Genomic DNA, 115,343 nt, shown 5'->3' with positions numbered 1-115,343 from the left:
CCTGCCGTGCCGCGTTGGTGGCGACGCTGTCGACGTGCATGATGCCGATGTCGGGGCCTTGACCAGCGGAGACGGCCGCGGGGACCTTCGCGTAGTAGTCCTCCCACTTGTAGACGTTCATCGACACCTTGATGTTCTGGTGCTCGGCGTTGAACTGGTCCACCAGCTTCTTCATGACCGGGCCGTCGCCGCCGGTGAAGCCGTTCCAGAACTTCAGCGAGACCGAGGCGCCGGTGTATTCGGTGGGCGCCGCCGTGGTCGCCGGCGCCTGCGCCTGCTTGGGGCCGCCGCCTCCGCCGCAGCCCGCCGCGCCGATGACCAGCGCGCCGAGGCCCAGTCCCAATGCGTGCCGCCTGGAGAGGTTGTCGAGGGACATGCCAGATCACTCCTGCCCGTGAGGTTACGGACGTTCTACAACGTTGGTTCCAACGTTGTAAATTACTTGGCGCCAGTTCGTTACATCGTTGTAAACCAGGTAGGGTTCGCGACGGCGAAGGGGGCGAAGGGGCATGGTGCGGCCGAGGCTTAAGGACGTCGCCGAACTGGCCGGGGTGTCGATCAAGACCGTGTCCAACGTGGTCAACGACTATCCCCATGTCAGCGGCGAGACACGGGCCCGGGTGGAGGCGGCGATAGCCGAGCTCTCCTACCGGCCGAACCTGTCGGCACGCAGCCTGCGCCAGGGCCGCTCCGGCGTGGTCGCGCTGGCGGTGCCCGATCTGGACAACCCCTACTTCGCCGAACTGGCCACGAACGTCATCGAGGCGGCCGACCGGCGCGGCTGGACCGTGCTCATCGACCAGACCCAGGGCGACCGGGCCAAGGAACGCGTGGTGATCTCCGGGATCCGCGACCACCTCATCGACGGGCTGCTGTTCAGCCCGCTCGCGCTCACGGGCAAGGATCTGGCCGGGCGCGACGAGCGTACGCCGATGGTGCTGCTCGGGGAGCGCATCGGGATGGGCCGCTCGCCGTACGATCACGTCGGCATCGACAACGTGGCCGCCGCGCGGGCGGCCACCCTGCACCTGGCCGAGCGCGGCGCGCGCAGGATCGCCGCCATCGGCGTGCAGCGCACGGCCGTCGCCGCGACGGGCCGCCTGCGGCTGAAGGGCTACCAGCAGGCGCTCGCCGAGGCCGGCTTCCCCGCCGACCCGTCACTGGCCGCGCCGGTCGCCCGCTGGGGGCGCGCCGACGGCGCCGAGGCCATGGGCCGCCTGCTCGACGCCGGCGCGCCGGACGCGGTCTTCTGCTTCAACGACACGCTCGCGCTGGGCGCCCTGCGAACGCTGCTCAAGCGGGGGTACGAGGTGCCGGGCGAGGTGATGGTGATGGGGTTCGACGACATCCAGGACGGCCGGTTCGCCACGCCGACACTGTCGACCGTGGCGCCCGACAAGGCGCAGATCGCGCAGGCGGCGGTGGACCTGCTGGCCGAGCGGCTGAGCGGTGGGACGGAGAAGGCGCACGAGGTGTGCGTGCCGCATCGACTGGCATTTCGGGAGAGTACGGATTTGTCGGGGAAGTAGCCTCAGCGGAATGGACAACGCCGCGTTAACCGACATGGGCCTCGTCCACGAGGCTCAATCCGGCGACGTCCGCATCTTCGCGATCCCGCCGCTCTGAGGCGGTGACTGCGGGCGATCGTGCGCAGCGCCGGCGAGCCTGGCCCACGACGACGTGGCGGCTGCCTTCTCCTCGGGCCGCTCATGCTGCTCCATACCGCCCTCTTCCTCAGTGGAGGCTGGGCGGGGTGACGGATACAGCACCCGTGAAGTATCCATCCACTTCGAATCCACAGCCTCCTGACAAAGTCGACGCGAAGGAATTGAGTTTCCAGGACAGAGAAAGGTACGACCCGCGTGCGAAGAAGAGCGAGCTGGAGACTGGCCACGGCATTCAGCCTGGTCGTCGTCGCCGGCCTGGTAGCCGTTCCTGATACGGCGCTGGCGGCTCCCGCCATCCGGCTGTCCGCCCCCGCGAAGTTACGGGTGGCGGACGTTCCCGGTTCCGTCGACTACCTGACGAAGAAATACGGCGTCAGTGTCGACGAGGCGATGCGCCGGCTGGAGTTGCAGCGAACCTCGGGGGCTCTGCACACCGTGCTCACCCGCGACTACGCCGACTCCTATGCGGGGTCCTGGATCGACCAGGAGAACGGTGGTGTGCTGGTCATCGCGAGTACCGCCGCCGAGGCGCTGGTCCCCGCGCTGAGCGCGATCCCGGACCGGAGCCACGTCCGCGTCGCGGCCGTGCGGCACTCCCTCAAAGAGCTGAAGGCGAAGGCCGCCGACGTCGGTGCCCGTCTCGGGCTCACGCCCGAGCAGGCGCCGGTGATCAACGAGGAGAAGAACCGCGTCGAACTGCACAACCAGGCCGCGGCCGCGGTACGCGGTTCGGCCAGCCGGCTCGCCACAGCCGGCGACCTGGACGTTACCGTGATCGATCCGCCGACCATCACGCCCCAGCGGGGTCCGTGCGAGATCCAGGCGTGTTTCCCCCCGATGCGCGGCGGCTTGCGGCTGGACCTCTACGACGTGAACTACTACAAGCTCGCGGGCGACTTCTGCACCAGCGGCTTCAATGTGAAGGGCTCGAACGGGTGGAAGTACACGCTTACGGCGGGACATTGTCTCACGGGTGAGAGCTATTACACGAAGCACACGGACGTATTCGTCGGCCGCCGCGAAGCCTCGACCAGCAACTCGGAATATCCGGCGGATGGAGCGCTCATGCCGTTCGTCACCAGGGGCTTCACGGAATACGTGAAAACCTGGGCGAAATGGCCGTATAACACGGTGATCCACTACAGCACCAAGGCATTCCCGATATTCGGAATGTGGGCGTATAACGACGTCCGTGTCGGCTGGGTGGTGTGTTCGACCGGCGCGCGGTCGAACAACACCAGGTGCGGCGACATCACGAAAAAGGATGGAGGCTTCCAGTCGAACATCTGCACCCAGTCCGGAGACAGCGGCAGCCCGCTCTACAGTGAGGTCGACAACAAGGCCTACGGGGTCCTGCACGGGTCTTCGGGGCTGGGCTGTTGGACCGGTAAAACGTCGTACTGGTCGTCGCTGACGTACATCTTCAATATGGCGAAGAAATCCGGTCTTACCTTCGAGCTGGTCACCGACCCCGACCCGTAGCAACAGGCCGCGCGCCTCGAAACATTAGGGGGAGCGATTATTTCCTCTCAGGTCGATCGCTGTTCGCTATGCTCGACGTCATGGCTGACGTCGAGCTACGCCACCTGAGGACCATGGCTGCCATAGCCGAGGAAGGAACATTCGGGCGGGCAGCGCTCCGGCTTGGCTACACCCAATCGTCGGTGAGCCAGCAGATCGCCGCGCTGGAGAAGGCCGTCGGTGGCGCCGTCTTCGATCGGCCTGGAGGTCCCAGGCCGGTACGAATCACTCGCCTTGGCGAGGTGGTCCTGGCCCACGGGCGCGATCTGCTCACGCAGGCGGAGGCGCTGGCCGACGCCGTCGATCGCTTCAGGGCGGGTAGCGGCCGGATCGACATCGGCACCTTTCAGGGCGCGACCAACCTGATCCTGCCGGCCGTCGTGCGCCGGCTGCTGAGCGAGCACCCCGGCTGCGACATCAGGCTTTCCGAGGTGGAACCGGAGGATCCACAGATCGGAGATCTTGACCTGCTGTTCCACTACGGCCGGATCGAAGGCGACGTCGAGCACGTCGAGCTGCTCGACGAGCCGTACCTCCTGGTGGCCGGCGCCGGCGCGTTCCCCGATGGTCCAGTGCGGGTGGAGCTGCTCGACGACGCTCCGATGGTCGCCTGGCCTCCCACCCATCACCAAACATGGCTGGAGCGGGAGCTGGCCGGCACCGGCGCGCGGCCACGGATCGTGTTCCGCACCGCCGGCCACGAAACCATCGTGTCGATGGTGCGGGCGGGCATAGGGTCGGCGGTGCTGCCGTGGCTCGCCCTTCACGGATCCGATGCCTGGTCCGACGACCGGCTCAGCATCCACCAACTGCGACCATCGCCCGCCACCACGTGGTATCTGTACTGGCCGGCCGGCCGCGCCCAGTCGCCGCTCGCAGCCCGAGCCATCGCCATCGCCGTCGAAGGCGCAAAAGAGCTGGCCAGCCAGATTGCGTGACCATCGCTACAGGCGATCAAATTGATCGGTAATTATCGCTTTTCACGATGGAGTCGCGGTACTTAGCCTTCCAGGCATGAACGCTCATCAATCCCATGGCGAGCAGCTTCTGTCGATCAACGGCGTCGAGCTGTGCGTGGAGACCTTCGGAGACCGCGCGAGCTCGGCGATCATGTTGGTGGCCGGGGCGGCCGCCTCGATGCTGTGGTGGGATGCCGAACTGTGCGAACGCGTCGCCGCCCGTGGCCGGTTCGTGGTCCGGTACGACCATCGAGACACCGGCCGGTCGACCTGCCACCCGCCGGGACAGCCCGCCTATTCCCTCGCCGACCTGGCCCTGGACGCGCTCGGGATTCAGGACGCCCTGGGCATCGAACGCGCCCACGTGGTCTGTCAGTCGATGTCCGGCGGGATCGGACTCATTCTCGGTGTGGACCATCCCGATCGGGTCGCGTCGCTGACGTTCGTCTCGACCTCGACCGGGGCCGACGACCTGCCGCCGCCCTCGAGCGATCTGGCCATGCCGGCCGAGCCGGATTCCTTCGACGCGGCCGCGCTCGTCGAGTACGTGGTCGCCGGCGCGAGGGCCTGCGCCGGTGGCTCGCCGTACTTCGACGAGGCCGCGATCCGCGCGTTGGCCGAACGTGACGTGGCGCGTGCCAGGAACTACGCCTCGACGCTGGCCAATCACTACGCCATCGAGTTCGACGAGCCGGCCCAAGGCGGCTTCGGCGACATCGCGGCTCCGACGCTCGTGGCCCACGGCGACCACGACCCACTCCTGCCGCTGCCGCACGGCAAGGCGCTCCGCGACGCCATCCCCGGCGCCGAGCTGCTGGTCCTGGAAGGGGCCGGACACGATCTGCCGCGCCCGGTATGGGATGACCTCGTGTCGGCCCTGGTACGGCACACAGAACCCCTGGTACGGCGCACGGAACCCCTGGTACGGCGCACGGAACCCCCGGTACGGCGCACGGAAGCCCTGGTACGGCACACGGAAGAAGGCCGCTCATGAACCGGCTGCGATCGGCGCTCTGGCTGCCGCTCTTCGACGACCTCGCCGACCCGCGAGCGGTCGCGCGCCTTGCCGCCGACGCGGAGGAAGCCGGCTGGGACGGCTGCTTCGTATGGGATCAACTGTGCTGGCGAGCGCCGGTCCGGCAGGTCGCTGATCCGTGGATCGCGCTGGCGGCGATCGCGATGGCGACCGAGCGGCTGCGGCTCGGCCCGATGGTGTCGCCGCTTCCCCGTCGACGGCCGGCCAAGGTCGCCCGGGAGACCGCGACGCTGGATCGGCTCAGCGACGGCCGCCTGACCCTCGGCGTCGGCCTTGGCGGCGACCGTTTCGCCGGCGAGCTGTCCAAGACCGGCGAGCAACTCGACGATCGGCGGCGCGGACAGATGCTCGACGAGTCCTTGGCCATCCTGGCCGCCGCCTGGTCCGGCGAGCCGGTGCGCCATCGCGGCGAGCACTACACCGTCGACGACATCGCGTTCCTGCCGCGGCCGGTTCAGCGGCCCGGCGTGCCGGTGTGGGCCGCCGGATTCCCGGGCAACGCCAAGCCGATCCGCCGCGCCGCCCGGCTCGATGGCTTCTTTCCGGTCAATCTCGAGCACCCCGACCAGTTCGCCGAGGTCGTCGCCACCCTCACCGAACTGCGCCATGGTGAGATGGCCTCGTACGACATCGCCGTCGGTCTGCCGCTCGGCGTCGATCCCGAGCCGTACGCGAAGGCCGGCGCGACCTGGTGGCTGCCGGAGTTCGAACCGGGCGTACGGCTCGACGTCGTGCGTGGCGTACTCCGCGATGGCCCAGCAGGGTGACGCGTCAGTCGGGCGTCAGGACGGCGCGTCCCCTGAGCTCTCCGGCGCGCAGCCGGGTCAGCGCCTCATGGGCGGCGGACAGCGGAAACCGCTCGACCTCGACGTGCAACGCCCCGGAGCGGGCGAGGGCGATCACCTCCGCGAGTTCGGGCAGGGCGCCCCAGAACGGCAGTGAGATCCGGCCGCCCGGGGGCAGCGGGCCCGGTTTGCGGACGGTCAGGTGCCCGCCACCGTTGCCCACGATGACGAGATCACCGCCGGCGCGCAGGCTGGCGGCGGCCAGATCGACCGTCGATTGGCTGCCCGCGAAGTCGAGCACGACGTCAACGCCGCTGCCGCCGCTCGCTGCGCGCAGGACGCGGCCGGTGTCCGGCGAAAGGCGGGTGCTCAGGTGGGCGCCGCACCTGTCGGCGACGGCCAGGGCCTCCTCGCGCACGTCGACGGCGAACACCCGGCTCGGCGTCAACGCGCGCAGGATCTGAATGGCCAGGTGCCCGAGGCCGCCGACACCGATCACGGCGACCGTCGATCCGTCGTCCAAGGACGCCCGGCACCGCTGGATGGCGTGATACGGCGTCAGGCCGGCATCGGACAGCGGGGCGGCCTGCACGGGATCCAATTCGCCGATCGGCTGGAGGTGGCGGGCCGCCGGCACGAGGACGAAGTCGGCCATCCCGCCGTCGCGGCCCAGCCCCATCCCGGCCCACGGCAGGTCCGCTCGGCGGTCGCAGTAGTTCTCCCGGCCCGCCACGCAGCGTCGGCATTCGCCGCAGCCCCAGGGGCCGTACACCACGTACCGCTCGCCGACGGTGATCCCGGTGACGGCCGAGCCCACCGCCGCGACCCGGCCGGCGACCTCATGGCCGAGGGTGAACGGCGCAGGGAAGGGCATGTCACCCGGACCCGCGTCGAGAACGTGCAGGTCGGAGTGGCAGATTCCGGCGGCTTCCACGCGCAGGAGGACCTCGAGCTCTCGCGGGGCCGGCTGGTCGACTTCGGTGAGGACGGGCGGCAGGCCCCAGCCCGGCAGTCGGAGCGCTCTCACCGCGCCGTCCGATGCGCCGGGAGGCGGATCTCGGCTTTTGTCATGGTCGACACCAGCATGGCGACACAGTAGCAAACTGAAGTTGGTTCAGTATCGAAGGCGACCCCCTTGCTCGAGGGTGGCTCGTCGTCTAAGGTTCTCGAACTGAGTTCATTTTGGGTGACAGGGCGCGGAGCGCGTGAGCCGCCCTGCGAGAGAGTGACGGTCGGAATGGATCAGTTCCTGCTCGTCCTGGTAAGCGGCGTCGCCAGCGGCGCGATCTACGGTTTGATGGGCCTCGGCCTGGTGATCATCTACCGGGCGACGGACGTGGTGAACTTCGCCCTCGCCGCCCTGGCCACGCTGGGACTCTATGCCGCGATCACCTTCCGTGACAGCGGCGTCGCGATGCTCCTGTGCGTGCTCGCCGCGATCGCCGTGACCGCGCTGGCCGGGGTGGTCGCCCGAGAGGTGGTGATCCGGCCGCTCGGTCAGGGGCAGTTGTTCTCCGCGCTCGTGGTGACGATGGGTGTCTCGCTCATCGTCGAGAGCGTGGTGGACTCGATCTGGGGCACCCAGCCGAAGACCTTTCCCAGCCTGGTGGACGGCACCGTCCGATGGGGTGACGCGGCGCTGCCGGCGCAGAGCCTGGTGACCATCGGCATCGCGGCGGTGGCGATGGCGGCCGTCGCCTTCCTGTTCGGCCGCACCACGCTGGGGTCGGCGATGCGGGCCGTCGCCGAGTCCGCGGACACCGCCCAGCTCATCGGCATCAGCGCGCAACGCGTCGCGCGGATCGCCTGGGCACTCGGCCTCGCTCTGGCCGCCCTCGCCGCCTGCCTCTACGCGCCCAGGTCGGGGCTGGTGCCCACGGTCCTGGCCGCGCCGCTGTTCCGCGCGTTCGCCGGGATCTTCCTCGGCGGGCTCACGAGCATGTACGGAGCCGTCATCGGAGGTCTGACCGTCGGGGTACTGGAGAACCTCGCGGCCAGCTACGTCTCGGCCAGCTTCCGCGACACCTTCGTGTTCTCCTTCACCGTCCTCGTGTTGCTGATCCGCCCGCAGGGCCTGTTCGGCACACGCACCTTCCAGCGGGTCTGAGGAGCAGCGCATGGTATTCACCCGCTCGAATCTCGCGTGGGCCGCGCTCGGCCCGGTCGCCGGGCTGGCCCTCGTCGCGCTGATGCAGTCCGGGGCGATCCCCGCCTATCAGGCCTATTCGGTCGGGCTCGCCGCGGTCTACGCGATCGTCGTCCTCTCGGTCGGCCTGCTGGCCGGCTGGTCGGGGGTGTGGTCCGTGGGCCATCCCGCGTTCGTCGCCGTGGGCGCCTACTTGGCGGCGTACGGCGGTGCGCACCAGTGGCCGCTGGAGTGGGTGATCGTGGGGGCGATCGGGTCGTGCGCGTTGATGGGCGCCTTCCTCGGGTACGCCGGCGCCAGGTTCTCGGTGCTCTACATCGCCCTGCTGACGTTGGCGTTCAGCCTGGTGTCCCTCGAGGTGATCAACCGATGGACCAGCGTGACCGGCGGCGACCAGGGCGTGGCGGTGGCCCCGCTTGACAGTGTGTTCGGCGCGGTCCCGAGTGGCGGCAGCGAGGCCCAGTATCTCGCCGTCCTCGTGGCGGGAGCGGTGTTCGCGGTCGCGGTCTTCGCCAGGTCGACCGCGCTGCGCATGCGGCTGGTCGCCGCGAAGGCACACCCGCTGGTCGCCCGTTCGGTGGGCATCGTGCCCGAGGCGCAGACCGCTCTGTCGTTCGCGGTCAGCGCGGCGTTCACCGGCTTGGCCGGCGTGCTGCTGGGCCTGATCACCGGCTTCGTCAGCCCTGATACGTTCTCGCTGAACTTCGGTGTCACCATCATCGCGGCCTGCGTGCTCGGTGGCGTCGGCTCGGTGTTCGGCGCTGTGGTGGGCGGGGTCTACCTGGTGTGGGTTCCGACGGTGGCCGACGCCGTGTCGGTGCCGCAGCCAGTGGTGCAGGGCGTTCTGCTGATCGCCGCGCTGATCTTCCTCCCCGGTGGAGTGGTCCCGTTCCTGGGCTCGCTGGTACGAAGGGCGCTGGGCAGGCGAGCCCCTGGCCCTCTCGACGGCGAGCATCACGTCAGCGCGACGGCCGCCGACAGCGGGGACGGTGCTCCCGCCACCCCGGCCAGGGACCGGCCGGCCGCGGACGAGGTGGCGCCGTTGCTGGTCGTCGATGGCCTGTCCGTGCGATTCGGCGGTCTCAACGCCCTTGAGAGCGCCTCGCTCGACGTACGGCCCGGCGAGGTGCTCGCCATCATCGGCCCGAACGGCGCCGGCAAGACCACGCTGCTCAACGCCGTCTCAGGGCTCATCGGCGGCGCGCGGATCAGCGGCGCGGTCGACTACGCGGGTGTGAACCTGATGGGGACGAGGGCCACCGCACGGCGCCGGCTGGGAATCGCCCGCACCTTCCAGCACGCGGAGACCTTCTCGGAGCTCACGGTCGCGGAGAACGTGCTGTGCACCAAGCGCTGGGTCGGCACGGCGGACCGCACCCGGGCCGATGAACTGCTCGCCCTCACCGGACTGGCCGACGTGGCCGACCGTTACCCGGCCGAACTACCGTTCGGACTGCAGAAGCGCCTGGACCTGGCCCGGGCGATCGCCGAAGAGCCGAAGCTGCTGATCCTGGACGAACCGTTCGGCGGCCTGGACGCCACAGAGCGGCAACTGGCCGCCCAGCAGATCGTCCGCCTGCGTGCGCGGGGCGCCGCCGTCGTGATCATCGATCACGTTCTGGACGACCTCTTCGCCGTCGCCGACCGGGTGGTCGCCTTCGACTTCGGCAAGCCGATCGGTTCCGGCGAGCCGGGCGCCATTCTGGCGGACCCGAAAGTGCGCTCGTCGTACCTCGGCCTGACCGCCACGCGCGCCGAGTTGCCGGCCCGCGCCGACGAGACCGTCGCCATCGCCCTGCGCGACGTCAGCCACCACTACGGCGGTGTCGCCGCCCTGCACGACGTCCATCTCGACATCGGCAAGGGCGCGGTCATCGGCGTCGTCGGGGCGAACGGCGCGGGCAAGAGCACGCTCGGCAAGATCATTCATGGCTCGCTGCGCCCGTCGTCGGGGCAGGTGCGGATCGGCGAGCCTGGTGCCCCTCCGGTCCGCGGCAGCCTGGTCCCCGAAGGCCGTGCCCTCTTCAAGACCTTGTCGTTGCGGGAGAACCTCGAAGTGGCCGGTTACGCCGCAGGCGTCCATGGATCGGCTCTGCGTACCCGCCTCGACGAGACCGCCACGTGGCTGCCGGAGCGGCTGCGCGGCCGCCTGTCGGTGGCCGCGGCGGGGCTGAGCGGAGGAGAGCAGCAGATCCTGGCCATCGCACGGGCCCTCATGGCCCGGCCGGACGTGCTGATCCTCGACGAGCCCGCGCTGGGGCTGGCGCCGGCCCTGGTCGACGAGGTGTACGCCCGGATCGAACAGCTCGCCCGCGAGGGGATGACGATCGTGCTCCTGGAGCAACTGCTGAGCAGGGCGCTCACCTCCTGCCATGAGGTGGTGGTGCTGCACGAGGGCCGGGTGGCCGCGCGCGGAGACGCGTCGGACCCCTCGTTCGCCGAGACCGCGGAGCTGGCCTACTTCGGTGGGGAGGCCGCGACCTTGCTCAAGCTACGCGATGTGAACGAACTGGAGGCCTGATGCTCGACGTCGATCCGGCGCTGCTCGGCGACACCGATGAACGCAAGCAGCTACGGGAGGTTCTGCGCGACTTCTTCACCGAGGCGGCCGCGTCGGAAGACGTACGCGAGCACCTGGCGACCGGCCGCGGACACGACGCGTCGCTGTGGGCGCGGATGGCCACGGAGCTCGGCGTCCAGGGCCTGGCGATACCGGAGGAGTACGGCGGGTCGGGCTTCTCGTTCGCGGAGCTCGCGGTGGTCTTCGAGGAGGCGGGGCGGGCGTTGCTGTGCGCCCCCTTGCTCTCCACCACCGTGCTCGCGACCTATGCCCTGTTGCTCGGCGGAGATCGCGAAGCCTGCGCCCGCTACCTTCCCGGCATCGCCGCGGGCACCCTCACCGCGACTGTCGCGGGCTTCGGCGACGACGGCGGCGGGCTACGAGCCACGCCAGGGAAGGGCGGGTGGGTCGGCAACGGGGCGGCCGACTTCGTGCTCGACGGGTGCGGGGCCGACCTGATCCTCGTCGCGGCGCGGACCGCCGATGGAGCCGGTCTCTTCGCGTGCGAGCGTGGCGCGGAAGGCGTCACCCGGACGGCCCGGACGGTTCTGGACGGTACCCGGCCCCAGGCCCTGGTCGCCTTCGCGGACACTCCGTTCGTACCGATCGGGCAGCCGGGGGACGCCGCCGCGATCACCGGGCGGGTGCTCGACATCGGGCGGGCCGCGCTGGCCGCCGAGCAGGTCGGCGGGAGCGCGCACGCGCTCGACGCGAGCGTGTCGTACGTGCTGCAGCGCCGTCAGTTCGGCCGGCAGATCGGCTCGTTCCAGGCGATCAAGCATCGGCTGGCCGACCTGCTGGTCGAGATCGAGGCGGCACGTTCGGCCGCGGTCTACGCGGTGGCGTGTGTCACCGCCTCGTCGCCGGATCTGCCGGTGGCGGCCAGTACGGCGAAGGTGGTCTGCTCCGGCGTGTACAGCCGGGCGACGGCCGAATACGTGCAACTGCACGGCGGGATCGGGTTCACTTGGGAGCACCCCGCCCATCTTTATCTACGCCGCGCCCGAGCGGCGGAAGTGTTGTTCGGCACGGCCGGTGACCACCGGGCACGACTGGGCGGTCTGCTCGGCCTGAACGTGGTCTGACAGGCGATATTTCGCACAATCCCGGCTATTGACAGGGCAGCAGGCGGCCCATAGAACTGTACTGAATTCAGTTCAAGGAGGAACGTTGACGGTAGACGAAGAGATCCAGTTCGAGCGCGATGGCAACGTCGCGAGAGTCTGGCTCAACCGCCCGTGGAAGAAGAACTGCGTAACCCTGCCGATACTCAAGCGGCTCGACGAGATCATCACCGAGGTCGACGCCGACCCCGAACTGCGTGTCCTGGTGCTGCGCGGCCGGGGCGGCACGTTCTGCTCGGGCTTCGATCTCGACGAGTTGCAGGCCGACTACATCGGCAGCAGCACGGCCATGGACGTGGCGGTCATCTCGGCGAAGGTCTGCGACCGGCTGTACTCGATGAGCACCCCCTCGGTGGCGGTGCTGGAGGGTCATGTCACGGCCGGCGGGTTCGAGCTGATGATCTCCTGTGACTTCGCGATCGCCGCGGACGACGCCAAGATCGGGGACTTCCACATCCGCCGGGCTCTGTTCGGCGGCGCGGGGCCGATCTACCGGGTGCCCCGCATGATCGGCATCCGCAAGACCAAGGAGCTGATGCTCACCGGCAAGCTGCTGACCGGCGTCGAGGCGGCCGACTTCGACCTGATCAACAAGTCGGCACCCGCAGAGGAACTCGATGCCACGGTCGACGAGTTCATCAGCCACCTGACCGACAAGAGTCCCTTCCAGATGCGGATCACCAAGATGACCATCGACCGCAGCCTGGAGGCCGACATCCAGTCGCTGATGGTGATGGAGCACCTGGCCGTCGGCGTGACGCTCAACTCCCAGGACGCCGCCGAGGGCGTGGCCGCGTTCCTGGAGAAGCGCGAGCCGAAGTGGAAGGGTCGCTGACCGGTGTCGACGATGGCGCAGGCCGGTCTGCGGGGCTCGCGGTGCGGTGAGTGCGCGGTGACGGTCTACCCGGCCGACGACGCCTGTCCGCGATGCGGGCGGGCGACGTCCGAGGTGACGCTGTCCTCGGCGGGGGAGCTGTGGACGTGGACGGTTCAGCGGTTCGCCCCGAAATCACCCCCGTACGCGCCGCCGCCGGAGGGCTTCCGGCCTTTCGCCGTGGGGTATGTGGAGCTGCCGGAGGGCGTCCGCGTCGCGGCGGTGCTCGACGTCGGCGACCTCGACTCGATCCGGATCGGCATGCCGCTGCGGATCGAGCCCGCCACCGGAGTGCCGCGCGCCGTCCCGATCGAGCCTGTCACCGGAGCGCCGCGCGCTGTCCCGATCGAAGGCGCCCGATGACGGACGTCCTGATCGCCGGTGCCGGCATGTCGCCCTTCGGGCGTACCGAGCACACGACCGGCCGACAGCATGCCGTGCACGCGGTGAACGCCGCGCTCGCCGACGCCGGGATCGCGTGGTCACGGGTGGGAGCGGCGTTCGGCGGCAGCGACGTCGCCGGGCTGGCCGACACCCTGGTGGCCCAGCTCGGCCTGACCGGCCTGCCGTTCGTCAACGTCAAGAACGGCTGCGCGACGGGCGGCAGCGCCCTGGTGTCGGCGGTGAACGCCATCCGCGGCGGCATGGCCGACGTGGTGCTGGCCGTCGGGTTCGACAAGCACCCACGGGGCGCCTTCGACCCGATGCCGGCCGACTGGGGCCTGGACGAGGCATACGGGCGCGACGGGCTGATGGTCACCACCCAGTTCTTCGGCATGAAGATCCGCCGCTACATGCACGATCACGGGATCAGCTCCCGTACGCTCGCGCTGGTCGCGGAGAAGGCCTACCGCAACGGCGCCCGCAACCCCAACGCCTGGCGGCGCACGCCGATGACCGCCGCCGAGATCCTCGCCTCTGGCCTGGTCAGCGACCCGCTGACCCGCTACATGTTCTGCTCTCCGGGAGAAGGCGCGGCCGCGCTGGTGCTGTGCGGCGCCTCGGTGGCCGGGGAACTGACGAGCGTCCCGGTGACCCTGCGATCGGCGGTCGTGCGCTCTCGCCGCTTCGGCTCGTTCGAGGTCTTCAGCCCGTGGATCGCCGGCGGCGAGCTGAGCAGCGTGACCAGGGACGCCGCGGCGGCGGCGTTCGAAGCGGCCGGCGTCGCCCCCGGCGACGTCGATGTGTGTCAGCTGCAGGACACCGAGAGCGGTGCCGAGGTGATGCACATGGCCGAGTGCGGGTTCTGCGAGGACGGTGAGCAGGAGAAACTGATCGCCTCCCGCGCCACCGAGATCGGCGGCTCGTTGCCGGTCAACACCGACGGCGGCTGCATCGCCAACGGTGAGCCCATCGGCGCGTCGGGTCTGCGTCAGGTCTGCGAGGTGGTCCGGCAACTGCGCGGACAGGCCGGAGACCGGCAGGTGCCCGGCCGGCCGAGAGTCGGATTCACCCACGTGTACGGCGCCCCGGGCGTAAGCGCCTGCACGGTGCTGTCCCGATAGAGGACTTCCGATAGAGGAACTGATGAGCGATAGTCCGGTACCTGAGAAGTTCAGGGCAGAGGCCCGCGACTGGCTCGCGTCGGTCGCCCGGCCGCGGCAGGCCAACGGTGCCTGGGGCACCGGTGACGACTCGGTCGCGGTCTTCGAGAACTGGTCCGAAGAGGAGGAGCGCGAGCACACCGAACGGATCCGGGCCTGGGAGGTGACCCGGTTCGACGCGGGCTGGGGCGCGCTGAGCTGGCCGGCGGAGTTCGGCGGACGCGGCCTGCCCGTGTTCTACGAGCAGCTCTACCGGCAGGAGGAGGCCGCCTTCGACGTCCCGCGCCGCACCGAGATCTTCCCGGTCACCCAGCAACTGGTGGCCCCGGCCGTCCGGATCTGGGGCACGCCGGAGCAGCGGGAGCGCTGGATCAGGCCGATGCTGCGCGCGGATGAGCTGGCCTGCCAGCTGTTCTCCGAGACCGAGGCCGGGTCCGATCTGGCCGCGGTCCGTACGCGGGCGGTTCGCGACGGCGATGCCTGGGTGCTCGACGGGCACAAGGTGTGGACCTCGGGGGCGACAGTCGCGTCCTGGGGCGTGGCAGTCTGCCGTACCGACCCTGACGTGCGCAAACACGCGGGCATCACCGTGTTCATGGTGCCGATGGACGCCCCGGGCGTCACCATTCGCCCCATCCGGCAGATGACCGGCGGGATCAGCTTCAACGAGGTCTACCTCGACGGTGTCGTGGTACCCGACACCGATCGGCTGGGCCCCGTCGGCGAAGGATGGCGGGTCACCCTGACGGTGCTGGCCGCCGAACGGCTCGACTCCGGCGCCCTCGGCCTGGACAACGCCGACCGCGCCGTCGAGCTGGCCCGGCACCTGCCGCGGCCACTCACCGGCCACGAGCAGAACCTCGCGGCCGACCTGTACGTTCGCACGCTCGTCCAGCGCCTCATCGGCCTGCGCGTGACCGCGGCGCTGGTCTCCGGCCGCGAACCGGGCGCCGAGGCGTCGGTGGGCAAGCTCTACGCCACCGAAACCATGCGCCGCACCAGCGACCTGGTCCTGCAACTCCTCGGGCCGCGCCTGGTCGCCGACACCGGAGAGTGGGGCACCTTCGCCTGGACCGAGCATCTGCTGGGCGCGCCCGGCTACAGCATCGCCGGCGGGACCGACGAGATCCAGCGCACCATCCTGTCCGAGCGGGTGCTCGGCCTGCCCAAGGAGCCCGTACGATGACCGCCGAGCTCGCTTCGCCAGACCTGGCCGACCGGGTCGCCGGCGCGTTCCCCGGGCAGCGGGTGGGCCCGCTGGAGACGCTCGCCGGCGGCCACTCCGGACTCACGTACGTGGTCACGGTGGGAGAGCGCAAGCACGTCGTCAAGGCGGTCCCGCCCGCCGAACGGCCGGTGGGCCGCAACGACATGCTCCGCCAGGCCCGGGTGCTCCAGGCGCTGGCCGGCACGGCGGTGCCCGTCCCGGAGGTGGTGGCGGTCGACGAGCGGCAACCGGCCTGGTTCGCCATGGAGTTCGTCCCCGGTGAGGCCGCGGAACCGGTGCTCGACGAGCACGATCTCACTCCGGAGCTGGCCCGCGCCCGCATGCTGGAAGCCGCCCGTGTCCTGCGGCGGCTGCACGACCTCGACGTCGCCTCCCTGACGTTGGACGCGCCACCGCCTCGCGACGCGGTCGCCGAGCTCGGCCAGTGGAGCCGCACGATGCGCGCCGTTCCCGCCGAGCTGCGCCCCGGATCCGACGGCCTGCTCCACCGGCTCGCCCGGGATGTGCCCGCCGATCTGCCACCGGTCCTGGTGCACGGCGACTTCCGGCTCGGCAACGTGCTGTACCGGGCGCGGGAGGCGGCGGCCGTCGTCGACTGGGAGATCTGGAGCGTCGGCGACCCGCGTACGGACCTGGCCTGGTTCCTGCTGTTCGCCGACCACCGCAACTTCCCCGCGCTGGGCAGAGAAGTGCCCGGGCTGCCCACCGAGGCGGAGTTGCTGGAGGCCTACCTCGCGGGCGCCGCGCCGTTGCCCCGCTTCGACTGGTTCCGCGCGCTCGGCCGGATGAAGATGGCCGCGATCATGGGCCACAACCTGCGGCGGCACCGCGAGGGCCGGATCCACGACCCCGACCAGGAACGCCTGCCGCCGACCATCGCCGCCATGATCCGCACAGCGCACGACTTTCTAGGGACATAAGTGGATTTCGCCTACTCGCCCCGCGCACGCGAGCTCCAGACCCGGATGCGGTCCTTCATGGAGCAGCACGTCTACCCCGCCGAACCCGTCTACGACCGGCAGCTCGCCACCGCCGGCGACCCGCACGCCCTGCCTCCCGTGATGCTCGAACTCAAGGAAAAGGCTCGCGCCGAGGGCCTGTGGAACCTGTTCATGTCCCACGGCGACTGGGGCGCCAACCTGACGAACCTGGAGTACGCGCCACTCGCCGAGCTGGCCGGCGGCTGCGTCTTCGGGCCGGAGGTGTTCAACTGCTCCGCCCCGGACACCGGGAACATGGAGCTGCTGGCCCTGTTCGGCACCCCCGAGCAGCAGGAGCGGTGGCTGCGCCCGCTGCTGGCGGCCGAGATACGGTCATGCTTCGCCATGACCGAGCCCGACGTGGCCAGCTCCGACCCCCGGAACCTCCGTACCAGGATCACCCGCGACGGCGACAGCTACCTGGTCAACGGCCACAAGTGGTACACCTCCGGCATTCTCGACCCGGACTGCAAGCTGATCATCCTCATGGGGGTGACCGACCCGGACGCCGACCCGTACCGGCGCCAGAGCATGTTGCTCGTCCCCCGGGACACCCCCGGCATCACGGTGCTGCGGGACCTGCCCATGTTCGGCTACACCGACCGGCTCGGGCACGGTGACGTGCTCTTCGAGGACGTACGCGTACCCGCCGCCAACCTGCTCGGCGGCGAGGGCGACGGCTTCGCGCTCGCTCAGGGACGGCTCGGACCAGGCCGGATGCACTACGCCATGCGCGCGGTCGGGTTCGCCGAACGGGCCCTCGCGCTCATGTGCCGTCGCGTGCTCGACCGCGAGGCGTTCGGCGGCCCGCTGGCCGACCAGGGCGTCGTGCGGGAATGGATCGGGCGCAGCCGCATCGAGGTCGAACAGGTGCGGCTGCTGGTGCTCAAGTCCGCGTGGCTGATGGACACCGTCGGCAACTCCGCGGCCCGCATGGAGGTCGCGGCCATCAAGGTGGCGGCTCTGGAGACGGCGCACCGGGTGGTGGACCGGGCCGTCCAGGCGTTCGGCGCGGCCGGGGTCAGCGACGACACCGTCCTGGCCCGGCTGTTCGCGATCACCAGGGCGCTGCGCATCGCCGACGGGCCCGACGAGGTCCACCTGCGTACCGTCGCCCGCCAGGAACTGGCCAAGTACCGAAAGAAGGGGGCGGCATGAACGTGCTCGACGGCCGGACAGCGGTGATCACCGGTGGGTCCCGCGGCATCGGGCTGGCCATCGCGCACGCCTACCGGGCCGCGGGAGCGCACGTGGTCATCGCCGCGCGCAAGGCGGAGGGGCTGGCCGGCGCGCGCGCCGAGTTGCTGCGCACCGAGGCGGGCGGGGGTGTGCACACGGTCGTGGCCAACGCCGGCGAGCCGGAGCAGGCACAGCGCTGTATCGACGAGACGATGGAGCGCTTCGGCCGGGTGGACGTCCTGGTCAACAACGCCGCCACCAACCCGTACCACGGCGACCTGCTCGACCTCGACCTGCCCCGCGCGGAGAAGACGGTGCGGGTCAACCAGTACGGGATGATCGCCTGGACCCGCTGCGCCTGGAACGCCTCGATGGCCGAGCACGGAGGCGCCGTCATCAACATCGCGTCGGTGGGCGGGCTGATCGTCGACCCGCACATCGGCTACTACAACGCCACCAAGGCCGCCATGATCCATATGACCCGGCAGCTCGCCTACGAGCTCGGCCCCAAGGCGCGCGTCAACGCCATCGCACCGGGACTGATCAAGACCGAGCTGGCGCGGGCCGTCTGGGAGGCACGCGAGCCCATTCTCACCGCGAAGCTGCCGCTGCGGCGGCTGGGCACGCCCGAGGACGTGGCGAGCGCGGCGCTCTTCCTGGCCTCGGACGCCTCGTCCTGGATCACCGGCCAGACCCTCGTCATCGACGGGGGCGCGCTGGCCCTGCCGATCGGGGTCGACGAGTGATCGACCACCTGTTCTCCCTGAGCGGGCGGACAGCCGTGGTCACCGGGGCCTCCTCCGGACTCGGGGCCCGCTTCGCGGCGGTCCTGGCCGCGTCCGGGGCGACCGTGTTCGCGGCGGCCAGGCGGGCCGACCGGCTGGCGGAGCTGGCGGCCGGTGATCCCCGTATCCACCCGGTGGCGTGTGACGTCAGCCGCGAGGACGATCGCGAACGGCTCGTCGCGACCGCCGTGGCGGAGACCGGCCGGTTCGACGTCCTGATCAACAATGCCGGCGTCGCGGGCGGAACCCGCGCCGAGGACGAGAGTTCACAGGACTTCGCTGACGTTCTCGCCGTGAACCTGGTCGCCCCGTTCCATCTGGCCCGCCTCATGGCCACGGCGTCCGGCACCGGCCGCAGCATCGTGAACGTCGCCTCCATCCTGGGCCTGGTGTCGGCGGCCCCGATGGGCGGCGCGAGCTACGCGGCCTCCAAGGCGGGGCTGGTGGGACTGACCCGTGAGCTGGCCGGCCAGTGGGGTCAGGCGGGCGTGCGGGTCAACGCGCTGGCGCCGGGCTGGTTCCGATCCGAGATGACCGAGGAGCTGTTCGCCGACGCCCGGTCCAGTCGGTGGGTCGAGAAGAACACGATGCTGGGCCGTGGCGGGGACCCCGCCGAGCTCGACGGCGCTCTGCTCTTCCTCGCCTCGGACGCCTCGTCGTACTGCACCGGACAGGTTCTGGTCGTCGACGGCGGCTGGACGGCGCGATGAGCGTCGGCGAGAAGAGTGTCGGGGAGAAGAGTGTCGGGGAGAAGAGTGTCACGGTGGAGGTCCTGGACGGGGTGGCGGACGTCGTCCTGTGCCGGGGCGAGCGCGGCAACGCCATCTCTCTGGGTCTGGCACGCGAGCTGCGGGACGCCGCCCAGGTCTGCCTGAGCGAGAACGTCCGGGCGGTCCTGCTGCGCGGCGCGGGGCGATCCTTCTGTGTCGGCGGCGACCTGCGCGAGTTCTCCGGTCTGCGGGGGAGAGCGCTGGAGGAGCACCTGATCGAGGTGACCGACGCGCTGCACGGAGCGTTGCGGATCTTCGCCACGATGGACGCGCCGCTCGTCGCGCAGGTGCAGGGGGCGGTCGCGGGCGCCGGAGTCGGACTGGCCGCCGCCGCGGACCTCACCATCGCGGCGGACGACGCGACGTTCACGCTCGCCTACACCGGCATCGGCTACTCGCCCGACGCCGGGGTGACCTGGTCGCTGCCCCGGCTGGTCGGTCCCAAGAGGGCGCTGGAACTGCTGCTCACCAACCGCCGCATCACCGCGCGGGAAGCGGCCGGCATGGGGCTCGTGACGACCGTGGTGAGCGCCGAGCGGCTGCCGGCAGAAGCTCGGCGGTTGGCCGCCACGCTCGCGCGGGGGGCGACCGGGGCCTTCGGCGCGACTCGGCGGCTGGTGTCCGACGCGCTGTCCAGTGACCTCGACGCGCACCTGGACCGTGAGGCCCGCGCTCTCGCCTCGGCGGCGACCTCCCCCGAAGGGGAGGAGGGCGTGGCCGCCTTCCTGGGCAAGCGCCCCGCTCGCTTCTCGGGCGGCACCGAGCAGCGCGGCTTGTGACCCAGGCCGCCATACCTTTCCCTTCCCTTACCGACTGACCGGAGTGGATCACCGTGGCCGAAGCCTTCATCGTCGATGCCGTCCGTACCCCTGTCGGCCGCCGCAACGGGGCGCTGAGCGGGGTTCACCCCGCCGACCTGGGCGCCCACGTGCTGCGTTCGCTCATCGCCCGCACCGGGATCGACCCCGGGGCCGTCGATGACGTCTTCTTCGGCTGCGTCGGCCAGATCGGCGCGCAGACGGGCAACATCGCCCGTACGTCATGGCTGGCCGCCGGGCTGCCCCAGCACGTGCCCGGCACCACCATCGACCGGCAGTGCGGCTCGTCGCAGCAGGCAGTCCACTTCGCCGCCCAGGCCGTCATGTCCGGCACCGCCGACCTCGTCGTCGCGGGCGGTGTCGAGGTCATGAGTCTGGTGCCCATCTCAAGCCCGGCCGTCCTGGGGGAGCGTGAGGGCATGGGCGCGCCGTACGACGGGGCGGGCTGGCGGGCTCGATTCGGCGAGGAGGAGGTGTCGCAGTTCCGCGGTGCCGAGCTGATCGCGCGAAAGTGGGACGTCTCGCGGCTGGACATGGAGCGGTTCGCCCTGGACAGCCATCGGCGCGCGGTCGCGGCATGGTCGGACGGGGTTTTCGGCGAAGAGGTCGTGCCCGCGTTCGGCCTGGCGGCCGACGAGGGACCGCGGGCCGACACCAGCTTGGCGAAGATGGCGGGGCTCAGGACCCTCAGCGAGGGCGGCCGGCTGACCGCCGCGGTGTCGAGCCAGATCTCGGACGGCGCCGCCGCGTTGCTCGTCGCCTCTCAGGACGCGGTGCGCCGCTACGGGCTCACGCCGCTGGCCCGGGTCCACAGCATGGCCGTCGTCGGCTCGGACCCGATCTACATGCTCACCGGGCCCATCCCGGCCACCGAGAAGATCCTGGATCGTTCTGGTCTGTCCATCGGCGACATCGACCTGATCGAGATCAACGAGGCGTTCGCGTCGGTGGTGCTGGCCTGGCGCAAGGAGATCGGGGCGGCGCCCGAGCGGACCAACGCGTTCGGAGGAGCGATCGCGCTCGGCCATCCGCTGGGCGCCACCGGGGCGCGGCTGATGACGACCCTGGTGCACCAGCTGCGGCGCACCGGGGGACGGTACGGCCTGCAGACGATGTGCGAGGGCGGCGGCATGGCCAACGCCACGATCATCGAACGAATGTGATCAGCCGTGGACGGCGTTGAGGACGGCGGCGAGCCTCTCCGGCGCGCTGATCATCGCCATGTGCCCGGTGTCGAGATCGACGACCTCCGGGCGGAGCAGCGCGATGGACCGTTGCTGAAGCTCCTCGACGTAGCACAGGTCCCGCGTGAGGTGCACGTACGTGCGCGGGATCGCGCGCTGGTAGCCGCTCAGGTCCACGACCTCGCTCAGCAGTGCGCCCGAGTCGTCGATCAGCCGGTCCAGGGTCGCCGTGGTGGTCGCCTCGTCCATGTCGTCGCACAGGATCGCGGCGGCCCCCTCGCGGGTCTGGTGGTAGACGCCACCGGCGATGGACTCCTCGACCAGGTCCCGTACGCCCGGATCGATCTGGTCGAGCACCCGTGACCCGTCGGGAGGCACCACGGCCGACACGAGAACGACGTGCCGGATCCGCTCCGGCACGAGGTCCAGCACGCGTGGCACGGTGACTCCGGCGAAGGAGTGACCGACCAGCACGACGTCGCGCAGGTCCTTCGCCTCGATGTCCTCGCGGACGGCTTCGGCGCAGTCGGCGAGGGTGACCGTGCGCAGGTCGGCTCCGGCCCGCGTGCCACGGCCGGGAAGGTCGACGGCCAGCGCCTCGGCGTTCAGATGGGGGATCAGCTCGTCCCAGCAGTTCGCGCCGAAGCCGGCGCCATGGATGAGGACGAACGGCATGGGAGGCCTCCTCGTGGGTGATTACCAGCGAACCCTAATTGAATTCAGCTCTGGCGTACAGGGCCGCGCCTGCCGCACACTGCTGGTGAGCTCAAGTGAGTTCAGTTCAGGAAGCGATCGGGAAGGTGCGAGATGGCCACATCTTGGCATCGGCGGGTCTGGTCCGTCGTCCTCGCGGGCGTGCTCGCCGCGGTCCTGCTCGCCGGGGGCCAGGCCCCCGCGCGGGCCGACCGGCAGGCGCCCACTCCATGGCCGGGCGGGCGGTGGGAGCCGGGACCGGCCCGCTACGGCACCACGGTCGTCTCGGACGTTCCCGTCCGGATGGACGACGGCGTCACCCTGACGGCCACGGTCGCCTATCCGACGGATCCGGCGACCGAGCGGCGCGCCTCCGGCCGGTTCCCGGTCGCTTGACCGACAACCGGGACGTGCGAGCACCTTCGATGGGTAAGATGACGGGGAATGAGACTAGAACCGAGTTCAAGTCAGGTCGGCGGCAGAGGCCGGCCGGGCCGCGACGTTTCCCAGGCGGACAAATGGGGGGTGCGGTGATGAAGGCGGCGAAGATCGTCGAGCCGGACGAAAGCCCCCGTTCCAAGCGGCGGGCGATCCTGGCGGCCGCGGTCAAGAACTTCGGTAAGAACGGCTATGAGGCCACCAAGTGGTCGGTGGTCGCCGATCAGGTGGGGATCGGGCAGACCGCGCTCTATCACTACTTCGAGTCGAAGGCGCATTGCCTGCTCACGATCATGCGGCTTGAGCTCCAGCGTTCGCTGGAGATGTTCACGAAGGCGACCGCCGATCAGCCCGATCCGATGGAGGCATTGCGGGCGGCGGTGCGTTCGGCGTACGCGGTGTCCGAGCAGAATGTGCTGCAGATGCGGATCCTGCAGAACAACCTGGCCATTCTCGCGGTGCCCCGCAACTCCAAGAAGGAGGAGGCCGAGCGGCTCGCGGCCCGCGAACTCGTGCACGGCATCGAGCAGGCCTGGACCGAGCTGCTGGAACGCGGGATGGCCGAGGGAGTCTTCGCCCGTCGTGACGCGCACACGCTGGCCCTGAACATGCTCGGCATGATCGTGAGCGTCTGGCGCTGGTATCGCCCCAAGGGCCTGGTGACATTGTCCTCCGTGAGCGAGCTGACCGAAGACTGCTGCGTGCGGATGGTCGCGCCGTAGCGCTGGCCACAATGACCGGCACGACCTGCGCCGAAGGTCGTGCCGGTCGCTCTGTTCCGGCCCTGGCGCGAGTCGCGCGCCCGATGTTTCCTTTTCCGGGCATTCCGCTATTGCCCCATGGTGAGCGCGACGATACAGTCTCGTAAACTGAACTGAACTCAGTTGTGGGAGAACGTCATGCGCCTCCGTTCGACACACCTTCTCACCACCTGCGTCGCGGCCCTCGTCCTTGCCGTGGGCGCCTGCGGCGGGGGCGGCTCCAGCGCCGCGAGCGACAAAGAGATCAAGATCGGCGCCTGGTATCCCCTCACGGGTGCCGTGGCGGCCTCCGGCGTCCCGCAGCGCGCGGGCGCCGACGCGTACTTCAAGATGATCAACGACAAGGGCGGCGTCAACGGCCGCAAGATCAACTGGATCGTCAAGGACAACGCCTTCGACCCGCAGCAGACCGTCCAGATCGCCCGGGAGCTGATCGGCCAGGACAAGGTCGTGGCCATCGTCGCCGCCAACGGCACCGCGCAGGGCGAGGCGAGCTTCCCGTTCGTCCTGCAGCAGTCGAAGGTGCCGATCCTCAACGAGCTGGGCGGGGCCGCCACCTGGTACACGCCGCCGCGTCCCGGCCTGTTCGGCACCCAGACCCTCTATGAGGACCAGGCGGCGGCCCTGGCGGCCTGGGCGGGGGAGGACGGCGCGAAGAAGGTGCTGGTGGTGCACAGCGACCCCGCCGCGTTCGTCAACGTGGCCAAGCAGGTGGGGCCCGTCCTGCAGAAGGTCAGCCCGGGCAGCACCGCCGAACTGCTGTCGGTGAAGTTCCAGTCCACCGACTGGAGCCCGACGATCACACAGGTGAAGGCCAAGAAACCCGACGCGGTGATCGTCATCCTCGCCTCGCCGGAGGCCGCGGCCTTCCTCAAGGAGGCCAAGCTGCAGGGCCTGTCGGTGCCGATGTACGGGTACGCGCCCACCGCCGCGGCCTCCACGCTCACCCTCGCGGGGGATGCCGCCGAGGGCTTCAAGGCGGTGCAACTGGTCAAGGTGCCCAGCGACGAGGATCCGGCCGTCAAGGAGTTCCGCGACGCGATGGCCAAGTACGAGCCGAAACAGCCCGCGGACTTCATCGCCCTGTGGGGGTGGACTGCCGCCAAGGTGTTCGTCCAGATCGCGCAGACCGTCCAGGGTCCGGTCACCTCGCAGTCGCTCATCGCGGCCTACGAGAAGGCAGGCAACATCGACCCCGGCGTCGCGCCCGTCATGAACTTCAGCGCGGCCAACCACCTGGGCACCCGCGCGGTGCAGAAAGTGGTCGTGAAGGGCGGCCAGTTCGTCTCTGAGGGCGACTTCTTCACCCCGCCGGACCGCTGACACCAGGGAGGATGCACACATGGTGCTGCTTGAGTACATGGCCCGCATGGACGGCCAGAACCCGGAGAAGGCGCTCGAGTACGTGGAGCCGGACTTCCGTTTCCTGCTCGCCCTTCCCAGCGGGCAGGTGAGCGGGCAGTCCAGGGAGGACTTCGCCCGGTACATCACCGGCCGCGACGCGGTCGAACGGGTGCACAACGTCCTGCGCTCGGCGGTCGACGGGAACGTTGAGATGGTCTACGGGGTGGTGACCGAGTCGGGCAGGCCCACCGGGGCATTCCACTCCGCGGCCGTGGTGTCGGCCAACGGGCGGATGCTGCGCTACCAGTCGTTCTTCACGACCTCGTTCGAGCTGCTGGACTGGCCGGCGGCGCCCGGATCGGAGTGATGACATGTACAACCTCGTGCTTCTGGCCGCGCGACCGCCGGAGTGGACCCACGACCGGTTCATCGCCTGGTGGCGGAATGAGCACGCGGAGCTCACCCGTCGGCTGCCGGGTCTGCGGGCATGGCGGCACACCGAGATAGAGGCGGCGCTGGAAAGCCGGTCCGAAGGCTGGGACGGGATGTCGGTGCTGAGCTTCGACAGCCCGGAAGATCTCCGGAAGGCTCTGGACAGCCCCGAGTGGGCGGCGGCGGTCGCCCAGGTCGGCGACATGAGGGGCCGCCGGATCGCGGTGATGGGGACCGAGCTGGAGATGTTCACGAGCTGATGGTGGAGGGGCCGAATGCGGCAACTGGTGAGTGAGTTCCGGCGTCGGGCCGAGGAGTCGGACTTCGTCGCCGTCATCGACGATTCGGGCGAGCACACGGCGCGGGACCTGCTCGCCCGCGCCACGCGGCTCGCCGAATCCCTCGGCGGCGGCGCCGGGACCGTCCTCCTGCAGGCCGACAACTCCTGGCGGACCGTCGCGGCGACCCTGGCCGTGGGGATGAATGGCGGCGTGCTGGCGGTGGTCAATCGCCACACCACCGCCGCCGAGTTCGCCGCGGCCTTCGAGGACATCCGGCCCGACGCCGTGGTGGCCGAACCGTCCGCTCTCGCGGAGTGGTCCGTGCCCGCGGCCGGGGGCGTCTGGGACCGCTGGGGGGTGTGGTCGGACGACGGGCCGCGGGACGTCTCGCGGTGGTCCGGTGGCTCGCTGATCGGGCTGACCTCCGGCTCGACGGGGCGGCCCAAGGGAGTGGTCCAGTCCGAGGACGCCCTGCGCTACGCCTGCTCGCGCACCATCGCCGCCAACGGCCTGAGCCAAGGGGACGCGGTCGCGGCGCTCGTGCCGCTGTCCTCGACCGCGGCGTACTGCTTCGGCGTCTTCATGGCTTTGACGCTGGCCGGCCCGCTGGTGTTGTGGAGCAGGTGGGACCCCGCCACGGCGCTGACCCGGATGGCCGCGACGCAGGTGCGGTGGACCATGTGCGTGCCGACCATGGCGCTCCAACTCGGCGCCACCGCCGCCGGGTCGCGGGCGCTCCAGGGCGTGCGTTCGATGACCGTCGGCGGCGGTCCGATGGACGTCGGGGCTCTCGCCCGTGCCGAGGAGTCGCTGGGCACCAGGATCCTACGGGTGTTCGGGATGTCGGAGTGCCTGGGCCACACCTCGCCGTCGCCGGAGGAGCCGGTGGAGATCCGGCTCGGCCGTGACGGGCGCCCGTTCCCCGGCACCGAGCTGCGGATGGTCGGCCCGGACGGCCGCCAGGTGCCACGGGGCGAGGTCGGCCGGGCCCAGGTGCGCGGGCCGTCACTGTTCCTCGGGTACGCGCACGAGGGCAGGCCAGAGCCGCCGGCGCTCACCGCGGACGGGTTCTTCCCCACCGGCGATCTCATGATGGCCAATGACGACGGGACCGTCAGCGTCATGGGCCGCGAGAAGGACGTGATCATCCGGGGCGGCCGCAACATCGACGTCACCGAAGTGGAGCGCGCCGTCGCGACCCATCCCGGCGTCTGGCAGGTCTGCGTGGTGCCGGTCCCCGACGAGATCCTCGGCGAACGGGTGGCCGCGCTGGTCACCCTCACCGACGGAGACGGGATCGGGCTCGACGAGATCACCCGGCATCTGCGGAGCGTCGGACTCTCCAAGACCAAGTGGCCCGAGCTGGTGTTCGCCGTCGACGCGCTGCCGCAGACCACGGTCGGCAAGATCTCCCGGGCAGGCGCCCGCGACTTGGCGCGTGACCTGCTCGCCCGCCTGCCCGGCCCGGCGGGCAAGGCGGAGGCGTGACGGCGCCGGCCCGGAGCGGCCAGTGGGCCGAGGCCGGAACGGAGACGATCCGGCCCGGCGTGCACCGCGTCCCGCTGCCGCTTCCCGGAGACGGTCTGCGCGCCGTCAACGTCTACCTGCTCGAAGAGGACGACGGCATCGTCATGATCGACGGCGGCTGGGCCCTGCCCGAATCCCGTCGTGTCCTTGAACAGGCCATGGCGTCGCTGGGGCACGACCTCGGCCGGATCACGAAGATCTTCGTCACCCACATCCATCGCGACCACTACACGCAGGCGGTGGCGCTGCGCCGGCTCCTGGGGTCGCGGGTGTATCTCGGCGCCGGCGAGCGACCCGGCCTGGACGCGCTGGGCGAGGTGCGCAGCAACGTGCCGGTCACCTCCCTGGAAGTGCTCCGCCACGGCGGCGCGGGCGACCTCGCCGACCGGCTCTCCCGCCTGGACTTCGGCCGCTTCACCGAAAGCGACTGGGAGGCGCCGGACAGCTGGATCGGCGCGGGCGTCCTCGACCTCGACCGCAGGAGCCTGCGCGTCATCCCCACGCCCGGCCACACCAGAGGGCACGTGGTGTACCTGGACGAGGCGGCCGGCCTGCTGTTCTCCGGTGACCACGTGCTGCCGCACATCACGCCGTCCATCGGCTTCGAGCTCGGCGACCCCGGATTTCCGCTGGCGGACTATCTCGCCTCGCTGCGGCTGATGACCTGCTTCGCCGACGCGCGACTGCTGCCCGCGCATGGCCCGGTCACCGGGAGCGCGCACGCTCGCGTCGCCGAACTGCTGACCCACCACGATGTACGGCTGGCGCAGGCGCTGCGGGTCCTTGGCGACCAGACGCTGAACGCGTACGCGGTGGCGCGGCGGTTGACCTGGACCCGGCGCGAGGTGTCGTTCGCGAGCCTGGACGACTTCAACCAGATGCTCGCGGTCAACGAGACGGTCGCGCACCTCGACGTGCTCGCGGCGCGCGGACAGGTGATCGTCACGGTCGACGGCGGCGTGAGCGAGTACACGCGCGTGGACGGCGGCGCGGAGTAATCGACCGCGCCGCCGTGCGGTCCCGGGACACAGCGGGTGGTGCGGCCGCTGCGCGGTCCCGGGGCTCAGCGGGCGGTGTAGCCGCCGTCGACGTACAGCTCGGAGCCGGTGACGAAGCTCGACTCGTCGCAGGCCAGGAAGAGCGCGGCGTTCGCGACCTCGTCGGTTAGGCCCAGCCGCCCCATAGGTGTGTTGTCGATCATCAGGTCAAGCCGGGGCGTTCCCCGCCAGAGCTTGCGTGACAGCGGGGTCTCGATGAATCCCGGATGCAGCGAATTGACCCTGACCCCACGCTTCGCCCAGTGCAGCGCCGCGTTCTTGGTCATCAGCCGGACCGCGCCCTTGGCGGCGTGGTAGGAGAACTGGCCGCCGAATCCGCCGATGGTGCCGAATATCGACGAGACGTTGACGATCGACCCCCCGCCGGAACGCTCGATCACCGGGCCGGCGTGCTTCATCCCGAGCCAGACCCCGCGCTGGGTGACCGCGACGACGGCTTCCCACGTCTCCAGCGTCTCCGTCTCCACGTCCGTCATCTTGGCGATGCCGGCGTTGTTGACCAGCACGGAGATGCCGCCGAGCCGTTCGGCCACCTCGTTCACGACCGCTTCCCAGGCACCCTCGTCGGTGACGTCGAGGCCGAGGCCGATGGCCCGTCCGCCCGCCTTCGTGAGCTGTTCGGCGGCCTCCTCACAGCGTTCGACGTCCACATCGGTGATCACGACCGTCGCGTCCTCCTCGGCGAACCGCCGGACGACGGCCTCCCCGATCCCGCCGGTCGCGCCGGTCACCAGTGCCACGCGGCCGGACAGTCGAGCTCTCACGGCGATCTCCTCTGTCGATCTCAATGCGAAACCTCCGTCCCTCAGACCGTGAACCGGCCGCCGTTGCTGAGCAGCACGGCGCCCACCACGTTCGACGCGCCGGGGGAGGCGAGGTACAGGATGTTGTCCGCCAGCTCCTCGGGGGAGGCGTACCCGATCGGCCCGGAGGCCGCCATCGCCTGCCGGACGGCCGCCGGGGTGCGCGCTGCCATGGGGGTGTCCACTGGACCCGGCGCGACGACGTTGACCCGTACACCGAACGCCGCCGCCTCCTTGGCCACCGACTGCGCGAGCGCGTGCACGCCCGCCTTGGACGCGGCGTAGTGGGCGTAACCCGCCAGCGTGTCGAAGGCCGCCGACGACCCCACCATGACGACGGCGCCGCGACCGGCCGGGATCATCGCGCGCACCGCCGCTCGCAGGACATGGAACGACCCGTCGAGATTGATCGCCATGACCCGGCGCCACTGTTCGTCCTCCAGGTGCCGGAACACGTCAAGGGGCTCGCCCGACTGCTGGGCGGCCAGGATCCGCTCCTTGGCGCGTGGATCGTCGACCCCCGCGGTGTTCACGACGACGTCCAGCCGGCCGTGTGCCGCGACGATCCGTTCGACCTGCGCCTCCACGTCGGCGGCGACGGTGACGTCCAGGACGGCCGGGCGGCCGGACCTGGTCGTCGCGGCCACCGTACGCGCTCCGACCTCGTTGACGTCGGCCACATAGACCGCGGCGCACCGCTCGCGATCGAGCTGCCGCACGACCGCGGCTCCGATCCCGGACCCGCCTCCGGTGACCAGCGCGACCGCCCCCTCGAACCTGCTCGTGTCACTCACTGGTCGCTCATGGGGAAGGCTATTTCGGGCGTACGGCAGATCAGCAGCCGCCGGCACTTACCTGAGGCAGGGTCCACGAGCGCGGTCACGTTGAACGACGCCTCGAACCGTCCGTCCCGCGTCACCGTCCCCAACCCCAGCTCGACATCGCCGACGGCCGTGGCCCGGACCAGGTGATGGACCAGCGCGTTCTTCTCACGCTGCGCGAGATAGCCGACCAGACCCTCCCGGTCGCCGCGGAACTCGGCGGTCTGCCCGCCGCCCTTGGAGAACACCACGGACATCTCGAAGTCGTCAGTGATCTTCGTGAGCACGCGTTCGGGCTCGTCGGAGTCCATCGTGGCGAACCACGCGTCGAGCAGGGGGGTGTCGGTGGTCATGGGGCTCCTCCTAGGCGTCTGCTTGGCGTCTTCTAGGCGTCGGCGGTGGTGTTGGTGGCTGCGCCGGTGGCGGTTTTGCCGGTTGTCTCGGTGGCCGTGTGGGCGGCGGTCAGGCCGAAGACGAGAGCCGCGGCGATGCCGCCCGCGTACGCGCGGTTCCACAAACCGCCGACGTCCGACCCCGCCGCGAGGAGCCCGCCGATCGGTTCGCCGTCCTCGCCCAGGACGCGGGCGCGGTCGTCGACGCGCACGCCGTGGAACGGGAACGTGATGGCCGGCACCGCCTCGATGACGTAGTACGGCGGCTCGTCGAGTGGCAGGCGGTCCAGCTCGCGGCCGGGCCGCAGGTCGAGCCCCGCCGAGGCGCGCTCGTTGAAGAGTTCGACGCCGTCGCGGACGGCCTTGCCGTGGTAGCCCCATTCCTCCGGCAGGAAGGCCAGTTCGTCCAGGTCCTGGGCGAGTCCGACGCGACCGCCTCGCCTGCTCGCCAGGGCGAACTTGTCGACGGCGACGGCGCCCTCGACATAGGAGCCGACGATCCAGTCGCGGAACACCCGGGCGTCGGCGACGAGCAGGCCGCGGCTTCCGGGCTGCTCCAGCAACGCCATGGTGGTGAGGTGATCGCCCAGCGTCTCGTCCGTGAACCGTTCGTTGTTCAGGTTGAACAGGAGCGCGTGCTCGCTGTAGTACAGCGACAGGTCGACGAAGTCCGCCGGATCGGCGAAGGAGATGCCGCTGGGGATGAGGTGACCGTAGAAGCCGGCGTCCTCGTGACCGGTGGCCGCGCCGGCCTGGGTGGCCAGGCGGTAGCCGCCGCCACGGCTGTGTGGATTCGAGCGCAGCTCCATACGGTCGGCTCGCGGGTGCACATGGGTGGTACGGAGCGCGAGGTCACCCTGGAACCCGCCGGTCGCGACGAGCGTCGAGCGAGCCCGCACCGTTCTGCGCGTGCCGTCGGCCGACCTCAGCTCCGCCCCGGCCACGACTCCGTTCTCCGTCACCAGACGTTCGGTGTCGGTGTCGAGCAGCAGTTCGCCGCCGCCTTGGAGGATGAGCCGGCGGCAGGTGTCGAGGTAGTGGTTGGTGTCGAACCGATGCCCGCGGCCGAAACTGAGAATTGCCTGCTCATCCCCGGTCTCGACGCCGATGGAGCGGATCCATGAGACGCCGTCGGCGAACCGGTCCACCAAGGCGCGTTTCAGTGCGGCCTCTCCGCGCGGATTGTGCTGATCCATGATCTCGTGGCTGGGAGCGGTCCACGCGTACCCGGCGAAGCGCGCCGATCCACCGACGTCGCCGCCGATCTCGGCGATCAACACCGACAGACCGTCGCGCACGGCTCGCGCACCAGCCGTCAGCCCAGCCATCCCGGCGCCGATGATCAGCAGATCGACGGCTTCTGCTTCTGCGCGCACGCGACTATCCTCCATCGGTCCCTGCTGCTCAGCGGACTGCCAGGCGTCTCGCGTGCCACAATAGACCAAACTCAATTCAATTCAAGAGCAGGTCCTCCGGCGCCGACGAGACGGAGGGCGAACTCGCTGTACTGCCACACGACGGCGTCCTCGCCGTGCTCGCCGTCTTCGCGATACCAGGCCGCCAAGCCCATGCCGAGGTCGAGGATCGCGTACGACGCCAACCGCGCCGATGCCACGGCGAAGACCCCCTGTCGCGATCCCGCCTGTACGAGATCACGAAACCGGGTCTCGTACTCGGCGCGAAGCTCCAGCACGCGCCCGCGATGCGGTTCGGTGAGGCTGCGGATCTCCCGGTTGCCGACGAACGCCTCAAGCCGGTGCCGGGCGTGATAGCGGACGTGAGCCTCGGTCGCCCGCCGCAGGCGCTCGACGGGGTCGGTCGTGGTCGCGACCGCCGCGCGGTTGGCGGCGAGCAGTTCGCGCATCGTCGCCTTCATGATCTGGGCGAGCAACTCCTGCTTGGAGGCGACGTGCTTGTACAGGCTGGGCGCGCGCATTCCCACCGCTTCGCCGATGTCGGCCATCGTGGTGGCCTCGTATCCCTTGCCGGCGAACAACTCCAGCGCCACCGAACGAATGTGCTCGACCCGGTCCACATCGACTCCTCGGCTAACGTTAATTAGCTGCAATGATGGCGCATTTCCGCCGCCAGGGTCTACGGTTCGGCTAACGCTCATTAGCCAGATGGGAGACCCCATGGCCGTCGACCTCGCCCCCGATCCAGCTGTCGCCGACGTCGCCCGGCGCACCGCGACGTTCATCCGCGAGGCGGTGATTCCTGTCGAGGAGGCACAACACGGCGTCGCGCGGTCGGAGGACGTCCGCAGGACGCTGCAGCAGGCCGCGAAGGAGGCCGGTGTCTTCGCCCCGCACGTCGCGCGGGAGTACGGCGGGCTCGGGCTCGACATGCGCGGCCGGGCCGCCGTGTTCGAGGAGGCCGGCTACTCCCTGCTCGGACCGCTCGCGCTGAACATCGCGGCGCCCGACGAGGGAAACATGCACATGCTTGAGGCCATCGCCACTGACGAGCAGAAGGAACGTTACCTGCGGCCACTCGCCGCGGGCGAGGTCCGCTCGTGCTTCGCGATGACCGAGCCCGCCCCGGGCGCGGGCTCGGACCCGAGCGCCCTCACCACGCGTGCGACGCGTACGGCTGACGGATGGCGTATCGACGGCCACAAGTGGTTCATCACCGGCGCTGACGGGGCGGGCTTCGCGATCTGCATGGCCAGGACCTCCGGGCAACCGGGCGAAGCGGGCGGCGCGACGATGTTCCTGGTCGACGGCGACAACCCCGGCATGAAGACGGTCCGGCACATCGACACCCTCGACGAGAGCCTGTACGGAGGTCACGTCGAGCTGGTCTTCGACGACTGCGTGGTGGGGGAGGACGCGATACTCGGCGAGGTCGACGAGGGCTTCCGCTACGCCCAGGTCAGGCTCGGCCCGGCCCGCATGACGCACTGCATGCGCTGGCTGGGCATCGCGCGACGGGCGCAGGACATCGCGGTGGCGCGGGCCGCGGAGCGGCGGCTGTTCGGGTCGCGGCTGGGCGAGCTCGGCATGGTCCAGCAGATGATCGCCGACAACGAGATCGACATCGCCGCGTCCCGTGGCCTCATCCTGCGGGCGTGCTGGGAGCTCGATCAAGGCGACAGCGCGGCACAGTCCACCGCTGTCGCCAAGACCTTCTGCGCGGAGGCGATCTGGCGCGTCGTCGATCGTGCCGTGCAGATCTGCGGCGCCCTCGGCGTTTCCGGCGACGTTCTGCTGAGCCGCTACCTGCGGGAGGTGCGCCCGTTCAGGATCTATGACGGGTCGTCGGAGACCCACCGCTGGGCCATCGCCAGGCGCGTCCTGCGCCGCCATGACGCGGCGGCGGCGCGATGACCGGCGTGACGTGGAAGTGGCGCGACGACCGGCATGACGTGCGGCGCGATGACCGGAGTGGCGTGGAGGCGGCGCGATGACGGACACTGACCGGTCCGCGCTCGATGGCCTGGATCTTCCCGCGCTCGAAAGGTTCTTCGCCGAGCGCGTGCCCGGCTTCGCCGGTCGCCTCACCGCCGAGTTGCTCCATGGCGGGCGGTCGAACCTGACGTACCTGCTCGGCGACGGCCGGCACAAGTGGGTGCTGCGCCGTCCGCCACTGGGCGGGCTCACGCCGTCGGCACACGACATGGGCCGCGAGTACCGGGTCGTCGAGGCCCTTGCCGGCAGCCAGGTCCCGGTCGCACGCGCGGTCGCCCTGGCCGGCGCCGAGGTGCTGGGCGTGCCCTTCTCCGTGGTCGAGCACATCGAAGGGGCCGTGATCCGGACCACGGACCAGTTGCTCACGCTGTCCAAGGGCGATATCGCCCGATGCGCGGACAGCCTGATCGAGGTGCTGGCCCGCTTGCACGCGGTCGATGCCGATGCCGTCGGGCTGGGGACGTTCGGCCGTCCCCACGGTTACCTCGCCAGGCAGGTGCGGCGCTGGCACGACCAGTGGCAACGGGTCCGGACCCGCCCCCTGGCCGACATCGAGCGCCTGCACGCGTGGCTGGCCGAGGCGTGCCCCGAGGAGAGCGGCGCCTCGATCGTCCACGGCGACTATCGCATCGACAACGCCATCCTCGACCGGCACGACCCCGCCCAGGTACGGGCGGTGGTGGACTGGGAGATGGCCACGCTCGGCGACCCGCTGGCCGACCTGGGACTGCACCTTGTGTACGCGGATCCGGCGTTCGCCCCCGTCATCGGCGGCTCAGCGGCGTCCACCAGCGACCGCTTGCCCCCGCCGGCCGAACTCGCCCAGCGATACGCCACGATCAGTGGCCGCGACCTCGGCCGGCTCGACTTCTATCTCGGTCTCGGCTACTTCAAGATCGCAGTGATCGCGGAAGGGATCCACGCCCGCTTCCAGCGGGGCATGACGCGGGGATCGGGGTTCGAATCCGTCGGTCAGGCGGTCGCGCCGCTGGCCGCCGCCGGTCTGCATGCCCTGGCGAAGCCCGCCTGAAGGAGTAAGGAACGCCGGGCCGGCGCGAGAGGCGGTATGGCTTGATCTGCATGCGGCCACTGTCAGCGGCCACCGCGTGAGTGGACGCTATTCAGACGGATCCGGCCGCTGACGTCCCGGCTGGTGGCTCGAGCATGGGCACGAGGAACCGCCGGGCCACCGCGGCCAGTTCGTCGTCGTCATCCAGGTCGATGATGGCACTGGGGATCGTCAGGAATGAGGTGGAGATCCGCACCATCATCTCGGCCACAAGATCGACGTCAAGCCTGCTCGACACGTTGCCCGCGCGTTGCTCGCTGCGGAGCTGACCGGCGACGAAATGCCGTACGGTGGCGAGGGTCTGACCCCCGTCGGCCGTCATGGAGGGGACTAGCAGGTCCGGTTCCGTAGCGATGAGTCCGCCGATCAGCGGGTTGCCGCGAATTGCTCGCAATGAGGTTACGAAGCCCAGTACCACCCTGTCGGCAGCGGTGCCGGCCTGTTCTATGTCGATGAGGAACTGGTCGAAATAGCGGCGGAACTCCCGGCGCACCACGTGTTCGATCAGCGTGTCCTTGGTGTCGAACCGGCGGTACACCGTGATCCGCGACACCTTCGCCAGCCGGGCGACGTCCTCCATGGTCGAGCGCCTGATGCCCATCCGGCAGAACTGCTCGTACGCCGCGTCGAGGATGCGCGCCCGTAGCTCGTCGCTGTCGTCGACACGCTCGACGGCATCGACATAGGCGCGCTCCAGCAGCGAATCCGAGTCCGACGGCGCCATGAATCCGGACAGCACAGATTCCACGATCACCTCCTAGAGGAATTCTGCCTCAAACGTGGTCTTGTGATGCTCGTCACACTGTGCTCTGATGATGATACACAGACTCATGACTTGTTTCTCCGTATCAACCATTTCTCGCATGCCCTGAGCAGAACCCCCACCTCGAAGGAGTGCGGAGCATGGCAGAGTTGAGCAGGCGCGAGGTACTGATGTCGGGCACCGCGTTGGGGGCGCTCGGCGCGTTAGGAATGGTCTCCCCGGCCCAGGCGGACTCCCTGTCCGGCGACTGGGGCTGGCCGGCCAGTGGTTCGATCGCGGGTTCCGGCAGCGGCGCCGACCCCCGATGGGTGTGGGACGACGTGGCCGATCCGCTCCTCGCCTCCCTGCTCGACCGCGGTGTCATACCCGAGGTCAACCGGCTGCTGGACGGCTGGAACCGCAACGACCAGCCCCTGCCCGCGGGGCTGCCGGAGGATCTGCGGGCCTTCATCGAGCAGGCACGTCAGCTGCCATCGTGGGCCGACCCGGCCAAGCTGGACGCCGCGGGGCGCTTCCACGCGCTCAAGGGGAACTACATCGTCGTCCTCACCATTGTCGGCGCCGGGATGCTGGCCACCGCCATCCCCAAGGAGGCACGCGCTGTCTATTACTCCGCGGGCGGCGCGGATCTGAAAGACCGGATCGCCAAGACGAACATCCTGGCGTACGCGGTCAGACCCCAGAACGCCTGGAGTGCCGGAGGCACGGCCGTGGTCGAGGCCGTGAAGACCCGGCTGGTGCACGCGGCGGTGCGGCACCTGCTGAAGTCGTCTCCCCACTGGTCCGGCCCTATCCCGATCAGCCAGGAGGACATGCTCGTCACGTGGCACACCCTGGCGACCTACTCCATGCGCGGGATGCGGGAGTGGCAGGTGCGCATCTCCTCCACTGAGGCCGCGGCGTACCTGCATTCGGTACAGATGCTGGGGCACATGCTCGGCATCAGGGACGAGTTCCTCCCCGCCACCTGGGACTCCTCCTACACCCAGTCGGATCTGGTCCTGCCCAGGAACATGGGGCCGACCTCGGAGGGGGTGGAACTCAACGCCATCCTGCGGGGCATGCTCGCGGAGCTGACCAGCCCCGGCGGCCTCGACAAGCCGCTCGTCAACGCGTTCTCCAGGTACCTCACCGGCGACCAGGTGGCCGACTGGAACGGCATCCCGCGCGAGCCGCTGTGGGACCCGGCGGTCAAGACCGCTTGGCCGCTACTGGTGCGGTTCCGGGAGGGTCTGATCGGGCTGCCGCTGGTGCCCGCCGCCGCCTGGCTCCTCGACGAGATGGTCAAGAAGTGGACCACGTACTACCTCACCAAGGGGGCACAAACCAAGATCGTGATTCCGACGGGCAACCGGCCCAGCTGATCACGGTCCGGCAAGGAGATCCCCAACTCCTGGGTCACACCCGCATGACGGCATAGCCCGTTGCGTTGAGAGGCGCACCTTCGGTACACCATCGGCCCCCGGCGACTGGGTTGTCGCCGGGGAATTTCTTTTGGCTGATCCCTTGACCTGGACCCCCGGGAGGGGAGAGTTTGGTCAGAATCGGATTTACGAGTCATTTACGAACCTAGTTCGTAAAGGGGTGTCGTGGCGATTGTGATCGGAGTGGTGACCCACTCGATGCACGGAGAGTTGTTCCGGGAAGCCGCGAACACGCTCGGTGGGGTCGACCTGGAGTGGGTCAGCTACGACCACGAGGACGAGATCCGCGCCAAGGTCGCCGAGTTCCTGAGCACGACCCGGCTCGACGGATTCGTGGCCGGCCCGGTCCCGTACACGGCCAGCCGCGAACTCCTCCCACCCGGCCTGCCGGTCGGCGTGATCCGCTCGTCGGCGCTCGACCTGACCCTCGCGCTCTACCGCGCCCAGGAGCGTGGGTGGGGTCGCACCCCGGTCAGTATCGACACCTTTCCCGCCGAGGCGGTCGAGGCGGTCGCCCTCGCGCTCGAGCTCGACGCCGACGCCATCGACTGCCTGCCGTACGCCCCCACGCAATCCGTGGAGGACATCGTCGAGTTCCACCGTTCCGCCTACCACCGGTTCGGCGAGCGCGGCTATGTGATCAGCGTCCGCGCCGCCGTCCGCGAGCGACTGTCCGGCGAGATCCCGATCATGAGCGGGATGCCGGTGCCGGCGACGATCCGGACCGAGCTGCACGAGCTCGCGCTCCGGATCGAGTCCGAGCGAGCCAGCGCACAACGCTTCGCCGCCGGAGTCTTCCTGATCTCGCATTCGCAGGACGAGGAACGGGCCCGGATCGGCCTGATGAACCTGTTGCTCAACACCCCCGAGTTCGCCGGCGCGTGGATCGAGGACCGTGGCCGGCGCGGTGTCGTCGTCTTCGCCCACAAGGCTCTGTTCGAGCGCATCACCCGCAACTGGGTCGCCGTACCCGCGCTCGCCGAGGCGGCCGCGGCGCTCGGTGCGCAGGTCTCGGCCGGGTTCGGCGTCGGCGCGTCCGCCCGCGGCTGTGTGGCCCTGGCCGAACAAGCGGCCGCCCGGGCCGAGCGGGAGAGCGAGCCATGCGGCTACCTGATCGAGGACAGCGGCGTGATCATCGGCCCGATGGGTCCGGTCCGGGCGGCGCTCAGCTACTCCTACCGCGAACACGGCGACGACGTCGAACAGCTCGCGAAGTCCGTCGGCCTCAGTGCCGCGACCGTCTCCCGCCTGGCGGCACTGGAGCACGAACTGGAAGGTCGCGCGATCTCGCCCGGTGAGCTCGCCGACCATCTCGGCATCACGGATCAGAGCGGCCGCCGGCTGATCCGCACACTTGACGCTGGGGGCCTGGTGAGCGTCGAAGGCACAGCTCAGCGCCATCCGAAAGGACGCCCGACGCGTCTGTACCGGCTACGCATCGCCCAAGCGTTACTGCGCTCACCGCGTTGAAGGGACAACCATGGAGCTCAACCGCCGCCAGATCCTGAAGTACGCGGGTCTCGGGCTGGCCCTGCCCGCCGCATCGCCCCTGCTGACCGCCTGCTCCAACGACAAGTCCGCGGGCTCCGGCGACGGCAGCGTGAAGTTTGAGGGCTGGGACTACGAGGCCGCACTCGTCCAGCAGAACCTCGACAACTTCACCAAGACCAGCAAAATCAAGGTCAACTACACCCCGATCACGAGTGCGCAGTACGTTCAGAAAGTAGTCGCCGAGTTCACCGGCGGCGGCGGCCCGGACGCTCTCTACGTGTACGACGATTCCCTCGCGGGCTGGGTCGAGGGGGACTACCTGCAGCCGCTCGACGGCATGCCCGGCGTCGACGAAGTGTACGGCGCGATCTACCCGGGCAACGCGTCCGCGATGACCTACCAGGGCAAGCGCTACGGCCTGCCGTACTACACCGACTCCAACTGCCTGACCTACAACGCCGACATCCTCGCCAAGGCCGGGATCACGAAACCCCCTGCCAGCCTGGAGGAGCTGGAGGCGCAGGCGGTCAAGATCAAGAACGCCGGCCTCCTGAAATACCCGATCGGCGTACCGGCGCAACTGTCCGACACCTGGTGGTCCTGGGTGTGGGCGCTGGTCTTCGGCAGCGGCGGCAACATGTTCGACGACCAGCAGGCGCCGATCATGAACACCACCGACACCGTGGTGAAGGACGTCTTCGCCTGGCTGCAGCAGGCGGCGAACAAGTCGAAGGTGATCGACCCGGCCTGCCTGCAACTGCTGCCGGTCCCGATCGACAACGCGATGAAGGCGAACCGGTACGCGTACACGATCGGCGCGCGGTACGCCAGCCGCGACTACAACGACGCGACCAAGTCCAAGGCCGCGGGCAAGATCCGGATGGCGCTGATACCGAGCCTCGACGGTCAGGTGCACGGGACGGTCAGCAACACCCGGCTCTATGCGCTGGCCAAGGACACCGAGGTGAAGGACAACGCGTTCAAGCTGCTCACCTACCTGGGCGGACTCGACGCGAACAAGCAGCCTTACACCGCGAAGTTCTGGTTCCTGCAGCGTGGTCTCGGATTCGCCTACCGGTCGATGGCGACCGACCCGGAGATCACCGCGTCGCTGAAGAAGTTCGCCGACCCGGCGATCTACGCCCACCTGGGCGAGATCGCCAAGCCGCGCAACGTGCTCGGCATGCCGTGGTACACCGAGTTCGAAACCGAGATGCACAAGGTCGTGCAGGGCGTGCTGAGCAACCAGACGCAGCCGTCCGCGGCGGTGGCGAGCTTGGCGCAGTCCGCTGCCACGCTGAAGAAGAAGTACAGCTGAGGATGGCCGTCCAAGCCGAACGCCGGCCGCTGGGCGACAACGCCAAGGCCTGGGCGCTGAACGCGCCGGCCATGATCGTGATCGCCCTGCTGGTCGCCTACCCGATCGCGTACTCGTTCTGGGTCAGCCTGCAACGCAACAACCTGAAGCGCCCGCGCGCGAAGAGCTTCATCGGCTTCGACAACTACCAGGCCCTGCTCAGCGATCAGGCTTTCCTGTCCGCGCTGAAGGTGTCCGCCCTGTTCGTCCTCGTGGTGCTCGGGCTGACCGTCGTACTCGCGCTGATCCTGGCGCTGGTGCTGAACGAGCGGTTCCGCGGCCGCGGTCTGTTGCTCAGCCTGGCCTTGTTGCCTTGGGCGATGCCGGGGGTGGTGAACGGCCTGATGTGGCGGACCATCTTCGACGCGAAGACCGGCGCCCTGAACGGTCTGCTGACGCAGCTCGGGCTGATCGACGACTATCACGCCTGGCTGACGTCCGGGACCGGCGCGTTCCTGTTCACCGCGCTGGCCCAGGTGTGGAACACGCTCCCGTTCTCGGTCATCATTCTGCTCGCCGGATTGTCGACAATCCCTTCGGAGTTGTACGACGCCGCCACCGTCGACCGAGCGGGTGCGGTGCAGCGGTTCGTCCAGGTGACGGTGCCGTGGTTGCTGCACCCCCTGCTGATCGTGCTGATCCTCGAGACGATGAACGCGTTCCGTGCCTTCGACACCATCTACGTACTGACCGGTGGCGGACCGGGTGACGCGACCACCACCATCGCCCTACTCGACGTGCAGACCGTCCTGACCTTCACCGACTTCGGCCTGGGCAGCGCCTACGCCTGGGTGATCACCGCGATCACCCTGCTGATCTCGGTCTGCTACATCGGCCTGCTCTACCGGAAGGGGGACTTCGAGGTATGAGCCTTCGAGATATGAGCACCGTGGTGAAGGTTCCCCTGCGCTACCGAATCCCCTGGAAGAAGATCGTCCTGTACGTGCTGGCGGTCGTGTTCGCGCTGTATCTGGTGTTGCCGTTCTACTGGATCGTCGCGATGAGCTTCATGCACGAGGTGGATGCGATCTCCGTACCGCCGCACTGGATTCCGGACCGCCCGACGTTGGAGAACTATCTCGGTTTCATCCATCCGAGTGAGGCCCAGCAACTCGTCGGCGGCCGGGCGATCGACGAGACGCCGTACTCCTTGCGCAACAGCCTGATCGTCGCCACCTCGACGGCGATCCTTAATCTCGCGCTGGCCACGTTCGCGGCGTACTCGTTCTCGCGGCTGAAGTTCCGTGGCAGTCAGGCGCTGCTCATGCTCTACCTGCTCACCCGGATGGTACCGGGGATCGCGATCATCATCCCGTTCTACCTGCTGATGCGGACGTTCGGGCTGCTGGACACCTACCTGGCGCTGATCCTTTCGTACACGACGTTCGCGCTGCCGATCACGATCTGGATCCTGAAGGACTTCTTCCGCTCGGTGCCGCGCGAGCTGGAGGAGGCGGCCCGGGTGGATCGGTGCGGCTGGTTCCGGACCATGTGGTCGGTGTTCCTGCCGGTCGCGGCGCCGGGGCTGGTCGCGGCCGCGGTGTTCGCGTTCATGACCGCGTGGAACGAGTTCATGTTCGCGTTGTTCCTGACCAGCACGAAGGCGGCGAAGACGATCCCGGTGGTGGCGGCGAACTTCGCCACCGACTTCAACACCCAGTTCACCGTGATGGCCGCGGCCGGCGTGCTCGCGGTCGTCCCACCCCTGGCACTGGCCCTGCTCTTCCAGCGCAAGCTGGTCCAGGGCATGGCCGCCGGATCCGTGAAGGGCTGACAGATGGCAGAGGTTCGACTCGAAGGCGTCACCAAGTCGTTCGGCGGCAAGACGGTGGTGAAGGACCTGAATCTGACCATCGAGGATCAGGAGTTCCTCACCCTGGTCGGCCCGTCCGGTTGTGGAAAGTCGACGACCCTGCGCATGATCTGCGGCCTGGAACGGGCCTCCGAGGGCAACATCTTCTTCGACGGCAAGCCGGTCAGCTGGCTGCCGGCCAACAAGCGCGACGTCGCGATGGTGTTCCAGAGCTACGCGCTCTACCCGCACAAGACGGTCCGGCAGAACATCGGGTTCGCGCTGAAGATGATGCGGGTGCCCAAGGCGACGATCGACGAGCAGGTGCTGCGGGCGGCCCGGACGCTGGACATCGAGGACCTGCTGGATCGCAAGCCGCGCGAGCTGTCCGGTGGTCAACGGCAACGGGTCGCGCTCGGCCGCGCGATCGTACGGGACGCCGGCGCGTATCTGCTCGACGAGCCGCTGTCCAACCTGGACGCGCAGCTCCGGGTGCTGATGCGCGCGGAGATCAAGCGGCTGCACGTGGATGTCGCCCGGACGTTCATCTACGTCACCCACGACCAGGTCGAGGCGATGACGATGTCGGACCGGATCGCGGTGATGCGCGACGGCGTCGTCCAGCAGTGCGCGACGCCGGGGGAGATCTACGAACGGCCCGCGAACCGGTTCGTCGCGTCGTTCATGGGCTCGCCGCCCATGAACTTCGTCACCGGTGAACTGGCCGACGTCGACGGCGTCCGCACCTTCCGCAGCGGCGCGTTGAGTCAGGAGCTGGGCCGGTACGACGTTTCGCCGGACGACCCGGCCGTCGTCCTGGGCGTCCGGCCGGAGGACGTGACGTTGTCGCCGACCCCGATCGCGGGCTATCAGCCCGGGAAGGTGTTCGTGTCCGAGCCGCTCGGTCCGGACGTGCTCGTCACGGTCCGGATCGACGGCGAGCTGCTGAAGGCCCGCGTCCCGGTGCCGTTCCGGCTGGGTCATGACAGCACGGTGTACGTCGGCTTCAACCAGAACCGCCTGCATTTGTTCAAGGCCTCCGACGGCACCGCGCTGCACGCCCCCCATCGAGAGGAACACTCTTGAGAATCCCCGAGAACGCGATCGTCGAGGTCGAGCTGCCGGCCGACTTCGACGACTTCTGGGCGGCCGGCCTGGCGGACTGCGCGTCGTACCCGCTGGACCCGGTCCTCACCGAGATGCCCTCGCTGTCCACGGACAAGGTGATCGTCTACGATCTGCGCTACACCAGCTATGGCGGTCTGCGGATCGCGGGCTGGTACACCGTCCCGCGCGATCGGCCGACCCCGCACCCGGCGTTGGTGACGATCCCCGGCTACATCTCCGAGCCGACGATCCCGAAGGAATGGTCCGAGCTCGGGTACGCCGCGCTCGCGGTCGCGCCGCGCGGAAAGCTGCGCTCGAACGACGTGTTCAACCCGGGCTACCCGGGCTTGCTGACGCACAACATCATCGACCACAACACCTACGGGTATCGCGGGTTCTACCTCGACGTGGTGCGGGCGGTCGAGGTACTGCTCGATCGTCCGGAAGTCGATGATCTGCGGATCGGACTGCAGGGGTCGAGTCAGGGCGGTGGCCTCGGGATCTCGACGGCCGCGCTCCTGCCGGACGTGATCCGGTGCGTCGCGGCGGGAGCGCCGTACCTGTGCGGGATCATGACCGCGCCGACACTGACCCGGTCGTATCCGTACGAGGAGATCAACGAGTACTTGCGGATGCACCCGAAGGACGTCGACCGGGTGCGGGAGACGGTCGCCTACTACGACGGGCTCAACTTCGCGCCGAAGGTGCGGGCGCCGACGCTGCTGTACCTGGGGCTCGAGGACGACGTGTGCCCGCCGGAGACCGGATTCGCGCTGCGGCGGGTGCTGACCTGTGAGACCACCCTGCACGCCTACCCGCACTGCGCGCACCACGCCGGGCTGCCGGGCGTGCTGCGGATCGTGGCGGACTTCCTCGCCGAACACCTCACGCCGGGACGGTGAACCCGTGGACTTCGACAGCTACTGGTCCGCCGTCGACGATGAGCTGGCCGCGATCTCCGCTCGGCCCGGGCTCGACCTGGTGCCGGCGCGGACGACGGACGAGGCGACCAGCTACACCGTGCGGCTCACCAGCACCGGGCCGTACCGAGTCTTCGGTCATCTCAGCATCCCGTCCGGTGACGGGCCGTTCCCCGCGCTCCTGCGGACGCCGCGCCACGGGAGCGTCAACCTCGTGCCGCACCCGAACGATCGCAGCCGGTACGTCGTGTTCGCCCTGACGCACCGTGGTCAGCGGCTGGCCGACGAAGGGTTCTCGGCGGCGTACCCGGGATTGCTGACGATGGGCATCGACGACCCGGCGTCGTACATCTATCGCGGGATCGCGGCGGACTGCCTGCGGGCCGCGGAGTTCCTGATGAGCTTGGCGGAGGTCGATCCGGCGCGGGTGGCCGTGAGCGGGGACGATCTGGCGCTGCTGACGGCCGCGCGGCGGCCCGGGTTCAGCGCGGTCCTGCTCTCGGAGTTGCTGTTCTACCGGGCGGCAGAGGCACGGCTGAAGTCGAGCCGCTATCCGCTCGAGGAGCTCAACGATCACCTCCGTGCCGGCTCGTCGGCGCGGATCATTGACAGAACTCTTGCCTACTTCGACCCGGTCCGGCACGCGTCCGCGGTGACCGCTCGGACGTTGCTCGCCGTCGACGATCCTGACTGGTGTGCCGCGCTGATCGGGGCCTTGCCTGCCGCGAGTGTCTACAAGCTGACCCACCTCGACGGCACCGACAACGACTTCCTGGATGCCTGGCTGGCCGAACTCTCCGGCGTACCACCGATGTCGAGATTCCTCGTATGACCAATCCGTTCGGGGTCCGGCCGGTCATCAACGCCTCCGCGACACTCACCGCACTGGGCGGCTCGCTGATGCCGCCGTCGGCGCTGAAGGCGATGACGGAGGGGGCGGCCCACTTCGTCGACCTGCCCGAACTCCACGACCGCGTCGGTGAGCGCCTGGCCGTGCTCACCCGCAACGAGGCGGCCTGCGTGACGTCCGGTGCCGCGGCGGCGATCACCCTCACGGTCGCGTCGTGTGTCGGTGAGCCCGCGCAGGCGTTCCCGGCCGAGGCCGAGGTGGTCATGTTCACCGGCCAGCGCAACGGCTACGACTACGCGGCCCGCCTGACCGGCGCCCGCATCATAGAAGTCGGTCCGTCGATCAAGGAGCTCCGAGCCGCCCTGGTACGACGCCCCGCCTGCGTCCTGTGGTTCGCCGGCGCCCACTACGCGGCGGATGCTCTGCCGATAGAGGACGTGATCCGAGTCGCCCGGGAACTCGCCTGCACCCCGGGCCTCACCGGTCCACCGGCTGTGCCGGTGATCGTGGATGCGGCGGCCCAGATTCCACCCGTCTCCTCGCTGTGGAGATTCACCGCGGAGCTCGGCGCGGATGCCGTGATCTTCAGCGGTGGGAAAGGGCTGCGCGGACCGCAGTCCAGTGGGCTGGTGCTGGGGAAGCGGTGGATCGTCGACAGGTGCCGGGCGCACGCGTCGCCGAATCAGCAGATCGGGCGCGGGATGAAGGTCGGGAAGGAAGAGCTGCTCGGGCTGTACGCCGCGGTCGAGTGGACGCTGGAGCAGGACGAGGAGGCACTGCTCGCGAGCTATGAACAGATTGTCGACCGGTGGATCGTCGGCTTGCGCGGAGTGCCGGGTGTCGTCGCCGAGCGAGGCTACCCGAGTGAGGCGGGCCAGCCGCACGGGCGAGCGGTCGTCCGATTGCTGACCACCAGCGGCTGGACCCGGGACGGGTTGGTGCGGGCTTTGTGGGAGGGAGACCCGCGGATCGCGGTCGGTGTGTTCGGCGTACCCGACGACGCGATCGCGCTGAACCCGCAGACGATCGAGCCGGGGGAAGACCTGGTGGTTCTCGATGCACTGGTTCGGCACCTGAGCTCTGGAGATGGCGAAAGAGCCGGACCGTAACAGCGCGCGACGACGTCGGCAGAGGATCTCGTCAGAGGATGTCGTAGGTCAGGTGCGTCGCGGTCGATGTCGGGGTCACGCTCCGCCGCACCAGCGTGCGCGGCGCCGCACCGGTGAACAGCGGGGTCCCGGCGCCCAGGACGACGGGCGCGGGCTTGCCGACTTCGCGAGCGCCGTAGCCGGAGTCGTCGTTCCAGCCTTTCGGCCCGTCGATCACGTCGAAGAGCCGCCGGCCGAGGATGACGGCGCCGGAGCGGGTGGTCGAGCCGAAGGTGCCGTCCGTGTCGTTGATGTGGCCGTCGAGTGAGGTGATGATCGAGTGGATGGGCTCATCCATGGTCATGATGGGTGCCTGCCTGAGGGCGTGTGACGCGCAGTCGTGCGTCGGTGACGTTGTCGAAGCGTGCGTCTCCTCCACGGATCAGGACGAAGTGCCGCTGTACGTCGGCGCGGTAGGCCAGCATGGGGCCGGACGGCGCGAGGTCATCCCCCGTGAGTTGCTTGCCCGGGGGGAGGCGGGCGTTGAGCGTGGTCAGCGCCGCGGCCGGATCGTCGGCGGGGCCGGCGCTCGCCTCGAGGTAGAGTGCCTCGGCGCCGCCTATGGGCGCGTGGGAGTCGAACACCGTGATGGCCACGGCCGGGCGTTCGGCGATGTTACGGGAATGCCTGCTGTCCGGTGCCGATACCCAGAAGAGCCGGTCCTCATCGCGGGCGGCGAAGAAGACGGGTGTGGCCCACGGCCGCCCTAGGCGATCGGCGGTGGCAAGGACGAGGTAGCGGCTGTCGGCGAGCAGCCGGGGAACCAGTTCCCACATGACGGTCACTGGTCTCGGATGGTGGTGGCCGCCAGACGCAGCACGGCCGGGCCGTGGATCGTGGACGGTACGGTGAACTTCACCAGGCCGTCGCTCGGCACCGTGATCTCGTCGCCGGGCAGGGATGTCCGTTCGTCGATGGCGTACCAGTCGGCTGTGTAGGCGCCGGCCGACAACTCGGCGGTGAACACCTCGCTGGTCCCGTCCGGCCGCAGGATGAGGTACTCCTTGCCGGGGTGTGCGAGCGCGTAGCCGGTGGAGGTGAGGTCGCCGCGAGGGGGCATGCCGATGAGGTCGATCCGCTCGGCGTAGCGCCGGGTGTCGCCCATCGCCTGGCGGGCCGGTTCGAAGGCGTCCTGTGACGACGGGACACCGTCGATGAGGCCGTAGTCCATCAAGATCGGGTTGTGGCCGCGCAGGAACGCCTTCCACACCCAGAGGGCGTCGCCCTGGCCAGGGGCGAAGTGGTCGGTGTCGCTGAGCAGGACCTTGCGGCCGTCGGCGGGCGGCGGGTCGTCCAGCCATCGCGACGGTGTGCCGCCCGGGGCGGACGGGTGACCGCCCTCGCGGTAGATCTCGTCGTCGTAGCCAGGCGAGATCCAGTCGGCGGGCCCGTCGAACAGGGGCGCGTTGACCAGCGTCTGGTCGGCCACCGGGAACTGCATGGTCATGCCGATCGGGCGCGGGTCATATCCCTGCTGCCGCTGATACCGCCGAACGAACTCGATCACCCAGTACTGCCAGCCGGTCGAGTCGCCCCACTCGGTCTCCAGCGGTACACCGAGCGCGTCGGCCAGCTCCGGGCTGACCGCGCCACCTCCGGATGATTCGTTGGAGACCTCGTACAGGACGTTAGGCAGGTCGTGCACGGTGTCGACGACCTGCTGGATGTAGGCCTCCTGCAACGCCTGTACGGCGGGGTCGAGCGGCAGGACCTGGTGGTCGAGGATCGAGGTGATCGCGATACCGTTGACGTTGTTGCCGGCGTGGAAGGGATGGCCCTCGACGTTGTCCGGCACCGGGCTGAGGTGCAGCGCCCAGCCGTCGAACAGCATCACCGCCACGTACATGCCGCGCTGGCCGGCGGCGGTGACCCGCTCGCGCAGCCGCTGGAAATAGGCCGGGTCGAACTGGGACAGGTCGAACTTCGCATCGCCGTCCTTGGCCGTACCCTGTCCCGTGCGCGGCCATGGCTGCGGGCTCATGTTCAGGTGGTACGCGCCGCCGGCGGCCTGCGACTGGAACTGTTCCCAGCGCCACAGCCGGATGAAGTTGTGCCCGCGAGCGGCGAGGAAGTCCAGGTAGGCGCGGTAGTCCATCTTCTCGGGCTCGGCCGGCGCGGTCGCGCCGGGCCCCATGCCGTCGTGGAAGTTGTTCCAGATGTGCGAGCCGGTGAGATACACCGCCCGGCTGGCCGAACGTACGGTGAAGTAGCGCGGGTTGTCCGCGGATACTTCCAGCGGACCGGGCATCCGATCCCGATGTGTCGATATATCCGACATGATGTCTCTTTTCGAGTGGCTGTATCAGTGGTGGACCGGGTAGCGCAGGTGTGTCACGTCGCTCCCTGGTCGTCGAGTTCGGCTGTTCGCGGCAAGCCTGCCTTCGGCGGCTGAGCAGAACATCGGCCAGGTGGCCGAGCCTAGAACTCTCCGGTGGCCGATTGCCATGCTTCGATGGCAGACTGAGCGCTGCCATGACGTCCGCAACGCCCCCTGACCTGCCCGTCCAGCTCGCCACCTTCGTAGGCAGGCAGTCCGAGCTGGCCGCGGTGCGCGCGCTGCTGGACACCGGGCGGCTGGTGACGCTGACCGGCACCGGCGGCGTCGGCAAGACCCGGCTCGCCGCGCAGGTCGCCGCCGCCGAGGTCGCGCGCCGGCCGGACGGTGTCTGGTGGGTCGAGCTGGCGGCCGTCAGCGACCAGGCTCGGCTCGCCGAGCTGGTCGCGACGAGGCTCGGCGTGCTCATCGAACCCCTCCAAGGCCCCGTACGGTCGATGACGGCGCAGTTGCGCGGCCGCCGCGCGCTGCTCTGCCTGGACAACTGCGAGCACGTCATCGACGGCGCCGCCGAGCTGACCGGCACGCTGCTGTCGTCGTGCCCGGAGCTGTCGGTGCTGATCACCAGCCGCGAGCCGCTGGCCGTGCCGGGCGAGGTGGTCTGGCGGGTGCCACCGCTGGCCCCGGACGAGGCGTTGCGGCTGTTCGTCGAGCGGGGCCGTCAGGTGCGGCAGCTGTTCGGCCTGGACCAGGAGGGTGAGGCCGCCGCACGGGTGCTGTGCTCCCGGCTCGACGGCATCCCGCTCGCCATCGAGCTCGCGGCAGCATGGTTGGGCTCACTCACCCCGCAACAGATCGAGCGCGGCCTGGACGACCGGTTCGGCCTGCTCGTCCGCGGCCCGCGTGGCGTCGCCGCGCGCCAGCAGACCTTGGCGGCGTCCATCGCCTGGAGCCACGACCTGCTCGACGAGCCGGACCGTGCGGTGTTCCGCCGCCTCGCGGTGTTTCCTTCCGGGTTCGACCTGGACGCCGCACGGACGGTCTGCGCGGGCGGAGTGGTCGCCCGCGACGACGTGCTCGCCGGCATCGGCCGTCTGGTGGACAAGTCCCTGGTGGTCGCGGAGACCCGCGGCGGCGTGTCCCGCTTCCTGCTGCTGGAGACCATCCGCGACTACGCCGCCGATCGGCTGCGTGAGGCCGGGGAGGTCCACCTCGTCCGCGACCGCCATCTCGGCCACTTCCTGGCCTTCAGTGCCGGCGGGCCCGAGCGGGCCGCCAATCTCGACGCCTGGCGCGCCCGGCTCGAGGGTGAGTACGACAACCTGCGCGCCGCCCTGGAATGGGGGCTGGCCGCCACCGATCCCGACAGGGGACGCCGCCTCGCCGCCGAGCTGTCGTGGTTGTGGCATTTGCATCGGCACGGGCACGAGGGCATCGCGTTCCTGCGCCGCGCCATCGACCGCGTGCCGGCGGACCGATCGCTGCTGCAGGCGCGGCTGCTCACCGGGTTAGCGCTGGTCGCGGACACCACGAGCCCGCTGGACATGGAATACGACGTGGCACGGCAGGCGCTCGAACTGGCCACCGCCCACGGTGACGAGAGCCTGCGCGGCCAGTGCCTTTCCCTGGCGGCGGTCGGCCGGTTCTACACCGACTTCACCGCCGCCTGGGACCTGACCGTCGAGGCGATCCGCTCCGCCGACCTCGCGGGCGACCAGTTGTTCAAGCATTCTCAGCTGGCGCTGCAGGGCATGATCAGACAGCTGCAGGACCGGCACGACGAGGCCCGCCCGCTGCTGGAGGCGGCACTCGACGGCCTGCGCCACCGTCACCGCGGGATAGCGTCGACCACGCTGGCGTACCTGTCGAGCGGAGCGCTCGCGAGCGGCCGGCCGGCCGAGGCCCGCCGCCTGGCCGAGCAGTCGCTCGAACTCGCCGAGCCACTCGGCGACTACCTGCGCGTCGGTATGGCACGCGGTGCCCTGGCCGCGGCGCACACCGCGTCCGGAGACGTGAGCGCGGCGCTGGAGGCGATGCGGCCCCTGCTCCTGCTCATGGAGAACGCCGAAGCAGCCGTCTTCGTGCCCGGCATGGGGGCGGCACTCGCACAAGTGCTGGTGGCCGGCGGCGATCTCGATGGGGCGCTGCGCTGGTTCGAGCACGATGTGCGCCAGGCCGAGCACGTCGCGCCGACCTACCTCGCGGCGCAGGTGCACGCCGGCTACGCAGAGGCCCTACGGCGCGCCGGCCGGTACGAAGACGCCCGCGGCGAGCTCGACCGAGCGGCGGCCATCGCCGGCGAACTCGGCATGCCACGCGTTCTCGCGGACGTGCTGCAGCAACAGGCCCTTCTCACCGGTGACCCCGACCTGCATCACGAGGCGCTGACCATTCGCGTCGCCCACGGACTGCGCACGTTCTGGGTGGACAGCCTGGACGCGATCGCCGCCTGGCTGGCCCCGCCGAACGCGGTGCGGACGCTGGCCGCGAGCACCACGGCACGCGCGGCCCTGGGATATCCACGGCGCGTGGCCGAACGACGTGAGTACGACGAACTGCTCGCCCGGCTCAGGCAGACGCTCGGTGAACAGTTCGCGACGGCATGGGCGGCGGGCACTGAGCTGTCCCTCGACGACGCGGTCGCTTACGTCCGCCGTAGCCGGGGTACCCGCGACCGGCCGGCCGCCGGTTGGGACAGCCTCACCCCGACCGAGCTGAGCGTGGCACGGCTGGCCGCCACCGGCCTCAACAACCCGCAGATCGGAGCACGACTCTTCATGAGCCGAAGCACCGTCAAGACCCACCTCTCCCATATCTACGCCAAGCTCGGTGTCGCCAACCGCACCGAACTCGCCGGAGTGGCGTCATTCACCTAGGTGGTGGCGGGCCTCGTCAGTCCGTCATGGAAGGCGATGACCGCCGCCTCGGTGCGGCTGGCCGCGCCCAGTTTCGTCAGGATATGGGAGACGTGCACGCCGGCGGTACTCGGTGAGATGTGCAGCCGGGCGGCGATCTGCCGGTTGCTCAGACCCTCGGCGATCAACCGGAGCACGTCACGCTCGCGCTCGGTGAGCCCGTCCTGCGCCGGTCGGGGCCGCCCGAGCAGGGCGATCTCCCGAGCGAGCGGCGCGGCGCCCAGGTCTTCGGCCAGTTGCGCGGCTTCCCTGAGGCGGGCCGTTGCGCCGGGCCGGTCACCCGCGGCCAGTGCGGCTCGCGCGCCGTGGAACAGGCTCAGCGCCAGCTCGTACGGCTGGCCCAGTTCCCGCCAGGCAGCCGCCACGGGGTCCCAGCCCTCGTCCTCGATCAGCGCGTGCAGCATGATCTGCCAGGCCCGGTCGAGCGGCCCGTCCACGCCGAGCGCCGCATCAGCCGCGGCGAGTTCGGCCTGCCGTGCCGCGACCCGCTGCCGTAGGTCCTCACCGGTGCCCTGGGCGAGCCGTACGCGCTGCGCCAGCGCGCCGGCGACCAGGACCGGCCGGGCATCGCTGCTGTAGATCCGGAAGAGCGCCGGATCGGCCAGCGCCCGGCTCAGGAGCAGATCGGCACGCACAAGGTCGCCCTGGGCGACGGCGAGCAGGCAGAGCAGCTGATGGCGGGGGAACAGGGTTCCGCTGTCGGCGTGCTCCACCTCGGCCGCCGCGTCGGCCGCCGCGGCCAGGTCCCCGCGCAGCAGCGACAGGTAGCCGGCCAGGGCGCGCACAGCCTGCCGCGACAGCGGTGGCGGATCCTCCCGCAGGCTCTCGGCCAGCACGGCGGCCGCCTCGTCCCACCGCCCGGCGAGGATCAGGCCGCGCCCGGCGTAGCGAGCGAGCTCCGCGCCACGGCTGCGGCCCAGTCCGTACCGGCGGGCGTGGCGGATGCCGCCACAGGCCGCCTCGATGGCGCGCCGCTGGTCGCCGGCCTTGGTGTGCAACGTGGCCTCGTACATCGGGACGGTCATGAACAGGTCGTGGCTGTCGAGCCGTTCGGCGAGCGTACGGGCCTGCGCCAGCATCCCGAGGTCGCCCGTCATGGACCCGACGCCCAGCAGTCCGCGGACGGTGACCATGGGATCGCCAGTGCGCCGGCCGATGCCGAGCGCCTCCTCGAACGGCTCGCGAGCCTTGTCCACCTCCGGCAGCAGGCCCATGGCCAGCACCCCGAGCAGCCGCCCCCGCTGGAGACTGTGGGGGTCGGCAGGGAGCAGGCTCAGTGCTCGTTGCCAGTCGCGAACGCCGGTCGCGTTCAGCCGGTGCCGCAGCCTGCCCCGATGCTCCAGCAGCTGGGCGGCCCGCTCGGGCTCACGCCGCTCATCCACCGCGGCCAGCCCGGCGGTGGCGTAGTCGATACCGCGGGCGTAGTCGCCGCTGAGCATGCACGCCTCGGCCGCGCCGGTCAGGACGTCGATCCTGTCGGCGCCCAGCCGTGCCTCCGGGTCCCACAGTTCGAGGACCTGGTCGAGCATGCGGACCTGCTCCTCGTAGGCGTAGGACCCGCGTGCCCGGCCCGCGGCCAGGTAAGCGGCGGACAGGGCCAGCTCGCGATCCCCGGCGGCGTAGGCGTGCGCGGCCAGTTCCGCGTGGGCGCCCCAGTCGCTCAGGGCCGCGGCGTAGCGCGCGTGCAGGCGCGCCCGCTCGCCGGGCAGCAGATCCTCATACACCGCCTGCCGGATCAGGGCATGGCGAAAGTCGTATCCGTCGCCTGCCGTGACGAGCAGGCCGCGATCGACCAGTTCCCGCAGCAGGACGTCCAGCTCGGCTCCGTCCTGCCCGGCCACCCGCGCCAGCAGCCGGTGGCCGATCCGGCCGCCCGCCACCGAAGCGATGCGCAACAGCTCGCGGGCCGGGCCCGGCAGCGACCGCGGGCCGTACAGCAGCAGGTCGCGCAGGCTGTCCGGGGTCCGCTCACCGGCACGGGCGAGCGCCTCGACGAACAGCGGATTGCCGTCGCTGCGTTCGTGCACGCGGTGTACGGTGGCCGCGTCCGGCTCCGCGCCGAGGATCGCGGCCAGTTGGCGGCCCACCTCCTGCCGATCCAGGCGATCCAGCCGCAGCGTGGTGGTGCGCGGGCGGCGGGAGACCTCGGACAGCAGCGGCCCGAGCAGTTCGTCGCCGTTCCCCGGCGGCCGGTAGGTGATCACCAGGAGCACGCCGGCCTGCGCCAGGTTCCTGGCCAGGAAACCGAGCAGCTCGCGGGTAGCGGCGTCCGCCCAGTGCAGGTCCTCGATCGAGACGACGACCGGCCGATCCGCGGCCACCCGCTCGACCAGCGTCAGGACCTCCTCGTACAGCCGGTGTCTACCGCCTTCCGCGTCACCCGCCTCGCCGAGCTCGGGGAACCAGCGGGCGATCTGGCGGTAGGGCCCTGGCAGGACCCCTTCGACCCGGATCAGCCTGCGCAGCACCGTCACGAACGGCGCGTACGGCAGGCCGTCACTGCCCAGTTCCGCGCAGGCGCCCTCGACCACCCGTACCTCCGGACCCAGGGACCGCGCGAACTCGGCGAGCAGCCGCGACTTGCCGATCCCGGCCTCCCCGGCCACCAGCGCCACCGCCGGCCCTTGCTCCACAGCCATGTCGAAGGCCGCCGCCAGCGCCGACAACTCCTCGCCCCGGCCGACGAACACCGGACTGACCACGCGCTCCGCCACCACGGCGCCAGCATATAAATACACAGATCACCCGATGCGTCATGTGTGTTTATCCGGCCACGTTCGAAGCATGACAGCCACCTACCCGCTGCGAACCATCGGCGCCCATGAGCTCGACGCGTGGGCTCGCATGGTCACCACGACCTACGGCCAGGACTGGTACGAGGGCGGCCTCAGGAACGCCGCCTCTTCCATCGAGCCCGAACGCACGATCGCCGCCTACGACGGGGAGGAGATCGTCGGCGGCGCGTCGATCTACGGCCGCATCATGACGATCCCCGGCGCGGCCACACCTGTCGCCGGCGTCACGCTGGTCGCGGTCCTGCCCACGCACCGGCGGCGCGGCATCCTCACCGCGATGATGCGCAAGCAGCTCACCGACCTGTATGAATCGGGTGGCGAGCCGATCGCCGCGCTCAACGCCGCCGAGGCCACCATCTACGGCCGCTTCGGGTACGGCGTCGCCAGCCATGTGGCCGAGATCCAGGCGGACAAAAGGTTCATGGCCCTGCGGCCCGGCACCGACTTCGGCGACGGAACGATCCGCCTGCTCGACGGTCAGAAGGCGCGGCCGCTGCTGGAGAAGATCTACGACACCGCCCGCCGTACGGCAGTCGGCTGGGTCGACCGCACGGAGAAGTTCTGGCAGGCCCGGCTGGCCGACGGCGAGCGCGTTCGCGACGGTGGGACAGCACTGCGCTACGCCGTCCACCTGGAGCCCGGCGGCGAGGCCAGCGGCTACGCCTTCTACCGCTCCAAGCCGGGATCGGCGCACGTCATCGAGGTCGCGGCCACCACCAGGCAGTCGTACGCCGCCCTGTGGCGCTTCCTCATCGACCTCGACGCTCACACCCACCTCAGCTACGACGGCGCCATCGACGAGCCGCTGAAGCACCTGCTGACCGACCCGCGTGCGACCCGCGCCACCGTGATCGACAACCTCTGGGTCCGCCTGGCGGACGTCGACCGGGCGCTGGCGGGACGCCGCTACTCGACCCCGCTGGACCTGGTTCTGGAGGTCCAGGACACGTTCTGCCCGTGGAACGCGGGACGCTACCACCTGGGGGCCGACGGCGAGTCCGTCACCTGCGAACGCACCCGGGCCCGGGCCGACCTGCGGCTGACCTCCGCCGAACTGGGTGCGGCCTACTTGGGCGGCACCACCCTGTCGTCCCTGGCGGCCGTCGGCCGAGTCGAGGAACTGCGCGGCGGCGCGGTCACCGCCGCCTCCCTCGCCTTCCGTGGCGAACGCGAGCCGTTCCATCCCTCGGGCTGGGCCTTCCCGGCCTTCTGATGCGCAGACAACCATGAAGCTTCCCACAGACACCGGGCCTGTTGACGCCGCTGGTGCGGCATGTTGTGATCCACACATGCGTATTTCGTACTTATTTAGTAGGAAATAAGGTGGCTATGAGGTTCCTCCAGCGTGCCGCCGCAGCTGTCATGCTCCTGGTGAGCGCGGCGGGCATCCAGGTCGTGCAGAGTGGACCGGCGCAGGCGGCTCTGCCCACCGCCGCCGTCGCGCTCGGCGACAGCTTCGTCAGCGGGGAGGGCGCGGGGGACTACCAGCCCGTCGTCGACGCCTCCGGTACGGCACAGGCCTTCCCCGGCTGGTCGGCGCCCAACAGCAACGCCTACTTCTGTCACCGGTCGGCGAACGCCTCGGTGTTCACGGCGTCGCTCCCGGGCATTCAGCAACGTTTCAACCTCGCGTGCTCCGGCGCCCAGCCCGCCGACATCGCCACCCCCTCAAGCGCCCGGGCCGAGGGCCGCGCCGTCGCCTCGCAACTCGATCAGCTGCGCGCCCTCGCCCAGACGCACGACATCGACGTCGTCCTCGTCGGCCTCGGCTCCAACAACAGCTACTTCACCTTCGGCGACGTGGCCACGCTGTGCGCCAACCGCTTCATCGCCGACGCCTGGACAGGCTGGTGGGAGTTCTGGGCCTATCTGAAGGGCGAGGTGCCGCAGAGACCCTGCACTGCCTCGGACCTGGCCACCGACACCGAGGTCGCCGCCGCCACCACCGAGACCACCGTGGGCCTGCGCCAGATCCTCGACACCCTCGACCAGATCGACGCCGACGGCACCCACCAGGTGATTCTGCAGACCTACACCAACCCGCTGCCGCCCGACATCGCTCCGGAATACTACGACGAGGACGGCCGCACCGACACCCGCGACAAGTTCCGCGCGCTCGGCGCCGAGCGCTACGCCGCCGGGTGCCCGATCCACCGTGCGAGCCTCGCCCCCGGGCACGTGTTCTCCGAGAACCTCGGCTCCCTGGTCGAGAACGCGTATGCCACGCTGGCAGCCGAACGCCCGGCGGCCGACCTGCGCGTACTGGACGTCCAGAGGGCTTTCGACGGGGCCAGGCTCTGCGAGAACCCCGACAGCCCGGCGGGTGCGCTGGCGACGCCGGTCCGGGTACAGGACGGGCCGTCCGGCACGTTCATCACCAGCCTGTCCGGCTGGGACAAGATCGGCATCCAGCGGGCGGCGAACACCTGCGTCACCTACTTCCAGACCTGCCAGGAGTCGTGGCACCCCAACGCCGCGGGCCAGACGGTCCTCGGCCAGTGCCTGACCGGCGCTTCCGCCGCGGCGCCCCGCACGATCGTCACGTGCGCCCGTAACGCGGACGGCACGCTCACCATCTCCTGACGTCTCCTCAGCTTCGCGTCCGGCTGTCTGGAGCCGGACGCGTCGCGGGGGCAAGCGATCGGCCCGGGCAGCGTGGCGGGGACGGCGCCGCCCGAGCTGCCGTCGGCGCAGGCGCACGGCTGGGTGTTGCTGCGAGTTCGGCCGTAGAGGGCAGGGGCCGTCTGTCGTGCTCGCTGTGCGCGGCGGCCGACGGTCGAGGACGCGTTTCGGCTCAGGCGGACGGGAGTGCGGGAGGCGCGGTGCTCTCCCGTACGACGAGTTCGGTGGCCAGCTCGACGCGGCTCTGTGGCAGCTGCTCGCCATGGGCCAACGTCAGCAGCATCGAGGTTGCCGCGGCGGCCATCTTGGTGAGGGGCTGGCGGATGGTGGTCAGCGGTGGAATGGCCCACCGCGCCGATGGCATGTCATCGAAGCCGATCACGCTGAGATCATCCGGGATGCGCAGGCCGAGCTGATGGGCCGCGTGGTAGACGCCGATGGCCTGGCCGTCGTTCGTGGCGAAGAACGCGGTCGGCCGGTCGGGCAGGCGCAGCAGGTGGTGCGCTTCGGCCATACCGCCCTCGATGAAGAAGTCCCCCCGGCCGATCAGCGCCGGGTCGACGGGCACGCCGGCCATGTCGAGGGCGGTGCGGTAGCCGTCGAGACGGGCCCGGCTGGACAGTGCGGAGTCGGGCCCCGCGATGATGGCGATGCGGCGATGCCCGAGCTCCAGGAGGTGGCGGGTGGCCGTGAGGCCGCCGGTCCAGTTGCCGGCGCCGACCGATGGGATGTGCCGCGCGGGATCGTCGGCCGGGTCCAGCAGGACCAGCGGGATCTCGCGGCGGGCGAGTTGTTCGTGCTGGGTCTCGGTCAGGCCGGAGAACACCGCGATCACACCGATCGGACGGCGCCGCAGCACGCCCTCCAGCCAGGCGTCTCGGGCGGTGTGGTCACGGCGCAGGTCCGATATCCCGACCATGAGGTCGTGCTCTCGCGCGACCTCCGCCACGCCTTTGGTGATCTCGACGGGATAGTCGCCCTCCAGAGCGTGAAAGACGAGATCCACCAGGGCTGCCGGCGTGGAGCGGCGGCGCTGGCGGCGGTAGCCGTGCCGGCGGATGAGCTCCTCCACGGCGGCGCGGGTTTCGGACGACACCGCGGAACGGCCGTTCACTACCTTGGAGACCGTCGCGGTGGAAACTCCGGCCAGCTCGGCGAGCTGAGCGATGGTGAGAGGAGACGACTCCGTGGGCATGGCGGCAGTTTGTCACGGAGTGCGGGCAGGCCGGCAGTGCCGGCCTGCCAAGATCAAAGCTTCTGGGCCACCGGGTCATGGGCTCTGCAGGAGGATGAAGACGAGCAGCAGCGCGCCGATGAAGATCTTCGTCTACGAGGAGCTGGGCGTGCCCTCGAAGCTGATGATGGTCTGGATGCGCGGGTCGAAGCCTGCCGTTGACGGAGGGGCGGCCCGGATCGCCGGTCCGCCCCGAAACAGTGTGCCGAGCCGGAGGGCCGTCTCGCGGAAGGGCACGAGCAGGCGACCCTGCCGCGCCGGCTCCGAGCCGGACTCGTGTCACGCCATCAACGCTGCAGCGTCAGCAGACCCGGCCGGTAGGGCAGGAGGCCGTAGTCGCCGCCGGAGTTGGGGTTGCGTCCCTGGTAGAGCAACTGCAGGTTGCAGGGATCAACGGTAAAGGTCTGATCGGCGCCGGCACGGACCAGCTCGCCGTGGCTGATGTCGTTGGTCCAGGTGGCGCCGCTGTTGGCCTTGCCGGCGAAGGGGTTGCTCTCGGTGGCGGCCTGCGGTGTCCATGAACCGTTCAGGCTGGTGGCGGTGAACGAGCGGAAGTAGCGGCCCTGCGCGCCGATCGCCTCGACGAGCATGAGGTATCGGTTCTGGCCCTGGAGCTGGTAGACCTGAACGGCTTCGAACAGGTTGTTCGTCGTGTCGCTCATGACCACCGTCGATGTGGTGCCGAAGCTGCCCGGGAAGTTCCCGATGGGCATGCTGGCCCGGTAGATCTTGCCGTTGTCGCCGGCGAAGAACAGGTACATGTTGGTGCTGTCACCGATGAGTGTCTGGTCGATGGGTCCTGTGCTGGAGCCGGAGATGCTGCCGGAGAAGAGCACCTGCTGCGCTGACCAGCCATTCGGATTGGTGGGGTCGCTGGAGGTCCGGTAGGAGAAGGCGGTCCCGCCCCACTGGTAGGCGAGCACCCAGATGTTCTTCGGGGCGAAGTAGAAGAGTGTGGGTGCGACCGTGGAAGAGGACATCGTGTTCTGGCCGGCCGAGGCCATGTCGGACCAGTTGGTGAAGGGGCTGAAGTTCATCGAACCCCACTTCGTCCCCGTGTCGTGCGTGGTGGCGTAGACGAGATGCCTGCCGTTGTAGGGGGCGACGGTGAAGTCCTTGAGCGAGACCCATCCCGACTTCGGGTTCGCCAGCGGGCCCGTCGATGTCCAGCGGTATGTCGACGGAAGATCGCACGGACCGGGGTTGCCGCCGCCGTCGACCCGGACGAGTTGCCATTGCTGGTTGTTGCCGCCCCAGTCGTCGTACTGGACGATGTTCGCGCCGTCGGCGGTGGAGGCGCCCTGGACCTCCAGGGCCTTGTTGCTGTTGCGGTTGATCAGCCGTACGTAACCCCCGGTGGAGTCGGCGAGGCTCCATTGCTGGTTGGAGCCGTTGCCGTCGGTCCACTGGACGATGGCACCGCCGTTGGCGGTGGAGAAGTTGTAGACGTCCAGGACTTTGCCGGAGTGGCGGGACTTGATGCGGTAGTAGCCGCCGCCGGAGTCGACGAACTGCCATTGCTGCTGGTTCTGGTTGTTCCTGGTCCATTGGGTGATGCGGCCGCCGTCGGCGGTGGACAGGTTGTAGACGTCGAGTGCCTTGCCGCTGTTGCGGTTGACCAGGACGTACCAGGCATTGGTGTCGACGGTGGCCGCGTTGGCGGACTGAGCCTGAAGGGCGACGAACAGGCTCGCCAATAAGGTGGCCACCATCGCGAGAACGGATAGGGATCTGAATCTCATGATGTGCTCCGATTTATCCGACTTGGACGAGTTGCCATCGCTGGTTGGTGCCTTCCTGTGTCGACGCGTTGCCTCAGGGGGTGGTGAGGTCGAAGCGGCGCACGGTCACCGCTCCGCCGAGGGACTGGGTGGCGTAGTTGAAGATTCCGAAGCGGTAGCCCATGAAGAACTGCCAGGCGTTGTTCAACGTGAAGGCCGGGCCGAGGCTCACAAAGTTGCTGCCGTCGGTGCTGTAGGAGAAGCGGGCCTGCCTGCCAGAGCCGGGCCGGATGTCCGCGTTGACCCGCAACCAGAGCCGGCCACCCGAGATGTTCGCGCCTGCCGCCTCAGCACCGGTGCCGGTGGTCTGCCACGAACTGTTCATGGTCAGCCCGTTGGTCATCACGACCCGGTTGACGCCGTTGTCGCGTTTGACGCCGATCCAGGCCGACTGGTCGCGCAGCATGGCCAGCCCGGCGCGGTCGCCGTTGGCCATCTGCGAGTAGTCGAGCTCGATCGTCGCCGTCGAGGACGGACCCTGGATGCGGTGGGTCAGGGTGTTACGGGCGTTGTAGAGGTCGCCGGTGACGGTCGCGGTCTGCAGGCGCAGGCCGTTGCCGGTGGAGAAGCGGCTGGTGTCGGGGTTGTGGTTCCACTCCCAGCGGTGGCCGAGGCTGCCTGAGGTGAAGGTGTCAGGGCCGATCATGGGCGCCACGGTCCGGCTGGTCTGGATGTTCGGCATCGGGTAGTTGACGCCCCAACCGCCGTTGACGGTCTGCACGGTCGGCCAGTCATTCATCCAGGTGATCGGCGCGAGCGCCGGGACCCGGCCGCCGGGGTAGGCGTCGACGAACGACATGTAGTACCAGGCGCCGTTCTGGGTCTGGACGAGCCCGCCCTGGTGGGGGACGCCGCCGCCGGAGATGGGGCCGGGCATGTTGAGCAGGACCTGCCGCATTTCGTACGGGCCCCACGGCGAGGTGGAGCGGAGCACGTACTGGCCGTTGGCGGGGCGGGTCAGCCAGATGTAGTAGTAGCCGTTCCGCTTGTAGAAGCGGGAGCCTTCCAGGGTGCCGACGTTGCTCGGGGTCTGGAACACCTGCTGAGCCCGCACCTGGCTGAGCCCGTCGGGCGAGAGCTGGGCCACGCTGATGGTGCCGTTGCCGTAGGCGACGTACATGGTGTCGTTGGCGTCGATCAGCAGGCCGGCGTCGTAGTAGCAGTTGTTGATCTGCGAGCGCTTGGTCCACGTGCCGTCGACGGCTGAGGCGGTGTAGACGTAGGTCCGGTTGAACTCGACGCAGCCGATCCAGTAGTAGGTGCTGTTGCTGGGCCGGTAGTTCAGGGTCGAGGCCCAGATGCCCTTCACGTACGCCCGGCCGCCGTTGAGGTCGTAGGCGCTCGAGTTGAAGTCGAGCCTCGGGACCGAATGCCCGGCGTACTCCCAGTCGACCAGGTTGTAGGAGCGCAGGATCGGCGCGCCCGGCGAGTAGTGCATCGTCGAGGCCGAGTAGTAGTAGGCGTCGCCGACCCGGATGATGTCGCCGTCGGCGAAGTCCTGCCAGACGACCGGATTGGTGTAGGTGCCGCCCGGATTCGGGTCGCTGCTGACCGGGACGAGTTGCCATTGCTGGTTGTTGCCACCCCAGTCGTCATATTGGACGATGTCGGCGGTGGCGGCGTTCTGGACTTCCAGGGCCTTGTTGCTGTTGCGGTTGACCAGCGCGTACCCCGTGCTGGTGTCGACCGTCGCGGCCGACGCCTGGGGCGTGAGTAACACGCCCACGAGAAGCAGGGACGAGAGCACCGCGAGCACGCGCCTCACAGGAACCTCCAGAGGTTGGTGTTCGAGCCGTTGTCGTCGGCGAGCACGATCTGCGCGCCCTGGGACGTCCCGCCGAGGCCGAGGACCCGGCCGCCGTTGGCGCACTGGATGCGGAAGGCGGCGCCCGACCCGTAACGCAGCCGCCAGCGGTGGTCGGCGGTGCCGCTGTCGGCCCACTGCACGACGCGCGACCCGGAGGCGGTGCCCACGTTCTCCACGCCCAGCACCTTCTGGCTGTTGGAGTTGAGCAGCCGCAGGTAGCCGCCGGTGTCGACGATCGCCGTCCACAACTGGTCGGTGGTGCCGGTGTCGCCCCACTGGACGACGAGCGCGCCGTCGGCCGTGGACATGCCGGTGACGCCGAGCACCATCCCGGTGCCTGCGTTCTGGATACGCCGCGCGCCGTTCGGCACGAACCGCCACTGGTTGTCCGGGCTGCCGTTGTCGGAGTCCTGGACCACCTGGGCGCCGTTCGCGGTCGAGCCGTTCTGGATGCCGAGCAGCTTGGAGCTGTGGACGTTGCGGATCTTGACGGAGCCGTCGCCGACGTCGATGATCGTCCAGCGGTGGTCGGCGGTGCCGGTGTCACCCCACTGGAGCACCCGGGCATTGTCCGCGGTCGACATGTTCTCGACGCCGAGCACCTTGCCGCTGTGCCCGTTGCGGAAGCGCAGGGCACTGCCTTCGACGACCGGGACCCAGTCGTGGTCGGCGGTGCCGTTGTCGGTCCACTGGAGGGCCAGGCCGCCGTCGGCGGTGGACATGTTCTGGATGCCGAGGGCCAGCCCGCTGGCCGCGTTGACCAGCCGGAAGCCGGCCGTGCCGGTACCGCCCTGACCGCCGGTGCTCCAGTAGACGACGTAGTTGTGGTCGTGCGCGTCGTAGAACGGCCCCAACTGCACCGACGCGCCGTCGGCCGTGGCGGTGAAGGCCAGGGAGGTGGTGCTGGTACGGGTGATCGAGGAGGGGGTCAGCGCCGGGGCCGACGACAGGCTCGTGTCGCCGTAGTCGCCCGACAACACGACCGGGCCGTAGGTGACGGCTTGCACGCCCGGGTTGTCGTTGGCGGCCTTCATGACCACCCGCATGGGCAGCCGCACGGTCACCGTGTCGCCCGACGCCCACGAGCGGGTGAGGTCGGCGTAGGTGCCCGGCGTGGAGGTGATGTTCTGCTGGACCCCGTTGACGCTGATCGTCGCGCCCTGGGTCCAGGCCGGGATACGGATGCGCATCGTCCACGATCCGCTCACATTGCCGGTGACCTGCAGCGACGTGGTGTCGCCGACCGGATAGGAGGTGGTCTGGCCGACCGTGATGCCGCGCTGGCTCCAGTCGAGCGTGGAGGACGTGAACAGGTTCACGAACAGGGTGGTGCCGTTGTGGAAGTAGATCGAGTCCATCAGTTTGGTGTTGGTCTCGAGGCCGGTGCCCTGGCAGCACCAGAAGGAGTTGTAGTCCGTGCTCCAGGTGCCGCCGCCCCAGGCTGGGCCGACGCCCCGGCGTCCGCCCGGGTTGAGCGGGGTGAAGTAAGTGACGTGCCCGCGTGCCTCAGCCGGGTTCTGCTGCCCGATCAAGTGGTTGAGCAGGGCGTTTTCGTAGTAGTCGAAGTAGTCGGCCCGGGTCGGCGACAGCAGCCACAGCTCCCGGGTCAGCTTGAGCATGTTGTAGGTGTTGCACGCCTCGCCGGTGTCCCTGGTCAGGTGGGCGGCGATCGCGTTGGGGGCGCGGAAGTGCTCGGCCTGGCTGTTGGAGCCGTTCGCGTATGTGTGCGCTCCGACGGTGATGAACCAGGCGTTGGCGGCGATGTCGCGGTAGCGGGTCGTGCCCGTCGCCTTGTACTCGCGGGTCGCCCCGATCCACTTGGGCACCTGGGTGTTGGCGTGCAACCCGTTGAGCTGGTCCTGGTTCGCGGCCAGCGGGTTGAACACGGCCGCGTGGTCGAACCGCTGGGCCGTGGTCAGCCAGCGGGAGTCGCCCGTCATCTGGTACAGGTCCGTCAGCACGGCGTTCATGCCGCCGAACTCGGTGCCGAGCATGGCCTGCATCTGGCTTGAGCCGAGTCGCGACGTGCGGGCGTCCACCCACCCTGCCAGGGCCAGCAGCACGGTCCGGGCCTGGGTGTTGCCGATCAGCCGCCACACGTCCAGCAGCCCCGCCAGGGTCTTGTGGATGCAGTAGTAGGGCACGTTGCCGTTGGTCAGGGTGCGGTTCTCCACGGCGGTGACGTCGGACTCGGGGAAGCCGGACAGGTAGCCGCTGGTGAACCCGGCGGCGCCGTTGTTCGCCTGGCATTTGGCCAGTTCGGCCACCATATAGGTGGCCTTGTCCCGGCAGGTGGTGTCGCCGAGCACGGCGTAGGCCTGCGCCCACGCCGTCAGGAAATGACCCTGCATGTGGGATCGGAACGGGAAGCTCGGCGCGTCCCAGCCGCCGTTGGCCGCCGCGCCGTTGGTGGACAGCCGGTGGTTGGCCCTGAAGACGTACAGGAGCCGGTCGACATCGACGAAGCGCAGGTAGTTGAGGGTGCGGTTCTGGTTGTCCAGCAGGCGGCCGGGGGCCAGCCGGACCTGGCCGAGGTCGAACTCGTAGGCCGAGACGCCGATGTCGGATCTGGCCCAGGGGAGTGCGGCCAGAGCGGGGGATGCGCCGGCTATCTGGTCTGCGGCCGAGAGTGCGGCCAGAGCGGGGGATGCGCCGGCTACCTGGTTTGCGGCCGAGAGTGCGGCGGTCGCGCCTGCGGCCTGAAAGAGCTGACGGCGGCTCAAGGACATGCGGAGCTCCTCGCAGATGGGGGGTGGTGACCGGCCGCCGCCGGTCACGGGTTCATCGGGTCAGGCCCTCGGAGAGGCCGCCCTGGCTGATGGGCGGAGACGCTGCTCGCGAACGCCGCGTTAGCGTTAACAGTTCGCTCATGCGATCACCCAGAAGCTGGTGCGGGGGGACATCCAGGGCTCCTTGACTAGATTGCAGACAGCTCGAAGCTGTTAGCGCTAACATTGATCTTGTCGAGCTGTACGGGCTGCTCCGTTGAGTACGTTGTCGCGGAGTACATCCGACGGTCCCGCCCGGCGTCAACGACGGGTACCCCCTGCCGCCCTGGATGCTGCCGTCAGAACGCTTTCCCGTCTGGAGTTTTGCCTCCGAGGAGATCACGCCGAACTGCTCGTGCACGTGAAAGTTTCAGAGCCGTTCAAGGTAATCTGCCATAGATCACAAGTTAACTTGCTCTCTTGGTGGCGTGGCCCAGATGTGAGTGCCGGGGCTCCGACATGCTGCACGGGCCGGATCGAGGGGCCGCTTGGGTCTGCGGTCCACGACGGGCGTGGCTCACCCCCTCGGCCCCTTCACCGGGGCCGGGGGAGGATCGCATCGGGAGTGCGGTCAGCAGGTGAAGCTGGTCCAGGTCACCAGGCGCCGGGGCGAGCAGTCGGTGAAGCTCACACGGTGCCCGCGTTGTAGGTCCACTTCTGGTTGCTGCCGCCCCAGCAGCTGTACAGCTGCAGCCCTGTGCCGTTGCCGGTGCCGCCTCCGACGGCGTCAAGGCACAGCCCGGACTGCACGCCCACGATCGTGCCGTCGGAGTTGACGCGCCACTTCTGGTTGTCGCCACCCCAGCAGGAGTAGATCTGGATCTTGGCGCCGTTGCCCGTGCCCCCGGCATCCAGGCACTTGTTGCCGTACACCGTCAATTCCCCTGCTGAGGTCTGCGTCCACTGCTGGTTGCTCTGACCGTTGCAGTCCCACAGTTGCACCGCGGTGCCGTCGGTGGTGCTGGAGCTGGGCACGTCCACGCAGCGGCCGGAGGCCGTGCTCTTGATCTGCCCCGCGTCGCCTCCGCCGGGCGGCGGCGTCGTGCTGCCGCCGTTGAGCGCGTTGAGCACCGAGGTGTAGGCGGCCTTCTTGTTGCCGTTGCCGTCGAAGAGCAGCGGGGTGGCGTTGGCGCCGAGCCAGGAGTCGCTGTCGCGAACCCCCCAGACCGAGATGCCGGCACAACGCGGCACCGCCAGGCAGTCGTTGACGACGTTGGCGTACGTGGTGGCCGAGCCGCCCTGGATGTCCAGCTCGGTGATCTGCACGTCCACCCCGAGGGCGGCGAAGCTGGAGATGGTGGTGCGGTAGTTGCTGTTGTAGGGGCTGTTGCCGTTGAAGTGCGACTGCAGGCCGACGCAGTCGATCGGCACGCCGCGGGCCTTGAAGTCCTTGACCATGTTGTAGACGCCCTGCGTCTTGGCCCAGGTCCAGTTGTCGATGTTGTAGTCGTTGTAGCAGAGCTTGGCGGCCGGGTCGGCGGCGCGCGCGGTGCGGAAGGCGACCTCGATCCAGTCGTTGCCGGTGCGCTGGAGGTTGGAGTCGCGCCGGCCGCCTCCGCTGTCGGCGTAGGCTTCGTTGACCACGTCCCAGGCGTAGATCTTGCCCTTGTAGTGGCCCATCACGCCGTTGATGTGGTCGATCATCGCCTGCCGCAGGCTGCCGCCCGACAGCGACTGCATCCAGCCGGGCTGCTGGCCGTGCCAGGCCAGCGTGTGCCCGCGCACCCGCTTGCCGTTCTGCACGGCCCAGTTGTAGACCCGGTCCCCGCTGGTGAAGTTGAACTGGCCCCGGTTGGGCTCGGTGGCGTCGATCTTCATCTCGTTCTCGGCCGTCACCATGTTGAACTCGCGATTGGCGATCGTCGTGTAGGCGGAGTCGCCGAGCTTGCCCGAGGCGATGGCGGTGCCGAAGTAGCGGCCGCTCTGCGCGGCTGCCGCGCCGAGCGTGCTCGCTGCGGCATCGGCTGGAATCGCCGTCGCAAGTGCCGTGATCATGCCGAGTGCGCCGAGCGCGCCGGTGATCAGCGCCCGGCGGCGCGCGCCGAGCGGCCGCCGGGCGGCAGGCGGGGACATGGTGTTGACACGCATGCTTGAGCCTCCATAGGCGAATCATGGGAAGGGGGAACTCACCTCGGGCACTCAGTGTGTGGATCTCGCCGAAACTTGTCAAGAAAGTAGTGAAAGTTTCGGAGTCGCCTGCTCATTCTGTATCTGCTGGACTGGCCCGATGCGCAATCTGGGTTCGAAATATTTCGGGCGGCTTGGCGGGATGGAAGTTTCATGGCGCCGCTCTCGCTGGGTCGATCGCGTCCGGACCGGATAATTCGAGGTGAGCGCACCTGGTCGGTGCCTCCTCCGGCCACGGCAAGTTAAGGCGGTCTTGACAGTACCTTTTTGCCGCATATTTGCTGCGTCCCTCCACCGACATGGTGAACTGGACCGACCACGGCTCCCCGCTGAGCCTGACCACCTTCAGTTGGGCGAAGTCCGACGCAGCGGAAGCGGCTACCTGTTCAACGTGAACTGGTGGCAGGACGACTGCGGCGTCCGCGACTCGACAGGCCCCGTCCCTTCGTCCTGATCCGCCCACGTTCGGCCCCGCCCATTCGCTCGCGTCGGGCGGTTGAGTAACCCTCTCTCCAAAGTGATCGGCGGTGGATATGAGGTCACAGGCCCGTGATGGTCCATTGGTTGTTGGTGCTGTTGTTCGGCGTCCACATGGCCACCGTGGAGCCGGCTGTGCTGTTGCCCATGCCGTCGAGGGCCGTGCCGGTGCCGCGGTTGATGATCTGGTAGCGGCTGTTGCCCGTGCTGTTGAGGCGCCACTGCTGGTTGTCGCCGCCGCCCCACGCCGCCTGCCTGGCGTTGGCTCCGTTGGCGGTGTTGCCCCAGCTGTCGGCGACCATGCCGTTGGTACGGTTGACGATGCGGTACCACCCACCGCCCAGGTCCACGAGCTGCCACTGCAGGTTGGTGCTGCCGTCCCAGTTCCACTGCTTGAGGTTCGCCCCCGAGGCGACATTCCCGCCGCTGTCCAGCGCCAGGCCGGTGGCCGCGTTCGTGATCCGCACGTAGGTCGCCGGCGGGGTGCCGCCGGACCCGGTCATGCGGTACGTACGACCGGCCTGACCGGTCAATCTGATGACGTCGTTCTCGGGTTTGGTGACGGTGACGGTGTCGCCGGTCGTGGTGTCGACCACCTCGTAGGTCCCGGCGAAGATCCGGCCGCGCACGTTGACCGTCCCGTCACGGTCGAACCTGATGAGGATCTCGGTGGCCCCGCCGGAGCTCCACGTCGCGTCCACGGTGTAGCCGCCGCGCCCTCGAAGACCCTGTGCCGTCCCGCTCGGCCAGGCCGCCGGGAGCGCCGGCAGCACGTGAAGCTCACCGTTGTGGCTCTGTAGCAGCATCTCGGCGATGCCGGACGTCGCGCTGAAGTTGCCGTCGATCTGGAATGGCGGGTGCAGGTCGAACATGTTGGGGGCGAGCCGGGCCGTCGTCACGAGGGCGCGGATCAGGTCGTGCGCCCGCGTGCCCTCCTCCATCCGCGCCCAGTAGTTGATCTTCCACGCCAGCGACCAGCCCGTACCGTCGTCGCCGCGCAGTTCGAGGGTCCGCCGCGCCGCGGTGTACAGCGCGGGGGTGCCGCGCTTGGTGATCTGGTTGCTGGGGTGCAGGCCGTAGAGGTGGGAGATGTGCCGGTGGTTCTGCTCGGTCTCGACCCAGTCGTACAGCCACTCCTGGATGTTGCCGCGCGAGCCCACCTTCATCGGCGCGAGCCGGTCCCGGGCGGCCAGGACCCGCGTACGGAAGTCGGCGTCGACGTTGAGCGCCTGGGCGGCGTTGGCACAGCCGTTGAACAGGTCACGCAGGATCTGGTTGTCCATCGTGGGTCCGGCGCAGATGCTGACGCCCGAGTGGTGGTTGAGTTCGGGGGAGTTCGACGGGTTCGTTACCAGGTAACCCAGGCTCGGCTCCTGCACGAGGGTCTCCAGGAAGAACTGCGCGGCCCCCTTCATGGCCGGGTAGTACTGGCGAAGGAAATCGAGGTCGCCGGTGAACAGGTAGTGATCCCAGATCATGGTGGCCAGCCACGCGCCGCCGGTCTGCCACATGCCCGCCGCGGCGAAGTCGACGACCGACGATCCCCGCCAGCCGTCGGTGTTGTGGTGGGTCACCCAGCCGCCGGCGTTGTACTGCACCCGGGCCGTGCGGGCGCCGCTGACCGTGAGATCGTTGATCATCCTGAACACCGGCTCGTAGCACTCCGACAGGTTGGTGGTGTCGGTCGGCCAGTAGTTCATGGGCAGGTTGGCGTTGAGGGTGTACTTCGAGTCCCACGACGGGGTCAGCGAGTCGTTCCAGATGCCCTGCAGGTTAGCGGGCTGGGTGCCCGGGCGCGAGGAGGAGATCAGCAGGTAACGGCCGTACTGGAACAGCAACGCCGAGAACTGCGGGTCGTTGCTGCCGGCGTGCTGCGCGATTCGTACGTCGGTCGGCTGGTCGGCCGCCGCGGTGCGGCCGAGGTCGAGCGTCGTGCGCCCGAACAGCCGCTGGTAATCGGCGACGTGCCGGCCGCGCAGGTCGTCGTAGGTCCGGCCGGCGGCGGCGTCGAGATGGCGCCGGGCGATGCCCTGGTAGTCGCCGCTGACGTCCTTGTAGTTCACGTAGCTGGAGCCGATGGAGATCAGCACCGTCACGCTGTTGGCGGACCTTACCTGCAGGGTGCCGCCGGAGCTGCTGACACTGCCGCCTTCGGCGACAGCCCGGGCCAGTGCCAGGAACCTGACTTTGCCGGCCAGGCCCCTCTGGTCGCCGGAGATGCCGTCGAGCGCCACCGTCGTGCCGTCCGGGCTGGACCGCGTCGTCCGCTGCGGGCTGCCGAAGGTCGCCGAGAACGTGATCGAGCCGGGCTTGTCGGCGGTCAGGCGGAGGGCGATCACCTGATCCGGCGCGCTCGCGAGCACCTCACGCCGGTACCGGACGCCGTTCTGCAGGTACGTCACCGTCGTGGTGGCCGTGGTCAGGTCGAGGAAACGGTTGTACTCCGAAACCCCGGCGGCGCTGCCGAAGGTCAGTCGCAGATCGCCCACGGGCTGGTAGGCCAGCTGAGCCGAAGGGTTGCCCAGCATGTTCTGGTCGACAAGGGTCTGGGCCTGGCTCCACTGGTTCTGGAAGACGAGCTGCCGGATCTGCCCCAGCGCCGCCGCACCCTTCGTGTTGCTCTGGTCGTACGGCCCGCCGGCCCAGATGGTGTCCTCGTTGAGCTGCAGCCGCTCGGTGTCGACGTTGCCGAACACCATGGCGCCCAGGCGACCGTTTCCGATCGGAAGCGCGCGCAGCCACTCCGTGCCGGCGCTTTCGTCGTACCACAAGGCCAGATCGTTCGCGGCGCGCACCTCCGGAGGCGCCACCGACGCGGCCCGGGCCGCGGCCGTCCACTGCAAGGGCAACAGCGCGGCTCCGGCTCCAGCCGCGCCGAATCTCAGCACTTGTCTTCGCGATAAATCAGCCATTTTCGGTTCTCCAAGCCCATGAGGGTTTCGCGGGCGGTCGGCCTCCGTTGGGTACGAGCACGAGCCCTGCACCACATACGTGCCTGCGTGCTCGTGGTCATCGCCGGGCCGATGTCTCGTCCCGGCGATGGCGCGTGGTCAGCTGTCACGTGCTGTCAGACGCGGGTCCATTGCTGGTTGGTGGCGCCGGTGCAGGTCCAGATCTGCACCTTGGTGCCGTTGGCGGTGCCGTACCCGGACACGTCCAGGCACTTGTTCGCCCCTACCGCCGTGATGCTCCCGTCGGCGTTGAGGCGCCACTTCTGGTTGTTCTGCCCGTTGCAGTCCCAGATGATCACCGCGGTGCCGTCCGCCGTCCCGGCCCCGTTCACGTCCAGGCACTTGCCGCCGTAGACCCGCAGCTCACCGGAACTGGTGGCGGCCCACTGCTGGTTGGACTGCCCGTTGCAGTCCCAGATCTGCGCCTGCGCGCCGTTGGCCTGCGAGGCTCCGCTGACGTCCAGGCACCGCCCCGACCCCACACCCTTGAACGCGCCTGTCGTCGGCGGATCAACCGTCGGCGTCGGCGTCGGATTCGGGTCGCTGCCTCCGAACTGCGCGAAGAAGTTCCACACCACTGGCCTGGTCCAGGACTTCTCGCCGGGCTCCAAATCGCCGGGCTTCCCGTCCACGGGACCGGGGGTATGGCCGGCGTCGAACGCCGCCCATGCGACCGGATACCCGGCCCGGCACCCCGAGTAGTTGGTGACGATGTGCGTAAGGCTGCCTTGCGCCGGCTCCGGCGGGTTCTGGGGGGTGCAGCCGTTGTTCCTGACGAACCTGTCACGTAGCGACCGGCCCGTGGAGATGTTGAGCACCGGATCCCTGAGGCCGTGCAGCCCGATGTACGCGATGGGCTCGTTGCCGCCGCTGCACCCGCTGAGCTGCCCGCCGGAGTAGACCGCCACGGCGCGGAAGACCGTCGCCCTGGTGCACGCGAGCGAGTAGCTCATGCCGCCGCCGTAGCTGAAGCCCATGGCGAAGCGCTGGGAGGTGTCCACACAGAGGTCCGCCTCGATCCGGCGGATCATGTCGTCGACGAAGGTGATGTCCTCACCGCCCGAGTTGGCCCAGCCGTTGTTGAAGCCCTGAGGCGCGACGAAGATCGCGGTGTTGTTCGACAATGCCCTGAGCCCGTAGTAGGACCAGGGATACCCACTGGTTCCGCCCCCGTCGACATCGTTGGCGGTGCCGCCATTCCAGTGGAATCCGAAGATCAACCGGTAGGGGGTGTTGTTGTTGTAGTTGTCTGGAATTCTCAGAATATAGCTACGATTCTTCCCGCTGGTGGTAATCGACTGCGTACCGCTTCTCAGCGTCGGGGTCTTGCCGCATCCAGCGGTGCCCGCGAGGGCGCTCTGTTGTGCGAGAGGCGGGGGCGCGCTGTCGCCCAGCGCCGTATGCACCGTGGCCAGGACGACGAGCAGTACAGCGGAAGCGATAGCGGTGAGGAGGTATCTAAGCCTCGACATCACACAATTTCCTTTCCCTTTTTTTGGGGGGACAACGTAAAAGGGAAGCAACTTCCACCGCCGTTTCCGGAGGTGAGGGCGTTGGAGTGTTAGCGCTCACTCAACGCCGCCATAATGGGGCCTCCTTTCTTCCTGGCGGCTGGAGGCGATGGTGCAGCGGAGCAAATATGACCGTGACAAGACCTGTCAAGGCTCGGCCTTCTCGACATTGCGGGCCTGTGCCTGAGACGACCCCATCGCTCCGGCTGCTGACCAGGAAAAGCGACCGTGGTCACCACTGACGCGCCGCGATGAAACTTTCACGGCCCTCGATCGAATCGGTTCCGTGGACGCGAACGGGTGCTAACGCTGCAACCGGGCGGGGTCGGCCGTTCCGCTGCGGCGGACGATCCAGGCCTCGGTGATGTGATGGAACATCGCCTCGGCGGCGCCCGCGGGATCGTGGGCGGCGATGCGTTCGTAGACGCGGCGGTGGCCGAGGTTCGACGCCACGCACAGGGCTCGCTCGGTCCGGCCCATGTACCGGGCGGTGTTGATGACCTGGCTTTCCATCGCCCGTACGACGCCACGGGCGATGCGGTTTCCCGACGCCCGCATGATCGTGTCGTGGAAGGCGCGGTCGCTTTCGGCGTAGGTGACCGGGTCGGCCACGAGCTCGTCCATCCGATCCACCAGTGCGCGCAGCTGCTCGATGGTGTCCGGCTCGGCCAGGCGGGCGGCGACGTTGGCCATGTCGGACTCCAGCACGCGCCGCGTGACGACGAGGTCGTCGAGGATCGTCAGGCTCTCGTCCGCGGCGATGGCCGCGGCGAGGACGAGCTCGTCGAGCATGTCCCACATCACCGGAGGGGTCACCATGGTGCCGGAGCCCTGACGGACCCGTACCAGTCCCTTGTCCTGCAGGACTTTCACCGCTTCCCGGACGACGGTGCGGCTCACGGAGAAGGCTTCGCACAGCGCGGGCTCGGTGGGCAGCGGCGTCCCCGGCGGGTGCACGCCGCGAACGATGCGCTCCACCAGCTCGGCGGTCACCGCTCTGGCGAGACTGGCCGGACGCTGGGCCCAGGCCGGTGGTGCCGGGACGGCGCTGCCCGTTTCCTGCGATGCCGTCATATCCCCCCTCTGGTGACTGGCAAGGACAGCGCGACCGCATCAGTCTACATGTCCCTCTTGACCGTAATACGTCATACGAATTATGTTTCCCAGGGCGACGGGCATATCGGCCGCTCTCGGAGGGTGAACAGCTATGAGGCAGCGAGCGTTGTGGTCGGTCCTGCTTGCCGCGGGAGTGCGGCGCGGACGGAGTCCCCGTCCGGCGGAGACTCGCAGTCCAAGCCGCAGAAGCTCGTGGTGTGGGACTGGAAGTCCGGCGAACCGGCGGCGGCCACCTACATCGAGAAGGCGAAGGCCGACTTCGCCAATCGGCATCCCGGCGTCACCGTCGAGTTCGTCGCCCAGCCCTTCGACCAGTACTACACCTTGCTCGGCACGGCCATTCAGTCCAGCAAGGGACCCGACGTCATGCTGTTCAACGGGGGCGGACAGCTCCGCGATCGGGTCGCCGCGCTCCTTCCGCTGGACCAGTACGTGAGCGAGGACAAGAGCCGGTTGGCGGGCTGGGACGCCTTCAGCAAGGACGGCAAGACCTACGCCGCGCCGGTGACCCTGCAGGGCCACCCGATCTACTACAACAAGGCGCTCTACGAGAAGGCCGGTCTCGACCCGGCGAACCCGCCCAAGACCTGGGAGGAGCTGGTCAGCGGCTGCGCCGCCATCAAGAAGGCGACCGGAGCCGCGTGCTTCGCGCTCGGCAACAAGGAAGGCATCGGCATCCAGTTCTTCATGTCGGGCCTCGGCTCCGGCATCTTGACGCCTCAGGAGTACGACAACTGGATCGCCGGGAAGCGTGACTGGACCTCCCCCCACGTGAAGCGGATCTTCGAGCTGTGGAAGGACGCCGGCGACAAGGGGCTGAACAACGACGGTGCCAACTCCACCGCGATGTTCACCGACATCTTCAGGGTCTTCGAGACCGGTAAGGCCGCGCACATCATCGGGCTGATGTCGGACGTCGGGCACTGGAAGGACTTCGCCGAGTTCCTGCCGCCCGACAAGATCGGCGTCATGCCGGCCCCGGTCGTCACCGACGGAGCCACGCCCAGCCTTCCGTACGACGGCGGCATCGGCTACGCCGTCGCCAAGTGGACGAAGGACCCGAAGCTGGCCGCCGATCTGGTGCGATCCCTGACCTCGACCGACGCCTTGACCGCGTTCTACGCCAAGGCCGGCGCGATCGCGTCCGACACGACGATCGACGTCTCTCAGGCGGGCCCGGCCGTCGCCGCGATCGTGCCCGAGATCAAGACCGGCAAGCCCGCCCTGCATGTCGCGCTGTCCTCCAAGACTGTGGACCTGATGGGAAGACTGTCCCAGCAGCTCCTGAGTGGTTCGACCACCGTGGACAAGGCTGTGGAGCAGCTGGCCGCCTCCGACCGGACAGGCTGACCGGGTGCCGATCGGAGGTCCGTCGCCGTTGGTCCGCCCGGCCGGCTCCGGGCGAGCCGGCGCAGCGACCGTCACGCACCGGGGCGCCGGTACCACCCGTAGGGCGCGCGCCGAGCGCCTCGCGCCCTACGTCCTGGTGGCGCCGGCCGTACTGATCATCGTGGTGTTGCGGCTGTGGCCGCTGGTCCTGGGGGTCAACTTCTCCTTCACCGGTGACGGCGAGCTCAATGGGGCCCCGGTCGGCCTGAGCAACTATCTGGAACTGCTCGGCGACCCGTTGTTCAGCACGTCGCTGCGCAACGTCGGGCTGCTGGTGCTGCTGCTGCCCGTGGCGGTGGCGATCCCCGGCCTGCTCGCGACCTTCATCTATCTGCGGGTGCCCGGTCACCGGGTCTACCGCAGTGTCTACTTCTTCCCGGCCGTGCTCTCACCGGTGATCGTCGGTGCGATCTTCAACCTCATGCTCGGGTTCGACGGCCCGTTGAACGCCGTCCTCGGGGCGGTCGGCGTCGGCCCGGTCGACTGGCTCGGCGATCCGGGCATCGCCATGTTCACGGTTGTCGGCGTGCACATATGGGCGACGTTCGGGATGGCTCTGGTGGTGTTCCTCGCCGGGTTCAGCACCCTGGACGCCTCGCTGCTGGACGCCGCCCGCGTGGACGGCGCCTCGCTTGGCCAGATCATCTGGCACGTGATCATCCCGAGCCTGACGCGCACCATCCAGTTCGTCTTCGTGACCACCATGATCGGAATGCTGACCTCCATGTTCGGCCTGCTCTTCGTCATGACCGGCGGAGGACCAGAGGGTTCGACCTACCTGCCGGAGTTCTACATCTGGCACCAGCAGGGACAGCTGAACCAGCCGGCGCTCGCCTCGGCCGCCTCGACGGTTCTCTTCGTCGTCATGCTCGTGGTGGGGCTCCTGCAGATCACTCTGCTCCGGCGCGCGGGCAGGCAGGACTGATGCCCGGCAGGCGTCCGGCCAGGTGGGTGGCCGCTGTCTCCATGGCCGCTCTCGCGCTGGCGACGATCTATCCTCTCCTGTTCACCGCCAATGTCGCGATGAAGACCCGCCGCGACTACATCCTCGACCGGTTCTCCCCGGCGGGCTCCCTGCGCTGGGACAACCTCGCCGAGGCGTGGGCCGGCGCCGGAATGGCGCGATACTTCGTCAACTCGTTCATCGTCGTGGCATTCGCCGTGGCCCTGCTGCTGCTGTTGGGTTCGATGGCGGGCTTCGCGCTGAGCCAACTGCGCTTCCGCGGATCCTCGGTGATCTTCCTGGGCTGTCTCGCGGGGCTGTTCATCCCCTTCCAGGTGATCATGGTGCCGCTCACCAGGATCATGGCCGACAGCGGGCTCATCGACACCTATCCGGGGCTGATCCTGGCCTACGTCGCGCAGTTCCTGCCGTTCACCGTCTTCCTGATGACGAGCCACTACAGGACCATTCCGGCGGAGATCGTCGACGCGGCCAGGATCGACGGGAACACGGTGTACGGCGTGTACCGGCGGATCATGCTGCCGCTGGGCGTTCCGGCGCTGCTGTCGGTCGGCATCCTCGACGCCTTGTTCTGCTGGAACGACGTGCTCATCTCCCTGCTGATGATGCCGTCGCCCGAGCATCGCACCCTCATGATCGGGGTCAACGCGCTGCGCGGACAGTATTCCGACGACATCCCCACCTTCGCCTCGGGAGTCCTGATCGCCGCGATACCCGTACTGATGATCTATCTGTTCCTCCAGCGGCAGATCGCCGACGGCGTCACCGCCGGTTCCACGAAAGGCTGACATGCGCATCACGGCATATCGGACCACGACGACGGTCCAGAGATGGGGCCGTCCTGTCGGTGACGCCAACGGTGTCTTCGCCGACGGTGTCGTCTCGGTGCCGGTCGTCATGGTGGACACGGACGAGGGGATCACCGGCATCGGCCTCGGGCCGCACGTCGAGATCGACACCGTGTTCGCCGCGATCGAGGGGGAGGACCCGCGCGGCGTGACGGCTCTTTACGACCGCATGCTGCGGCAGACGTTCAAGGCCGGCCACGCCGGAGCCGTGTTCGGCACGATCGGCGCGCTCGACACCGCCCTGTGGGACATCAAGGCACAGGCGGCCGGTGAACCGCTCTGGCGGCTGCTGGGCGGACGCGACCGGCGGGTCCCCGCCTATGCCTCAGGCCTCGACATCGGCCTGACCGACGACGAACTCGTCTCGGCGTACCAGCTCTACGCCCAGCACGGCCTGCGGGCGGCCAAGCTCAAGGGCGGCCTCGACATCGACCGCGACCGGCACCGCCTGACACTGGTACGGGACGTCCTGACCGAGGCGAGGCACGGATCACGGCCGGGCCTGATGCTCGACGTGAACGAGGCCTGGACCCGCAAGCAGGCGGTCCGGCACGTCTGCGAGCTCGAACGCACCCTGGATCTCACCTGGATCGAAGAGCCGGTCCGGAGGTGGGACGCCGAAGGCCTGGCCGTCGTCGGCAACGGCATCCGCGCCTCCGTCGCCACCGGGGAGAACCTGACCGGGCTCGAGCAGTTCCGTCCGCTGTTGGCCACGGGGGCGGTCGACATCGTACAGACGGCCGCGGTCTGGGGGGTGACCCACTTCCTTCGGGTGTCCGCCCTGGCGCACGCCCATGACCTGCCGGTCAGCCCGATCGGCACCACGCCGGTCGGGCTGCTGCACGCCGCGACGTCGGTGCCGAACCACCTGGCCAGCGAGCTGCAGGATCTGCACCCGCCGATCGGGATGTCGCTCGACCTGTACATCGAGGACGGCGCCTTCATCCTCGGAGACGCGCCGGGTCTCGGCATCACGATCGACGAGAACGCGATCAACGCGTTCACTCGCCGACCGGACGCCAGGGCCGCGGAAGGCCCCAACATCCGGCCGGAGCACGCCGGACGACGGCTGCTGGCGGTCACCGGCGGCTTCCATCAGACCTAGTGTCATGCGCCTCTCGCCGGCCTCCGGGTCTGTCGAAGGTTCGTGAGACCGGGTCAGCGGTAGCCGGCGGCGATGATGTTGGTCTGGACGGCGTTCTCGGTGGCGTCGGTGGGATAGCCGGCGGTCATGGCTCCTTCGTAGAAGGTTCCGGCGCTGAGATTGGCGCCGCCATCGGGCTTGCAGCAGTCGCCGCCGCTGCCCAAGATGATCGCCCCCTGCTTCTTCATCGGGTTGTAGCCGTTGGGGAGCGGCCCGTCGTACAGGGTGTACAGGTTGCCGGACTGCGCGTTGCTGCCCTTGATGGCGAACCGGCTGGTGCCGTTGTTCTTCAGCGTGGCGGTGACGAACTTGTGGGGGAGGGCCCGCTGGTTGGGGTTCCACGACTGGCTGCCGCCGGGGTACAGACCCCATTCCAGGTCGGCCTGGACCCAGGGGCCGCCCCCGGAACAGCCGCCGAACCAGCACTGGGTACTGAAGTTGATGGCGTCCATGGCGCCGGCGGCGTCGGCCTTCCTGGTCGTCTCGCTGTTGCCGTAGTCGAAGCAGCAGCCGCCGTTGACGTGGGTGCCACTCGTCACCATGTACATGCCCTCAGGCGCGGTCCCCGTGGGCACGCCGGTCAGGTGGCCGTCCCGCCAATAGCTGTTGCCGGGGTTGATGTAGAGCGAGTACGCCTTGCCGCCGCCAACGGTGAGCGACTCGGTGGTCGCGATCGCGGGCCTGCTCTGAGGGGAGCCGGGGACCACGCTGGATCCCTGGTACCACAGGTCGTTGCCCCGCCCGGACTGGTCGTACACGACGGTCATGACGCACGTGGTGCCGGCGCAGAACGAGTCCTGGGCCGCGGCGTCGGCGACACCGCCCGCGGTCAGCACGCCGATGTTCCTGGTCGTGTTGTCGGAGCGCCTGACCTGGTACAGGTTGCCGTTGTAGGAGCCGTAGAGCGCCCGTGTCGTGCTGTGCGCGGCCACGCACGGCGTGCCGCCGGAGGCGTAGATGTCGCACGGGCGCGCGCCGGGCGGCTGCGGGGTCGGGGTCGGCGTCGGGGTGGGCTCGGCTCCGGTGGTCCATTTCTGGTTGGTGCCGCCGTGGCATGTCCAGATCTGCACCTTCGTGCCGTTGGCGGTGCCGGCGCCGCTGACGTCCAGGCACTTGTTCGCGCCGACCGCGGTGACGGAGCCGTCGGCGTTGAGGCGCCACTTCTGGTTGTTCTGGCCATTGCAGTCCCAGATGATCACGCTGGTGCCGTCGACGGTGCCGGCGCCGTAAACGTCCAGGCACTTGGTGCCGTACACCCGCAGCTCACCCGCGGCGGTCGAGGTCCACTGCTGGTTGGCCTGGCCGTTGCAGTCCCAGATCTGCGCCTGCGCGCCGTTCGTCTGCGAGGCGCTGACATCCAGGCAACGCCCCGAGCCCACGCCCACCAGCGGCGTTGTCGCTGCCGAGGCCGGTGCCGACCAGGTCAGGGCGGTGGCCAGGAGCGTTGCCAGCGCCGCCACCACAGCTGCGACGACGGCCGCCCGAGAACGCCTCACACGGCCCGATAAGGGAACGGATGAAGGCTGCATTGTCGTACTCCTTGGAGGTAGGGCGAGACGGAGACAGCCGCGCTCGGAGACCGGTGCGAATCGATTCGCCAACGTACTGATCAACTGAGGAGGGGGAGACAGCGGTGTACGGCGAAGCACATACGACGGGCGGACGGCCTGTCAAGGCTCGGTCCTGTCCGGCTGCCTGCCGGAACCCCTGTCCGGCGGCACTCATCGGCCACGCTCGTAGCCGGGCTCGATGAAACGTTCATCCGCCGTCGGCCCGGCTGATCAGGTCCCGTCAGTGCCCCGCAGGGCGAACCGGTTCGGAGGGCCGGATCACTGGGAGGAGAAGAGGCGCTGCTGGATCTCTCTCCGGTAGTCGTCGAGGGTGTTGTCGATGTGCGTGGCCGCGGCCTGGGCGGCCGCTTCCGGGACGCCGGCGCGGATGGCCTGGTAGATGGCGTCGTGCTCCTCGACGGCCTTGGCGGCGTGCCCGCCCACCGAGCCGCTCAGCCCGATGAGGTTGGACTGAGCCTGTAGCCTGCGGGCCTCCCGCACCGCCACCTGGAGGAACATGTTGTGCGAGGCCGTGGCGATGGCGGTGTGAAAGGTGTCGTCGCCCTTGTTGAACAGGTCTTCTTGCCCGGTCTCGAAGCCGTGGCGGCACACGCCGGCCGCCTCCTCGATGGCCCTCAGCTCCGCGGGGGTGGCGCGGCGGGCGGCCAGCCTGCTGGTCTCCATCTCCTGCACCCGGCGGAACTCGAACAGCATGTAGACGTGGTCGAGGTCGGTCGGGAGGAAGAAGGAGGCCCAGCGCCCGGTGCCGAACATCCCCTCGTCGTCGGCCACGTACAGGCCGCGGCCCTTCTGAGCGCGTACCCGGCCGAGCGCGGAGAGCAGCTTCACCGCCTCGCGTACCACCGTGCGGCTGGTGCCCAGTTGCCCGGCCAGCTCGATCTCGGTGGGCATGCGGTCACCCGGACGCAGGCCGAGCCGGACGATCAATTCCAGCACCTGCTCGGCCGCCACCTCGTAGCCCGGCCGGTATCCGCTCTCGCGCGGGGTGTCGGTCACCGTGCTTCCTCCTCGCCGTTCTCTGCAAAGTATGACTGATGTGGGTTCCTCCCAAGCTCAGACGTACTGCCGATTAGTACGACACATATGAACGGTTCATACGAGGGCGATCGGCGCGGGTAACCGCGATGGCCTGCATTGCCGCTGGTAAAGAAAGAGATGCGGCTAACTATGGCCATGCGCTAGGTGTGCAAATGGTGAAATAAGCGGGCTTAAGGTCTTGACGGCTATCAATACTCACAACGTAATTAGAGGCGAGGACCCTCAGAAGGGTGTCACCTGCCTGAGCAGCAGGGCGTGACCTGGCCACACCCGTACCCCCCAAAGGAACAACTGTGCAGTCATCTTCGCCCGTCACGGCACTGAGACCGGCTCTGATCGGCATCGTCGCCGCGGCGCTGGCCGCGGCGTTCGCCCTCATCGCCCCCGCCACCCCAGCCCTGGCGGCCACCACGACCCTGTACGCGTCACCCGCCGGCACCGGCACCGCCTGCACCTCCACCCAGCCGTGCTCGCTGTCCGCGGCGCAGACGGCGGTACGCTCGCTGAACGGCGAGATGTCCGGTGACATCGTCGTGGAACTGGCCGACGGGGTGTACCGGCTCTCCGCGCCGCTCCGGCTGGCCGCCGCCGATTCCGGGAACAACGGCTACTCCGTCAAATGGCAGGCCGCGGCGGGCGCCCGTCCCGTCATCAGTGGAGCCAGGGCGGTCACCGGATGGACCGTGGCCGATTCAGGGAAGAACATCTGGCGCGCCGACGTCGGCACGGGGATCGACACCCGGCAGTTGTACGTCAACGGCGCCATCGCCACGCGGGCGCGTACGGCCGTGAACCGGTCGGACTTCACCGCGAGCAGCACCGGCCTGCGGTTCGGCAACAGCGCGCTGAACTATCTGAACAACCTGGCCAACCAGAACCGGGTCGAGATGGAGAGCGTGGGCTCGTTCACGGACCGCTATGTGACGGTGCAGAGCATCAGCGGGAACTTCATCACGATGCAGCAGCCCGGCTGGAACAACAACACCTTCGGGTACGACACCTTCACGCAGCCGCACCGGGCGGGTCCGCTGTACCTGGAGAACGCCTACGAGTTCCTGGACGCGCCGGGGGAGTGGTACATCAACCCCGGGACCGGCGTCCTGTACTACATCCCGGCTGCCGGGCAGAACATGAGCAATGTCAACGTTGAGCTGCCGGTTCTCCAGTCCCTGGTGAACGTCGGAGGCACTTACGACGCACCCGCGCACCACATCACGTTCAGCGGGATCACGTTCACCGGCACGACCTGGCTCGGACCCAGCGGCAACCAGGGCTATGCGGACCAGCAGACCGGCGCCTACATCGCGGGTAACTGGAACTGGCCCGCCGACAGGCTGACCTCCTGCCAGGAGGGCTGCCAGCAGTTCGAGGCCGCGCGGCCGCACTGGCAGCAGATGCCGGCAGCGGTGCAGGTGTCCGCGGCCGGCAACATCACCTTCACCGACTCCCGGTTCGTCAACCTCGGCCAGACGGCCGTGGGCATCGGCAACGACGCCAACGCGCACGCCAGCGGGGTCGGCCTGGGCGCCGGCGACATTACCGTCACCCGGTCCGAGATCGCCCAGAGCTCGGCCGGCGGCATCGTGGTCGGCGGCGTGCGCGCCGACGCGCACCACCCCAGTGACCAGCGCATGGTCAACCGGAACATCACCGTCAGCAACAACCGCATTCACGACCTCGGCCTGGACTACCGGGGCATCGTCTCGGTCCTGACCACCTACGTCACCAACACCGACGTGTCACACAACGAGGTCTACAACCTGCCGTACACCGGCATGTCGATCGGGTACGGCTGGGGCGCCAACGAGCCGGGCGGCAGCAACCAGTACGCCAACCGCGGCCTGTACAACTACCAGCCGCGCTACACCACTCCCACCACCGCGTCCGGCAACAAGCTCGTCGGCAACTACGTGCACGACGTCATGCAGCAGATGACCGATGGGGGCTGTATCTACACGCTGTCGTGGAACCCGAACGCGGTGATCAGCGGCAACCACTGCCTGCGGACCAACGGCTGGTTCGGGATCTACTTCGACGAGGGCTCCAAGTACTACACCGTCACCGGCAACGTGCTCTCGAACACCGGCACCTGGGCCACCGCCAACTACTGGGGCGGCGAGAACATGGGGAACTTCACCGTCACCGGCAACTGGTCGACAAACGGCAGCACCAATGTGACCAACGGCGACCGCGGCAACGTGGTGAACAACAATGTCACCGTCACCAACGGCGCTTGGCCCGCGGGCGCCCAGGCGGTGATGGCGTCCGCCGGTCCCCAGGGCCAGCCTTCGGGGAGCACGAGTGCCTTGAAGGGTGTGGGGTCTGGGCGGTGCCTGGACGTCAGCGGAGCCTCGCAGGCCAACGGCGCGCAGGCGCAGATCTGGGACTGTAACGGCCAGGCCAACCAGCAGTGGACCTCGACCGCCGCGGGTGAGCTGCGGGTGTACGGCGGCAAGTGCCTGGACGTGAACGGGGCCGGGACGGCGGACGGCACCGCGGTGATCATCTGGGATTGCAACGGCCAGAACAACCAGAAGTGGCGCCTGAACGCCGACGGCACCGTCACCGCGGTCGGGGCGAACAAGTGCCTGGACGTCGGTGCCACCGCCAACGGCACCAAGGCACGCATCTGGACCTGCACCGGAGGCACCAACCAGAAGTGGGCGCGCGCCTGACACCGTCTGGCGACGCGCCCTCGGCGCCCCACTCGCGGGGGACGAGAAAGCTTTCGCTCGAATCGATTCGATAGCAGAGGAACGCTCATGTCCCGACGTCCGTGGCTCACCTTGCTGACCACGATGGCGCTGATCATTCCCGGAGCGCTCGCGCTCGACGCCTCCCCGGCGAACGCCCTCGCCATTCCGGCGGCCGACTACCAGCAGGTGTCTCTCGCGTCGGGAGGTGCCGAGCTGGGTGAGGCGATGTCGCTGGCCGTCATGCCGAACCGGTCGGTGGTGCACACGGCGCGCGACGGCACGGTACGTGTCACCGATGTCAACGGCAACACGAAGGTGGCCGGCAAGCTCAACGTCTACAGTCACGACGAGGAGGGCCTGCAGGGTGTGGCGGTGGACCCCGACTTCGCGTCCAACCGGTACATCTGGCTCTACTACTCGCCGCGGCTGAGCACGCCGAACGGTGATGCGCCGAGCAACGGCACGCAGGCGCAGTTCGACCAGTGGAAGGGCGAGCTGCACGTGTCCCGGTTCACCCTCAAGCCGGACGACACTCTGGACCTGGCCAGCGAGAAGGTGGTCCTGCAGGTCCAGAACGACCGCGGCCTGTGCTGTCACGTGGGCGGGGACCTCGACTTCGACGCTGCCGGAAACCTTTATCTGACCACCGGCGACGACAGCAACCCCTTCGAGTCGAGCGGCTACTCCCCGCTGGACGAGCGGACCGACCGCAACCCGCAGTTCGACGCCCAGCGCTCGGCCGGCAACACCAACGACCTGCGCGGCAAGCTCCTGCGCATCAAGCCGCAGCCCGACGCAACCTACACGATCCCCAGCGGCAACCTGTTCCCGCCGGGGACGGCGAAGACCCGGCCGGAGATCTACGCGATGGGCTTCCGCAACCCGTTCCGGATGAGCGTGGACAAGGCGACCGGCATCGTCTACCTCGGCGACTACGGGCCGGACGCGGGGGTGACCAACGCCAACCGGGGGCCGAGCGGGCAGGTGGAGTTCGACCGCATCACCGGTCCCGGCAACTACGGATGGCCGTACTGCACGGGCACGAACACCACCAGCGAGACCTACAACGAATGGAACTTCGCCACCAACAGCACCGGTCCGAAGTACAACTGCGCGGGCGGCCCGACCAACAACTCCTTCCGTAACACCGGCCTGACCACGCTGCCTGCGGCGAAGCCGGCGTGGATCAGGTACGCGGGGGACGCCGGAAGCCCGCCGGAGTTCGGCTCCGGATCGGAGTCGCCGATGGGTGGTCCGGTCTACCGTTACGACCCCAACCTGAACTCGGCCGTCAAGTTCCCCCAGGCGCTCGACGGGCGGTATTTCGCCGGTGAGTACGGCCGGCGCTGGATCAAGGCGATCGAGGTCAAGCCGGACGGCGCCTACGGGGAGATCTCGGCGTTCCCCTGGTCGGGGACGCAGGTGATGGACATGGCCTTCGGTCCTGACGGGGCCCTGTACGTCCTCGACTACGGCGACGGGAACAACAACCAGGCGCTGTATCGCATCGAGTACATCGGCAGTGCCAACCGCAATCCGATCGCCAAGGCGTCCGCTGACAAGACGTCTGGACCGGCTCCGCTGACGGTGAACTTCTCCTCGGCGGGCAGCTCCGACCCGGAGGGCGGCGCGCTGACGTACTCGTGGAACTTCGGCGACGGCACCACCTCCACGGCGGCGAATCCGAGCAAGACCTACACCACGAACGGCGCCTACACGGCGACGCTCACGGTCCGGGACCCGCAGGGCCTCACCGGCACGGCAAGCGTGATCGTGAACGTCGGCAACACCGCGCCGACGGTCATCCTCACCACCCCCTCCGCCGGACAGCTGTTCTCCTTCGGCGACACCGTTCCCTTCCAGGTCACCGTCAGCGACCCGGAGGACGGCACGATCGACTGCGCCGGGGTCACCGTCGCCTACTTCCTCGGCCACGACAGCCACCGCCACCAGATCACCTCCACGACCGGCTGCTCAGGCTCCATCTCGGTGCCGGTCGACGGTGAGCATGACGCCGCGGCCAACATCTACGGCGTCTTCGAGGCCTCCTACACCGACAAGGGCGGTCTGACCTCCACCAGCGACCGTACCCTCCAGCCGCGGCATCGGCAGGCCGAGCACTTCGGCGCCCAGCAGGGCATCCAGACGGCCGACCACGCCACCGCGGAAGGCGGCAAGACGGTCGGCTTCACCGACGACGGCGACTGGATCTCCTTCCAGCCGTACAACCTGGGCAACGCGACGAGGATCACCGCCCGGGTCTCCTCGGCCGGCGCGGGCGGCCGGATCGAGGTGCGCGCGGGCTCGGCGACGGGCACACTGCTGGGAACGGTGAACGTGGCGAGCACCGGCAGCTGGGACACCTTCACCGACGTCTCGGCGAACCTCAGCGGCGCGCCGGCCGGCACCACGACGCTCTATCTGGTCTTCCGCGGTCCGACCGGACAGGGTTACCTGTTCGACGTGGACGACTTCACTCTCGACACCGGCACCCCGCCCTCGGGGAGCACGAGTGCGTTCAAGGGCGTGGGGTCGGGGCGGTGCCTGGACGTCAGCGCCTCGCCGGCCAACGGCGCGCAGGCGCAGCTCTGGGACTGCAACGGGCAGTCGAACCAGCAGTGGACGTCGACCGCCGCGGGTGAGCTGCGGGCCTCTGGCGGCAAGTGCCTGGACGTGAGCGGGGCCGGGACGGCGGACGGCGCCGCGGTGATCATCTGGGACTGCAATGGTCAGAGCAACCAGAAGTGGCGCCTCAACGCCGACGGCACCATCACGGCGGTGGGGGCGAACAAGTGCCTGGACGTCACCGGCTCCGGCACCGCCAACGGCACCAAGATGCGCATCTGGACGTGCACCGGAGCAACCAATCAGCGCTGGACCCGCGTCTGAAAGGACACCCATGCCGAGCGACCGAAAGACATCTGTGCTGCGACGCCTCTCAGTGACGGTGGCGGCGATCACCGCCGTCGCGACGGTGATCCCCGCCATCCCCGCCCAGGCCGCCGCCTACAAGGTGCTGGTGTTCTCCAAGACGGCCGGATTCCGGCACGACTCGATCCCCAACGGGATCCAGGCCATCCGCGACCTGGGGGCCGCCAACGACTTCGCGGTCGACGCCACCGAGGACTCGAACGCCTTCAGCACGGCCAACCTGGCCCAGTACAAGGCGGTGGTGTTCCTCAGCACCACCGGTGATGTGCTGAACGACAACCAGCAGGCCGTCTTCCAGACGTACGTGGACGGCGGGGGCGGCTACGTCGGGGTGCATTCGGCCGCGGACACCGAGTACAGCTGGGCCTACTACGGGCAGCTGATGGGGGCCTGGTTCAACAACCACCCGGCGATCCAGCAGGCCACTGTAAGGAACGAGGACCGGGCGCACGCCGCGACCGCTCACCTGGGGGTGACCTGGTCGCGTACCGACGAGTGGTACAACTACCGCACCAACCCCCGCCCGAACGTCCGGGTGCTCCAGAGCCTGGACGAGGGCAGCTACAGCGGCGGCGGCATGGGCGATCACCCGATCACCTGGTGCCACCCTCAGTCCTCCGGCCGCGCGTTCTACACCGGCCTGGGGCACACCAAAGAGTCGTACGCCGATCCGAACTTCCGCACGCTGCTGCTCGGCGGAATCCGGTACGCGGCCAAGGCCACCAACGCCGACTGCCGCCCGGAGACGGGGTACACGACGTTGTACAACGGCTCGACGACGGGCTGGTCGCAGGCCGGGCCGGGGTCGTTCGCCAACAGCGACGCCACGCTGACCTCCCAGGGCGGCATGGGCATGCTGTGGTACAACGCCAAGGAGTTCCGCTCCTACTCCGTCAAGCTCGACTGGAAGATGACCGGCGACTCCAACTCCGGCGTGATCGTCGGTTTCCCGGCCACCAGCGACCCCGACGCGGCGCTCAACACCGGATATGAGGTGCAGATCGACGCGACCGACACCCCGGACAAGACGACCGGGGCGATCTACGGGTTCAAGACGGCCGACATCGCCGCCCGCGACGCGGCGCTGAACCCGCCGGGTCAGTGGAACACCTATGAGCTGCTGGTGGAGGGCGAGCGGCTGCAGGTGTTCCTGAACGGCACCAGAATCAACGACTTCACCAACGCCGATCCGGTCCGCTCGCTCCAGCAGGGCTACATCGGCATCCAGAACCACGGGTCCGGCGACGTGGTGTCATTCCGCAACATCCGCGTCAAGGAACTGGCCGGCACACCGGGCGGCTCGGGCGCCCTCAAGGGCGTGGGGTCCGGGCGGTGCCTGGACGTCAGCGCCTCGCCGGCCAACGGCGCGCAGGCGCAGCTCTGGGACTGCAACGGCCAGGCCAACCAGCAGTGGACCTCGACCGCCGCGGGTGAGCTGCGGGCCTCTGGCGGCAGGTGCCTGGATGTGAACGGGGCCGGGACGGCGGACGGCACCGCGGTGATCATCTGGGACTGCAACGGGCAGAACAACCAGAAGTGGCGCCTCAACTCCGACGGCACCGTCACCGCGGTCGGGGCGAACAAGTGCCTGGACGTCGGTGCCACCGCCAACGGCACCAAGGCGCGCATCTGGACCTGCACCGGAGGAACCAACCAGCGCTGGACCCGCGTCTGAGGCCGATATGGCGGCCCGGGGTGTCCGCGGTCAGCGGCTTCTCCGGGCCAGACCGGCCAGGAGGTCCTTGACCTCGGTCGCCTCGTAGGAGTCACGGTCGAAGGGGCCGATGATGAGCGGGCCGTCGTCGGGGAGGTCGGGCAGCCGGCCGTGACTGCCCCGCACCGGCGCCGGGTCGAGCGGCACCACCGGCATCGTGTAGCGGAAGCCCAGTTTCTTCCTGGCCAGCGCCGCCGCCGCACGGAGCTTGACGAACGGATCATTCGGGTCCATGAACAGCTCGGCGGGGTCGTAGCCGGGTTTGCGGTGGATGTCCACGAGCCTGGCGAAATCCGGGGCGCGATCGTCGGAGAGCCAGTAGTAGTAGGTGAACCAGGCGTCAGGTTCCGCGACCGCGACGAGTTCGCCGGCGCGTTCGTGGTCGAGCCCGTACTTCGCCTTCCCCGCGTGGTCGAGCACCTCGTCCACGCCGGTCAGCTCGGCGACGACGGCGCAGGTGCGGCCGAGGTCGGCCGGATCGCGCACGTACACGTGGGCCACCTGGTGGTCGGCGACGGCGAAGGCCCGGGACGTCCACGGGTCGAGGTACTCCATCCCGGCCTGGGTGTGGACCTCCAGGAGACCCGCGGTGCGCAGCGCCCGGTTGATGTCCACCGGGCGGGACACCGGGGTGATGCCGTATTCCGAGAGCACGACCACCTCGGCGTCCTCGGCGAGGAGCGGAGCCAGCGCGGCGTCGACGGCGCGGGCCGCCGCGATGGCCTCGGGACCGGCGGGGCCGTACCGCTGGAGGTCGTAGTCGAGGTGAGGCACGTAGACCAGCAGCAGATCCGGCCGTTCGCGGGCCAGGATGCGGCGGGCCGCGGCGATGATCCATTCGGACGAGGTGATCCCTGCGTTGGGGCCCCAGTAGGTGAAGAGGGGGAACGGCCCCAGCGCGGCCTCGAGGTCGTCGTGGAGGGAGGGCGGGCGGGTGTAGCAGTCGGGCGACTTGCGGCCGTCGGCGTGGTAGACGGGGCGCGGGGTGACGAGGAGGTCGGTCGGCGCGCCCATCGCATACCACCAGCAGACGTTGGCGGTTCGCAGGCCGGGCGCGGCGGTCCACAGCTGGTCACCCTGGATGAGCGCGTTGTGCTGGCGCCACAGCAGCACCTCGCCGAGGTCCCGGAAGTACCACCCGTTGCCGACGATGCCGTGGTCGCGGGGCATCGAACCGGTCAGCAGAGTGGCCTGCATCGAACAGGTGACGGCCGGGAGCACGGGCCGCAGCGCGGCCGCCGCGCCCGCCTTCGCCACGTTCGGCATGTGCGCGAGCAGGCGCGGGGTGAGCCCGACGACATTGATCACGATCAGCGGTGCCATCACGTCTCCTTCAGCCCGAGGGCGGCGAGCTGTCCCCGCATCCAGTCGAGCTCGGCGGCGATGCCTTCCGCGACGTCGGCCGGCGCGCCGGGAAGCACGTTCCACGTGTAGGTCTCCACCTCGACGTGCCTGGTCAGCGGCCGTTCTCCGCCGAGGAGCACGTTCAGCAGGTCACGCAGGTAGGGGGCGCTGGTGGCGAGCGGAGGGGGCGGCGCGTCGTGCAGCGGGACGTGGAAGTGCACGCGCCAGCTCTCGTCCGCGGGCAGGCCGCCGGACAGGGCCTCGCCCAGGTCATCGGCGTATCCGGTGGCGGAGCGCGTCTGGTGGAGGAAGCGGGCCTCGTCGAACGCGGCCAGCGCCCGCTGTGCTCCCGGTGGGGCCACCAAGGCGCACGACGCCTGGAGCTTCACGATGGGCAGCCCGGTGCGGGCGCCCGCGCCGGGTTCCTCGAAGCCCACGGCCATGTGGCAGGCGTCCAGGCAGAGGCCGAGGTGGTCGTGATCCACGCCGCTCAGCAGGGCGGTAGCCTGGGGCGTCGTCTCGACGATGCAACCGGGCTCCGGCTCGAAGCCCAGCCGGATCACCTTGCCGGTACGGCCGGCCAGCGCGCGCAAGCCCTGGGCGACCGCGTCGAGATTGGCCATGACCGCCGCCGCTTTCTCTTTCGTCCACCCGGTCCGCCAGGCGAGGGGGAGGGTCGAGATCGTGCCCTCGGTGACGCCGTCCGGCAGCAGCGCGGCGAGGATCTCGGCGAGCCCGAGCGTGTAACGCAGCCGCTCCGCGTCGGCCCAGTCAGGGGTGTAGACGCGGTACTTCACGATCTCGTCGTGGAAGCCGCGGTAGGGGAACCCGTTGAGGGTCACGACCTCCAGCCCGAGCGCGGTCAGCCGCTCGCGCAGCCCGGCGAGTTCCCCGGGCCGGGCGAGGAGGTCCGCGGCGGCGTGCTGGGACAGCCACAGCCCGAGCCCGAGCCGTTCGACGCCGAGCAGGCGCCTGACCCGCGCGGCGACGCCGGACAGCTGACCGTGGATGCCGGGGAGATCCTCGGCGGCGTGGACGTTGGTGCAGTAGGACAGGTGCACCGTCGAGCCGTCCGGATGGCGCAGCCGCATGGTCACCCCCGCTTGATCGTGTTGCCGGCGTGGTCGGGGCCGGCTTCCGAGCCGGTCTCGAGGTCGAGGCGGCCGCTCTGCCCGTAGAAGGCGACCGGATTGCGCCACAGCACCCGGTCCACGTCGTCCTCGCCGAAACCGGCCGCGAGCATGACGTCGGCCACCTCACGTGTCTTGAGCGGGTCGCTCCGTCCCCAGTCGGCGGCCGAGTTCACCAGAATCCTGTCCGTGCCGTACTCCTTGAGCAGGGCCACCATCCGGTCCGGGTCCATCTTGGTGTCGGGGTAGATCGAGAACCCCATCCAGCAGCCCGAGTCCGCGACCATGCCGACGGTCATCTCGTTGAGGTGGTCGATGAGCACCCGTTCGGGGGGTATCCCGGCGTCCCGTACCACGTGGAGGGTCCGGCGGGTGCCCGCGGCCTTGTCCCGATGCGGAGTGTGCACGAGCACCGGAAGGTCATTCTCCTGCGCCAGGGCGAGCTGGGCCTCGAAGGCCCGTTCCTCCTCCGCCGTCATCGAGTCGTAGCCGACCTCGCCGACCGCGACGACGGAGTCTTTCAGCAGGTATCGCGGCAACTCGGCCAGCACCCCCACGCACCGCGCATCGTTCGCCTCCTTCGGGTTGAGCGCGAGCGCGCAGTGGTGGTGGATGCCGTACTGCGCGGCGCGGTACGGCTCCCAGCCGAGCAGCGCGTCGAAGTAGTCGAGGAAGCTGCCCACGTTGGTACGGGGCTGCCCCAGCCAGAAGGCGGGTTCGACCACGGCCCGGACCCCCGCGGCGTACATGCGCTGGTAGTCGTCGGTGGTTCGGGAGGTCATGTGGATGTGGGGGTCGAAGATGCGCATTCAGCTCCTCTCCAGGATGTCGCTCGGGACGGGCCGGTCGGCCGCCCGCAGCTCCGCCGCGTAGTCCGACAGCATCCGGGCCAGTTCGGCGTCGAAGCGGCGGTCCAGCCCGGCCACCGCCGCCAGGGGGATCGACATGAAGACGCACTTGAGCACTCCTTGACGGAAGGAGTGGTCGTCCAGCCACGCCGAGCCGTACGGGCCGAGAGCCGCGGCGACCAGCCGCGTGTCATTGGTGCGCAGCGCGTCCTCCACCAGCCCGACCGCCGTCCCTTCTGAATCGAGCTCATGCAGGACGGTCAGGATCGCCAGCCTCTCGCCGCTGTCGCCGGCCTCGTACAGGCCGTGGATCACCGCGTGGTCGCCGTGCAACGCGCCGAGCAGCGCGCGTCGGGCGCCGGGGCCGCCCCGCCGTTCGGCCTGCGCGAAGAGCCGGTGGATCGCGTACGGGTCAGCCTCGACCTGCCGGACGGCCTGTGCCAGCCACTCCTGCGCCGGCTCCTTCATGTGCCCTCCTCAAGAAGTCGATCGAGCGGCGGGCGACCTGCGGGGCCGCATGGCTGTGCCGGGCCAGCTCCACGGCCACCAGACCCGAGTAGCCGTGCAGAGCGGCGAGCACCGGCACGAAGTCGATCTCACCCTCGCCGAATTCCAGGTGCTCGTGGACTCCCCGGCGCATGTCCTCGATCTGCACGTGCACGGTGTACGGCAGCGCCCGGCGGATACAGGTGCCCAGGTCCTCCCGCTCCACGCAGTGGCAGTGCCCGATGTCGAGGGTGAGACCGAACCGGTCATGGCCGCCGAGCATCGCGCGCAGCCGCTCGAAGCCGTCCAGGTCGGCGACGAGCATCCCGGGTTCCGGTTCGAATCCCAGCGTGACGCCCACCTGGTCGGCCTCGTCGAGCAACCGTGCGCACTGGCGGGCCAGCCGCGTGTACGCCTCCGCCTCCGGCATGCCGTCGGGGCGGACCCCACTCCACAGGTGCACCACGGGAGCGCCCAGATCGGCGGCGACCCGCATCGCCGTGGTCAGAAACTCCACTCTGCGCTCGGCGTTGTCGCTGATGAGGGTCGGATGGTGTTTGCGCAGGGGATCGAGGGTGTAACGCCCGCCCGTCTCGACGACGGCATCGAGGCCCAGGCGTTCGAGGAGCCCGGCGATTCGCGACACCGCCGCGGCCAGGCCGGGGGAGTGGGGGTCGAGATGACCGTGGTCGAGCGTGATCGCCGCACCGGTGTACCCCAGATCGGCCAGGACCGCCAGCGCCTCGGGGAGCCGGTGGCCGGCGAAGCCGTTGGTGCAGTAGGCCCACTTCACGATGTCGCCAGCCGGGATGAGAGCCACCTTCCCAGCGGCAGCGAACACAGCAGCGCGCCCGCCGTCGCGAACCGCCCGCCACCGGCGACCGCCGCCGCCTGGAGCGGGATCAGGCCGAGGATGCTCAGGCGGACGGCCTGCCGGACGTTCTCGGGGTCGGGACGGGCCCGCAACCCGGCCTGGACCGGGAGGGTGAAGGCGAGATAGCCGGCGATGAGGACGCCCGCTCCGGCCCGGGCGGCGGCTCGGTTGCGCACGCAGGAGGCGGCCGCGAGACCGGCCGCCGCGGTGCTGGCCACGAGCGCGCGCTCGGCGGTCCCGCGTGCCGCCCCCGTTACCTCGGCCCGGCCCAGGACGCTGATCCCGTAGGTGTGCGCACCTATCGCCAGCGCCGTCGGCACGGCGGCCCTGACCTGCTCGCCCGCGCCCAGAAGCACGTCGAGCGCGCGGCAGGCCGCCATCGAGGCCGGTCCCGCCGCCGTCCGTTTGAGGCCCAGGTCGTAGGCCCACACCGCGCCGGCCAGCAGGCCGGCGACGGTGAGAGCGCGACGGCCGCCGGCGAGGGCGGCGGTGGCCAGGCCCGCGCCGGTCAGGGCGGCCGCGAGCCCGAGCGCGGCGCCCGGGCGGACCCGGCCTGACGGGATCGGGCGCTCAGGACGCTCGACGGCGTCCGCTTCACGGTCGGCCCAGTCGTTGAGCGCCATTCCCGACCAGTACATGAGCACCGACGCCAGGGCCAGGCCGGGTGCCGGCATCCGCCCCGCGGCGGCGGCCCCCGCCATGGTGTCCCCCGGCACCGACAGTGCGGCCGGGGCGCGGACCAGCTCGAGCAGCGCCCTCATGACAGCTCCTCGGCGAAGGCGCGCAGCCGGGCGTACTGGGCGGCCAGCGCGTGCTCGTCCGTTCCCAGCGGGCTCTTGAAGAAGTAGCCGAGCTCGGGCAGGACGCCGTGCCGCCCTTTCTCGTGCGCACGGGCGACCAGCCGGGCCAGGTCCAGGACGAGCGGAGCGGCCAGCGCCGAATCGCAGCCCTGCCAGGTGAACTGCAACGTCATCCGCACGCCGAGAAAGCCGTCGAATGTTACGTGGTCCCAGGCGGTCTTCCACTCTCCGAGATCCGGGACGTAGTCGATGTGCGTCTCACCCTCGACGGGTCCTCCCAGGACCTTCGCGACGACCTGGTCCTTGGAGAGCTGTTTGCTGGACCTGGCGGCCGGATCGGCGAGGGTCGCCCCGTCGCCGCCGCCGAGGAGGTTGAGCCCGGACCAGGAGCGGACCCGCAGTGCCCGGTCGGCGAACATGGGCGCCAGGGCGCTCTTGACCAGGGTCTCGCCGGTCTTGCCGTCGCGTCCCGCGTACGGCACGCCCCGCTGGGCGGCGAGTTCCGCCAGGGCGGGAAGGGTCGGCCCGGTGGAAGGGGTGAACTCCACATAGCCGCACCCGGCGTGGAACGCCGCATAGGCGTACAGCGAACTCGGCGGCAGGACGTCGTCTCCCGCGGCGAGCCGCTCCTCGAGATCGGCCAGCCTCTCGAACTCCGGACGCGAATCCACCGGGGGCTCGGTCGACGACACGTTGACGACGACCACCCGGGCCAGCCCGTGCCGGGCCCGGAAGCCGGCGATGTCGTCGATCAGCCGGGTCGCGGCCCGGCCGCCGTCGCCGGGGACGTGGCCCGGCCGGATCTCGGCGTCTGCGGCGTCCAGGTCGGAGGCGAGCAGCCCCGGCAGGTCCGGTGATATGACTCCTGCTCTGCCCAGCTGTTCGGCGCGCTTGCGTAAGGAGGTCTCGGTGATGTCATGGCCGCCGAAGGCCAGGTCGGTCAGCGGAACCAGGTGCCCGGGAAAGCCGGGGGACTCGCTCACGCATCCTTGCGGGGTGGCAGCTCCTGCCCTGATGGCCGCGGCGCCCACGATGGCAGTGGTCGCCACGGATCCCCGTGCCCCGATAAGCCACACACCGAGCTTGTCCATGAAAGCTCCATCGTGTCGGGACTATCCCCGCATGCGGAAGGCATCCGGTATGTAAGTCTCCGTGATGGTAAGAGCCATTTTTGTCGATGGTCAAGCATAAGAAGGCTTATCACTGTCTTATTATCCGCCGATTACGACGATCACCGCCGTACCGGTGATGGCCGAGCGGTCGCCGAGCTTGCTCGTCAGGATGTCGAGGTGCTGCTCAAGGCCTGCTGTAGACCACCGATTATGCCGTCAAGGGTGCGAGCTTTTGCTTGACCGTCGACATAAGCCCGCTTAGCATCCGGCAGCATGAGGGATATAAGGCCGAAACTTGCCGCTGGCCCAGGCTTACCCTCAAGACTCCGTCCGCGGGATCGGCCACGGTGGGGGAGGTGGGCGGGGTGCTGAGCATGCGTGGCATCGGCAAGAGCTTCCTGGGCGTGCGGGTGCTGTCCGGAGTGGACCTGGACATAACGGCCGGCGAGGTGCACGCCGTCGTCGGCGAGAACGGCGCCGGCAAATCCACCCTGATGAAGATCATTTGCGGTGTTCACCCGCCGGACGAGGGCACGATCGAGATCGACGGTCACCCCGTCTCCTTCGGCCATCCGCTCGAGGCGCAGCGCTCCGGCATCGCGATCATGTACCAGGAGTTCAACCTGCTGCCCGAGCGTACGGTCGCCGAGAACGTCTTCCTCGGGCGCGAGCCGCTCAGGCGCGGCCTGGTCGACCGGGCCACCATGGAGCAGGCGACTGCGCGGCTCCTCGCCGAACTGGGCGAGGACTCCTTCGGCCCCCGCAACGCGGTCAAGCGCCTGTCGGTGGCCCAGCAGCAGGTCGTCGAGATCCTCAAGGCGTTGTCGATGAACGCCCGGCTCGTCGTCATGGACGAGCCCAGCGCGGCGCTCGCCGAGCACGAGGTCGAGCTGCTCTACCGGCTGATCGGGCGGCTGAGGGAGCGCGGCGTCGCCGTCGTGTACATCTCCCACCGATTACGCGAGGTGTTCGACCTGGCGGACCGCGTCACCGTGCTCAAGGACGGCTCGCTCGTCACCACGCTCCCGATCGGCGAGGTGACCCCCGACGAGCTGATCCGCCTGATGGTGGGCCGCGACCTCGGCGCCTACTTCCCGCCCCGCTCGCCGGGCCCCGGTGAGGTACGGCTCAGCCTGCGCGGAGCGGGCAACCACAAGCTCCGCGACATCGATCTGGAGCTGCGTGCCGGGGAGATCGTCGGCATCGCCGGCCTGCAGGGATCCGGCAGATCGGAGCTCGCCAAGGCGATCTTCGGCGCGGAGCCGTTCACCACGGGCGAGATGACCCCGTCGCGCCCCCGCTCGGTCCGGGAAGGCGTCGCCATGGGCATCGGGCTCGTGACCGAGGACCGCAAGGCCGAAGGACTCGCCCTGCGCCAGTCGGTTCGTGACAATGCCCTGCTCGTCGCCCGGGCGGTGGGCGCCAAGGGCCGCAATGGCGTCCACGACCTGCTCGAACGGGTACGCCTGTCGCCTCCACGACAGGAACAGGAGGTCCGCTACCTGTCCGGAGGCAACCAGCAGAAGGTCGTGCTCGCCAAATGGATGACGATGGCGCCGCGCGTGCTGCTGTTCGACGAGCCGACCCGGGGCGTCGACGTCGGGGCCAAGGCCGCGATCCACGACCTGATGCGTGAGCTGGCGAATGGCGGCATGGCCATCATGATGATCTCTTCCGAGCTGCCCGAACTCATCGGCATGAGCGATCGCGTCGTCGTCCTGCGCGACGGCCGGATCGCAGGCACACTGCCGGCCGGCCCCTCTGAGGAAGCCATCATGCGTCTGGCCGCAGGAGAGGTGGCTGAATGAACACGCTCTCACGCGTCCGCCGTCCCGCCCACCCCGGCGAGGCGCACAGCGGCCTGGCGGCCTGGTTACGTGAGCCCACACAGGTGGTGTTCCTCGCGCTGCTCGGCCTGGTCGCGGTCGGCTGGGTCCTGGTCGCGCTCGACGGCGGTCAGTTCCTGACCATGGAAAGCATCGTCGGGATCCAGCAGCGCTCGGCGGCTCTCGGCATCGTGGCGATCGGGCAGACGCTGGCGATCCTGGCCGGGTCGCTCGATCTGTCCGTGGCGTACCTGATCAGCCTGACCTCGCTGATCGCGGCGGAGATCATGGCGGGCCAGGACGGGAACATCCTGCCGGCGGTCGCCGCGGTGCTTGCCGTCAGTGCATTGGTGGGGCTGGTCAACGGGCTGGTCATCACCAGGCTCCAGGTTCACGCCTTCATCGCCACGCTCGGCGTCGCCCTGATCATCAGGGGCATCGTCGACCACCTGTACGATGGCCCCGCCGGCAAGGTGCCCGAGTCGTTCCAGATCCTCGGCTACTCCCGAATAGGGCCGATCCCCGTCTCCGCCCTGCTCTGGGCAGGCGTCGCCGTCGCCGCCTGGTTCCTGCTGAGCAGGACCCGGCCGGGCTACCGCATCTACGCGGTCGGCGGGAACGAGGAGGTCGCCCGGCTGTCCGGGATCCGTACGGGTCGCGTCATCCTGCTCACCCACGTGCTCTGCTCGGTCTGCGCCGGCATCGCGGGCCTGCTCCTGGCCGGCAGGCTCGGGGCGGGGGCGCCCACGGTCGGCACCGACGGCGGCTACGACCTGGAGTCCATCGCCGCGGTCGTGCTCGGCGGGACCGCGCTGGCCGGCGGAAAGGGTGGCGTCGCCGGAACCGTGGGCGGCGTCCTGCTGCTGGCTGTCCTGGACACCATCTTCAATCAGCTCGAGGTCAACTCCTTCGTCAAGGACGTGGTCCGCGGCGTGGTCATCGTGATCGCGGTGGCCGTCTACGCCCGGCGCACCAAGGAGCGGTCGGCATGAAACGGGCACTTCCCATCGTCGCGGTCCTCCTGGTGCTGCTGGCCGCGATAGCGGTCGCCAACCCCTTCTTCCTGGAGCCCGCCGGGTTCCTGGCGTTCCTCAAACGGGCCGCGCCGCTGGTGATCCTGGCCGCGGGGCAGTACTTCGTCATCGTCTCCGGCGAGTTCGACCTCTCGGTCGGTTCGCTGGTGACGGCGGAGGTGGTGATCGCCGCGCGGCTCATCGACGGCGACGAGTCCGCCACCTGGCCGGTCCTCGCGCTGCTGACCGCCGTCGGGCTCTTCGTCGGACTGATCAATGGCGTGATCACCACCAAGCTGCGGGTGCCGTCGTTCATCGTGACGCTCGGCATGCTGCTCATCCTGTCCGGAGCGGTTTTCCTGTGGACCGGCGGCGCACCGCGCGGCGCGTTGTCGGAGGGCTTTCGGGTCCTCGGCCGCGGCGGCCTCGGACCGGTGCCGTGGTCGGTGCTGATCCTCTTCGCCGGGGGCGCGGCGGCGATCTTGCTCATGCGCGCGGATTTCGGCAAGACGCTCATCGCCACCGGCGACAACGAACGCGCCGCGGCCCTGTCCGGGGTCCGGGTCCACCGAGCCAAGATCTTCGCCTTCATGCTCTCCGGCCTGGCCGCGGCCGTCGCGGCGATCCTGCTCGGCGGCTTCGCCGGTGTCTCGGCCCAGGTCGGCCAGGGACTGGAGTTCTCCGCCATCACCGCGGTCGTGCTCGGCGGCGTGGTGCTCGGCGGCGGCCGCGGCTCCGTGCTGGCCGCCATGGCCGGGGCCTTCACGCTGGAGGCGCTGTTCACCCTGCTCAACCTGTACGGAATCTCGGGGGCGCTGGAGTTCACCGTGCAGGGCGTCATCATCATCGCCGCGGTCGCGGCGGGAGCAATCCGGCTTCCCCGGCCGTTCACCCCCCGCAAAGGAGACGCACATGCCGCGTCATAAGGCCGCAGTCGCCGTGCTCGCCGCGCTCGCCCTCGCCGGCTGCACCACCGACAAGCTGACGTCCACTACCCAGTCCGCGGCTCCCGCCACGAGCGCTCACCGCTCGGGCACGGGTGCGCAGTCGAAGTTCTTCGTGCGGGCGGACTTCGACGCCCAGCTGGCCATGCGCTCCCAGACGCCGCAGGGTCCCATGGACAAGCCCTGGGAGCAGGCCATCGCCCCGCAGATGGTCGATACGGCGAAGTACAAGAAGAACGGACCGTACCACCTGTGCTTCTCCAACGCCGCGGTCAACAACCCATGGCGCCAGGTCGGGTGGAAGACGATGCAGGCCGAGGCCGGCCTGCACAAGGAGATCACCAAGTTCACCGCCTTGGATGCCGAGGGCAAGGACGACAAGCAGATCTCCGACATCGCCGAGTTGCAGGCCAAGGGCTGTGACGCGCTGATCGTCTCGCCGAACACCACGGCCACGCTCACCCCGGCCGTGACGGCCGCCTGCGGGAAGGTGCCCGTCATCGTGTTCGATCGGGGCGTGGAAACGGACTGCCCGGTGACGTTCATCAAGCCGATCGGCGGCTACGCCTTCGGCGCCGACGCCGCCGAGTTCCTGGTCGAGAAGGTCCCGGCCGGCGGTAAGGTGCTCGCGCTCCGTATCCTGCCCGGCGTGGACGTACTGGAGACCCGCTGGTCGGCGGCCAAGGTGGTCTTCGACAAGAGCGAGGTCCAGGTCGTGGGGGTCGAGTTCACCGACGGCGACGCCGCCAAGACCAAGAGCATCGTCAGCGACTACATCCAGCGGCACGGCAAGATCGACGGCGTCTGGATGGACGCAGGCGCCACGGCGGTGGCCGCGATCGAGGCATTCGAGGACGCGGGCCTGCCGGTACCACCCATCAACGGCGAGGACCAGCAGGACTTCCTACAGAAGTGGAAGGACGCCCACCTCACCGCCATCGCGCCCACATATCCGACCTACCAGTGGCGCACCCCGATCATCGCCGCGCTGAAGATCCTCAAGGGCGAGGAGGTGCCCAAAATGTGGAACCTGCCGCAGCCGAAGGTCACCTCGGAGAACCTGTCGGCGTACCTGAAGCCGAACATGCCACCGCTGCACTACGCGTTGTGCGGCTGCGAAACCCTGCCCGGGTTCCCCGAGAACTGGGGCGGGAAGAAGAGCTGATCGGCTCCTTCCGCGAACCGACCACGAAGAGGGGCGCATGTTCTCCATCGGAGTGAACACCTGGGTCTGGGTCTCCCCGCTGACCGACGACGAACTGGCCCGGCTCGCGCCCCGCATCGCAAGGTGGGGCTTCGACGTCATCGAACTGCCGATCGAGCAGCCCGGCGACTGGAACCCGGACAAGGCCGCGACGGTACTGGCCGAGCACGGGCTGGCCGCGTCCGTGGTACTGGTCATGCCGCCGGGGCGGGAACTCGTGGCCGCCTCTCCGGAGACCATCCGCGACACCCAGGACTATCTGCGGCACTGCGTCGACGTGGCGACGACCGTCGGCTCCCCCGCGATCGGGGGGCCGGCGTACGCCTCGGTCGGCCGTACGTGGCGGCTGGCGCCGGACGAGCGCCGGGAGGTCTACGCAGAGTTGCGTGAGCATCTGCGGCCCGTTGTGGACTACGCGGCCGGCCGTGGGGTGAAGCTCGCGGTCGAGCCGCTCAACCGGTACGAGACCAGCCTCATCAACACCGTCGAGCAGGCGCTGGACGCGCTGCCTGAGGACTGCCACCTGGCACTCGACACCTACCACATGAACATCGAGGAGAAGGATCCCGCCCAGGCGGTGCGGGTCGCGGCGGATCGGATCGCGCACGTCCAGGTGTGCGGCACCGACCGCGGCACGCCGGGAGCCGACCGCTTCGACTGGCCCGGCTTCACCCGGGCCCTGAACGACGCCGGCTATCAAGGGCCGCTCGTCATCGAGTCCTTCACCGCGCACAACCAGACCATCGCCACCGCGGCCTCCATCTGGCGACCCCTCGCCGAAAGCCAGGACGCGCTGGCCGTGGACGGCCTCGCCTACCTGCGCACCCTCTGATCACAATGGTGCTTGAAAGTTTCATACTTATCGAGGGCCTTTTCCTTGCCCTTTTGAATGCCGGCGGAGTGGCGCGGCATCGGTAACGCGGCCTGAACCTGCGGATTTCCGGTAAAGGCGGTGAGACCCTGGCTCAGTAGAAGCGGAAAGGCGGTCCTGGACTCGCTTGATAAGCATGCTTGACACTCATGTTTGGCCCGACCTATTTTCGTTCCGAATCGATTCGACATCCTCGCATGGTCAGGCCCCGCCGCCCGGATCGATGGGTGGGTCACTGCTGAAGACGACCGGCATCGGCCGAGATGACGCACGCCTTCCCACCCGTCAACTCCGTAACCCCCCAGGAGATCCTTCATGCGAACATCACGCCTGCTTTCCGCCCTCGCCGCAGCCTTATTAGGGTTGTGGCTGTCCGCGGTGCCGCTGGTGGCGCACGCGGCCGCGCCGCAGTTCAAGGTGCTGCTGTTCACCAAGACCGCGAGCGGCGCCTATCGGCACGACTCGATCCCCGCCGGTGTCGCGATGTTCCAGCAGATGGCGGCCGACAACAACTTCCAGCTCGACCAGAGCGAGGACTCCGCCGTCTTCACGGCCGCGACCCTGAACACCTACGACGCGGTGATCATGTTCCAGACCAGCGGCATGGTGTGGGACAACGACGCCCAGCGTCAGGCCTTCCAGGCGTACGTGCGCAGCGGCCACGGCGTCGTCGCGATCCACAACGCCACCGACATGAACATCGAGGCGCAATTCCCCTGGTGGGACCAGGTCGCCCTGGCCGGCGCGCACATGACCGCGCATTCATCCATCCTGCAGGGCACCGCCAAGGTGGCCGACAAGGTTCACCCCTCCACCAAGGGACTGCCGGATCGCTGGGTGCGCACAGAGGAGTGGTACAACTTCGACAAGAACCTGCGCGGCTCGGTGCACGTGCTGGTGACCGCGGACGAGACCACCTATGACGCGGGGCCGAACAAGATGGGCGCCGACCACCCGATCTCCTGGTGTCACAACCCGGAGGGCGGCCGGGTGTGGGCCACCGCGATGGGCCACCAGGCGTCCTCCTATTCGGAGCCGTCGTTCAAACAGCACCTGCTGGGCGGGGTGAAATGGGCGGCGGGCGCGGCGCCGGGCGACTGCGGCGGCACCGTCGCGGCCCGGTTCCAGAAGGTGACCCTCGACGGCGCACCGGACCAGCCAATGGAACTGGACGTGGCCGGCGACGGCAGGGTCTTCTACATTTCGCGCTCGGGCAAGGTGAACCTGATCCCCGCCAACGGCGGGGGCACGCGCGTCATCGCCACCCTGTCGGTGTACGACGGAGGCGAGGACGGCGGCATCGGGCTGGCGCTGGACCCGAACTTCGCCACCAACGGCTGGATCTACGTCAACTATTCGCCGTCCAACGGCGGCGAGGTGAACCGGGTGTCGAGGTTCACCTTCAACGGCACCAGCCTCGACCTGGCGAGCGAGAAGAAGATCATCGAGGTTCCGGCGTACCGCAACGTCGACGAGCCCGGCCACACCGGCGGCTACCTCGCGTTCGGGCCGGGCGGGAACCTGTACATCGGCCCGGGTGACGACACCAATCCCAACGGGTCCAGCGGCTACGCCCCGATCGACGAGCGGCCGGGCCGGGAGCATTACGACGCCCAGCGGTCCGCGGCCAACACCAACGACCTGCGCGGCAAGATCCTGCGCATCCACCCCGAGGCCGACGGCACCTACACGGTTCCGTCCGGCAACCTGTTCGCGCCCGGCACCGCCAAGACGCGGCCGGAGATCTACGCGATGGGCTTCCGCAACGCGTTCCGCTTCTCGGTCGACAAGGTGACGGGGTGGATCTCGCTGGGTGACTACGGCCCCGACGCCGGCGCCGCGAACCCCAGCCGCGGTCCCGAGGGCACCGTCGAGTGGAACCTGATCAAGCAGCCGGGCTTCTACGGCTGGCCGTACTGCGTCGGCAACAACATCCCGTTCAACGACTACAACTTCGCCACCAACACCTCCGGCGCGAAGTTCAACTGCTCGGCGCCCGTCAACGACTCGCCCAACAACACCGGGCTGACCAATCTGCCCGCGGCCAAGCCCGCGACCGTCTGGTACAACTACCACGCCTCAGCCGAGTTCCCCGAGATCGACTGCTGCGGCGGTGCCGCCCCGATGGGCGGCCCCTTCTACCGCTACGACGCCGCCGGCGGCTCTGACCGCAAGTTCCCCGAGTACTTCGACGGCACGCCGTTCGTCTACGAATGGAGTCGCAACTTCGTCAAGGAGTTCCGGCTGGACTCCTCGGGCAACCTCCTGAAGATCAACCCCTTCGCGGCACAGCTCGCCCCGCACGCGCCGATCGACATGAAGTTCGGTCCGGACGGCGCCCTGTACATGGCCGACTGGGGCAACGGCTTCGGCCACGCGAACACCGATGACAGCGTCTACCGGGTCGACTACGTAGCCGGAAACCGCGCGCCCCTGGCCAAGGCGAGCGCCAACCCCGACTCGGGCGCGGCGCCGCTGACGGTGGCGTTCTCCTCGGCCGGCTCGTCCGACCCAGACGGCGACGCGATCACCTACGCGTGGGACTTCGGCGACGGCGGGACCTCCACCAGCGCCAACCCGTCCCACACCTACAACGCCAACGGGACGTACACGGCCAAGCTCACCGTACGGGACTCCGGCGGGAAGACGGGCAGCGTCACGTTGTCCATCGCCGTCGGCAACACCCGTCCCAAGGTCGTCTTCTCGGCTCCGCCCGACGGCGGGTTCATCGACTTCGGCGACCAGGTGGCCTACACGGTGAACGTCACCGACCCCGAGGACGGCGCCATCGACTGCACCAAGGTCAACGTGATCACCGCGCTCGGCCATGACCAGCACGCCCACGACACCGGCCAGTACACCGGTTGCTCCGGAACGGTCACGACCACCGCCTCCGGCCATGACGAGGCCGCCAACGTCTACTACGCCCTGTCCGCCGACTACACCGACAAGGGCGGCCTGAAGGGCAGCGCCGGCGTCACCCTGCAGCCCAAGCACAAGCAGGCCGAGCACTTCACCGGTTCGTCCGGAATCCGGATCGTCGACGAGCCCGGAGCCGAGGGCGGCAGGCGCATCGGCGACATCTCCAACAACGACTGGATCTCCTTCAGCCCGATCAACCTGTCCGGGATCGACACGGTGTCCTTCCGCGTCTCGGCACCGTCCAACACCGGGGCGTCCATCGAACTGCACGCCGACTCGCCGACCGGAGCCCTCATCGCCTCCAGCCCCGTGCCGGCGACCGGGGGATGGAACACCTACGTGTCCCTGCCCGCGGTGCAGGTCACCGATCCCGGTGGCACCCGCAATGTCTACGTCGTGTTCAAGTCGCCGTCCGCGAACTCGTTCGACGTGGACTCGTTCACCGTCAACGGCAAGGGCGTCGGGCAGGGCGACGGCTCGCCTCCGGGCAGCACCGGCGCGCTGCGGGGTGTCGGGTCGAACCGGTGCCTCAACGCCGCCTCGCCGACGAACGGTACACAGGTGCAGATCTTTGACTGCAACGGGCAGGCCGGCCAGCAGTGGACGTCGACCGCCGCGGATGAGCTTCAGGTGTACGGCAACAAGTGCCTGGATGTGAACGGGGGCGGGACGGCGGACGGCACCGCCGTGATCATCTGGGACTGCAACGGGCGGAACAACCAGAGATGGCGGTTCAACGCCGATGGCAGCATCACCGCCGTCGGGGCGAACAAGTGCCTGGACGTCAGCGGCGCCGCCACCGCCAACGGCACCAAGGTGCAGATCTGGGCGTGCAACGGCCAGAACAACCAGAAGTGGACCCGCGTCTGAATGCCACGTGCCGTCCGGACCCTGGAGCCGGCCCTTCCGTAGCGGCTCCAGCGGTCTGGACGGCGGGGGCGTCATTGCGGACAGCGGCCCCGGCCCGACGGGCCATGGTCCAGCGAGGACCGAAGCGCAGCCGCCGTCCGTCCGCCGTGACGGCGCCGGTTGAGGTGACGCCCGCCGGCATGCCGCCCCACGACCCGGCATCGGAGACCCACCGGCCGAAGTGCGGGTGCCGGTAGTCGGCGAGCAACATGATCGCGCCGAGGACCGAAGTCGTCGCCGAACCAGAGCCCGAAGCTGGAGAACAGCGCGCCGGTGCTCTTCGTGGCCGCCACCACGAGCCGACCCGGTCGGCCCCGGATGAGCAAGGAGATCCGGGACCTGATAGCACACCTGGCGCGGGAGAACCCGGCCCGGGGATATCGCCGGGTGCACGGTGAACTGGTCCGGCTCGGCTACCAGGTCAGCGAAGCGACCGTCCTGCGGAGCTGTCGGTCCGGCCCGGCTCCCCGAAGCACCGACACCTCGTGGAGCCTGCACGCCCAGGCGAAAGGGCTGCCGGCCGTCGACTTCTTCCATGTCGACACGGCCTTATTGAAGCGCCTGTACGTATTCCGCTTCCTCATCCGCGACCGAGACGCCAAGTTCGCTGTGACGTTCGACGAGGTCATCGCCAGCGAGGGCGTGACGGTGGTGAAGACCCCGCTGCGGACGCCGCGAGCCAACTGCTACGCCGGGCGGTGCGTGCGTACTGTTCGGGCCGAGTGCACCGGCCGCATGCTGATCTACAACGAACAGCACCTGCGGTCGGTGCTGAGCGAGTATGTCGATCACTACAACGGGCATCGGCCGCACCAGTCCCGCCGACAGCGACCGCCCGATCATGACGAGCAGACCGTCGTACCGCTGGCAGGCCGGATCGAACGCCGGAAGGTGCTCAGTGGGCTGATCAACGAGTACCGCCGAGCCGCATAGACGCTCCGGGGAAATCCCAGCTCAAGCCCAATGCGATGAGTTTTGAAGCGGTACAGGTCCGGCGCAAGGATCATCGTGAGGTTGGCCTCCTCGACGGCCTCGGCCGGCGTGACGACCCGCAGCCCGTCGTTCTCGGCCTTCTCACGGCTCTTGGAGCCCTCCGGCAGGCCGACGCGCACGTCCACGCCGGAGTCACGCAGGGAGAGCGCGTGGGCGTGGCCCTGGCTGCCGTACCCCAGCACGGCCACGTGACGCCCCTGGATGATCGACAGGTCGGCCTGATCGTCGTAGTAAATCTCGGTCACTTGCTCAAACCTTTCAGGCGGTACGGTCCAGCGCCCTGAGGGACCGGTCGGTGATGGAGCGGGCACCGGGCCCACCGCGGGGTCCACGCGGCGGGCCCGGAATGGACGCGGCTGGTGCCCAGCCGCGCCGGCCCTACTGGAAGTCGCATCCAGGGTTGGGGGCGTCGGTGGAGAGGGGCGTGCCGTGGGGCATGATGTAGGCGACATCGAGAACGACGGGCTTCTTGCCGAGGTTGCGACCGAGGTGCACGTATTTCGCGCGGCCACGCTGTTGTAGGCGTTGCGGGTGGCCGGGGAGCTGTCGGGAGGGGTCGCCTTGACCGCGTCCCACATCGCGTCGGCGTAGTCGTACAGCGCCTGACGTGCCCTGGCCTGGCGGGCCCGGTCGGCCGGCGACAGCTGGCCGAGCAAGTGGGCGTCCAGGTAGTGCAGCTCCTCGAGGAAGTCGATCGGCGGACGGCCGTTATCGATGAGAATGATCTTGCCTGGGCTCGTCCTGGGCGAGCCCAGGACGCCGGTGGTCTATGGCATCCGGCCGCACTGGGATGTGTCTGCGGGTTCTCAGGCGAGTGCGGCTGCCTGCCGGGGACGGTCTGCGGCGACCTCGACGGCGGTGTGGACGAAGCTGGCGACGGTGCGGGAGCGGGTGGCGTCGGGCCAGGCGGCCACGACCTTGCTCGGGCTCAGGTCGGCGACCGGTACGAAGACCAGCTCCGCCCGGCCGTGTTGGCGGGCGATGGAGAGCGGTATGTAGGCCACCGCTTGGCCGAGTGCGACCACGTCGAGTAGCTGGTTCATGTCGCTGATCTCGGGCCCGTCTGGTGTCTCCCCGGGACCGTTGGCCCAGTAGGCGGCCGTGGCCGTGTCGGTCTGCTTCGCCCAGCGTGGCATTGGTTCCCCGGCCAGGTCGGCGCGGCGCAGGCTGCGGCGCCGCGCCAGGCGGTGCCCGGCGGGCAGGACCGCAACACGCGGCTCGACGAACAGCAGTTCGGTGTCCAGGCCGCGGTCGTCGAACGGGGTATGCAGGAGCGCGACGTCGGCGGTTCCGGCGCGCAGGGCGGCGGCCGGTCCGCCGTCGTGGACGAACTGGACGTGCACTTGGGGCATGAATGGATCGTCCGCGCAGCGTCGTGTGATCTTGCTGAGCAGCTCGGTGCCGGCGCCCGCCTTGATGGCGACGGTGAGCCGGTCGGCCTGGGTGCCCGTGCGGCGGGTGCGCTCGAGGGCGGCGCCGATGGCCTCGACGGCGATCCGGCCCTGTTCCAGCAGTTCCTGCCCGGCCGAGGTGAGGTGGACGTGGCGGCTGGTGCGCTCCAGCAGGGTCACGCCGAGTTTGCGCTCCAGCTTGCCGATAGCGGTGGACAGGGGCGGCTGGGCCATGCCGAGGCGTGCTGCAGCACGGGTGAAGTTCAGTTCCTCGGCGACCGCGATGAAGTAGCGAAGCTCGCGCACTTCCACGTCATCCATATCCCCAGTGTATGGAACGAGAGCCAACGTGTCCTTCTGCTCAGGCTTGCGCGCTGGTGGACTGATCCCCGCCCGAAACGAAAGGGATTCACCATGAGCTTGGACGGCAAGGTCGCGCTGGTCACCGGCGGCAGCCGCGGCATCGGCGCGGAGATCGTGCGGCGGCTGGCAGCGGACGGGGCCGACGTCGGCTTCACCTACAACACAGGCAAGGACGAGGCGGAGAAGGTGGCCGGGCAGGTACGGGCGCTGGGACGCCGGGCCTTGACGATCAAAGCGGATCTGGCCGAGGCCGAGGCCGCCGCCGAGGTGGTGGAAGCGGTGGCGGAAGAGTTCGGGAAGCTGGACATCATCGTGAACAACGCCGGGGCCGTCTCTTGGGGGCCGCTGGCGCGAACGTCGGTGGAGAGCTTCGATCATCTCGTGGCCGTTGACGCACGGGCCCCGTTCCTGGTGATGCAAGCGGCGGCGGATCTGCTCAGCGACGGCGGCCGGGTGGTGAACGTCTCGTCCGGGGTCACCAACACAGCATTGCCGGGTAGCGCGCTCTACTCGGGCGCGAAGGCGTTCCTCGACCAGGTCACCAAGGTCGCCGCGATCGAGTTCGCCGCCCGGGGGATCACTGTCAACGCAGTGGGGCCAGGCGCCACCACGACCGGTCCCCTGGCCGACCCCTCGCCGGAACGGCGCGCGCAGATGGGCGCCGCTTTCGCGCTCGGCAGGGTCGGCGAGCCCGCGGACACAGCCGATCTCGTCGCCTTTCTGGCCTCGGCAGACGCCGCCTTCATCACCGGCCAGGTGATCTACAACACCGGCGGCCAGCACAGCCCTGTCGGCCGCGCCGTCTGACCGGGCGTCCACCGAGCCAGAGGCAACGTGGGCAAGGGGCTTCGGTCCATGCCTGATCCACCGGGTCAACGTCATTTGTGTCGCGCGAGGAGCAACCACGCCATGAGCAGCCATCCGCCCGATACCGGCTGGCACATCGATCAGCGCTGCACGAACTGCGACGTCGCCCGTCAGCTTGCCCCCGGACTGATCGGTGAGGTCGACGGCCGGTCGGCGGTCATCCGGCAACCGCGCACCGACGCGGAGGAACGGGCCATGCGCGCCGCCGCGTACGCCTGCCACACCCGCTCGATCCGGCACGACTCGCAGGGGCTGAATCCGACGCTCGACCCGTTCCCGCTGGCCCTGGACGAGCACCTCTACTTGTGCGGGCACAACTCACCGAAGACCGCGGGCGCCAACTCCTATCTGCTCTGCCGTCCGACCGGAAATCTGATGATCGACACGCCACGGTGGAGCTCCGTTTCGGCCGCGAAGTACGAGGCGCTCGGCCCGGTGACCGAGGTCCTGCTCACACACCGCGACCATGCCGCGCACGGCCGTCGTTACGCCGACCGGTTCGGTGCACGGCTTTGGATCCACGAAGGCGACCTCGACGCGGCTCCAGACGCCGACAAGATCATTCATGGCACCGAGCCGATCGAGATCGCCGACCCGGTGATCGCACACCCACTGCCTGGCCACAGCAAAGGCAGCGTCCTCTATCTCGCCGACAACATGTACTGCTTCAGCGGCGACAGCCTCTACTGGTCACGCACCACCATGGACATCGAAGTGTTCGACAGCGTCACCTGGTACTCCATCACTGAACTGGCAGCCTCACTGGAACGGACGGCACCACGCCTTCATTTCGAATGGCTGCTGCCAGGCCACGGAGACCGCAGACGCCTCACCACCCAGGACATGAAGCAGCGACTACAGAACCTGGCCACCCGCACCCGCAAACTGCCGCCGGCTCCCATCGACTTCTCCGCTCTTCGCTGGTGAACCGAACGACCTCGAAGAACACGACGAGGATCTGTCCGCCGCATGCGCCACCAATCGCGAACTCATGGCTTGGCTCAACCAGGCAACCGCTCGCCGGTGACCGGGGTGAGCCGAGATGGCAGAAATTCCGGTCATGAGCGGATCTTGAACTCTCTGACCTGCGAAATATCGAGGCAACGAGCTCCGTCGCGGGCCTCGCACCAGCCGTACTCTTGCTCTGAAGGGGGCCTATAACCGGTTGCCCGCCGACCTGGGCATGCCGCCAGAATTGGCGCATGACCGCCTCCGCCGACCTGGAGTTCCTGGCCCCGCTGCTGGCAGCGTGGGGTTTCCCCCCGGACACGACGATCATCCGAGCCGAGCAGGGGACCAACAACCAGACGTTCCTGCTTCGCCAGGGGGGCGTTCGATTCGTGCTCCGGGTCAGCCAGACCCAGTCCGCCGCGCAGGCCGGCGCCGAGCACCGGATCCTGCGGCGGCTACGGTCGGCCGGACTTCCCTTCCAGGTGCCTGAACCAGTCGCCACGCCCAGCGGGGACACGGTGATCGAGACCGCGGCCGGGCCCGCCACCGTCTGCCGGTGGATCCCCGGCGTGCAGCCCGACCTCACGGGCCCGACGGCACTCGAGCGCTTCGGCCGGGCAGCCGGGCTGCTCGGCGAGGCGATGCTGGGCGTGCCACCAGAAGACGGGCTGGGGGACTGGCGCGGTAATCCTCTGGCGCACCCCGCCGTGCCGCACGTCGGCGCCCTTTGCCATCAGCTGCGCGCCGCCGGAATCAGCGCGGAGCGGGTCGCCCGCCTCGACGCCGTGGCGCGCCGCGTCGGGCAGGAGTGGCCTGCGGGCGGTGGCGCGCTGCCGACCCAGGTCATCCACGGTGACCTGGCGGCCTCGAACGTGCTGGTCGACGAGGACACCGGGGAGGTGAGCGGGCTGCTTGACTTCGAGTTCGCCGGGGTCGGCTTCATGGTCCAGGACATGATGGCGGCGCTGTTCTACAGCGGGGCCCTGGAGACGCGTGACTGGCAGCTCCGCACGATGGCCTTCCTGCGGGGGTACGCCTCGGTCCGCCCGCTGGACGCCGCCGAGGCCGACGCGCTGCCCCGGCTGCTCCTCGCCCGGGCGGTCGGCAGCGCCCTGTCGCGGGCGGGCCGCTGGCTGAACGGGAAGGCACAGCTCGGCGAGGTCACCGACCGGATCCGCAAGCTGGAGGACACGACCCACTGGCTCGACGCCAACGGCGGAAAGCTCCAGTCACTCGCGGCCGCCAGCGGGCACCAGTGACTCGGAAGTACGGCTGGCGCGAGCCCCACGACATTCGGCTGGGGCGTCGACCGGACCGTCCAATGGATCACCGAGCGCATCGAGTCGGCCATCCTGGAAGCCTGACCGGCCGGCGCAGCCAGAATCCATCAGCCGCCCCTACGAGTGGTCTCAACTTGAAGAGCGACTTCCTCCTCATCGCCCTTGAGAGGGGTCTCACGCAGCCGTAAAGATCTTCGGCGACGGGAATGGCGCTACTGCCCCTATGACCTCGAACTGAACGTCGTCCTACATACAGGTGTCCGGAGCAGGGTGGCTCGACTTGGCGGGAAGAGCGAAAGTCGCGGCCTTGCTTGGGCCCCCTCCTGTGTCCAACCCGCGCCCACGCCGGCGTACGCGCGCAGGTGGCCGACCTCGACTCATGACCCGGAACCGTGGGGACGCATTGGGGAGAGACGTTCGCGAACGATCGGCTCCAGCCGTAGACAGCCGGACGTATGTGGCCCCCGCCCCGGCACAAAAGTGCAGGTCAGGCGGGGGTTTCTGCTGGTATCGAGAAGTAGGGCGGGTGGGACTTGAACCCACGACCCACGGATTATGAGTCCGATGCTCTGACCGGCTGAGCTACCGCCCCTTGCAAACATGCAGTCTTCCACACCTGAGCCCTCATGCCAGCATAGATCGTCCTCGTTCACTCAGCGCGTACGCCAGACACCGGGATCCATGGGTAGCGTCGGGCCATGGCGGTCAAGCTGATCTACGCCTCTGATCTGCGGCGGGCGGTGCAGACGGCGGAGGTCGCGTTCGGGGATGGGCGGGAGATTCGGCTCGACTCCCGGTTGCGGGAGTGCGACTACGGGATCTACAACGGGCGGCCCGTCAGTGAGGTGGCGAGGTTGCGGCGGCGGTTCATTGAGATGCCGTGGCCCGGGGGGCAGAGCTATCGGCAGGTGGTCGCGGAGACCGCGTCGTTTCTTGAAGAGGTGATGGACAAGTGGCAGAAGCGTACGGTGCTGGTCATCTCGCACTCGGCCAATTGGTGGGCGTTGCAGAATCTGCTTGAGGGCGTGGCGTTGGAGGAGCTCGTGGATGCTCCGTTCGACTGGAAGCCGGGGTGGGAGTACACCCTGGCCTAAGCGCCTAGAGCCCCCAAGAGCTCCCTGGCGGGCACGGGGAGGCGTGGCTCCCCGGCCCTCACTTACGAGATCGCGGCCCAGCGCGGAGGTCGGACATCAGGGCAGGTTAGGGAGCGGTGCCGAAGCCGGTGTTCCGTACCAGCCAGTCCTGGTAGACCGTGCTTCGCCGTACCACCTCCGCGTGGGTCTGTTTGGCCTGTTCCGCCACCCAGGCGGCATCCGGGGCGGCGGGGTGGTGGCCGAGGAGTTGCCGCCAGCGCAGCGGCGCGCCCGCAAGCGGGACCATCGCCAGGCCGGGGGCGGGCTGGTGGGTGGCCTGGCAGAGGGCCACGGCCCGGCCGACCCGGGCGAGGTGGGTGCAGGTGGCCACGTCGGTCTCATAGATCGTTCCCGGGGTGAAGCCGGCGCGGGCGCAGGCGGTGGCGAAGCAGTCGGCGAAACAGCCGTCGCCGGGCGTGACGGCCCAGCTTTCGAGGGCGAGTTCGGACAGGTCCAGCTCCTTCTCGCCGGCCAGCGGGTGGGTCTCGGCGAGCAGGGTGAAGACCGGGTCATAGCTGATCGTCTCCCATCGCAGCGAGCCCGTGGGGGTGCCGCCGTCGCCGCAGGCGCCGGTCAGCGCGTAGTCGAGCCGGCCGAGCCCGGTCATGGCGGTGAGTTCGTCGGCCGACCATGAGGTGTACGTGCTCACCGTCCGTTCCGCGGCGAGCCGGTCGACGAGGCCGCCGAGTATCGGCCCGTTCGTGGCGCCGATGCGGAAGCCGGGGGAGGGGGCCTGGGCGAACCGTACGGCCTCGTCCTGCAGTTCCTTGGCCGCCGGGAGGAGCACGCGGGCGCGGGCGAGCACCAGCTCGCCCAGCCGGGTGGGCCGGGCGCCGTGCCTGTCGCGCTCGAACAGGGTGCCGCCGAGTACCCGCTCGATACGTTTGAGCTGTGCGGTGAGGGCCGGTTGCGCCAGCCCGAGCAGGGACGCGGCCTTGCTCACACTTCCCGCGTCCGCGACCGCGCGAACGATCCTGAGGTGCCTGAGCTCGAGGTCCATAACGGGAAGGTAAAGCGGTGATCTCCTCCCGACAATGCCCTTATGTCAGGAAATGTGACACATATTGTCGGGCGCCTTCTGGGGTAGGGGCTACTCCATGACGATGATGGGAATCGATCCAGCGCAACTCCAGGACGACGACCTGCTGCGTGAGCTGCGGCAACTGCACACCACGCGGACCGACACCTTCCTGCACGGCTCGGACGACGCGCTCGCGCGCCACACCACCCGGACCAACCAACTGGAGAGCGAATACCTGCGCCGCTACCCGGAGCGCGACATCGACCCCGGGCGGCTGAGAGAGGGAGCGAGGCGACGCTGATGGCCCGAGATCACGATGTGCAGGCACTGTCCGACGTCGACATCCACGTGTACGAGGCGGTCGCCTCGCAGGCGGTCGAGTCCGGCGGCGCGGAGCTCGGCGCGCTGATCCGCGCGACCGGTCTGGAAGAGGAAGAGGTACGCCGGAGCGTGGCCACGCTGATCGAGCAGGGCTACGTGGTGCCGCGGGGGAACGGGTTCGGCCTGGGCGCTCATACGTTCGGGCTCGACTACTGAAAACCTCGACAGGGGGCGGCGGGCCGATGGGCCGGCCGCCCCCCGGCGTCGGAGGCGGGCCGGCCGCCCCCCGGCGTCAGATGCGCTTGACGCGGGCCCAGATCACGAAGGCGCCGCCGAAGACCGCCATGACCAGCCCGGTCCACAGATTGACCGCCGCCCCCACCACCCCGGCGATGATCAGGATCACCCCGTAGATCAGGAACAGCCCGCCGATCACCATTCTGATGTCGCTCACAGGATCACCCCGTACATCGCGGCGGCCAGGACGATCGCGCCCGTCCCGAGGATCACGGGCGAGCGGTACCACTTCTTGTCACCGGCCAGCGCGTCGTCCGCCAGGTCGACGGCGCTGAGCCCGTACACCAGCCCGCGCAGTTCCTCCACGGGCTTGGGCGTGGTGACCAGCGTGACCACCACCGAGACGAGCAGGTCGACGACGAAGGCCACGCCCGCGCCCCAGAAGCTGGCGTTCAGTTCGGTGCCGAAGTCCAGCATTCCGGCCTTGTACGCGATGTACGAGGCGAACGCGGACGCGGTCCCGGCCAGCAGGCCCCAGAAGCCGGCCCACGGCGTCATCCGCTTCCAGAACAGCCCGAGGATGAAGGTCGCGAACAGCGGCGCGTTGAAGAACGAGAACAGCGCCTGCAGGTAGTTCATGATGTTGGAGTAGCCGGCCGCGATGAACGCCGTGCCGACGCCCAGCGCGACGCCCGCGACGGTGGCGATCCTGCCGACCCGCAGGTAGTAGCCGTCGTCGCGGTCCTTGGCCAGGTGCGCCTGCCAGATGTCGTTGGTGAACACGGTGTTGAACCCGCTGATGTTGGCCGCCATCCCGGCCATGAACGAGGCCAGCAGCCCGGTCACCGCCACGCCGAGTACGCCGTTGGGCAGCAGGTCCTGCATGAGCAGCGGGATCGCGTTGTTGTAGGCCTGGCCCTTGCCCAGGTCCTTGAACAGGACGAGGGCGATCAATCCCGGCAGTACGGTCACCAGCGGGATGAACAGCTTCGGGTAGGACGCGATGATCGGGGTGAGCCGGGCGGCGTTGGTGTTGCGGGCGGATAATGCCCGCTGCACCTCGGCGAAGTTCGTGGTCCAGTAGCCGAAGGACAGCACGAAGCCCAGGCCGAACACGATGCCGAGCCAGTGGGCCTCCATCGGGTTCTTGCCCGCGCTGTCGGCCCACGTGTGCAGGCCGGCCTCGCCGAGCGCGCTCTGCCGTACCTTGTCGAACAGGCCGGAGACGCCGCCCACCTTGGCCAGCCCGAGGATGGTCAGCGGGATCAGGCCGGCCAGGATCACGAAGAACTGCAGGACCTCGTTGTAGATCGCCGACGACAGCCCGCCGAGCGTGATGTACGACAGCACGATCACCGCCGCCACCACCACCGACACCGGCAGGGGCCAGCCCAGCAGGGCCTCCATGACCAGTGCGAGCGCGTAGAGGTTGACCCCGGCGATGAGGATCTGGGCCACGGCGAAGGAGAGCGCGTTCAGGAGCTGGGTGGCGCCGTTGAAGCGGCGGCCCAGGAACTCCGGGACACTGCGTACCTTCGAGCGGTAGTAGAACGGCATCATCACGATGCCGAGGAACACCATCGCGGGCACCGCGCCGATCCAGTAGTAGTGCACGGTCATGGCGCCGTACTGGGCGCCGTTGGCCGCCATCCCGAGGATCTCGATCGCGCCGAGGTTGGCCGAGACGAAGGCCAGCCCGGTGATCCACGGGGGTAATCCACGGCCGGCCAGGAAGAAGTCGAGGCTCGAGCTGATCCGCCGCTTGGCGGCGAACCCGATGCCGAGCACGGTCGCGAAGTAGATCGCGATGAGCGCGTAGTCGAGGAGGTTCACATCAAGGCGCACGGCGTTCCCTACTACCCCGAAAAGTCAGAGTATGTCGGCGATTGCGGGCCCAGTTACCGGGCGTAATCTCGAGGTGTGGATGTCGCAGACCTGACCCCGGCGCAGGCGCGCGAGCGCTTCCGCGCGGGCGAGCGGGTGCCGACCGCGGGCTGGTGCTCCGGCTGGACGCAGGCCAATCTGATCGCCGTGCCCAAGGAGCTGGGCTACGAGCTGCTGCTGTTCGCCCAACTGAACGCACAGGCGTGTCCGGTGCTGGACGTGGGGGAGCCGGGGGCGTGGTCCACCGCCCTGTTCCCGGGCGACCTGCGTACCGATCTGCCGGGATACCGCGTCTATCGCGACGGGCGGCCGGTCGCCGATCTCGACGACGTGGTCGCCGAGTGGCGTGACGACCTCGTGGCCTTCCTCATCGGCTGCAGCTTCACCTTCGAGCAGGCGCTGCTGCGGGCCGGGGTGCCGATCAGGCACCTCGAGCTGGGGACGAACGTGCCGATGTACCGGACGAGCGTGCCCTGCCGCCCGTCCGGCCCGCTGTCAGGCCCGCTCGTGGTGTCGATGCGGCCGGTCCCGGCGGCGCTTGTGGACGTCGCGATCGAGGTCAGCGGCCACTACCCGCAGGTGCACGGGGCGCCCGTGCACGTGGGCGACCCGGCCGCGATCGGGATCACCGACCTCGGCCGGCCCGACTTCGGCGATCCGGTGGAGGTACGGGCCGGCGAGGTGCCGCTGTTCTGGGCCTGCGGCGTGACGCCGCAGGCGGTGATCATGGCCAGCGGCGTGGACTTCGCGATCGGCCACCTGCCGGGCCACATGGCGATCATCGACGCGCGCGACGACGAGTATCGGGTTCCTTAACCTGATTTGTCGGGGCGCGGTGGGATGCCCGCTCTTGACAGCTGCTCGCCGACCGGCGGCGCGCCAGGGCGGTTGTCGATCTCCAGGTGCGGTACGGCCGGCGGCTCGGACACCCGGATCGCCGCCAGGTACGCCTCGAACGCCGCCAGCTTGCCCGCGTCCTTCTCCAGCCCTCTGGCCACCAGGCGCTCGCGCAGGGTCGGCCCGTCCGAGCGGACCCAGATGAGCCTGACCGGGTCACCACCCAGCTCGCCGACCCAGCGCTCCCACAGCCGCGCCGAGTGCACCTGCGCCGTGAACGGGCCGTCGAGCAGCACCGGGCAGCCGTGCTCGCGGATCTGCCTGGCCGTCCTGGTCATGCCCGCGTACTCGTGCGCCTTGATGTGCTCGTCGTTCCTCTAAAGGGACCTCAAAAACAGGGACGTTAGAGTACGAAACCACCCATACCACTCTAGAGACAGGTATGAATCAGCTATGTCTAGACATGCTTACTTGCCTTGAGCCTTGACGAAGCTGCCCATGCCAGGACTAGTGAAGATCAAGCCGTCTGCCCGTAGTGCCCGATGGACCTTTTGGCCGGTGGCAGTAGCTATGCCGTAGATCGCTTGGAGCTGTAGCACTGACGGCACCTGGTCATCAGGGAGCAACTCCCCCGTCTCAATCTGTCGCTTGATCTCTTCGTAGACCTGGACCCACCGAGGGATGCCAGGTTGCCACTCCCAGCCCTGATCTTCGTTTGCCACAGAGGCAAGCTAAGCAAGGCACTATGTGCGAGGCGAGACATAACATGCCTGGTGAGCTATAGCATGGTGTACTACAGTGCTCTCTGAGACCTACCGCAAGGGAGAGGGGGCGCAGTGAACCCGTACACGCTCGGATACCTATCGGGATGGCAGTAGCGCGATGCCTGTTAGCGACCAAGTACGCAGCGACATTTGGAAGCTAAAGCATGAAGGGTGCAATGCTCAGGTAATAGCCAAGTGGACTGGTATAGGCATAGACACCATCCAACTTGTGCTTTCTGAGTCAGAGCCTAGACAAAGACCGGCATCTAGACAGTCTATGACGCTAGCAGAACGCGACGCAGAGGCTATTGCCGCTGGGCATGAAGCCCTCGCTCGGGCACAAGAGGAACGGAATAAGCAGCACCAAAGACGCTGGGAAGACCTGCAAAATTTGTATCCCCCAGTACGAGAAGCTTCCAACAATGAAGATCTGCGTAAGAGCCTGGCTTTCCTAGCAGCCAACGCGCCTAAGGAAACTGCTAGGAGACCCCAGAAACCTCCTAAAGGAGGGAGAGGCATTGACAGCTAATCAGGCAGGATTCACGGCAGAAGTAGATAAGCTTAATGGAGACCAGCTAAGTGGCAGGCGCTGTATAGTCTGCAACTCTGACTGGTACATACAAACTCTCTCGGGACCTGGATTCACCATTAGTCGCGTGCCAGCAACGGTAGCTGCTGGTGGTGTTCAGCTCTTTATGTGTGCCAGCCACAGGCAAGACTAGTCCCCAGAAATGTAGAGCCCCGAAGCCACTACGTGTGGCTTAGGGGCTCTTTGCATGGGTCGATAAATAGGCCACGAACATGGTCGAGATGAACATGGTGGCCTACTCGACAACCGGCATGCTGGTGGAACTCGCCCAGCATCATCACGGCCTTGGAGCTTGCCCTCCTGGGGTCGAGAGGATGCCCTTACGCGGACCTGAGAGCCACGCAGAGCCTTGGTCAGGGGCTCAGGGCTTGTCTGGGTGCGGCCTACCGGCACAGGCGCTATCAGCCGCCCCTGAGCGGCGCAGAAGAAGCCCCCTCTCTCGGGGAAGAAGGGGAAACCGAGAGAGGGGGCTTTTCAGTTTTTGGTCATTTAGCCGTTCAGGTTAAGCAGTCGGAACGCATCCGGCACAAGCACATCACTACTAGTGCGCTTATAGGCGTACCAACCTCGCTGACCGGTGGGACGCCGGTTAGTACCGAAAAGATGCGGAATAAATTCGACGGTGCTGCCGACCCGGTCAATGATGCAGAACTGCGTAAAGTCACCGGCTAAGAGAACGTAGTCGGCACCAGCCGCTAACGAACCATCCATGTG

General features: G+C 68.9%; 97 protein-coding genes, 1 tRNA gene and 1 pseudogene (1 of these 99 running past the window's edge). 60 read left to right on the top strand and 39 right to left on the bottom strand.

The annotated features are described in order from the left end of the window. Positions 1-376, bottom strand: the 5' end (the start) of a protein-coding gene (locus ACGFJ2_RS16225; RefSeq protein ID WP_393468729.1) for an ABC transporter substrate-binding protein. 953 nt of this gene lie to the left of the window's left edge; the window shows 376 of its 1,329 coding nt (coding positions 1-376); its start codon is at positions 374-376; its stop codon lies beyond the left edge, outside the window. A 133-nt stretch (positions 377-509) separates the two neighbouring features. Here ACGFJ2_RS16225 and ACGFJ2_RS16220 point away from each other — a divergent pair, with 133 nt between their 5' ends. The 5 genes from ACGFJ2_RS16220 to ACGFJ2_RS16200 all read left to right on the top strand — a co-directional run bounded on the left by ACGFJ2_RS16220 (position 510) and on the right by ACGFJ2_RS16200 (position 5,950). Beyond that, positions 510-1,529: a LacI family DNA-binding transcriptional regulator gene (locus ACGFJ2_RS16220; protein WP_393468726.1), complete on the top strand. Its 1,020-nt coding sequence runs from the start codon at positions 510-512 to the stop codon at positions 1,527-1,529. 333 nt (positions 1,530-1,862) lie between these two features. Further along, positions 1,863-3,149: a S1 family peptidase gene (locus ACGFJ2_RS16215; RefSeq protein ID WP_393468724.1), complete on the top strand. Its 1,287-nt coding sequence runs from the start codon at positions 1,863-1,865 to the stop codon at positions 3,147-3,149. An 80-nt stretch (positions 3,150-3,229) separates the two neighbouring features. Then, positions 3,230-4,126 (top strand): LysR family transcriptional regulator, encoded by an 897-nt coding sequence (locus tag ACGFJ2_RS16210; RefSeq protein WP_393468721.1) that lies wholly within the window; start codon positions 3,230-3,232, stop codon positions 4,124-4,126. Between the two features lie 76 nt (positions 4,127-4,202). Further along, complete coding sequence (locus ACGFJ2_RS16205; protein ID WP_393468718.1) at positions 4,203-5,141, top strand: alpha/beta fold hydrolase; 939 nt, start codon at positions 4,203-4,205, stop codon at positions 5,139-5,141. Continuing rightward, on the top strand, positions 5,138-5,950 hold the full coding sequence (locus tag ACGFJ2_RS16200; RefSeq protein ID WP_393468716.1) for an LLM class flavin-dependent oxidoreductase: 813 nt from the start codon (positions 5,138-5,140) through the stop codon (positions 5,948-5,950). Before ACGFJ2_RS16205 ends, ACGFJ2_RS16200 begins: the two co-directional genes overlap by 4 nt. A 4-nt stretch (positions 5,951-5,954) precedes the next feature. Here ACGFJ2_RS16200 and ACGFJ2_RS16195 read toward each other — a convergent pair whose 3' ends face one another. Then, positions 5,955-6,995, bottom strand: a complete 1,041-nt coding sequence (locus ACGFJ2_RS16195; protein WP_393468713.1) for an NAD(P)-dependent alcohol dehydrogenase — start codon at positions 6,993-6,995, stop codon at positions 5,955-5,957. Positions 6,996-7,205: 210 nt separating this feature from the next. On the opposite strand from ACGFJ2_RS16195, the gene ACGFJ2_RS16190 reads away from it, so the two are divergent. The 13 genes from ACGFJ2_RS16190 to ACGFJ2_RS16130 all read left to right on the top strand — a co-directional run bounded on the left by ACGFJ2_RS16190 (position 7,206) and on the right by ACGFJ2_RS16130 (position 21,139). Continuing rightward, on the top strand, positions 7,206-8,075 hold the full coding sequence (locus ACGFJ2_RS16190) for a branched-chain amino acid ABC transporter permease (RefSeq protein WP_357960694.1): 870 nt from the start codon (positions 7,206-7,208) through the stop codon (positions 8,073-8,075). Between the two features lie 10 nt (positions 8,076-8,085). Continuing rightward, positions 8,086-10,635 (top strand): ATP-binding cassette domain-containing protein, encoded by a 2,550-nt coding sequence (locus ACGFJ2_RS16185; RefSeq protein WP_393468710.1) that lies wholly within the window; start codon positions 8,086-8,088, stop codon positions 10,633-10,635. Next, the gene (locus ACGFJ2_RS16180) at positions 10,635-11,759 is read left to right on the top strand and encodes an acyl-CoA dehydrogenase family protein (protein ID WP_393468707.1); all 1,125 of its coding nucleotides are present in this window, start codon (positions 10,635-10,637) and stop codon (positions 11,757-11,759) included. The genes ACGFJ2_RS16185 and ACGFJ2_RS16180 overlap by 1 nt, the downstream gene beginning before the upstream one ends. 85 nt (positions 11,760-11,844) lie before the next feature. Further along, on the top strand, positions 11,845-12,633 hold the full coding sequence (locus ACGFJ2_RS16175) for an enoyl-CoA hydratase/isomerase family protein (RefSeq protein WP_357960703.1): 789 nt from the start codon (positions 11,845-11,847) through the stop codon (positions 12,631-12,633). A gap of 12 nt (positions 12,634-12,645) precedes the next feature. Beyond that, positions 12,646-13,035 carry an OB-fold domain-containing protein gene (locus ACGFJ2_RS16170; protein ID WP_357960831.1) on the top strand — a complete coding sequence of 130 codons (390 nt, stop codon included), beginning with the start codon at positions 12,646-12,648 and terminating at the stop codon, positions 13,033-13,035. Next, positions 13,032-14,177 (top strand): thiolase family protein, encoded by a 1,146-nt coding sequence (locus ACGFJ2_RS16165; protein WP_393468704.1) that lies wholly within the window; start codon positions 13,032-13,034, stop codon positions 14,175-14,177. Before ACGFJ2_RS16170 ends, ACGFJ2_RS16165 begins: the two co-directional genes overlap by 4 nt. Before the next feature lie 22 nt (positions 14,178-14,199). Next, positions 14,200-15,402, top strand: coding sequence for an acyl-CoA dehydrogenase family protein (locus ACGFJ2_RS16160; RefSeq protein ID WP_357960709.1), 1,203 nt, complete (start codon positions 14,200-14,202; stop codon positions 15,400-15,402). Next, entirely contained in the window at positions 15,399-16,364 is a 966-nt protein-coding gene (locus ACGFJ2_RS16155; protein ID WP_358190221.1) for a phosphotransferase family protein, read from the top strand. Before ACGFJ2_RS16160 ends, ACGFJ2_RS16155 begins: the two co-directional genes overlap by 4 nt. After that, positions 16,365-17,582, top strand: a complete 1,218-nt coding sequence (locus ACGFJ2_RS16150; RefSeq protein WP_357960716.1) for an acyl-CoA dehydrogenase family protein — start codon at positions 16,365-16,367, stop codon at positions 17,580-17,582. It begins immediately after the preceding gene. After that, complete coding sequence (locus tag ACGFJ2_RS16145) at positions 17,579-18,349, top strand: SDR family oxidoreductase (protein WP_357960719.1); 771 nt, start codon at positions 17,579-17,581, stop codon at positions 18,347-18,349. Before ACGFJ2_RS16150 ends, ACGFJ2_RS16145 begins: the two co-directional genes overlap by 4 nt. Beyond that, the gene (locus tag ACGFJ2_RS16140) at positions 18,346-19,098 is read left to right on the top strand and encodes an SDR family oxidoreductase (RefSeq protein WP_357960721.1); all 753 of its coding nucleotides are present in this window, start codon (positions 18,346-18,348) and stop codon (positions 19,096-19,098) included. The genes ACGFJ2_RS16145 and ACGFJ2_RS16140 overlap by 4 nt, the downstream gene beginning before the upstream one ends. Further along, positions 19,095-19,937 carry an enoyl-CoA hydratase/isomerase family protein gene (locus tag ACGFJ2_RS16135; protein ID WP_358190199.1) on the top strand — a complete coding sequence of 281 codons (843 nt, stop codon included), beginning with the start codon at positions 19,095-19,097 and terminating at the stop codon, positions 19,935-19,937. Before ACGFJ2_RS16140 ends, ACGFJ2_RS16135 begins: the two co-directional genes overlap by 4 nt. A 53-nt stretch (positions 19,938-19,990) precedes the next feature. Then, complete coding sequence (locus ACGFJ2_RS16130; RefSeq protein ID WP_393468698.1) at positions 19,991-21,139, top strand: acetyl-CoA C-acetyltransferase; 1,149 nt, start codon at positions 19,991-19,993, stop codon at positions 21,137-21,139. Here ACGFJ2_RS16130 and ACGFJ2_RS16125 read toward each other — a convergent pair whose 3' ends face one another. Further along, positions 21,140-21,835 carry an alpha/beta fold hydrolase gene (locus ACGFJ2_RS16125; RefSeq protein ID WP_393468695.1) on the bottom strand — a complete coding sequence of 232 codons (696 nt, stop codon included), beginning with the start codon at positions 21,833-21,835 and terminating at the stop codon, positions 21,140-21,142. Between the two features lie 132 nt (positions 21,836-21,967). Between ACGFJ2_RS16125 and ACGFJ2_RS16120 the strand changes: the two genes are divergently transcribed. The 7 genes from ACGFJ2_RS16120 to ACGFJ2_RS16090 all read left to right on the top strand — a co-directional run bounded on the left by ACGFJ2_RS16120 (position 21,968) and on the right by ACGFJ2_RS16090 (position 27,634). Next, positions 21,968-22,249, top strand: coding sequence for a hypothetical protein (locus ACGFJ2_RS16120; RefSeq protein ID WP_393468692.1), 282 nt, complete (start codon positions 21,968-21,970; stop codon positions 22,247-22,249). Positions 22,250-22,386: 137 nt separating this feature from the next. Next, positions 22,387-23,013, top strand: coding sequence for a TetR/AcrR family transcriptional regulator (locus ACGFJ2_RS16115; protein WP_357960736.1), 627 nt, complete (start codon positions 22,387-22,389; stop codon positions 23,011-23,013). Between the two features lie 177 nt (positions 23,014-23,190). Continuing rightward, complete coding sequence (locus tag ACGFJ2_RS16110) at positions 23,191-24,375, top strand: ABC transporter substrate-binding protein (RefSeq protein WP_357960739.1); 1,185 nt, start codon at positions 23,191-23,193, stop codon at positions 24,373-24,375. Positions 24,376-24,394: 19 nt separating this feature from the next. After that, positions 24,395-24,763 (top strand): hypothetical protein, encoded by a 369-nt coding sequence (locus tag ACGFJ2_RS16105; RefSeq protein WP_393468688.1) that lies wholly within the window; start codon positions 24,395-24,397, stop codon positions 24,761-24,763. Between the two features lie 4 nt (positions 24,764-24,767). Further along, on the top strand, positions 24,768-25,088 hold the full coding sequence (locus ACGFJ2_RS16100; RefSeq protein WP_357960744.1) for an EthD family reductase: 321 nt from the start codon (positions 24,768-24,770) through the stop codon (positions 25,086-25,088). Positions 25,089-25,103: 15 nt separating this feature from the next. Continuing rightward, a complete protein-coding gene (locus ACGFJ2_RS16095; protein WP_393468685.1) occupies positions 25,104-26,597 on the top strand; it encodes a class I adenylate-forming enzyme family protein in 1,494 nt (497 codons plus the stop codon). Then, the gene (locus tag ACGFJ2_RS16090; protein ID WP_358190130.1) at positions 26,594-27,634 is read left to right on the top strand and encodes an MBL fold metallo-hydrolase; all 1,041 of its coding nucleotides are present in this window, start codon (positions 26,594-26,596) and stop codon (positions 27,632-27,634) included. Before ACGFJ2_RS16095 ends, ACGFJ2_RS16090 begins: the two co-directional genes overlap by 4 nt. A gap of 65 nt (positions 27,635-27,699) precedes the next feature. On the opposite strand, the gene ACGFJ2_RS16085 is transcribed toward ACGFJ2_RS16090, so the two are convergent. The 5 genes from ACGFJ2_RS16085 to ACGFJ2_RS16065 all read right to left on the bottom strand — a co-directional run bounded on the left by ACGFJ2_RS16085 (position 27,700) and on the right by ACGFJ2_RS16065 (position 31,745). Continuing rightward, positions 27,700-28,458: an SDR family NAD(P)-dependent oxidoreductase gene (locus tag ACGFJ2_RS16085; protein ID WP_357960755.1), complete on the bottom strand. Its 759-nt coding sequence runs from the start codon at positions 28,456-28,458 to the stop codon at positions 27,700-27,702. Between the two features lie 41 nt (positions 28,459-28,499). After that, on the bottom strand, positions 28,500-29,291 hold the full coding sequence (locus ACGFJ2_RS16080) for an SDR family NAD(P)-dependent oxidoreductase (RefSeq protein ID WP_393468682.1): 792 nt from the start codon (positions 29,289-29,291) through the stop codon (positions 28,500-28,502). Then, positions 29,288-29,671 carry a hypothetical protein gene (locus ACGFJ2_RS16075; protein ID WP_357960761.1) on the bottom strand — a complete coding sequence of 128 codons (384 nt, stop codon included), beginning with the start codon at positions 29,669-29,671 and terminating at the stop codon, positions 29,288-29,290. Before ACGFJ2_RS16075 ends, ACGFJ2_RS16080 begins: the two co-directional genes overlap by 4 nt. A 32-nt stretch (positions 29,672-29,703) precedes the next feature. Beyond that, on the bottom strand, positions 29,704-31,086 hold the full coding sequence (locus tag ACGFJ2_RS16070; protein WP_393468678.1) for an FAD-binding protein: 1,383 nt from the start codon (positions 31,084-31,086) through the stop codon (positions 29,704-29,706). Positions 31,087-31,157: 71 nt separating this feature from the next. Next, positions 31,158-31,745, bottom strand: coding sequence for a TetR/AcrR family transcriptional regulator (locus ACGFJ2_RS16065; RefSeq protein WP_357960766.1), 588 nt, complete (start codon positions 31,743-31,745; stop codon positions 31,158-31,160). A gap of 100 nt (positions 31,746-31,845) precedes the next feature. On the opposite strand from ACGFJ2_RS16065, the gene ACGFJ2_RS16060 reads away from it, so the two are divergent. Both ACGFJ2_RS16060 and ACGFJ2_RS16055 read left to right on the top strand, forming a co-directional pair. After that, positions 31,846-33,039, top strand: coding sequence for an acyl-CoA dehydrogenase family protein (locus ACGFJ2_RS16060; protein ID WP_393468675.1), 1,194 nt, complete (start codon positions 31,846-31,848; stop codon positions 33,037-33,039). Between the two features lie 76 nt (positions 33,040-33,115). Then, the gene (locus tag ACGFJ2_RS16055; RefSeq protein WP_393468672.1) at positions 33,116-34,150 is read left to right on the top strand and encodes a phosphotransferase family protein; all 1,035 of its coding nucleotides are present in this window, start codon (positions 33,116-33,118) and stop codon (positions 34,148-34,150) included. Positions 34,151-34,241: 91 nt separating this feature from the next. On the opposite strand, the gene ACGFJ2_RS16050 is transcribed toward ACGFJ2_RS16055, so the two are convergent. After that, complete coding sequence (locus ACGFJ2_RS16050; RefSeq protein WP_357960835.1) at positions 34,242-34,913, bottom strand: helix-turn-helix domain-containing protein; 672 nt, start codon at positions 34,911-34,913, stop codon at positions 34,242-34,244. A gap of 179 nt (positions 34,914-35,092) precedes the next feature. On the opposite strand from ACGFJ2_RS16050, the gene ACGFJ2_RS16045 reads away from it, so the two are divergent. From ACGFJ2_RS16045 to ACGFJ2_RS16005, 9 genes are all read left to right on the top strand, one after another. After that, a complete protein-coding gene (locus tag ACGFJ2_RS16045; protein ID WP_357960775.1) occupies positions 35,093-36,316 on the top strand; it encodes an oxygenase MpaB family protein in 1,224 nt (407 codons plus the stop codon). A gap of 225 nt (positions 36,317-36,541) precedes the next feature. Then, positions 36,542-37,846 (top strand): hypothetical protein, encoded by a 1,305-nt coding sequence (locus tag ACGFJ2_RS16040; RefSeq protein WP_393468669.1) that lies wholly within the window; start codon positions 36,542-36,544, stop codon positions 37,844-37,846. Positions 37,847-37,856: 10 nt separating this feature from the next. Then, positions 37,857-39,185, top strand: a complete 1,329-nt coding sequence (locus tag ACGFJ2_RS16035; protein ID WP_357960781.1) for an extracellular solute-binding protein — start codon at positions 37,857-37,859, stop codon at positions 39,183-39,185. A gap of 2 nt (positions 39,186-39,187) precedes the next feature. Next, positions 39,188-40,093 carry a carbohydrate ABC transporter permease gene (locus tag ACGFJ2_RS16030; protein ID WP_393468666.1) on the top strand — a complete coding sequence of 302 codons (906 nt, stop codon included), beginning with the start codon at positions 39,188-39,190 and terminating at the stop codon, positions 40,091-40,093. Positions 40,094-40,104: 11 nt separating this feature from the next. Beyond that, complete coding sequence (locus ACGFJ2_RS16025; protein ID WP_393468663.1) at positions 40,105-40,998, top strand: carbohydrate ABC transporter permease; 894 nt, start codon at positions 40,105-40,107, stop codon at positions 40,996-40,998. A gap of 3 nt (positions 40,999-41,001) precedes the next feature. Beyond that, positions 41,002-42,102 carry an ABC transporter ATP-binding protein gene (locus ACGFJ2_RS16020; protein WP_393468660.1) on the top strand — a complete coding sequence of 367 codons (1,101 nt, stop codon included), beginning with the start codon at positions 41,002-41,004 and terminating at the stop codon, positions 42,100-42,102. Then, positions 42,099-43,025 carry an acetylxylan esterase gene (locus ACGFJ2_RS16015; protein ID WP_393468657.1) on the top strand — a complete coding sequence of 309 codons (927 nt, stop codon included), beginning with the start codon at positions 42,099-42,101 and terminating at the stop codon, positions 43,023-43,025. Before ACGFJ2_RS16020 ends, ACGFJ2_RS16015 begins: the two co-directional genes overlap by 4 nt. A 4-nt stretch (positions 43,026-43,029) precedes the next feature. After that, the gene (locus tag ACGFJ2_RS16010) at positions 43,030-43,875 is read left to right on the top strand and encodes an acetylxylan esterase (protein ID WP_357960796.1); all 846 of its coding nucleotides are present in this window, start codon (positions 43,030-43,032) and stop codon (positions 43,873-43,875) included. Continuing rightward, positions 43,872-45,002: an aminotransferase class V-fold PLP-dependent enzyme gene (locus ACGFJ2_RS16005; RefSeq protein WP_393468654.1), complete on the top strand. Its 1,131-nt coding sequence runs from the start codon at positions 43,872-43,874 to the stop codon at positions 45,000-45,002. Before ACGFJ2_RS16010 ends, ACGFJ2_RS16005 begins: the two co-directional genes overlap by 4 nt. Positions 45,003-45,033: 31 nt before the next feature. On the opposite strand, the gene ACGFJ2_RS16000 is transcribed toward ACGFJ2_RS16005, so the two are convergent. Genes ACGFJ2_RS16000 through ACGFJ2_RS15990 form a run of 3 tightly spaced genes read right to left on the bottom strand, consistent with a single transcriptional unit; the run spans position 45,034 to position 47,289 of the window. Then, positions 45,034-45,339, bottom strand: coding sequence for a hypothetical protein (locus ACGFJ2_RS16000; protein ID WP_393468651.1), 306 nt, complete (start codon positions 45,337-45,339; stop codon positions 45,034-45,036). Beyond that, on the bottom strand, positions 45,332-45,817 hold the full coding sequence (locus ACGFJ2_RS15995) for a pyridoxamine 5'-phosphate oxidase family protein (RefSeq protein WP_393470005.1): 486 nt from the start codon (positions 45,815-45,817) through the stop codon (positions 45,332-45,334). The genes ACGFJ2_RS16000 and ACGFJ2_RS15995 overlap by 8 nt, the downstream gene beginning before the upstream one ends. Before the next feature lie 5 nt (positions 45,818-45,822). Continuing rightward, a complete protein-coding gene (locus ACGFJ2_RS15990) occupies positions 45,823-47,289 on the bottom strand; it encodes a hypothetical protein (protein ID WP_393468648.1) in 1,467 nt (488 codons plus the stop codon). A gap of 224 nt (positions 47,290-47,513) precedes the next feature. Here ACGFJ2_RS15990 and ACGFJ2_RS15985 point away from each other — a divergent pair, with 224 nt between their 5' ends. Continuing rightward, positions 47,514-50,192, top strand: a complete 2,679-nt coding sequence (locus tag ACGFJ2_RS15985; RefSeq protein WP_393468645.1) for a LuxR C-terminal-related transcriptional regulator — start codon at positions 47,514-47,516, stop codon at positions 50,190-50,192. Here ACGFJ2_RS15985 and ACGFJ2_RS15980 read toward each other — a convergent pair. Beyond that, complete coding sequence (locus ACGFJ2_RS15980; RefSeq protein WP_393468642.1) at positions 50,189-52,948, bottom strand: helix-turn-helix transcriptional regulator; 2,760 nt, start codon at positions 52,946-52,948, stop codon at positions 50,189-50,191. The two genes, ACGFJ2_RS15985 and ACGFJ2_RS15980, sit on opposite strands and share 4 nt — an antisense overlap. Before the next feature lie 67 nt (positions 52,949-53,015). Between ACGFJ2_RS15980 and ACGFJ2_RS15975 the strand changes: the two genes are divergently transcribed. Together ACGFJ2_RS15975 and ACGFJ2_RS15970 are read left to right on the top strand one after the other, a co-directional pair. Further along, positions 53,016-54,239, top strand: a complete 1,224-nt coding sequence (locus tag ACGFJ2_RS15975) for a GNAT family N-acetyltransferase (protein ID WP_393468639.1) — start codon at positions 53,016-53,018, stop codon at positions 54,237-54,239. Between the two features lie 116 nt (positions 54,240-54,355). After that, the gene (locus ACGFJ2_RS15970; protein WP_357960816.1) at positions 54,356-55,609 is read left to right on the top strand and encodes a hypothetical protein; all 1,254 of its coding nucleotides are present in this window, start codon (positions 54,356-54,358) and stop codon (positions 55,607-55,609) included. A 211-nt stretch (positions 55,610-55,820) separates the two neighbouring features. Here the strand turns inward: ACGFJ2_RS15970 and ACGFJ2_RS15965 are convergent, their stop codons facing one another. The 8 genes from ACGFJ2_RS15965 to ACGFJ2_RS15930 all read right to left on the bottom strand — a co-directional run bounded on the left by ACGFJ2_RS15965 (position 55,821) and on the right by ACGFJ2_RS15930 (position 71,378). Further along, a complete protein-coding gene (locus ACGFJ2_RS15965) occupies positions 55,821-56,843 on the bottom strand; it encodes a LacI family DNA-binding transcriptional regulator (protein ID WP_393468636.1) in 1,023 nt (340 codons plus the stop codon). Positions 56,844-57,169: 326 nt separating this feature from the next. Beyond that, positions 57,170-58,594, bottom strand: coding sequence for a non-reducing end alpha-L-arabinofuranosidase family hydrolase (locus tag ACGFJ2_RS15960; RefSeq protein WP_393470002.1), 1,425 nt, complete (start codon positions 58,592-58,594; stop codon positions 57,170-57,172). A 103-nt stretch (positions 58,595-58,697) separates the two neighbouring features. Beyond that, positions 58,698-60,428 carry a family 43 glycosylhydrolase gene (locus ACGFJ2_RS15955; protein ID WP_393468633.1) on the bottom strand — a complete coding sequence of 577 codons (1,731 nt, stop codon included), beginning with the start codon at positions 60,426-60,428 and terminating at the stop codon, positions 58,698-58,700. Then, positions 60,425-63,199: a beta-L-arabinofuranosidase domain-containing protein gene (locus ACGFJ2_RS15950; RefSeq protein ID WP_393468630.1), complete on the bottom strand. Its 2,775-nt coding sequence runs from the start codon at positions 63,197-63,199 to the stop codon at positions 60,425-60,427. Before ACGFJ2_RS15950 ends, ACGFJ2_RS15955 begins: the two co-directional genes overlap by 4 nt. A 666-nt stretch (positions 63,200-63,865) precedes the next feature. Further along, positions 63,866-65,326, bottom strand: coding sequence for an endo-1,4-beta-xylanase (locus ACGFJ2_RS15945; RefSeq protein ID WP_393468628.1), 1,461 nt, complete (start codon positions 65,324-65,326; stop codon positions 63,866-63,868). 578 nt (positions 65,327-65,904) lie between these two features. Then, complete coding sequence (locus ACGFJ2_RS15940) at positions 65,905-68,730, bottom strand: glycoside hydrolase N-terminal domain-containing protein (RefSeq protein WP_393468625.1); 2,826 nt, start codon at positions 68,728-68,730, stop codon at positions 65,905-65,907. 179 nt (positions 68,731-68,909) lie between these two features. After that, entirely contained in the window at positions 68,910-70,265 is a 1,356-nt protein-coding gene (locus ACGFJ2_RS15935) for a lectin (protein WP_357959898.1), read from the bottom strand. A 342-nt stretch (positions 70,266-70,607) separates the two neighbouring features. Then, a complete protein-coding gene (locus ACGFJ2_RS15930; protein WP_357959900.1) occupies positions 70,608-71,378 on the bottom strand; it encodes a FadR/GntR family transcriptional regulator in 771 nt (256 codons plus the stop codon). 237 nt (positions 71,379-71,615) lie between these two features. On the opposite strand from ACGFJ2_RS15930, the gene ACGFJ2_RS15925 reads away from it, so the two are divergent. The 4 genes from ACGFJ2_RS15925 to ACGFJ2_RS15910 are packed head-to-tail and all read left to right on the top strand — an operon-like array spanning position 71,616 to position 75,726. Then, the gene (locus tag ACGFJ2_RS15925) at positions 71,616-72,770 is read left to right on the top strand and encodes an ABC transporter substrate-binding protein (RefSeq protein WP_393468622.1); all 1,155 of its coding nucleotides are present in this window, start codon (positions 71,616-71,618) and stop codon (positions 72,768-72,770) included. Positions 72,771-72,774: 4 nt separating this feature from the next. Further along, positions 72,775-73,734, top strand: a complete 960-nt coding sequence (locus tag ACGFJ2_RS15920) for a sugar ABC transporter permease (RefSeq protein ID WP_357959904.1) — start codon at positions 72,775-72,777, stop codon at positions 73,732-73,734. Beyond that, a complete protein-coding gene (locus tag ACGFJ2_RS15915; protein ID WP_357959906.1) occupies positions 73,734-74,561 on the top strand; it encodes a carbohydrate ABC transporter permease in 828 nt (275 codons plus the stop codon). Before ACGFJ2_RS15920 ends, ACGFJ2_RS15915 begins: the two co-directional genes overlap by 1 nt. A 1-nt stretch (position 74,562) precedes the next feature. Continuing rightward, entirely contained in the window at positions 74,563-75,726 is a 1,164-nt protein-coding gene (locus ACGFJ2_RS15910; protein WP_393468619.1) for a mandelate racemase/muconate lactonizing enzyme family protein, read from the top strand. A gap of 53 nt (positions 75,727-75,779) precedes the next feature. Here ACGFJ2_RS15910 and ACGFJ2_RS15905 read toward each other — a convergent pair whose 3' ends face one another. Beyond that, positions 75,780-77,261 (bottom strand): arabinofuranosidase catalytic domain-containing protein, encoded by a 1,482-nt coding sequence (locus ACGFJ2_RS15905; RefSeq protein ID WP_357959912.1) that lies wholly within the window; start codon positions 77,259-77,261, stop codon positions 75,780-75,782. A 333-nt stretch (positions 77,262-77,594) separates the two neighbouring features. Further along, entirely contained in the window at positions 77,595-78,332 is a 738-nt protein-coding gene (locus ACGFJ2_RS15900; RefSeq protein ID WP_393468616.1) for a FadR/GntR family transcriptional regulator, read from the bottom strand. A 335-nt stretch (positions 78,333-78,667) separates the two neighbouring features. Between ACGFJ2_RS15900 and ACGFJ2_RS15895 the strand changes: the two genes are divergently transcribed. The 3 genes from ACGFJ2_RS15895 (at position 78,668) to ACGFJ2_RS15885 (ending at position 85,676) form a co-directional block, all read left to right on the top strand. Then, entirely contained in the window at positions 78,668-81,049 is a 2,382-nt protein-coding gene (locus ACGFJ2_RS15895; RefSeq protein WP_393468613.1) for a ricin-type beta-trefoil lectin domain protein, read from the top strand. Between the two features lie 87 nt (positions 81,050-81,136). Next, positions 81,137-83,959 (top strand): carbohydrate-binding protein, encoded by a 2,823-nt coding sequence (locus ACGFJ2_RS15890; RefSeq protein WP_393468610.1) that lies wholly within the window; start codon positions 81,137-81,139, stop codon positions 83,957-83,959. A gap of 10 nt (positions 83,960-83,969) precedes the next feature. Then, positions 83,970-85,676, top strand: coding sequence for a ThuA domain-containing protein (locus ACGFJ2_RS15885; protein WP_393468608.1), 1,707 nt, complete (start codon positions 83,970-83,972; stop codon positions 85,674-85,676). 30 nt (positions 85,677-85,706) lie between these two features. Here the strand turns inward: ACGFJ2_RS15885 and ACGFJ2_RS15880 are convergent, their stop codons facing one another. Genes ACGFJ2_RS15880 through ACGFJ2_RS15850 form a run of 7 tightly spaced genes read right to left on the bottom strand, consistent with a single transcriptional unit; the run spans position 85,707 to position 92,288 of the window. Then, a complete protein-coding gene (locus ACGFJ2_RS15880) occupies positions 85,707-87,038 on the bottom strand; it encodes an alkaline phosphatase family protein (protein ID WP_393468605.1) in 1,332 nt (443 codons plus the stop codon). Then, complete coding sequence (eboE, locus tag ACGFJ2_RS15875) at positions 87,038-88,150, bottom strand: metabolite traffic protein EboE (RefSeq protein WP_358190476.1); 1,113 nt, start codon at positions 88,148-88,150, stop codon at positions 87,038-87,040. Before eboE ends, ACGFJ2_RS15880 begins: the two co-directional genes overlap by 1 nt. Positions 88,151-88,152: 2 nt before the next feature. Next, positions 88,153-88,998, bottom strand: coding sequence for a TatD family hydrolase (locus ACGFJ2_RS15870; RefSeq protein WP_357959930.1), 846 nt, complete (start codon positions 88,996-88,998; stop codon positions 88,153-88,155). Next, positions 88,999-89,505 carry an EboA domain-containing protein gene (locus ACGFJ2_RS15865; RefSeq protein WP_393468602.1) on the bottom strand — a complete coding sequence of 169 codons (507 nt, stop codon included), beginning with the start codon at positions 89,503-89,505 and terminating at the stop codon, positions 88,999-89,001. Further along, positions 89,450-90,316, bottom strand: coding sequence for a sugar phosphate isomerase/epimerase family protein (locus tag ACGFJ2_RS15860; protein WP_393468599.1), 867 nt, complete (start codon positions 90,314-90,316; stop codon positions 89,450-89,452). Before ACGFJ2_RS15860 ends, ACGFJ2_RS15865 begins: the two co-directional genes overlap by 56 nt. Then, positions 90,313-91,158, bottom strand: a complete 846-nt coding sequence (locus ACGFJ2_RS15855) for an SCO3242 family prenyltransferase (RefSeq protein ID WP_393468596.1) — start codon at positions 91,156-91,158, stop codon at positions 90,313-90,315. Before ACGFJ2_RS15855 ends, ACGFJ2_RS15860 begins: the two co-directional genes overlap by 4 nt. Further along, positions 91,155-92,288: an inositol-3-phosphate synthase gene (locus ACGFJ2_RS15850; RefSeq protein WP_393468593.1), complete on the bottom strand. Its 1,134-nt coding sequence runs from the start codon at positions 92,286-92,288 to the stop codon at positions 91,155-91,157. Before ACGFJ2_RS15850 ends, ACGFJ2_RS15855 begins: the two co-directional genes overlap by 4 nt. A 395-nt stretch (positions 92,289-92,683) precedes the next feature. Between ACGFJ2_RS15850 and ACGFJ2_RS15845 the strand changes: the two genes are divergently transcribed. The 7 genes from ACGFJ2_RS15845 (at position 92,684) to ACGFJ2_RS15815 (ending at position 102,931) form a co-directional block, all read left to right on the top strand. After that, positions 92,684-94,117, top strand: a complete 1,434-nt coding sequence (locus tag ACGFJ2_RS15845; protein WP_393469998.1) for a sugar ABC transporter ATP-binding protein — start codon at positions 92,684-92,686, stop codon at positions 94,115-94,117. Continuing rightward, positions 94,114-95,127, top strand: a complete 1,014-nt coding sequence (locus ACGFJ2_RS15840) for an ABC transporter permease (protein WP_357959946.1) — start codon at positions 94,114-94,116, stop codon at positions 95,125-95,127. Before ACGFJ2_RS15845 ends, ACGFJ2_RS15840 begins: the two co-directional genes overlap by 4 nt. Next, positions 95,124-96,074, top strand: coding sequence for an ABC transporter permease (locus ACGFJ2_RS15835; protein ID WP_393468588.1), 951 nt, complete (start codon positions 95,124-95,126; stop codon positions 96,072-96,074). The genes ACGFJ2_RS15840 and ACGFJ2_RS15835 overlap by 4 nt, the downstream gene beginning before the upstream one ends. Further along, positions 96,061-97,257 (top strand): ABC transporter substrate-binding protein, encoded by a 1,197-nt coding sequence (locus ACGFJ2_RS15830; protein WP_393468586.1) that lies wholly within the window; start codon positions 96,061-96,063, stop codon positions 97,255-97,257. The genes ACGFJ2_RS15835 and ACGFJ2_RS15830 overlap by 14 nt, the downstream gene beginning before the upstream one ends. Before the next feature lie 37 nt (positions 97,258-97,294). Next, on the top strand, positions 97,295-98,128 hold the full coding sequence (locus ACGFJ2_RS15825; protein ID WP_393468583.1) for a sugar phosphate isomerase/epimerase family protein: 834 nt from the start codon (positions 97,295-97,297) through the stop codon (positions 98,126-98,128). A 354-nt stretch (positions 98,129-98,482) separates the two neighbouring features. Continuing rightward, entirely contained in the window at positions 98,483-101,959 is a 3,477-nt protein-coding gene (locus ACGFJ2_RS15820) for a ThuA domain-containing protein (RefSeq protein ID WP_393468580.1), read from the top strand. A 357-nt stretch (positions 101,960-102,316) separates the two neighbouring features. Continuing rightward, on the top strand, positions 102,317-102,931 hold the full coding sequence (locus ACGFJ2_RS15815; protein WP_357959964.1) for an integrase core domain-containing protein: 615 nt from the start codon (positions 102,317-102,319) through the stop codon (positions 102,929-102,931). A 56-nt stretch (positions 102,932-102,987) separates the two neighbouring features. Here the strand turns inward: ACGFJ2_RS15815 and ACGFJ2_RS15810 are convergent. Further along, positions 102,988-103,227: pseudogene (locus ACGFJ2_RS15810) on the bottom strand (NAD(P)-binding domain-containing protein); the annotation flags it as partial. Between the two features lie 570 nt (positions 103,228-103,797). Continuing rightward, on the bottom strand, positions 103,798-104,703 hold the full coding sequence (locus ACGFJ2_RS15805; protein WP_393468577.1) for a LysR family transcriptional regulator: 906 nt from the start codon (positions 104,701-104,703) through the stop codon (positions 103,798-103,800). A gap of 93 nt (positions 104,704-104,796) precedes the next feature. On the opposite strand from ACGFJ2_RS15805, the gene ACGFJ2_RS15800 reads away from it, so the two are divergent. The 3 genes from ACGFJ2_RS15800 to ACGFJ2_RS15790 all read left to right on the top strand — a co-directional run bounded on the left by ACGFJ2_RS15800 (position 104,797) and on the right by ACGFJ2_RS15790 (position 107,822). Continuing rightward, positions 104,797-105,552: an SDR family oxidoreductase gene (locus ACGFJ2_RS15800; RefSeq protein ID WP_393468575.1), complete on the top strand. Its 756-nt coding sequence runs from the start codon at positions 104,797-104,799 to the stop codon at positions 105,550-105,552. Between the two features lie 102 nt (positions 105,553-105,654). After that, positions 105,655-106,539 (top strand): MBL fold metallo-hydrolase, encoded by an 885-nt coding sequence (locus tag ACGFJ2_RS15795; protein WP_393468572.1) that lies wholly within the window; start codon positions 105,655-105,657, stop codon positions 106,537-106,539. Between the two features lie 275 nt (positions 106,540-106,814). Next, positions 106,815-107,822 (top strand): phosphotransferase enzyme family protein, encoded by a 1,008-nt coding sequence (locus ACGFJ2_RS15790; RefSeq protein WP_393468569.1) that lies wholly within the window; start codon positions 106,815-106,817, stop codon positions 107,820-107,822. A 539-nt stretch (positions 107,823-108,361) separates the two neighbouring features. Here ACGFJ2_RS15790 and ACGFJ2_RS15785 read toward each other — a convergent pair. Next, a tRNA-Ile gene (locus ACGFJ2_RS15785) sits at positions 108,362-108,435 on the bottom strand. 106 nt (positions 108,436-108,541) lie between these two features. On the opposite strand from ACGFJ2_RS15785, the gene ACGFJ2_RS15780 reads away from it, so the two are divergent. Next, the gene (locus ACGFJ2_RS15780; protein ID WP_393468566.1) at positions 108,542-108,937 is read left to right on the top strand and encodes a histidine phosphatase family protein; all 396 of its coding nucleotides are present in this window, start codon (positions 108,542-108,544) and stop codon (positions 108,935-108,937) included. A 106-nt stretch (positions 108,938-109,043) separates the two neighbouring features. Here ACGFJ2_RS15780 and ACGFJ2_RS15775 read toward each other — a convergent pair whose 3' ends face one another. Continuing rightward, positions 109,044-109,976 (bottom strand): LysR family transcriptional regulator, encoded by a 933-nt coding sequence (locus ACGFJ2_RS15775; RefSeq protein WP_357959986.1) that lies wholly within the window; start codon positions 109,974-109,976, stop codon positions 109,044-109,046. A 97-nt stretch (positions 109,977-110,073) separates the two neighbouring features. Here ACGFJ2_RS15775 and ACGFJ2_RS15770 point away from each other — a divergent pair, with 97 nt between their 5' ends. Next, complete coding sequence (locus tag ACGFJ2_RS15770; RefSeq protein WP_357959988.1) at positions 110,074-110,298, top strand: DUF6158 family protein; 225 nt, start codon at positions 110,074-110,076, stop codon at positions 110,296-110,298. Then, positions 110,298-110,534 (top strand): hypothetical protein, encoded by a 237-nt coding sequence (locus tag ACGFJ2_RS15765; RefSeq protein WP_358189549.1) that lies wholly within the window; start codon positions 110,298-110,300, stop codon positions 110,532-110,534. Before ACGFJ2_RS15770 ends, ACGFJ2_RS15765 begins: the two co-directional genes overlap by 1 nt. Before the next feature lie 76 nt (positions 110,535-110,610). On the opposite strand, the gene ACGFJ2_RS15760 is transcribed toward ACGFJ2_RS15765, so the two are convergent. Together ACGFJ2_RS15760 and ACGFJ2_RS15755 are read right to left on the bottom strand one after the other, a co-directional pair. Further along, entirely contained in the window at positions 110,611-110,772 is a 162-nt protein-coding gene (locus ACGFJ2_RS15760) for a hypothetical protein (RefSeq protein WP_357959995.1), read from the bottom strand. After that, positions 110,769-112,400, bottom strand: coding sequence for a sodium:solute symporter family protein (locus ACGFJ2_RS15755; RefSeq protein WP_357959997.1), 1,632 nt, complete (start codon positions 112,398-112,400; stop codon positions 110,769-110,771). Before ACGFJ2_RS15755 ends, ACGFJ2_RS15760 begins: the two co-directional genes overlap by 4 nt. A gap of 75 nt (positions 112,401-112,475) precedes the next feature. On the opposite strand from ACGFJ2_RS15755, the gene ACGFJ2_RS15750 reads away from it, so the two are divergent. Further along, positions 112,476-113,255: a putative hydro-lyase gene (locus ACGFJ2_RS15750; protein WP_357959999.1), complete on the top strand. Its 780-nt coding sequence runs from the start codon at positions 112,476-112,478 to the stop codon at positions 113,253-113,255. Here ACGFJ2_RS15750 and ACGFJ2_RS15745 read toward each other — a convergent pair. From ACGFJ2_RS15745 to ACGFJ2_RS15735, 3 genes are all read right to left on the bottom strand, one after another. Continuing rightward, the gene (locus tag ACGFJ2_RS15745) at positions 113,252-113,614 is read right to left on the bottom strand and encodes a hypothetical protein (RefSeq protein WP_393468560.1); all 363 of its coding nucleotides are present in this window, start codon (positions 113,612-113,614) and stop codon (positions 113,252-113,254) included. The two genes, ACGFJ2_RS15750 and ACGFJ2_RS15745, sit on opposite strands and share 4 nt — an antisense overlap. 129 nt (positions 113,615-113,743) lie before the next feature. Continuing rightward, positions 113,744-113,998, bottom strand: a complete 255-nt coding sequence (locus ACGFJ2_RS15740; RefSeq protein WP_393468557.1) for a GntR family transcriptional regulator — start codon at positions 113,996-113,998, stop codon at positions 113,744-113,746. A 1,120-nt stretch (positions 113,999-115,118) separates the two neighbouring features. After that, positions 115,119-115,343 (bottom strand): phage major capsid protein (locus ACGFJ2_RS15735; protein WP_393468554.1); only part of this gene is annotated, 225 nt, incomplete at its 5' end.

The sequence above is a fragment of the Nonomuraea sp. NPDC049028 genome (genome assembly GCF_043197735.1).
Taxonomy (GTDB): domain Bacteria; phylum Actinomycetota; class Actinomycetes; order Streptosporangiales; family Streptosporangiaceae; genus Nonomuraea.
Note: the sequence above shows the minus strand (reverse complement) of the source record. Positions and strands in the feature narration are given on the sequence as shown.

Excerpts from the sequence above, each read along its gene's own strand:
- ACGFJ2_RS16220 (WP_393468726.1), top strand. The coding sequence starts at position 510 with ATGGTGCGGCCGAGGCTTAAGGACGTCGCCGAACTGGCCGGGGTGTCG.
- ACGFJ2_RS16210 (WP_393468721.1), top strand. The coding sequence starts at position 3,230 with ATGGCTGACGTCGAGCTACGCCACCTGAGGACCATGGCTGCCATAGCC.
- ACGFJ2_RS16205 (WP_393468718.1), top strand. The coding sequence starts at position 4,203 with ATGAACGCTCATCAATCCCATGGCGAGCAGCTTCTGTCGATCAACGGC.
- ACGFJ2_RS16200 (WP_393468716.1), top strand. The coding sequence starts at position 5,138 with ATGAACCGGCTGCGATCGGCGCTCTGGCTGCCGCTCTTCGACGACCTC.
- ACGFJ2_RS16190 (WP_357960694.1), top strand. The coding sequence starts at position 7,206 with ATGGATCAGTTCCTGCTCGTCCTGGTAAGCGGCGTCGCCAGCGGCGCG.
- ACGFJ2_RS16185 (WP_393468710.1), top strand. The coding sequence starts at position 8,086 with ATGGTATTCACCCGCTCGAATCTCGCGTGGGCCGCGCTCGGCCCGGTC.
- ACGFJ2_RS16180 (WP_393468707.1), top strand. The coding sequence starts at position 10,635 with ATGCTCGACGTCGATCCGGCGCTGCTCGGCGACACCGATGAACGCAAG.
- ACGFJ2_RS16170 (WP_357960831.1), top strand. The coding sequence starts at position 12,646 with ATGGCGCAGGCCGGTCTGCGGGGCTCGCGGTGCGGTGAGTGCGCGGTG.
- ACGFJ2_RS16165 (WP_393468704.1), top strand. The coding sequence starts at position 13,032 with ATGACGGACGTCCTGATCGCCGGTGCCGGCATGTCGCCCTTCGGGCGT.
- ACGFJ2_RS16160 (WP_357960709.1), top strand. The coding sequence starts at position 14,200 with ATGAGCGATAGTCCGGTACCTGAGAAGTTCAGGGCAGAGGCCCGCGAC.
- ACGFJ2_RS16155 (WP_358190221.1), top strand. The coding sequence starts at position 15,399 with ATGACCGCCGAGCTCGCTTCGCCAGACCTGGCCGACCGGGTCGCCGGC.
- ACGFJ2_RS16145 (WP_357960719.1), top strand. The coding sequence starts at position 17,579 with ATGAACGTGCTCGACGGCCGGACAGCGGTGATCACCGGTGGGTCCCGC.
- ACGFJ2_RS16135 (WP_358190199.1), top strand. The coding sequence starts at position 19,095 with ATGAGCGTCGGCGAGAAGAGTGTCGGGGAGAAGAGTGTCGGGGAGAAG.
- ACGFJ2_RS16125 (WP_393468695.1), bottom strand. The coding sequence starts at position 21,835 with ATGCCGTTCGTCCTCATCCATGGCGCCGGCTTCGGCGCGAACTGCTGG.
- ACGFJ2_RS16120 (WP_393468692.1), top strand. The coding sequence starts at position 21,968 with ATGGCCACATCTTGGCATCGGCGGGTCTGGTCCGTCGTCCTCGCGGGC.
- ACGFJ2_RS16115 (WP_357960736.1), top strand. The coding sequence starts at position 22,387 with ATGAAGGCGGCGAAGATCGTCGAGCCGGACGAAAGCCCCCGTTCCAAG.
- ACGFJ2_RS16110 (WP_357960739.1), top strand. The coding sequence starts at position 23,191 with ATGCGCCTCCGTTCGACACACCTTCTCACCACCTGCGTCGCGGCCCTC.
- ACGFJ2_RS16105 (WP_393468688.1), top strand. The coding sequence starts at position 24,395 with ATGGTGCTGCTTGAGTACATGGCCCGCATGGACGGCCAGAACCCGGAG.
- ACGFJ2_RS16100 (WP_357960744.1), top strand. The coding sequence starts at position 24,768 with ATGTACAACCTCGTGCTTCTGGCCGCGCGACCGCCGGAGTGGACCCAC.
- ACGFJ2_RS16095 (WP_393468685.1), top strand. The coding sequence starts at position 25,104 with ATGCGGCAACTGGTGAGTGAGTTCCGGCGTCGGGCCGAGGAGTCGGAC.
- ACGFJ2_RS16075 (WP_357960761.1), bottom strand. The coding sequence starts at position 29,671 with ATGACCACCGACACCCCCCTGCTCGACGCGTGGTTCGCCACGATGGAC.
- ACGFJ2_RS16060 (WP_393468675.1), top strand. The coding sequence starts at position 31,846 with ATGGCCGTCGACCTCGCCCCCGATCCAGCTGTCGCCGACGTCGCCCGG.
- ACGFJ2_RS16055 (WP_393468672.1), top strand. The coding sequence starts at position 33,116 with ATGACGGACACTGACCGGTCCGCGCTCGATGGCCTGGATCTTCCCGCG.
- ACGFJ2_RS16050 (WP_357960835.1), bottom strand. The coding sequence starts at position 34,913 with ATGGCGCCGTCGGACTCGGATTCGCTGCTGGAGCGCGCCTATGTCGAT.
- ACGFJ2_RS16045 (WP_357960775.1), top strand. The coding sequence starts at position 35,093 with ATGGCAGAGTTGAGCAGGCGCGAGGTACTGATGTCGGGCACCGCGTTG.
- ACGFJ2_RS16035 (WP_357960781.1), top strand. The coding sequence starts at position 37,857 with ATGGAGCTCAACCGCCGCCAGATCCTGAAGTACGCGGGTCTCGGGCTG.
- ACGFJ2_RS16030 (WP_393468666.1), top strand. The coding sequence starts at position 39,188 with ATGGCCGTCCAAGCCGAACGCCGGCCGCTGGGCGACAACGCCAAGGCC.
- ACGFJ2_RS16025 (WP_393468663.1), top strand. The coding sequence starts at position 40,105 with ATGAGCACCGTGGTGAAGGTTCCCCTGCGCTACCGAATCCCCTGGAAG.
- ACGFJ2_RS16020 (WP_393468660.1), top strand. The coding sequence starts at position 41,002 with ATGGCAGAGGTTCGACTCGAAGGCGTCACCAAGTCGTTCGGCGGCAAG.
- ACGFJ2_RS16005 (WP_393468654.1), top strand. The coding sequence starts at position 43,872 with ATGACCAATCCGTTCGGGGTCCGGCCGGTCATCAACGCCTCCGCGACA.
- ACGFJ2_RS16000 (WP_393468651.1), bottom strand. The coding sequence starts at position 45,339 with ATGGATGAGCCCATCCACTCGATCATCACCTCACTCGACGGCCACATC.
- ACGFJ2_RS15995 (WP_393470005.1), bottom strand. The coding sequence starts at position 45,817 with ATGTGGGAACTGGTTCCCCGGCTGCTCGCCGACAGCCGCTACCTCGTC.
- ACGFJ2_RS15990 (WP_393468648.1), bottom strand. The coding sequence starts at position 47,289 with ATGCCCGGTCCGCTGGAAGTATCCGCGGACAACCCGCGCTACTTCACC.
- ACGFJ2_RS15985 (WP_393468645.1), top strand. The coding sequence starts at position 47,514 with ATGACGTCCGCAACGCCCCCTGACCTGCCCGTCCAGCTCGCCACCTTC.
- ACGFJ2_RS15975 (WP_393468639.1), top strand. The coding sequence starts at position 53,016 with ATGACAGCCACCTACCCGCTGCGAACCATCGGCGCCCATGAGCTCGAC.
- ACGFJ2_RS15970 (WP_357960816.1), top strand. The coding sequence starts at position 54,356 with ATGAGGTTCCTCCAGCGTGCCGCCGCAGCTGTCATGCTCCTGGTGAGC.
- ACGFJ2_RS15965 (WP_393468636.1), bottom strand. The coding sequence starts at position 56,843 with ATGCCCACGGAGTCGTCTCCTCTCACCATCGCTCAGCTCGCCGAGCTG.
- ACGFJ2_RS15960 (WP_393470002.1), bottom strand. The coding sequence starts at position 58,594 with ATGGTGGCCACCTTATTGGCGAGCCTGTTCGTCGCCCTTCAGGCTCAG.
- ACGFJ2_RS15950 (WP_393468630.1), bottom strand. The coding sequence starts at position 63,199 with ATGTCCTTGAGCCGCCGTCAGCTCTTTCAGGCCGCAGGCGCGACCGCC.
- ACGFJ2_RS15945 (WP_393468628.1), bottom strand. The coding sequence starts at position 65,326 with ATGCGTGTCAACACCATGTCCCCGCCTGCCGCCCGGCGGCCGCTCGGC.
- ACGFJ2_RS15935 (WP_357959898.1), bottom strand. The coding sequence starts at position 70,265 with ATGTCGAGGCTTAGATACCTCCTCACCGCTATCGCTTCCGCTGTACTG.
- ACGFJ2_RS15930 (WP_357959900.1), bottom strand. The coding sequence starts at position 71,378 with ATGACGGCATCGCAGGAAACGGGCAGCGCCGTCCCGGCACCACCGGCC.
- ACGFJ2_RS15915 (WP_357959906.1), top strand. The coding sequence starts at position 73,734 with ATGCCCGGCAGGCGTCCGGCCAGGTGGGTGGCCGCTGTCTCCATGGCC.
- ACGFJ2_RS15910 (WP_393468619.1), top strand. The coding sequence starts at position 74,563 with ATGCGCATCACGGCATATCGGACCACGACGACGGTCCAGAGATGGGGC.
- ACGFJ2_RS15890 (WP_393468610.1), top strand. The coding sequence starts at position 81,137 with ATGTCCCGACGTCCGTGGCTCACCTTGCTGACCACGATGGCGCTGATC.
- ACGFJ2_RS15885 (WP_393468608.1), top strand. The coding sequence starts at position 83,970 with ATGCCGAGCGACCGAAAGACATCTGTGCTGCGACGCCTCTCAGTGACG.
- ACGFJ2_RS15880 (WP_393468605.1), bottom strand. The coding sequence starts at position 87,038 with ATGGCACCGCTGATCGTGATCAATGTCGTCGGGCTCACCCCGCGCCTG.
- eboE (WP_358190476.1), bottom strand. The coding sequence starts at position 88,150 with ATGCGGCTGCGCCATCCGGACGGCTCGACGGTGCACCTGTCCTACTGC.
- ACGFJ2_RS15870 (WP_357959930.1), bottom strand. The coding sequence starts at position 88,998 with ATGCGCATCTTCGACCCCCACATCCACATGACCTCCCGAACCACCGAC.
- ACGFJ2_RS15865 (WP_393468602.1), bottom strand. The coding sequence starts at position 89,505 with ATGAAGGAGCCGGCGCAGGAGTGGCTGGCACAGGCCGTCCGGCAGGTC.
- ACGFJ2_RS15855 (WP_393468596.1), bottom strand. The coding sequence starts at position 91,158 with ATGAGGGCGCTGCTCGAGCTGGTCCGCGCCCCGGCCGCACTGTCGGTG.
- ACGFJ2_RS15850 (WP_393468593.1), bottom strand. The coding sequence starts at position 92,288 with ATGGACAAGCTCGGTGTGTGGCTTATCGGGGCACGGGGATCCGTGGCG.
- ACGFJ2_RS15845 (WP_393469998.1), top strand. The coding sequence starts at position 92,684 with ATGCGTGGCATCGGCAAGAGCTTCCTGGGCGTGCGGGTGCTGTCCGGA.
- ACGFJ2_RS15840 (WP_357959946.1), top strand. The coding sequence starts at position 94,114 with ATGAACACGCTCTCACGCGTCCGCCGTCCCGCCCACCCCGGCGAGGCG.
- ACGFJ2_RS15835 (WP_393468588.1), top strand. The coding sequence starts at position 95,124 with ATGAAACGGGCACTTCCCATCGTCGCGGTCCTCCTGGTGCTGCTGGCC.
- ACGFJ2_RS15830 (WP_393468586.1), top strand. The coding sequence starts at position 96,061 with ATGCCGCGTCATAAGGCCGCAGTCGCCGTGCTCGCCGCGCTCGCCCTC.
- ACGFJ2_RS15825 (WP_393468583.1), top strand. The coding sequence starts at position 97,295 with ATGTTCTCCATCGGAGTGAACACCTGGGTCTGGGTCTCCCCGCTGACC.
- ACGFJ2_RS15820 (WP_393468580.1), top strand. The coding sequence starts at position 98,483 with ATGCGAACATCACGCCTGCTTTCCGCCCTCGCCGCAGCCTTATTAGGG.
- ACGFJ2_RS15815 (WP_357959964.1), top strand. The coding sequence starts at position 102,317 with ATGAGCAAGGAGATCCGGGACCTGATAGCACACCTGGCGCGGGAGAAC.
- ACGFJ2_RS15805 (WP_393468577.1), bottom strand. The coding sequence starts at position 104,703 with ATGGATGACGTGGAAGTGCGCGAGCTTCGCTACTTCATCGCGGTCGCC.
- ACGFJ2_RS15800 (WP_393468575.1), top strand. The coding sequence starts at position 104,797 with ATGAGCTTGGACGGCAAGGTCGCGCTGGTCACCGGCGGCAGCCGCGGC.
- ACGFJ2_RS15795 (WP_393468572.1), top strand. The coding sequence starts at position 105,655 with ATGAGCAGCCATCCGCCCGATACCGGCTGGCACATCGATCAGCGCTGC.
- ACGFJ2_RS15790 (WP_393468569.1), top strand. The coding sequence starts at position 106,815 with ATGACCGCCTCCGCCGACCTGGAGTTCCTGGCCCCGCTGCTGGCAGCG.
- ACGFJ2_RS15780 (WP_393468566.1), top strand. The coding sequence starts at position 108,542 with ATGGCGGTCAAGCTGATCTACGCCTCTGATCTGCGGCGGGCGGTGCAG.
- ACGFJ2_RS15775 (WP_357959986.1), bottom strand. The coding sequence starts at position 109,976 with ATGGACCTCGAGCTCAGGCACCTCAGGATCGTTCGCGCGGTCGCGGAC.
- ACGFJ2_RS15770 (WP_357959988.1), top strand. The coding sequence starts at position 110,074 with ATGACGATGATGGGAATCGATCCAGCGCAACTCCAGGACGACGACCTG.
- ACGFJ2_RS15765 (WP_358189549.1), top strand. The coding sequence starts at position 110,298 with ATGGCCCGAGATCACGATGTGCAGGCACTGTCCGACGTCGACATCCAC.
- ACGFJ2_RS15745 (WP_393468560.1), bottom strand. The coding sequence starts at position 113,614 with ATGACCAGGACGGCCAGGCAGATCCGCGAGCACGGCTGCCCGGTGCTG.